Origin of the sequence: Thiocystis minor, from assembly GCF_016653465.1 — a bacterium.
Lineage (GTDB): Bacteria > Pseudomonadota > Gammaproteobacteria > Chromatiales > Chromatiaceae > Chromatium > Chromatium minus.
This window is the reverse complement of the sequence record NZ_NHSQ01000157.1, coordinates 1-110,408: the sequence shown is the minus strand read 5'-3', so window position 1 is coordinate 110,408 and position 110,408 is coordinate 1. Positions and strand designations below refer to the sequence as shown.

Sequence of the window (110,408 nt, the reverse complement as noted above, 5' to 3'; positions counted from 1 at the left end):
TGACCCAGTACCTGCCCTTCGATTCCTGGGAGCACCTGTTCGATTTCATGCTGGAGGCACTTGAGCCAGCGCGGCCACCACCCGCACGCCGCGCGGGCGGGAAGCGGGGGCAAATTTAGAATTGCTGGGCGGCGCTACGGCGGCTGGACATCGTGCTCGTGATCGGCAATCAAGACCCCTTCCTCGACAATAACCGCTATCTCAGCCGTCTGCTGTGGGACAAGGGCGTTTGGCACACCCTGCACGAATGGGATGGGCGCGCCCATCAGGGGCATCACTGGCGGCGGATGGCGCCTTTGTATGTCTGAATGATCCGGCGACTCGCCGGCGGAATGTTACGTTGGAAAGATCCGCCACGCTCCGTGCCTCAAAAGAGCCCGTTCGCCTCGGCGATCGCGTCCTCCAGCAGGATCTCCAACTGAGCCAGCTTGATCTCCTTGAGGCCCAATGCCTGGGCCTCCGGAGTGGCCGCCAGCACGATGTCGGGATCGGCCGCCTGACCGATGCCGAGCTTGTGACAGACGAGATCCAGCAAACGGGTGATGACCAGGAGTGCGTCGTTTTCGTCGAACTCCTGCGCATGATGATCGCGAGCGATTCGTGCGTAGCGATTCGGCAGCTCCCATTTGACCATCAGCCGATAGCCCATCTCCTGGTGCATGGCCCCCAGAATCTCGCTCACCAGCGACTCCGTGAGCGGCAATGGATGGCTGCGATCCGCCGCCAGGCGTTCCAGTACCTTGAGCAAAAACAGCTCGCCGATATCGTGCAGCAGCCCGGCCAGAAACGCTTCCTCGGCCAGAGACTTGTACCCCATCTGCTCTGCCAGCCAGCGTCCGCCGGTGGCGCAGACGAAGGTGCGACTCCAGAGTGCCGGCAGACAGGCGCTGACGGCCTTGACGTGCGCCTTGCTCACCAGTAACAGAGACGCCAGCATCGCCAGACTGGTGACCCGATTCGTCCCCAACCGCACCACGGCCGCGCTGACTGTCTCCACCTGTTTCAGCCCGCCATAAAAGGAGGAATTCGCGAGACGTAGCAGATGGCTGACCAGCGACTGATCTTTAATGATCAGGTTCGCGATCTGGTTCATGGAAACGGTGTCGGATTGATTGAGTTTTTGCAGTTCCAGCGCGACCGGATTGAACACCGGCAGTTGCAGACTGTCGGTCTCGAAACGTTCCTCGATCAGATCCTTGAGTGACTTCTCGCTCACGGGTACCTCGTGTCAGCCGGGCGTGTGGCAGGGAGACGAATCGAGCCTCGCATCATCGCACCGGCGTCTCGCCGACCAAGCGCAGGATTTCACGCAGCGGTCGCGGCCGTCCCAACCGCGGTAGATGACGCAGCACTTCATGCAGACTCGTCGCACCCGCGGCGGCCTTGGCCAGGCCATCCTCCAAAAGCGTAATCAGCCCCGAGGTCTCGATGCTGATCCGCCGGATCTCCGATGAGGTTCGCTTGTTGAGAATGGCGTCCTTGACCATTTCGTTCAGCACCAGCAGTTCGAACACGCCGACCCGCCCGGCATAGCCTGTGTAGTGGCATTCGCGACAGCCGCGTCCTTGCCGAAAATTGGCGCCGGCCAAGTCGCTCTGCTGACAGCCCAGCCGATGCAATTCGTTGGCATTCGGACGATAGGGCTCGGCGCAATGTTCGCAGACATGACGCAACAGGCGCTGGGCCAGCACCGAGACCACGGTGGAGGAGATCAGAAAGGTCTCGATCTGCATGTTCATCAGTCGCAACAGACCGCCGATGCTGTCCTCGGTATGGAAGGTGGTCAACACCTTGTGCCCCGTCAGGGCCGCCTGAATGGCCGATTCCGCCGAAAACTGATCGCGGATCTCGCCCAGTACGATCACGTCCGGATCCTGGCGGACCATATGCCGCAGGGTTTCCTCGAAGGTGAGATTGATCTTGGGGTTCAGATTGCACTGGGCAATGCCGTCGATGACATATTCCACCGGATCCTCGGCGGTGATGATGCTGCGCTCCATGTCGTTGAGATAGTTGACGCAGCCATAGAGCGTCGTGGTCTTGCCGGAACCCGTGGGGCCGGTGATCAGGATGACGCCGCTGGGAACCTCCAGCGCATCGTCGATGAAGCGCTCCAACATGCGCGGTGCCAGACCGACCTCCTTGATGTCCAGCAACTCCGCCTTACGGCTGAGCAACCGCAGCACGATTTTTTCGCCGAAGATGGTGGCATAAAAGGAGGCACGCACGTCGCTGCGGCGACCGCTCTGGGGATCGTCGAAACGAAAACCGCCGCCCTGATGGCGACGCTTCTCGGCGATATCGGCCTTGCAAAGAACCTTCAGACGACTGCTGATAATCGGCGCAATCGCCCGATCCAGTTCCTTGTGCAACATGAGGATGCCGTCGTGACGCAGGCGCACGCGCAACTGCTGGCGCATGGGTTCGAGATGGATATCGCTGGCGCCCAACTCCAACGCGTCCACGATCAGCCGATCGACCACGCTGGCGGCATCGGCCTCGTTCGCCTCCGCCGGACGCTGCCGCTTATGCTGGCGGCTGTTCTCGTAGGCGGCGCTGGTCTCCTCGACCGCGCGACGGGTACTGATGACCGCGACAACCTCGCCAAAGGCGCCCTCCGCCGCCTGTCTGGCGAAGGAGTCCAATGGATTGCGAAAGGCGACCTGTACCGTCTCGTCCTTCCGGCGCATGGGAACCGCCTGGAAACGTCGGCACCAATCGGGAGTGACCTGGTACAGCAGATCGTGATCGATGTCGGTAAAACTGGGCTCCTCATGCAGAAAACCCAGTTGGTCCGCCAGTACCTCGATCAGTTGATGTTCCTGGATGAGGCGTTTTTCAAGCAGAATTTCGCCCAGCCGCTTCCCCTGAAATTCCGGATCCTGCTGCGCGTCGAGTGCCGCCCTGAGCTCAAGCGGTTTGAGATACCCCAATTCCACCAGCAGGTTGCCCAAAGGGACAATCTGGCGATTCTCGCGCAGAGACTGCCGCAGTTGCCGGGCATCGAGATACCCCAACTCCTGCAGTACCTGCGTCAGGGAATGATCGTCCCTGAGCTTGCCGAGAACACGACGGGCATGAGTCAACTGCTCATGGGTAACGATTCCACCATCCTCCAGGATGGCGGCAATCTGTTTGCCGGTATCCTGGACACTTGGATCGAGTTCCGCCTCTGTCGTGCCGTGGTGTTCCGGGTGGTGCATGGATAATCTTCCCGGTCTTGGGCGGTTTCCGGGAACATTCATGCCCGAGCCCAAGGCTTCGAATAGACAGGAGAATCCGGAGATGGGTCATGTTCGCGAGAGCGGACGCCGTGCGAGCGATCCGGTCATCGAGTCAAGCCCCGCGCAAGGATGCGGTCATGCCATGGCGGCACTTGACTCAAGTACGCAGAGGATGCATGGCGCCTGGCCGAATGAACCCGACACCAGGCGCGAATCGGCCAATCAGTTATTCTTGGCGCCTTGCGCGATCCATCGCTCAATCGTCTCGATCTCCTTGTCACTGATGGGATCCTTGCCATGCGGCATCTGGATCGATTTATCCACCTCTCCAGCGACGAGACGATAGAGGCTGCTGGAGAGCGGATCGCCCGCGACCACCACGGGGCCGAATTTCGTGCCTTTCATCAGCGAATCGTAGGACTCTATCAAAAAACCGCTGGCAACATGCCCCTGTCCGCCATTCAGGTGACATTCGACGCAATGTTTATCGATGATCGGCTTAATCTCCTTCTCATAGCTAACTGATGCATATTTGCCACAGCCAGCCAGGAGCAGCGCCACAGGTAAGCCAAGAATGGCGGACTTTACGATTTTTTTCACTCTCATTTCCCTCCGCTGACACAACACAACTCAACGTGCGCAATCCCCCAATCAAGGATGGCGTCAGCCATCGGTTTGGAGGAGTCCGCGACAAATGTTCCGACATCGATCATTTCACGCTTTAAAACATAGCCTGTCCGGGTTTCTCAACACCATGAACAAACCAGCAGATTCGATCGATAGCTGACGAATGCTACGCTTGACGAATCTGGGCAGCAAGACGCGTAACGTTTGCATATTTCATCGGTGCCCGTAACCATTGATCCAACAGGCGACCAAGTCGCTCCGCAGAAAACGCTTTCATGCGGGAAAGCCGTTTAATTGGACTCGATCAAGGTCCGTACTGGCCCGAAGCTGCGGCGATGATGAGGACAGACCCCAAGCGTCCGCAAGGCCGCGAGATGGACTCGGGTGGGGTAGCCTTTGTGAAGCGCGAAACCATAGCCTGGAAAATCCAGGTCCATGTGCTCCATCAAGCGATCGCGTGCGACCTTCGCGAGAATGGAGGCCGCGCCGATGGCTGGAATCAGACCGTCGCCGCCAATGATGGCTTGCGCTTCAAGGCCAAACTCAGGACAACGATTGCCATCCACTAAAATGCGTTGGGGCTGGATCGCGAGCGCGGCCACCGCACGCTGCATGGCAAGCAGCGAGGCCTGAAGGATATTGATCCGGTCGATTTCCTCGACCGTCGCCCAGGCAACCGCCCAAGCGAGCGAGCGCTCGCGAATCTCCCGATCCAGGATGGCGCGCCGCGACGCGCTGAGTTTTTTCGAATCGTTGATCCCGACGATCGGGCGTGCGGGATCCAGGATCACGGCGGCGGCGCTGACCGGTCCCGCCAGTGGACCGCGTCCCGCCTCGTCGACCCCCGCGACCAGGATGACCGATTCGCTCATGCTGTCTGCTGTCCGATGAGCCAAAGGATGGCGCGGGCTGCCTCACGGGCTGCCTGGCGGCGCAATTCGCGATGGATGCGTCCATAGTCGTCCTGGATCCCGGCCACGCGCTCGGGATCGTCGAGAAAATCCAGCAACGCGGGCGCCAGCAGTTCGGCGCGGCAGCGATCTTGAATGAACTCCGGCGCCAGCGCGCGCCCCGCCAGCAGATTGGCCATCGCGATATACGGCACCTTGATCAGATCGAATTGCTTGACCAGGCGATAGGTGAGCGGATGGATGCGATAGGCAACTACCATCGGCCGTTTGAGCAGCAGCGTCTCCAGGGTTGCCGTCCCCGAGGCGGTGAGAACGCAATCGGCGGCGGCGATGGCGTCGCGGCTGCGTCCATCCATCAGGATAACCGGAAGTCCGGGCGCCCGCCGCGCCAGTTCGGCCTCGAACCGCGCCCGCAGACTGGCAGTGACCAAAGGGACCACGAAGCGCAGATCCGGTCGCGCGGTCAGGCACAAGCGGGCCGCGTCGATGAAAGGCGCCGCCAGACGCTGCATCTCGCCCACGCGACTGCCGGGCAGGAGCGCAATGACCGGGGAGTTCGGCGGGAGTCCAAGCCGGGCGCGCGCGGCGTCCCGATCGACCTTCAGCGGGATCTCGTCGGCCAGTGGGTGCCCGACATAGGTCGCCGGCACGCCATGCTGTCTCAGGAAGGTCTCCTCGAAGGGAAAGACGCTGAGCATCAGATCGACCGCGCGACGAATCCCCTTGACCCGGCCGGGACGCCAGGCCCAGACGGTCGGGCTGACGAGATGCACGGTCTTGATGCCCGCCTCGCGCAAGCGTCGCTCCAGGCCCAGATTGAAATCCGGCGCGTCGACGCCGATGAAGACCGCCGGCCGATGGGCGAGAAAATAGCGCCTCAGATCGGCCCGCAACCCGAGCAGTTCGCGCAGATGTCCGAGCACCTCCGTCAACCCCATCACCGACAGACGCTCCATCGCAAACAGGGTCTCGCAGCCGGCCTCCTGCATCCGTGGCCCGGCCACGCCGACAAAGCGGGCATCGGGGATCAACTCGCGAAGCTCTCGAACGAGCGCGGCCCCGAGCAGATCGCCGGAGGGCTCGTTGGCCACGATCCCTACCGTCAATGCAGATCCTGTCGTTTTCATCGGGTCCGTTCACCTAAAAAGCGCAGTCGAACCGCAAAGAACGCAAAGAACACTAAATATCTCATTGTCTTGCCTCGATGACTGCATTCACCGAAGGGGTGACTGTAGTGTGTATTGCAAGCCATTGTTTTCTTAGCGTCCTTTGCGCCTTTGCGGCTCGATTGGCAAAACAACGGCTGGCGGCTGGTCGCTGACCACGCTTGTCGGATTAACGCACCAGACTGCGTTGGCTGTCGGCGATAAAGTCCACCAGCACGGCGAGTTGCGGGGTCGTTTCAGCCATCTCGCGAATCCGCGCAAGCGCCTCGTCGCGTTTCAGATTGGCCATATACAGGGTCCGATAGGCGCGTTTGATGGCCTGGATGCTCTCCGTCGGGAAACCGCGTCGGCGTAACCCCTCCGAATTGATCCCGCGCGGTTCGGCGGGATGCCCTCCGACCACGACATAGGGGGGCACGTTTTTGTTCAACACCGAACCCATGGCACAAAAACCATGGGTGCCGATCCGGCAAAATTGATGGACGATGGTAAAACCGCCGAGGATCGCCCAGTCCTGAATCTCGACATGCCCCCCCAGCGAGGCGGCATTGGCCATGATCACCTGATTGCCGATACGGCAATCGTGCGCCACATGGGTATAGGCCATGAAGAGATTGTCGTCGCCGATGCGCGTGACGCCCTGATCCTGAACGGTTCCGCGATGCAGGGTGACGAACTCGCGCACCTGATTGCGGTCGCCGATCTCAAGCCAGGTCGGCTCGCCGCCATATTTCTTGTCCTGCGGATCCTCGCCAATGGAGGCGAACTGGAAGATCCGGTTATCGCGGCCGATCCGCAGCGGCCCGCGCAGCACCGCATGCGGCCCGATGCGAGTTCCTGAACCGATCTGGACGCCCGCGCCAATCACGGCAAAGGGACCGACCTCGACCTCGGAGTCCAATTCGGCCCCGGCGTCGATGACCGCGGTGGGATGGATCAAGCGGTAAAATCTCGTGCGGTACACATGATTTCGGCGGTCGCGACAATGTGGTTGTTGACCCGCGCCTCGGCGTCAAACTTCCAGATCCCCCGGCGCACTGGCCCGAGTTTGACTTCCATGATCAGCTGATCGCCAGGTTCGACGGGGCGTTTGAAGCGGGCCTTATCGATTCCGACGAAATAATAGAGTTTGTCGCCGACCTCTTCCGGGCGTGACGCCATGGCCAGGAGACCGGTCGCCTGCGCCATGGCCTCGATAATGAGAACCCCAGGCATGACCGGGCGCACCGGGAAATGCCCTGTGAAACAGGGTTCGTTGTACGAGACGTTTTTAACCGCGATCAGATAATCGTTGATCTTGTAATCGATCACTTTATCGACCAACAGGAAGGGATAGCGGTGCGGCAGGAGACTCAGCACCTTGTGGATGTCCATTGTGCTCACGACGTCCTCCGAGCGACCAGACTGCTGATCGAGTTCGGTCGGCACAGGATGCGATCCATCCATTAGGAATTCCCCCGCTCAGTTGTTTTTTTCATCGTTTCGATTACTGACTCAAGATGTTTCAATCGGCGCGTCAGGTCGTCAAGGTGCCTGAAACGCGCCACGTTGCGTCGCCATTCCGCGCTTGGCATCGCCGGTATTCCGCTGCTGTAGGAGCCAGGCTCGGGGAAGGAGCGGGTGACCATGGCCATGCCGGTGAAGTGCACGTTGTCACCGATCTCCAGGTGTCCAGCGATCCCCACGGCTCCGGCAATGGTGCAATTGCGGCCGATTCGCGTCGAACCGGAGACCCCTGTATTCGCCGCGATGGCGGTATGGTCGCCAATTTCGACGTTGTGTCCGATCTGAATGTGATTATCCAGTTTGACGCCGTTCCCGATCACCGTATCGCCGAGCGTGCCACGGTCGACCGCGGTATTGGCACCGATTTCGACATCGTCGCCCAACACCGCTCGTCCGACCTGCGGAATGCGGATCCAGCGCTCGCCGTCGCGTGCGAAACCGAAGCCTTCACGACCGATCACCGCGCCGGGATGTAGGAGCGCCCGTTTGCCCACCAGGGCACCGGCGCACAGCGTTACCCGGGCAATCAAACGACTCTCCTCGTCGACTCGAACTCCTTCGCCAAGAATGCAGCCCGGCCCGATAAACACCCGCGGGCCGACCACAACACCGGCCTCCAGGACGACCAGTGGACCGATCCAGGCGGTTGGGTCGACCTGTGCATCGGGATGGATCGCCGCACTCGGATGCCTGCCCCCAATGACCGGCGAATCAGGGTGAAGAATTCGCGCCGCCCTGGCAAAGGTCAAATAGGGATTGTCGCTCAGCAAGACCGGCATCGGCATGGAGTCCGCGTCGGCTTCCGACAAGATCACCGCACCCGCGGCCGTGGTTTCAAGATGCCGACGGTATTTGGAGTCGCCGAGAAAAGCGAGACAACTGGCATCCGCATTCGTCAATTCAGCCACGCGGGATACCTTGGTATTGCCGTCGCCCAACAAGGTCACGCCCAGTCGAGCAGAGAGTTCTCCGAGGCGGATCTCCATGGGTTTAGGTCTCCAAACGGTCAGATCGATGGGCGTCCGGTCCAGCGCTTCAAGGTCATCTGAATGAAACCGCGCATCATTGATCGGCGCTCGCGAACGGCGAAGCCGTTTCACTCGAAGCAACGCGAATCAGTCTTGGCGCGGTTTAAATTCTTGTTTCAAGCGCTCGATGACAAGATCGGAGATATCGATGCGAGGATCGGAGTAGACAAGTCCTTCGCTGATAATCAAGTCGATCTTCTGCTCCTTGGCCAACTCGACGATCACTTCTTTCACCTGACGACCAAGCTTGGCCCGCAGCTCATTTTGGCGTAACGCAAAATCTTCCTGAAATTCATCGCGAGCGTACTTCAGTTTACGACTCCGGCTGCGAATATCATTTTGCAGGCGCTGAATTTCGCTTTCGCTCATCAAGGCGCCATCGCGTTCGAGCTTACTCTGCAAGGACGAGATCTGCTCCTGCTGATCACGCAGGGCGCGTTCGCGGTCCTCGACCTCGCGTTGCAATGAATCGCGCGCGGCTTCGTACTGAGGGGACTGTTCGACCACCCGATTCGGATCCACGACGGCAATGCGATAATCGGGAGCAGCGCTCGCTTGATACACAAAACCCGTCAACACGAGCAAGGTAGAGACGACTCGAATTTTCACGCGCGACCCCATTTTTCAGAAGGTTTGCCCGAATCCAAACTGAAACACCTGGGTATCGTCGCCGTCCTCTTCATTGAGTGGATACGCAAAACTAATCGAAAGCGCACCCACGGGGGACAGCCAAGTCGCGGAAAGACCGGTCGAATAGCGCAGATCGCCCAAGTCAAATCCGGTCGAGGTCAGGAGATCCGTCTCGTCCATCATCCAGACCGTTCCGAAGTCGAGGAAGAGCCCAAGTCGCAGCGTTTTTTCGAAATCCCCTCCAATTGGAGCGGGCGCAAACAACTCGACGCTGCCGGCCAATTTCAGGTTGCCGCCGACAGGATCGTCAGTGCCGATTTCACGTGGCCCAAGTGAATTGGCAACCCAGCCGCGCACTGAACGTGGCCCGCCAGCGTAGAAATTTTCGAAAAACGGCAGGTAGTCGGTATCGCCATAGCCGTCGCCATAGGCGACATCGCCACTTAGCGAAAAGATAAAGCGCGATGTCAACGGGACGTAACGCTGTTCCTGATAATTGATCTTGTAGTATTGAAGATCGCTGCCTGGAACCGCGACCTCGGCAAAGACGGTTCGTAATCCACCGCGGGTCGGAAAGATCGCTGTATCGCGGGAATCATTCGTGTAATTCGCGGAGAGAAAGAAATCGTTGAACGTATTTCCGTTCTGCTCGACGAACTCCTGTGCAATCTCTGAAAACCCGGCGGTGAAATCCGTGTATTGATAGCGAAAGCCGAGCCCGGCGCGACTCGTATCCGAGATTGGCAAACCAAAGTTCATTCCTGCCACACCCACATTGGCCGAATAATCGGCACCGATCAACTCATCGAAATCGGTTTCGCGATACGACAGGTTAAACCCACGACTGATGCCGTCGATGGTGTAGTAGGGATTGACATAGCCAAGCTGATAAAGACGGGTGGCCGAGCTGGTATTCAAGGCCATCGACACACGCTTTCCGGTGCCCAGAAAATTATTTTGCGTCACGCTGGCATTCAGGAGGATGCCCTGCGACTGAGAAAAACCAACGCCGGCCGCAAGATTTCCAGCCGGCTTTTCCTTGACTGAAACGTCGACGTCGACTTGGTCCGCCGAGCCTGGGACTGCTGGCGTTTCAATGGAAACATCGTCGAAATAGCCCAGACGCTGGAGTCGTTCACGCGATTTACGCACCAATTCGGCCGAAAACCACGCGGTTTCCAGTTGGCGCATCTCTCGTCGCAACACCTCGTCGCGGGTGCGCGTATTGCCTTTCATGTTGACCCTGCGCACATAGACACGCTTTCCGGAATCGACGAAAAAGGTCACGGCGACTGTCTTGGCCGACTCGTCGATTTCCGGGACCGTATTCACATTCGCGAAGGCATAGCCCTCATCGCCGAGCAGGCCTGAGATACGCTCGGCGCTCTCAGTCGTCGCCTTGCGCGAAAAAAAGTCGCCGCGCTTGAGGTGGATCAGCGGAAACAACTGGGCCGCGGGGACGGATGGCTCGCCGGCGAGTTTGATATCGCTGATGGTAAAGGGCACGCCTTCCTCGATGACCACCGTGATATAGATCTCTTTCCGGTCGGCGCTGATCGAGACCTGGGTCGACTTGATGTCGAATTTGATGTAGCCGCGATCCAGATAAAACGAGCGCAGGGTTTCCAGATCCCCCGCAAGTTTTTGCTTCGAATACTGATCGTTTTTGGAGTAGAACGAATTCCAACTGGTCGGTCCAAGTTCGAACTGCTTGCTCAGTTCCTTCGTCGTGAACGCTTGATTGCCGATCAGATTGATCTGCTTGATTCGGGCGGTGAGTCCCTCGATCACTTCGATATTGACGGCAACCCGATTGCGCTCGAGGGGGGAAACCGTGGACTGGATGAGTACGCCGTATTTCCCGCGCGCGAAATACTGACGTTCCAGTTCCTGCTCGATCCGATCGAGGACCGAACGATTGAAAACCCGCCCTTCCTTGAGCCCGATATCCGCCAGTGCATTGCTAAGTGCCTCGGTTTCGATATCCTTGTTTCCGGTAATCTTGATCTCGGCGATCGCGGGGCGTTCGCGGACCCACAGCACCAGCACGCTGCCATCGCGTTCGACACGCACATCGTCGAAGAATCCGGTCTTGTAGAGTGCACGAATGATCCCGCCGGTGACGTCCTCGCCAACGGTATCGCCGACCTGAACCGGGAGATAGTTGAAGACAGTGCCGGGCGCGATCCGCTGGAGTCCCTCGACCCGAATATCGGATACCTGGAAGACCGCGGCAGCGGCGGGCTGGTGCATTGAAACCAGAACGATGGGCAGCAACAACCATTGCCTGACACCACCGCGAAAAATCTGAGCTATTGCGCGCAAGACGGGTTCCCCTCGATCAGGCCGAAATCTGCCACGCAGTCGGCATCCAAGGGGCAGTAGTATAAGGGAACAACAGGGCTTAGCCCAATAGCCGGGAGATGTCCGCGTAGAAGGCGAGCGACATCAGCGCCGCGAGCAGGATAAAGCCGACCTTTTGTCCCTGAAGCTGGACCTGTTCGGACACGGGACTGCCTTTGATCCACTCGATCAGAAAATAAAACAGGTGGCCGCCATCGAGCACGGGGATCGGCAGCAGATTCAAGACACCCAGGCTGATGCTGACCACGGCCAGGAATTTCACGAAGGCAAGGAGACCGGAACTCGCGGTTTGCCCCGCGACTTCCGCGATAGTGATCGGGCCGCTGAGATTGCGCACCGAGGCATCGCCAACCAACATGCGACCCATGACCCGCAGCATCATCACGCTCATGTCCAGGGTCTTGCCGACCGCCTGTCCCAAGGCCTCGACCGGCCCGTAACGCACCAGGACACGGTAGTCGTCCATCACGCCATCGGGCACCAGGACGCCAGCCCCAATCCGTCCGACCGCCTTGCCATCGATCTCCGTCGATTGCGGGGTGATCGAGAGCTCCTGAAGCGAGCCATCGCCGCGCTCGACTTCAACTAAAATGCGCTGGCCCGCGCGCTCGCGCACCAGGGTCACCCAATCCTGCCAGACATCGATCGGGCTGCCGTCGGCGGCGACCAGACGGTCGCCAACCTCAAGCCCGGCGCGCTGGGCCGGTTCTCCGGGCACGAGTTCCCCGATGATCGGGGGCAGGCGAGGACGACGTGCCTCCAAACCGAGTCGACCCAATAGATCGGGTTCCTCGGCCAAACCGGCAAGCGCCTGCTCGGGGATCCAGCGCTCGCGTGTCTGGCCGCTCGCGTCACGCACCCTGATGAGCAGATCCTGCCCCTCCATCGCCTCGACCGCGAAGGCGAAAACAGCCGTCTCCCAACTGCGCGCGGGGCGGTTGCCGATCAGGAGCAGTTCGTCGCCGGACTGGAACCCCGACTCGGCGGCGATCGATTGCGGCGCAACCACGCCGATGACGGGCTTTAGGCCGGTATCGCCGACGCTGAAGATGGCCCAGTAGGCCAGGATGGCGAACAGCAGATTGAACAGCGGACCCGCGACGACGATGGCCGACCGCTTCCACAAGGGTTGGCGATTGAAGGCCCGATCCAACTGGTTCTCGGGAACCTCCTCCTCGCGTTCGTCAAGCATTGTGACGTAGCCGCCGAGCGGAATCGCGGCGAGGACATACTCGGTCTCGTCGCGCCGACTCTGCCAGCGCAGCAGCGGTGTTCCGAAACCGATCGAAAACCGCAGCACCTTGACGCCCACCCGGCGGGCGACCCAAAAATGCCCGAATTCGTGGACCGCGATCAAAATCGCCAGCGCCACGATGAAGGAAGCGATTGTAAAGAGAATTTCCATCGCTTTTAGATGACCCGCGTTCGCACCAATTGTTCCGCGCACTCGCGGGCGCGACGGTCGACATCCAGCAGAAACTCGACCCCCTGGCCCTCAACCCTTTCGTCGGGCAGCGCGTCCAGCGTCTCGCCCACCACCGCCGCAATACCCGGCAGATCGATGCGCCCATCAAGGAATGCCGCCACCGCGATCTCGTTGGCGGCATTCAGGACGGCCGGCGCAATCCCGCCATGGCGGGCCGCCTGAAAGGCCAGCGCGAGACAGGGGAAACGCAGCAGATCGGGCGCCTGAAAATCGAGACGACCGACCGCGAACAGATCGAGCGGGGCGACGCCCGACGCGAGTCGCTCCGGCCAGGCCAGCGCATGCGCGATGGGCGTGCGCATATCCGGGTTCCCGAGTTGCGCCAGCACCGAACCGTCCTGGTACTGGACGAGCGAATGAATCACGCTCTGCGGGTGCACCACGACCTGGATGTGGTCGGTATCGGTCCCGAACAGCCAGCAGGCCTCGATGACCTCCAGTCCCTTGTTCATCATAGTGGCGGAATCGACCGAAATCTTGCGGCCCATGACCCAGGTCGGATGGGCGCAGGCCTGCTCCGGAGTGACGGCGGCCAGGCGCTCGATCGGCCAGTCGCGCAGCGGTCCGCCCGAGGCGGTGAGCAGGATACGCTCCACGCCCACCGCCGCGAGTCCGGTACTGAAATTGGGCGGCAGGCACTGAAAGATGGCGTTATGTTCGCTGTCGATGGGCAGCAGTTCGGCGCCGCTCTCGGCCACGGCCTGCATCAGCAGGGCACCGGCGACCACCAGCGACTCCTTATTGGCCAGCATCACCCGCTTGCCCGCGCGCGCCGCCGCAAGCGTCGGACGCAGGCCGGCCGCGCCGACGATCGCCGCCATCACGTAATCCGCGCTAGGCATCGCCGAGACCTGTTCAAGCCCCTCGACGCCGGAGAGAATCTCCGGGCGCTTCGGCATGTCCGCCAGCAGATCCCGCAGCCGCGCGGCCGCGTCCGGATCCACCATCACGGCAACCTCGGGACAATGCAGGCGACACTGCTCGGCCATGCGCTCGGCATCCCGATGCGCGGTCAAGGCCACGGCCCGAAAACGATCCGAGTGCCGTGCCAGCACATCGAGCGTACTCACGCCCACGGAGCCTGTCGAACCCAGTACGGTTACGCCTTTCACCATGCTACTCCGGTCAAGTGATGACCCAGGCCATGCCCAGGGCAAAGAAGGGGGCCGCCGCGGTCAGGCTGTCGATGCGGTCGAGCAGACCGCCATGACCGGGCAACAGATGACTGGAATCCTTCACCCCGCGACGGCGTTTCAGGAGACTCTCGTACAGATCCCCAACGACCGACATCAAGGCCGACAGGCCACAGATCGCCAGAATCCGAAGCGTCTCGGGAACGCCGAGCGACTGGAACCAGGAAAAGGCCAGACCGCAGATCATGGCCCCAAGGATAGCCCCGTAGACGCCAACGCGCGTCTTGCCAGGACTCACCACGGGCGCGAGCTTGGCCCGACCCCAGCGACGCCCGACAAAATAGGCCATGGAATCGGCGGTCCAGATCAGGATCATCAGGAACAGCACCAGACCGGGTCCGAGTTCGGGAACGCGATGCAGCTCGACCAAGGCCGCCCAGGGTGCCACCAGGACCAGCAGACCGATCGGCAACAGCCGCGGCTGAAATCCCGCGACCGGTTCGATCCGACGCACGCGCGACAGCCGGATTGCCTGGATGGTCCAGAACAGGAGACTGACGCCGAACAACCAGAGCGACCAATCGGGCCGCACCCAGAACAGGCCCATGCAGGCCGCCATGACGGCCAGATAGGCGACCCGAGGCGGGGTCTGGCGAAGACCGGCCAGCGCGCACCACTCCCAGGCCGCGAGCAGGAGCGCCACGGTGAAGAACAGGGCAAACGCGGGGGTTGGCAACCACAGGATGACGGCGATGACCAGCGGTCCCAGCAGGAACGCGGTGAAGGTGCGGCGCTGCAGACTGCTGGCCGCCCGCAGGGTGCTATTCAGTTCGCTCATAGGCACCCATCGCGCTCCAGGTTTCGATCTGCTCGCCGGTGTGACCGAAACGACGCTGCCGACGCGAGAAGTCGTCCAGCGCATGACCGAATGCCGCTTCATTGAAATCCGGCCAGAGGATATCGGTGAAATACAGCTCGGCATAGGCCGACTGCCAGAGCACGAAATTGCTCAGACGCTGTTCTCCGCCGGTGCGGATGAAGAGATCGGGCTCGGGGAGATCGGGAAAGGACAATCGGCGCGCAAGGGCATCTTCATCGATCGCGTCCGGATCCAGGCGTCCGGCCCGCACCTCCTCGGCCAGTCGGCGCGCGGCCTGAGCGATATCCCAGCGCCCGCCATAGTTGGCGGCCACCTGCAGGTTGAGGGTGGTGTTGTTCGCGGTCTGCGTCTCAGCGTCGCGGATGCGACGCTGAAGTTTCTCGGAAAAGGCGCCTCGCTCGCCGATGATGCGCAGGCGCACATCATTCTCGTTCAGGCGTTTGACTTCGCCGCGCAGGGCGGTCATGAACAGCTCCATGAGAATGTTGACCTCGGCACGCGGGCGCTGCCAGTTCTCGCTGCTGAAAGCGAAGAGCGTCAGGGTGTCGATGCCGCGGCGTACGCATTCCTCGACCACCGCGCGCACGCTCTTGACGCCCTCGCGATGACCGGCGGTGCGAGGACGACCGCGCAGCTTGGCCCAGCGGCCGTTGCCATCCATGATGATCGCGACATGCCGGGGGACGGAACGGTGCGGATCAATGGCAAGAACGGCGGGCGTTACGGTATTCACGAGGGTCTGAATCGGATCGGCCAAGCGGTCTTAAATCGACATCAGATCTTGCTCTTTCTCCGCCAGCACCGTATCGACATCCTTGATGTACTGATCGGTCAGTTTCTGCACAATCTCCTGCCCGCGCCGCTCGTCATCCTCGGAGATCATCTTTTCCTTGACCAGTTCCTTGAGTTCATGATTGGCATCGCGACGGATGTTGCGCACCGCCACGCGCGCCTGTTCCGCCTCGTTGCGGGCGACCTTGATCAGATCCCGCCGCCGCTCCTCGGTCAGGGCCGGCATGGGAACGCGGATGACGGTTCCGGCGGTATTGGGATTGAGGCCCAGGTCCGACTGCATGATGGCCTTTTCGATGGCCTGCACCATGTTCTTTTCCCAGGGCACCACGGCGAGGGTGCGCGCATCCTCGGCATTGACGTTGGCGACCTGCCGGATCGGCATCTCCGAGCCGTAATAGGAGACCATGATATGGTCGAGCAGCGACGGATGGGCGCGCCCGGTACGAATCTTGGCGAGTTCATGGGAGAGCGACTCGACACTCTTGCCCATGCGGTCCGCCGCGTCTTTCTTGATATCGTCGATCATGTTAGTTCCCGCTGACGACCAGCGACCCGATCTCTTCGCCGCGGATCAATCGCTGCAAGGCGCCTGGTTCGTTGATATTGATGACACGCAAGGGCATTCCATGGTCCCGGCACAAGACGATGGCCGTGGTATCCATCACCGTCAAGCCCTCATGGAGCACCTGATCGTAGCTGATCCGGCGGTAGAAGGTCGCGGACGGATCCTGGATGGGGTCGGCCGAATAGATGCCGTCGACCTTCGTGGCCTTGATCAGCAGATCGGCCCCAATCTCGATCGCCCGCAGGCTGGCCGCCGAGTCCGTGGTGAAAAAGGGGTTTCCAGTTCCCGCCGCGAAGAGGGTGACGCGCCCCTGGTCGAGATGGCGCATGGCACGGCGGCGATCATAGTCCTCGCAGACCTGAGCAATCTTCAGGGCCGACATCACGCGCGTCTCGACCGCGAGCCGCTCCAGCACATCCCGCATCGCCAGCGCGTTCATGACGGTGGCCAGCATGCCCATGTGGTCGCCGGTCACCCGATCCATGCCTCTGGCGGCAAGACCCGCGCCGCGAAAAAGATTGCCCCCGCCGATGACTAATGCCACCTGCAACCCCGTCGCGGCCAAGTCGCGCACCTCACGCGCATAGCGTTCGAGGATATCCGGATCGATCCCCTCCGTGCCCGAACCCATCAGCGCCTCGCCGCTGAGCTTGAGCAGGATGCGTCGATAGACTGGACTCGACATGGACGTGGACCTCGGCGCGACTTGATCGTGAAAGGAAGCAGGAGACCGCGACGGCTCAGCTACCGCGAACCTGGGCCATCACCTCTTCGGCGAAGTTCTCGGTCTTTTTCTCGATCCCCTCGCCCACCTCGACCCGCGAGAAGGCCAGCACCCGCGCGCCAGCTTTCTTCAACAGCTTCTCGACGGATTGTTCCGGATCCTTGACGAACGGCTGTCCGAGCAAAGTGACTTCCTCAAGATACTTGCGCATGCGCCCTTCGATCATCTTGTCGACGATCGCCTCGGGCTTGCCGCTGTCGAGCGACTGCGCCTTGAAGATTTCCTTTTCTTTCGCAAGGGTCTCCGCCGGCACTTGCTCGGCGCTGAGGCACAGCGGGTTGCTCGCCGCGACGTGCATCGCGATGTCGCGACCGAGCGACTCGTCGCCACCCTCCAAGGCCACGACCACGCCGATCCGCACGCCATGACGGTAGCTGTACAACGCACCCTCGACGCCATCGAAGCGGAGCAGACGACGCACCTGAATATTCTCGCCGATCTTGGCGATCAGCGCCTCGCGCGCCGCGTCGACAGTGATCGATGGATCGCCGATCAGCGGCTGCACGGCCAGTTCGGCGGCATCCTTGACCGGGCTGGCCAGCGCCGTGGCGGCGACGGCCTCGGCGAAGGACTGGAAACCCGCGTCCTTGCCCACGAAATCGGTCTCGCAGTTGATCTCGACCATGACGCCGTGCCTGCGATTCTCGGCGATCTGGATCACGACCACGCCCTCGGCCGCGGTGCGACCGGATTTTTTCGCGGCCCGTGCCTGGCCGGATTTGCGCATCGCTTCGATCGCGGCCTCGATGTCGCCATTCGCTTCGACGAGTGCGGTCTTGCACTCCATCATGCCAACGCCGGTGCGTTCGCGCAGTTCCTTGACCATTGCGGCTGAAATCGCCATGTCTAAACTACCTCCGCCCCGCGACGGGCGTATTTCGAAATTGATCTGAGACGGAATCCCCGCGTGCGAGAGCATGCCAGGAATCCACCAGGGGCGGCGCGCGGAAGCCGTGCCTCCGCCGCGCCGCAGGGGATTACTGCGCCTCGGTGGCCGGCGTCGCTTCCCGGCCGGACGCCGGGTCGAGATACGTCTCGTCGCGACCGACCATCGCCGCCGCCGTGCCGCGACCGTCGAGAATGGCATCCGCGGCGCCGGCGATATACAGCTGCACGGCCCGGATGGCATCGTCGTTGCCGGGGATCACGTAGTCGACATTGCTGGGGTCGTTGTTGGTATCGACCACGCCGATGACCGGGATGCCGAGCTTGTTGGCTTCGGTCACGGCGATCTTCTCGTGACCCACGTCGATGACGAACATGGCATCGGGCAGGCCGTCCATGTTCTTGATGCCGCCCAGGCTCTGCTCAAGCTTGACGCGTTCGCGCGACAGGCCCAGGGCTTCCTTCTTGTTGAAGCGCTCGATGGTGCCGCTCTCGAACATGACCTCAAGATCCTTCAGCCGCTTCACGGACTGGCGGATGGTCTTGAAGTTGGTCAACATGCCGCCCAGCCAGCGATGATTGACGAACGGCATGCCACAGCGCGCCGCCTCGTCGCGAATCGCATCGCGCGCCGCGCGCTTGGTGCCGACGAACAGGATCTTGCCGCCATTGGCGGCAAGCGTCCCCATGAAATTGACGGCATCCTGATACAGGGGCAGCGTCTTTTCCAGGTTGACGATATGGATTTTGTTGCGGTGCCCGAAAATGAAGGCACTCATCTTGGGGTTCCAGTAGCGGGTCTGGTGGCCGAAATGGACACCGGCCTCCAGCATCTGGCGCATGGTCACGTTGCTCACAGTCTTGCTTCCTCTGAATTGGGTTGGACCTCCACGCGTCCCACGCGACAACCCGGAGCGAATCCCCAGGCACCCAGCCGCATGTGTCGACACGTGTGTGGACAATAAAAATAAAGCGAAAAACTCGGGTTTTCCGCTTGGCGCTTCCGCCACGGACCCCATTTCATGTTCTGAGCTGGGTTGTCGATTGCGGCAGCGCGCCGCGTTTTATACCATAGCTCGCTCGATACGGGCAATTGTCCTGGTTTTCCGACGAGAGACCTACAACTTCAGCGTGGACGCCTCCAATAGTACGATGAGTGTGCAGATCAAGACGCCAGAGGCGATCGAAAAGATGCGCGTCGCGGGCCGGCTGGCGGCCGATGTCCTCGACATGATCGAGTCTCATGTCCAGCCCGGCATCACGACCGACGCCCTGGATCTTCTCTGCCACCGCTATATCACCGAGGTCCAAGGCGCGATTCCCGCGCCCCTGAACTACCGCGGTTTCCCCAAGTCGATCTGCACCTCGGTCAACCATCAGGTCTGTCATGGCATCCCTGGAGGCAAGCGCCTGAAAAAGGGCGACGTGGTCAATGTCGACATCACCGTCATCAAGGATGGCTATCACGGCGATACCAGCAAGATGTTTTTCGTGGGCGAGCCCTCGGTGCTCGCCCGCCGTCTGGTCACCGTCACCCAGCAGGCCATGCGGATCGGAATCTCCGCCGTTCGTCCCGACGCCACGCTCGGCGACATCGGTCATGCGATTCAGCGGTTCGTCGAATCCCATGGCTATTCGGTGGTGCGCGAATATTGCGGTCATGGCATTGGCCGCGAATTCCATGAAGAACCCCAGGTTCTGCACTACGGCAAACCCGGCGAGGGGCTCCGGCTGCGACCCGGAATGTGTTTCACGGTGGAACCCATGGTCAACGCCGGCAAACGCTTTATCAAGGTGCTGCCGGATGGGTGGACCGTGATCACCAAGGATCGCAGCCTTTCGGCGCAGTGGGAACATACCGTGCTCGTGACCCCGGATGGATATGAAATCCTGACTCTGCGCGCGGAGGAGCGCGAAGACCCGTCCCGCGCATGAGCCACTCGCCGCAACCGAGCGACAGCGCCAGTCGCCCAATACCGCTCGCCGGCGAACGCGGGGCATGCGCCCCACCGGCCATCAACCCGATCGCCATCTATAAGGGAAGGCTCAAGGCCGACCGACAAGCGCTCTATCGCAAGTTCGACCAGGGCACGCCGATCGCCGAACTGGTCCTTGAACGCAGCCAACTGATCGACGCGGTCCTGCGTGAAGCCTGGATCAACTTCTTGGGCGACACCGAGGAAGCCGCTTTGATCGCCGTGGGCGGTTACGGTCGACAGGAGCTGCAACCCGCCTCGGATGTCGACATCATGGTCCTGATCGAACCGGGGGCGGACTCCCGCCTGGCCGATCCGCTGGAAGGGCTGGTGACCTTCCTCTGGGATATCGGACTGGAAGTCGGGCATAGCGTGCGCACCGTCGACGACTGCGTGCGCGAGGCCACGGGCGACGTCACCGTGATGACCAATCTGCTGGAGGCACGCTGGCTCTGCGGTAACGCGACACTCTACCCGCGAATGCGCGAGGCGACCGCGCCGGATCGGCTCTGGAACAGTGAACGTTTCTTCGCCGCCAAAACCCTGGAGCAGCGCGCCCGCTGGCACAAATACGGCGGCACCGCCTATAACCTGGAACCCAATATCAAGGAAAACCCCGGCGGACTGCGCGACATCCAGATGATCGGCTGGGTCGCCAAGCGGCATTTCGCCGCCGAAACGCTGCACGACCTAGTGGGCCATGGTTTTCTCACAGAGTCCGAATATCAGGCACTGATCGACGGCCAGACGCTGTTGTGGCGGATTCGTTTCGCCCTGCACCAATTGAACGGACGGCGCGAGGATCGGCTCCTGTTCGATTACCAACGCACGCTGGCCCGGCAGTTCGGCTTTAGCGACGGCGACAACAACCTCGCCGTCGAGCAGTTCATGCAGCAGTATTACCGCGCGGTTCAGGAACTCAACCGGCTCAACGAAATGCTGCTCCAGTTGTTTCGCGAGGCCATCCTGCTGCACGACGACATCGGCCCGCCGGTCCCGATCAACAAACGCTTCCAGTCGCGCAGCGGTTACCTGGAAGTCACTTCTCCCAGCGTCTTCCGGCTCTATCCGTTCGCGCTCCTGGAAGTCTTCCATCTGCTCCAGATCCGCCCCGAACTGCAGGGGGTGCGCGCCAGCACCATCCGCCTGATCCGCGAGAACCGCCACCGCATCGACGACGACTTTCGCGCCGACCTGCGCGCCCGCAGCCTCTTCATGGAAATCCTGCGCGAGTCCGCCGGCGTCACGCACGCCATCCGCCGCATGAATCGTTATGGCGTCCTCGCGGCCTATATTCCCGCCTTTGCCAACATCGTCGGTCGCATGCAATACGACCTGCTGCACGTCTATACGGTCGACGAGCACACCATGATGCTGCTGCGCAACCTGCGGCGTTTTACCACCCCCAAATACGACGACGAATTTCCCCTGTGCAGCGCCGTCGGACGCCGTATCCCCAAGCTCGAACTGCTCTATCTCGCCGGTCTCTTTCACGATATCGCCAAGGGTCGGGGCGGCGATCATTCCACCCTGGGCGCCCGCGACGCCCGGGAATTCTGCCGGCTGCATGGCTTGGGCGAATTCGACACTCGGCTGGTCGCCTGGATGGTGGAGCAACACCTCGTCATGTCCATGACCGCACAGCGCAAGGACATCAACGATCCTGAAGTCATTCAGGCGTTCGCCGAACTCATCGGCGATCCCACCCGGCTCGACTATCTCTATCTGCTCACCGTCGCCGATGCCCGCGCGACCAATCCGGAACGCTGGAATAGCTGGATGGACGCCCTGTTGCGCGAGCTCTATCATGGCACCCGGCGTGCGCTTCTGCGCGGACTGGACAACCCCCAAGCCCAGGACGAACTCATTACGCAAAAGCAGGCCGAAGCCATGCGGCTGGTCGCGCGTTACGGCGGCGATCCCAGTGCCTGCAATCGACTCTGGATCAAATTCAGCCTGGATTTCTTCCTGCACAATTCCCCGGACGAAATCGCTTGGCAGACCCGGCAGATCCTAGCCGCCGATCCCTCGCAGTTACCCCTGGTGGTCATCCGTCCGGTGACGGTTCGCGGCGTGACCGAAATCTTCATCTACACGCGCGACCGCGCCAATCTCTTCGCGCGCACCACCGCGCTGCTGGATCAGATGGGATTGAGCGTCATGGATGCGCGCGTCATGACCACGGACGACCGGATGGCGATCAACAGCTATCAGGTTCTGGATCAAGACTGCATGCCCGTGGACGACCCCTTGCGCATGGAGGAAATCCGTTCGACCCTGGCCTCCGACATCGTCGAACAGACTGGTGCCAGCATCAAGGTGGCGCGCTCTATCCCGCGTCGTCATCGCCATTTCCCGATCGAAACCCGCATCAGCTTTGCCGCCGACGAGCCCAATCGTCGGACCATCATGCGCCTCAATACGCTCGACCGCCCGGGACTCCTGGCCGAGGTTGGCGCGGTCTTCCAAAGCTGCGGCATCCGGCTTCAGAACGCCAAGATCGCCACCGTCGGCGCCGAGGTGGACGATGTTTTTTTCATCACCAGCGGAGACGACGCCCCCATCACCTGCGAAACGGCCCTGGCCTGTCTGCGCCGCGAAATCCATGACCGACTCGAAAGCCATGCATCGAACCAATAACGAACTTGGCTTGCCGCCACCTCGAGTCAGCGAAAGCGATCGCGCGTCATGCGGATTCGCGGCGACGGCGCTCTTTGCATTGCGCGAAATCAATGCAAGGCCAGGCCCACGGTTCCGCGGTCATCCGCAATTCGATGCTTCGACGCGCCTGTGGCGAGGCGTTCAGCAGACCGACCGTTCCACTGGATCCACTCGCCTGACCCGCCGATGGTCGGCCGGGAGGGGTTGGATCTGTCTGCTGATTGGCCTCCTGGCGGGCAGCTCCGTGACGAGCGCGGAGCCTCTTTCGCGGCCATTGGCGCAAACCTCGCAGATGCACCAGCAATCCGCATTTCCAGACGCCGGCTCACCCTGGCTTGATGAGGTACGGGCCCAGCGACAGGCATGGGAAGCGCGTCGCCATGAAACGCGCGAGACCTATGACGCGCTGCGCCGTCTGCATAACCCCAGGGGCGCGGCCCAACAGGATGCCTGGAACGAAGACGTTCGACGCCAACGGGCCGAGCGACTGGAGCGTATCGAACGAGACAGGGAGATTTTTCGCGATCTGGGACCGAATCTTTTTCCCTATCCCTTGCCTGGCAATCTTCCGCTTCCCTTTTCTTTGAGCGAGCCTGGCAGCGCTGCTCACGCGGACACCGGGGAGCCGATGTTCGCTCCGCCGGGCTGGGACAATCTCTGGTATTTCCGCGGCTACTGATCGTTTTTTCGCACCTCCGACATCTTGATCGAGCGCTAACCGGTTCGGAACGCGCTATTCGGGTCAAATCCGACGCTGATGACATGGTTTCTCGAGATGTCGATCGCCTAATCGCAGATGAAGACGTTCCTCGACGAACATCGAAATGGCTGCGGGGGGCGAGCCGATCCGCCAGGGTGGCGTGATCCGCCATCGCGACCACGGGCGTGCAGTTGTTGTATTAGATGTTTTATAGGTGTCCCATGAGCGGGCTATAATTTCGAGGACTAAAGTTCCGGATGGTGTCAGTCCATCTGGTTCAAAATCCTGAAGCTGCTCTCAAATCTTGCAATGGCGAACCGTATGAAAATCGGAATCATGGGCTCGGGCATGTAGCCAAGGCGCTGGCCGGTGGTTTTCTCCGGCACGGTCACGAGGTCATGCTTGGCACGCGCGCGCCGTCCAAGCTTGCGGAGTGGGCGACAAAGAATCCCAAGGCCAGCATTTCCACGTTTGCAAAGGCGGCTGGTTTTGGCGACGTATTGGTTCTGGCAGTCAAGGGTTCGGCTGCGGCGGAGGCGCTCCATGCCGCGGATACCGAGAATCTGGCGGGTAAGCTGGTCATCGACGTGACCAATCCAATTGCAGACGCTCCACCTTCCGACGGCGTCTTGCAGTTCTTCACCAATCTTGACGAGTCCCTGATGGAGCGTCTGCAGGGCGAGTTTGAAGACGTTCGCTTCGTGAAAGCCTTCAATTCGGTTGGCAATGCCTGCATGGTCAATCCGCAGTTTGAGGGCGGCAAACCAACGATGTTCATTTGCGGCAACGACGAAGCGGCGAAAGAGGTCGTGCGCGGAATCCTCGATCAGTTCGGGTGGGAAACGGTGGACATGGGCAAGGCTACGGCGGCCCGCGCAATCGAGCCATTATGCATGCTTTGGTGTATCCCCGGATTTCTCCGCAATGACTGGGTTCACGTCTTTAAGCTGCTCACCTGAGCTTTAATAGCGGCTGCCTCGGCGCACGACTCGATAAGCGTCGGAGCAGAGGCGATGTAGATGCCGTATCATTCAGCGTTGGCGCCGGGACGGGAAGTCAAGATTCCTGGTGGTTGCAATCCGGTCTGCCCAGCTTTGATGAAGGTGCAAGCGATGACTCCAATCTCCCCATCCGGACGGAAATAACCTCATGACGCGAACGACATCGGGCCTGGGGCAGCCCTCACCGGAAATCATTACCGTCGTCAGTCAGAAGGAGGGAATCGGCGCGACCGCGACCGCTATCAATCTGGCGCTGGCCCTGGCGGCGACCGGTCGGCGCGTCTTGTTGATGGACTTGGATCCTGAAGGACGCGCGAGCCATTCCCTCGGATATGACGGCCATGGGAGAGGCTGCGCCGAGCGCGCATTGCTTGATGCGACGATCGCACGCGAGATGATCGTCGCAACCGGAATTACGGAACTCTACCTGTCGCCAGCCAGCGCCGGCCTGGGGCAACTGGAAAGGAAACTCGCCTTGATGGGCGACAGTCATACCCGCCTGTATCAGGCCATCGCAAGCTTGGATGTCCTGTCGCTGGATTTTGACCACGTGGTTCTCGACTGCCCGCCCTCGCTCGACCTGCTTACCCAAAATGCCCTGGTCGCGGCGCACCGGGTACTGATGCCGCTGCCCTGCGATTCAGCCGCTTTGAACGGGCTGCCGAGGATGATCCAGACCATTAGTCAGCTGCGCGCCGGTCTGCCGCAGCCTCTCTACGGCTTGTATCTGCTGATGCATATCGCCGACGCATCCGACCCTGGCGTGATCGCCCGCCTGCGTCAGGACTATGGTCGGATGACCTTGCTCAGCGAGATACCAGTCGACGACACGGTCAAGGAAGCGGACGAATCCGGCCAGCCAATCTTGATTCATGCCTCGGCAAGCGAGGCCGGTCAGGCTTATTTGTCGCTGGCCGCCGAGTGGCTGACGATGGGAGAGCAGGGTGATCAGCCGGATGGAACCTGGCATTTCAAGACGCGCCAGGATCGTATGGCTCAGCATCGCGTGAAAATGAGCGAAGGGATCGATACATGGCGGGTCTCTCGCTCATCGCGTCTCTATGATCCAGAGGAGGCCGCGCGCGTTCAGGATTCTCTAGCGCTCGAAGCGCTGTTTCAGGTAACGCGTCCGCCGGAGCGTTTCAAGTTGGCGTGGCGTCCTGGACGGATCACGATGATTGCAGGATTGTTGGTTCTGCTCGCGGTGCCATCGGTCTTATGGCTGGTTGCCTGGATGTCGGATGATCAGTCGCGTATTGAGCTGGGCGCACGGCTGATTGGCAGCGATCGCTACTGGCGGGCGGGCAGCGCTCTGTTGGCTCGGGCCGATGAAAACGCTTATCGCGAGATCCTGTTTGCCACGCGATTGGTCGCGCAAAACCGAGAGCAGTTGATGATATGCGGCGAGCAGGCACGCGAGCGAAGAACCGTGGCAACCTGCACGATCGATATGCCTACCACGAACAGCCAACCATGATGGAAATTCTTTCTGCCAAGTCACCGATGCGATGGCGGGGCGTTCTTTCGGGCGGCATGCATGCGTGGGCGATGCTGTTCTTCATCATGACCCCGATGGGGGCTGCCGTTGCCGAAGAAGGGAGCCAGCCTTGGATTCCGAAGCTCGACGTGGCCGATGATCCGCGCTGGCTGCGACAGTTGCCGTCGGTAGTGCTGCCCCTGCCGAAACCATCGGATCTGTCCACTAACGCCAGGCCAGCGGTCGAGCGGCTGGCCACGAGCGCGGGCAAGGATGACGCGCACCCGGAGACGTCGGAGAAGATTGCCATCAAGGTTGCGGACGTTTTGCCGGACAACGTGGCGGCGAATCCAACTCTGCCGGCAGTTCCCGAACTGCTCGCAAGCGGTGACGGGATGGCAGGCGACGTGACGCAGCGTCTTGCTGACATAACGGTCATCGAACCCACCGCCCGCGAACAGGAAGCGCGCGAGGGCGCGAACGCAAACGACGAAACGTCCGCGGACACGAAAATCAGGATGCCGCTGGCCGAGACGCGGACGCATGACATCGAAAGCGACTTAACGGAACACGGGGCGACCGAGGCGCTGGCAAGCAAGGAAGCCGCGGACAAGAGGGGGATGGCGGATACCCGGGCGGTGCTTGATCCAGAATCCGCACACACCACGACGCTTCCTGTCGAATCGAACGCGGCGATGCAGTCATCGGACACCCCCCCGACGCCTTCACGCGACCGCTGGCAGATACAACTGCTCGCTGGGCGTTCACTGGACAAGGTCAAGGAAGACCGCCGGCTCTTCGAGAGGCGCTATGCCGTCATGCTCGAAGGGCTGGCCATAAAGATCACTCAATCGGAATTTGGCGATGAGCGAGACGCGTTCTATCGTTTGCGTGTCCTGGACTGGACAAGCGAGCAGGATGCCGTTCGCTGGTGTGCGCGTTTACGCGCCATCGGCAGTCAGTGCCTGGTCGTCCGCGTGACGAACGATTCAGGTCACTGATCTCACGGTCTCCGTTCAGACGGTTTTAAGATAGCGATCGAAAGCATGCGTACTTTCTGCGTCACTTCCGGAAAAGGCGGGGTCGGCAAAACAACCCTGTCTATCAATTTGGGGATTGCAATCGCTCAAACGGGCCGCCGGGTGCTCCTGCTCGATGGTGACCTGGGCTTGGCGAATCTCAATATCATGCTTGGGATCATTCCCAGGCTGACCATCCATGACCTGTTGCGTGGACAGAAAACGCTGGCTCAGATCGTTATGCCGACGGGCTACGGGCTGGATCTCGTCGCTGGCGCAAGCGGCATCGCCGAACTTGCCGATTTGGGCGAAAACGAGCGGCGGAACGTCATCCGCGGTTTGGAAGGGTTGACTGGTTACGACGCCTTGATCATCGATACCGGCGCTGGGATTGGAGAGAATGTCATGCGATTTGTTCTGGCCGTTGACGAAGTCGTCATCGTCACCACACCTCATCCGACCTCGCTGACCGACGCCTATGGCATGATCAAGACCATCCTGGCGAAGGAGCCAAAGCCGCTAAAATTACTGGTGAATTGTGTCGCCTCGTCGGCTGACGCGAATCGCGTGGCCGATCGCCTGTCGAAGGTGACCGATAAGTTCATGAACGGCACTCTCGACTGCATCGGAAGTGTGCCACTCGACGGATTGATCGAAAAGAGCATTCTGATGCAGAAACCGCATCTGATCCTCAACCCAGGTGCCGCCAGCGCCCAGCGCATCCGCGACGCTGCTCTGCGTCTACTCGATATTCGCCATCAGAATCCCGGGAGCAATCTCGGGCGTTTTTTCCAGAAACTGCTGGGCAAGTGAACTGGATTGGGAAAACTGTCGTCAGCTACGTTGAATGATCAACCTTCTACTCATCTTCCTGCTGCTGTACCTCGGCTGGTTCTGGCTCGACAGCCTCCGCGCTCGCGAGATCGCGGTCGGTATCTGTCTGGCGGCCTGCGAGCAGCGCGATCTGCAATTTCTCGACCAGGCCGTCGCGCTTCACCGGCTTGGTCTCGCCTGGCGTTCGGAGGGACTGCGGTTACGCAGGGTGTATCGCTTCGATTTCAGCGAGGAGGGGGTCGGTCGGCGCAATGGCTATCTGGTACTGCGCGGGCTGCGTCTGGAGGAACTTAGTTTTGGCCTGCCGGATCAGGCCCGGGACGCTTGAGGTCGATTATTTGACGACCTTGAGGGTTGGCCCGCCTTTTCCTTTGCCTTTTGTCTGACCCGGCGAGGATGGGCGTCCGCTCCCCTGGGCGCCGTCGGCGACAGACTTCAGGGATGGACCTGATGCCGGCGCAGCGCTGTCGGACACGGAGTCGGGATAGAGTGGATCCGGAAAGACCATCCCCTGGCCATTCTCACGGGTGAAAATTCCGACGACCGCCTCGGATGGCACCGAAACCTCCCGTGCCACGCCGCCAAAACGGGCGTTGAACGCAATCCAGTCGTTGCCGATGACCAGCCCCTGGACCGCGCCGGGCGAGATATTGAGGACGATCCGCCCTTCGTCGACGAACTCCAAGGGTACGCGCGCGGCCGGATAATTGGCGTCCACGACAAGGTGCGGCGTCATTCCATTATCCAGGATCCACTCGTGGATCGCCCGGATCAGGTAGGGTTTGCTCGTGGTCATGGTTCCGCTTTTATCGTTCATTTTCTGAGGTCCGCGATCATCTCCTTCTCCGCCTCGGTGAGACTCTGGCGGAAGGCATCCCAGGCAAAAATCCGCTTTTTGTAGACGTTGATGGCATCGGCTTGCGGCGGCAACTCGATGTCAAGCACTGGCAAACGCCAGAGCAAGGGCGCAACGCAGCAGTCCACCAGCGAAAACTCGTCGCTCATGAAAAAGGTATGGGCGGCAAAGATCGGCGCGGACACGATCAGGCTCTCTCGCAGTTCCTTGCGGGCCTGGACGACATCGTCGCCACTGCCCTTGAGGATGCGCCCCATCAGCGAATACCAGTCATGATCGACGCGATACATGAACAGACGCGCACTGGCGCGCGAGACCGGGTCGACCGGCAGCAGCGGGGGATGAGGGAAACGCTCATCCAGATATTCCATGATGATCCGCGACTCATAGAGACGCAGATCCCGGTCGACAAAAGTGGGCACCTTGCCATAGGGGTTGAAGTCCATGACTTCGTCGGGCAGGTCATGCGCATCGACATCGACCACGTCCACTGCAATCCCTTTTTCGGCCAGCACCATTCTGACCTGGTGACAATAAGGGCAAACGGGATCGGAAAATAACGTCATCACAGCTCGTCTGCTTGCAGCCACGGCCATACTTCCCTTCTCCAGCACTGAGGCTGAGCCCGGCGGGGCTCGAATAAGACAGATCACCAACCATTCCGGGTCGGCTGACTTGGGGTGCCGGCGTCCAAAGGCGCATTGAGGTGTTGCCTGGTCGCTGGCGCGGATCCGTAGCCGGAGGCAAGACGATCAGCCTTCAGGCATACGAAGAGTAAGCGCTTAAGTATAACCCTTGGAAACCTCGCCGCATGGCGTTTTTCCGCAACTGGATTCGGGCGATGCCAAAAAAAAGGGGGGCGGTCGAGTGGGATGGGCGATACGGATGAAACGCTGAAACCGGCGATCCCCAAGGGGCGGGGATCGCCGGGACAATCGATGATGGCTAGTGAACGTCTTTCCAGAATTCCTTCTTCATCAGATACGCGGGGATGAAGAGGAAGCCGAGGAACAGCAGCACGAAAAAGCCGAGCCGCTGGCGTTCCAGTTGGATCGGTTCGCCGGCATAGGTCAGGAAGGCCGTGATGTCTCGCACCATGGCGTCATACTCCTTGGGCGACAGCGAACCCTGCTCGACCAATTTGACGCCCACGACCACCGGCTCCCCGCCTTCCTTATGCGCATGCTCGAAAACCGGCTCCTGGATGCCTTGCAGATCGCTCAGGCCATGCGGCATGCCCACCAGCGGGAACATCACATTGTTGACGCCATAGGGCCGGGTTGGATCGACATAGAAGCTCTTCAGATAGGTATACACCCAGTCCGGAGAACGCCAGCGCGTCACCAGTGTCAAATCTGGAATGGCAACCCCGAACCATTTCAGGCTGTCCTCCGGACGCATGGCGTTTTCCATCAGATCGCCCGGCTTGGCATCACCAAAGAGCAGGTTCTCGCGCAGCGCGATCTCGTTGATCCCGAGATCCGCCGCCAAGCGGTTATAGCGCATGTACTGCAATGAGTGACACCCCATGCAGTAATTGACGAAGTACTTGGCTCCACGCTGTAGCGATGCCTGATCATGCAGATCGATGTCGGCCTTTTGCAGAGGCGGACCCCCGGAAGCCAGAAGCATGGCCGGCGACAGCAGCAACAGGGTGGCGATGATTAGCTTTCTCATGAGGTCACCCTCTCCGGAACGGGCTTGGTCTTATCCAGTGAGCTGTAGATCGGCATCAGCAGGAAGTAGGCGAAATACAACGTCGTGAAGATCTGCGCCAGCAGCGTGGAGAGATCCGATGCCGGTTGCATGCCCAGCCAAGCCAGAACGATGAACGACACGGCGAAGATGCCCGTGGCCACCTTGAAGATCGGCCCCTTGTACCGCATCGACTTCACCGGGCTGCGATCGAGCCAGGGCAGCACGAAGAAGATCAGGATGGCGCCGAACATCACCACCACGCCGGGGAACTGCGAACCCCACATCGGCGGAACCGCCCGCAACATCGCGTAATAGGGCGTGAAGTACCAGACCGGAGCAATGTGCAGCGGAGTCTGCATAGGGTTGGCCGGCTGGAAGTTCGGCGCTTCAAGGAAGAGCCCGCCCATGGTCGGCATGTAGAACATCACCAAGCTGAACAGGATCAGGAAGACGATGACGCCCGTCAGATCCTTGACCGTGTAGTACGGGTGGAAGGGAATGCCGTCGGCCGGGGCTTTGTCGCTCCAGCGGTTGCCTTTCGGGCCAGCCTTGATCTCGATGCCGTCCGGGTTGTTCGAACCGACATGATGCAGCGCGACGATATGCAGGAAGACCAGCGCCGCGATCACGAACGGCAACAGGAAGTGGAAGGCAAAGAAGCGGTTCAGCGTGGCGTCCGAGATGACATAGTCGCCGCGCACCCAGATCGAGAGATCCTCGCCCACCACTGGCACCGCGGCGAACAGGTTCACGATGACCTGCGCGCCCCAGTAGGACATCTGGCCCCAGGGCAGCAGATAACCGAAAAAGGCGGTTGCCATCATCGCCAGATAGATCACGACGCCGATGATCCACAACAACTCGCGGGGCTTGCGATACGACCCCCAGAGCAGCGCGCGGAACATGTGCAGATAGATCACGATGAAAAAGGCCGACGCACCCGTGGAGTGCATGTAGCGGATCAGCCAGCCCCAGTCGACATCGCGCATGATGTATTCGACCGAAGCGAACGCCAGGGTGGCGTCCGGCTTGTAGCTCATGGCGAGCCAGATCCCCGTGACGATCTGGATCACCAGCGTCAGGATGGCCAGCGAGCCGAAGAAGGACCAGAAATTGAGGTTTTTCGGGGCATAGTATTCGGAGAGATGGGCGCGCCAGGTCTCCGTCAGCGGGAAGCGCTTGTCGATCCAACTGACATTTTCGGTTTTTTCAGCGCTCATCAGGCAGCTCCTCCGTCCTCACCGACCAGGATGGTGGTGTCGTTGAGATAGGCGTGCTTGGGGATCACCAGATTGGTGGGCGCCGGGACGTTCTTGAACACGCGGGCGGCCAGATCGAAGCGCGAACCGTGGCAGGGACAGAAAAAACCGCCCTTCCAGTCGGAACCCAGATCGTCGGGCGCGAATTCCGGCCGGTAGGTCGGCGAGCAGCCCAGATGGGTGCAGATGCCGATCGCGATCAGATACTCAGGCTTGATGGAGCGCGTGGCGTTCTGACAATAGCTCGGCTGCTGCGTTGCCAACTCGGACTTTGGGTCGACCAGCTTCGGGTCGTTGCTTGCGAGCGCGGCAATCATCTCAGGGGTGCGATGCACCACCCACACCGGCTTGCCGCGCCATTTCACGCGCAACAAGGCACCGGGTTCCAGCTTGCTGACATCCGCCTCGACCGGCGCACCGGCGGCCCGCGCGCGCGCGCTCGGGTTCATCGATGCGACGAACGGGACAAGTGCGTAACCGGCGCCCACGGCACCGACCACGCTGGTGGCGGCAACGAGTACTCGTCGCCTCATTTTGTTCACGCCTTCCGCGCTCATAGGCCAATATCCCCCGGCTGATTCAAGCGCCGCCGACCGTATTCACGGCGGGTGCACCCTACAGCTTGGATGAAACGTTCAGGTGGAAAATAAGAATATGACGATTATCTGCAAAATCGACCGCGCATTTTCTTCGATTACTGCCAGGCAGGTCAAGGAAAATGCAAGAAAATGCGGGGCGAATCGGACATCTGAAGACATTTCGTCTACGCTGGATTGTCAATTTCGATGAACTCGTGCAACAACTCGAAACGGTCGGCCAGATGCGATCCAAGGGCCTGAACTCCATACCGTTCGGTGGCATGATGGCCTGCCGCCAGATAGCAGAGACCGTATTCGCGCGCCTGATGGGTGGTTTGTTCCGATAGCTCGCCACTCAAAAAGGCGTCGACCCCCAAGCCGGCGGCCTGTTCGAGGTAGCCCTGCCCCCCGCCAGTACACCAGGCGATTCGCTCGATGGACTCCCGACCCGGTCCCACATGCGTCACCCGTCGTCCAAGCCGCCACGACACCGCGTCGGCGAGTGCCTGGGGCGATAAGGGCGCCGGCAGCCGACCGACCCACACCAGACCATTCGCAATCGCGGTTGGTTCCATCTCCACGAATCCCAGCCGGCCGCCGAGAGTGGCGTTATTACCCACCTCGGGATGCGCGTCGAGCGGAAGATGATAAGCGATGAGACTGACGCCCGCGCTGAGCAATTTCCTTGCGCGTCGGCCTTTGATTCCGGTCAGGCAGGGATTTTCGTTTTTCCAGAACCAGCCATGGTGGACCAGCAGCGCGTCGGCGTCTCGATCGAGTGCCGCGTCGATGAGCGCCGCGCAGGCGGTGACGCCGCTGACCAGCCGCCTGATCGGTCGGTCGCCCTCCACCTGCAAGCCGTTCGGGGCATAATCGACGAAGCGCGAGGCGTCGAGGAAACCATCGCAGTAGGCAACGAGAGCGAGCGGTTCGATCGTCATTTCGGATTTTCCGGATTCAAATCGTATGGTGTAAAGAGTCGCCAGCCATCCCCGTGGCCATCGCGGCTCAGTGACCGCTGGCATCCGCCATTCCGCTATAATCAGCCCCATTGACCATTTGGGATGAGTTGCATCATGTATCTTGCCATGAACCGTTTTCGTATCGTGCGCGGCCAGGAAGAGACCTTTGTCGAGCATTGGCGCCATCGCGAGAGCTACCTGGACCGTGTGCCCGGTTTCGTGCGCTTTCATCTTCTCAAGGGCTCCGAGACCGACGAATACACCCTGTTCGCCTCCTTCACCGAGTGGACGGACGAGGACGCCTTCGTGGCATGGACGCACTCCGACGCCTTTCGCGCGGCCCACGTCAACGCGGGTCAAACCACGCGGGATCTATATCTTGGCCCGCCTCAACTGGAACTCTTCAGCGCGGTACTGTAGACGGTTGCCGGTCATCGTGCGCGGCCTCATGGCGCGTCTGCGCGCTCTTGCCGTTCCCGCCACACTCACCCTCCACGCCCGGAATGGATCTCATGCCTGCCATACCCGCCGCTTCTGTCCTTGAATCCTTGACCGCACGCGCGATTCTGCTCGGTCGCTATCTGGATCCACGGCGTCTCGAACCGTTCGAGTCGCTTGCGACCAACCCACTCGTCGTCGCCGTGCCTGGCGGTGGCCGGGCGGTTCTGTTGCGCTCCGGCGCAGTCGTGCTCTTCGGCGTCGATCAAGAGAGCGAAGCCGCCTTTATCGAGCAGCTCCGGCCGCTGGTGAAAGAGCCGCTGGAGCGGACCGAGTACGAAAACCTGGTGCTGGCCGTCGACCCAGGACGCAGCGAAGGGGTTGAGCGAGACCGCGTGGTCCTGACCGACACGGAAACGGCAAGGCTCCAGGTGGTGGCCGACATCCTCGGCAAGAGCGTGCTGCTCGCCGAGCAGGAATCGCGCGTGGCGCGCGCTTTCGATCGCATCGAACCGCTCGCGGATCGCCTCCAGCGTCATGGACGTGGCGGAAGCAACGCCCGCACCCTGATTCGCCATATCGGCGAGGCACTGGCGATCCAGCAGGACATGGTCGGACGCGGCGAGGTCGGCGATAAACCGGAAGTGATCTGGGAGCGGCACGATCTGGAGCGTCTGTTCCTGAATCTGGAAGCCGAGTATGAAATCCGCGAGCGCCAGCTCGCGCTGGAACGCAAGCTTACGCTGATCAACGACACCGCCGGCACACTCCTCGATCTGCTCCAGAGCAAGCGCAGCCTGCGGGTGGAGTGGTACATCGTGGTCCTGATCGTGGTGGAGATTGTGCTTACCGTCTACGAACTCTTCTTTCACGGCGCTCCGACCCACTGAGTGCGCCGGACCCACCTCAGCGTCGAGTCGCGATTGCGGCCTGAGACAGCCAGAGCAGCGCCGGCTCGTCCGTCCTGGAAAGCTCCCCGTCGCGCACGAAAAGCGCGCCATCGCCGACGGCCTCGGCCATCACCTCCCGTCCGTCCTGGCGATTTTCAAACGCCGGATGGACGCTGTCGTCACGGAGCGCGAGACGTTGGCGCGTCCAATCCCGCACCGTTCGATGATATGAACGCCGGTAGACCACCTTGGCGGCGCGCAGCTGCTCGCCAAGAAAAAACAGGGTCACCGAGGAGGCCGGAATCTGGTTGAACGAGCCGATACCCGCACCGCACAGCCGATCACCGAATGGATTGGCGCCGGTGGCGCATTGGAACCGCAGCTTGGGAAACAGCTCGCGCAGCCGGGCCTCCGTCAAACCGCTATTGAAGGAATCGAGCGCGGCATTGAACTCGGGTTTTCCGAGCACGAACATCAGGGCGAGATCCGTGCGCCGCTGCCCGTCATCGGTGAAAGCCAGCCAGTAGAAAGGCCCGAACACGCAGGCCAGTATCAACAGGGTCTTGTAGGTCTTGGGGAGTTTCAGGTCGTTTTTCATCGGTGAATCATCCTTACTTGGCGACCATTTCCACGCGACGGTTACGGGCACGCCCCTCCTCGCCGGCATTGGAGGCGACCGGCGCAAGTCCCGCGACCCCCATCGGCGTCAGGCGCTCGCCCAGGATTCCATAGTTGGAGATCAGCGCGCGCACCACCTCCGCCGCGCGTCGCTGGGAGAGATCCATGTTGTATTCCAGGCTGCCCTGGTTATCGGTATGGCCGACGATAAACACCGACAGCTCGGGCTGTTCGCTCAGCATCCTCGCCATCTGTTCGAGTTGCGGGCGCGACTCGGGCCGCAGGCTGGCCTGATCGACATCGAAGTGGATGCCATAGAGCGCCACCCGTCCCTCCGCGTCGATCCCGCGCGCCAGTTCGCCGGCATCGAGCAGCACCATGCGTTCCTGCATCGGTCTGGCGACGACCTCCTCGACGAACACGGCCACCCGCTTGCCCGCCTCGGAATCGGCATAATTATCCTGAAAGGCTGCGAAGACAAAGACGTAGGAATCGCCGTCGGGTTTGCTCCGGCGCGCGACATGGATGCGGGGTTCCTGCACGGAATTGCCGGAATAGACAGACTTAAGCAGATGGCTGTCGGTGAACTTCTTGCCATGCGCCTCGTCGGTGTAGAAACTGGCAACGTCTTTTCCGCATTCCTCAAAGCCCGAGCACTGGAAGATGGGCTGATAGTCGAGCTTTTCCAATGCCCGCCGATAGTTTTCGATGACCTCCAGCGAACTGGCATTGGCTGGCGCCAGATAGAGAAGACGGGTGCGTCGACCTTCGAGCTTGATAGATTGCGACCAAAAGGCTTTGCCGGGGCGGTCGTCCCATTTCGCGGTGGGGAACTCGCTCTGATCGAATTCGCTCAGCCGATAGCCGATGATGACCGAATCCGCGAAGCGCGGTACACCTGGAAGATCGCTCGCGCCCGATTGATCCCGAGTCAGATCGCGAGCCGGCGTTGCCGTGGCGATCGCTGCCAGAAAACAAGCGCTCAGAAACCGTCGGCCAAGATCGAGTCGCATGCTTTGGTTTCCTCCTCTCAGGTGATCGACAGGATTGCCGCGACCGGAGTCGGCTACGGCAACACCTCTCGATGATACTCTGTTTAAATTGTCACCTCTTTGCGCCAACCATTGTCCGGGCAGGGTAACGGGGCCGGATTGTGACCGAAGAGCAGACCCAGATCGATCGCCGCTAAAATATCGATCATTGCCACCATGATCGTCAGTTCAATCAAACAGGGGGCGGATGCCCATGAACAAGGCCCAGGCGCTCGTCGTCGATGACGAGGCTGATCTCCTCGATCTTCTGAAGATCACGCTTGCACGGATGGATGTTCAGGCCGTGACGGCGCTGACGCTCGCCGAAGCCAGGCGTCACCTGGAGCGCGGCCAGTTCGATCTCTGTCTGACCGATATGAATCTGCCCGATGGCAGCGGGATCGATCTGATCCGCCAGATCGGCGAGCAGTATCCACAAATCCCCGTGGCGATGATTACCGCGCACGGCAGCATGGAATCGGCGGTCGCGGCGATGAAGGCGGGCGCCTTCGATTTCGTGTCCAAGCCGGTCGATCTCCAACTGTTGCGCCGGCTCGTCGGTTCGGCCCTCAAACTGCGCGGTCACGCCTCCGCCAGCGACGAGGAGCGCGGCGACACGGGACCGCAACTCCTGGGCGATTCGGCTGCGATGGAGCGGATCCGGCAACTGATCGTCAAACTGGCACGCAACCAGGCCCCGGTTTTCATCACCGGCGAGAGCGGCACCGGCAAGGAGCTGGCGGCCCGGCTGATTCATGCTCAGGGACCGCGTCGCGAGGCCCGGTTCGTGGCCGTAAACTGCGGCGCCATCCCCCAGGATCTGGTGGAGAGCGAGTTGTTCGGGCACAAAAAGGGGAGTTTCACCGGGGCGATCAGCGATAAGGAAGGGCTGTTCCAGGCCGCCGAGGGCGGGACGCTCTTTCTCGACGAGGTCGCGGATCTGCCCCTAGCGACGCAGGTCAAGCTGTTGCGCGCGATCCAGGAGAAGAGCGTGCGTCCCGTCGGCGCCCAGCGCGAGGTTGCGGTGGACGCGCGCATCATCAGCGCCAGCCATCGCGATCTGACGGCCGAGGTCGAGCGGGGGCGCTTTCGCCAGGATCTCTTTTATCGCATCAACGTCATCGAGCTGCGGATGCCGGCGCTGCGCGAACGGCCGCGGGATATACCGCTGCTCGCGGACCGATTGCTCCAGCGACTCGCCCGCCAGCAGGGCCGCCACGGCGACCAACCCGCACTGAAGCTATCGGCCGAGGCGATCGGTGCGCTGACTCGGTACGCCTTCCCCGGTAACGTCCGCGAACTGGAAAATATCCTGGAACGCGCCCTGGCTCTCTGCGAGGGCGAGCGGATCGACGTCGACGATCTCTATCTGCCCAGGACGGAAGCGCCCGCGGGCTCGCACGACACTGTGGACGAGAGCATCCCCCTGGAAGATTCTCTACGCGCGATCGAGAAGCGGGCGATTCTCAATGCGCTCGACGAGACCGGGGGGGACCAGGCCGCTGCGGGCAAAAAACTGAAGATGCCCCTGAAATCGCTGCGCTACCGTCTGGCCAGGCTGGGGATCGGTTGAAACGTCCGAATCTTTCCAACATTCTCCGACGAGGCAATACCGACGTGCCTGCTTTGACTTCCGCCCCGGTCGACACCGACCAGGGCCGCGACCCGTTCGTGGACTGGATGCGCCAGGCCACGCCCTATATCCACGCCCATCGCGGACGAACTTTTGTCATCGCCTTTGGCGGCGAGGCGGTCGCCGATGCCCGCTTTCCGAATCTGGTGCATGACATCGCCCTGCTCCATGGCTTCGGGATCCGGCTGGTGCTGGTGCATGGCGCGCGCCCGCAGATCGAGTCCCGTCTGGCCAGCCGGGGGGCGCAACTGCGCTATGTCAATGGCCTGCGGGTGACGGACGCTACGGCGCTCGCCTGCGTCAAGGAGGCCGCCGGCGTGGTGCGGGTCGAGATTGAGGCGCTGCTGTCGCTGGGGCTCGCCAACTCGCCCATGGCTGGGGTGCGCATCCCGGTCGTCTCCGGCAACTTTGTCACCGCAAGGCCGCTGGGCGTGATCGGGGGCGTCGACCACGGACACACGGGCGCGGTGCGCCGGGTCGACCACCGCACCCTGCGAGCGATGCTCGAACAGGGCGCGGTCGCCCTGATGCCGCCCCTGGGTTACTCGCCCACCGGCGAAGTGTTCAATCTGAGCGCGGCGGACGTGGCCCGCGGCACGGCGGTCGCCCTGGGCGCCGACAAGCTGATTTTTCTGATCGAACACGCCGGCACTGCCGAGATCGAGCGGCTCGCCCCGAATCTGCTGGCGCGCGACGTCGATGACTTGCTGACCGGCAATCCCACGCTGCCCAGGGAGGTCGCCGTCTGTCTGCGCGCCGGGGCCGATGCCTGTCGCAACGGGATTCGGCGCGTCCATCTGGTCGCGCGCCGTCAGGATGGCGCGCTGCTGCGCGAACTCTTCACCCGCGACGGCAGCGGCACGCTGATCTCGGCCGAGCCCTTCGAGGATCTGCGCCCGGCGCGCATCGACGATGTCGCCGGGATCCTCGAACTCCTGCGCCCGCTGGAAGAGGGCGGCGTGCTGGTGCGCCGCTCGCGCGAGCGTCTGGAAACCGAAATCGACCGCTTCGTGCTGACCGAGCGCGACGGTTTGGTGACGGCCTGCGCCGCGCTCTACGGCTATCCGAGCGACGGCATGGCCGAACTGGCCTGTCTCGCGGTTCATCAGGATTATCGGGGCGCGCGACGTGGCGACCGTCTGCTCGAACACATGGAAGGGCTCGCCCGCGCGCGCCAGATCCGGCGGTTGTTCGTGCTGACGACCCAGACGGCGCACTGGTTTCAGGAACGTGGATTCCAGCCTGCCGGGCTCGATGAGCTACCGATGGAAAAGCAGGTTCTCTATAATTTTCAGCGTAATTCCAAGGTGTTCATCAAATCGCTCTGAGCGCCGCCCGCACACCGGACGCCAAGCCCCGGTCAACCGCGGACCATCCAGATTCAGCAGTCATCACGAAGAGGTGGAATCTTGTCGTTTTTTTCAGTGTTGCAGGGTAGCGCTCGCCCAGCGATTGCCGCGTCAGCGACGCGCGCATCCAAACCAGCTCGACACATCGCGATCGCCCTGCTGCTTCTGCTGTTGGTCGCGACCATGGCGACCGCGGCACAGCCATCGAACGGTCCCGCCAACCTTCCCACTGTCAGCCAGATCGCCAGCAAGATCGCCGAAGCCGAGTCCGCGACTGGACTGGACGAAGCGGCCAAGGCCGCGAAAGCGGTCTTGATCGAGCAGTATCGCCGCGCCCAATCGAACCTGGAGGACGCGAACAATTTCAACGCCAAAGCCGACGACTTCGCGCAATCGCTCAAGACAGCCCCGAAGACGACCGCAACCATCCTGAAACAGTTGGAGCAAGACGCGTCGAGCGCGGATGATCGGGCCGAGAAAATTCCGGACACCCTTCCGACCCTGGAGATCAACCAGCGGTTGGGCAAGGTGCTGGCCGATGCGGCGATCGAGGAAACCCGTGTCGGCGAATTCGAGAAGCTGATCGATGGCAACGTGGATCGCCCAGCGGCGGCCCGCGCGCGCATGACCGAGTTGAAGCAGCAGCTTGATCAGATCGACGCCGACCTGAGCCAGGTGACCGTCGCGGGCGAAGCGCTCGATCTTGCCCAGGCGCGCCGCTGGGCGCTGGAGACCCAGCGCGCGGCACTCTGGGCCGAGGGCCGCATGATCGAGCAGGAGTTGCTCAGCCAATCGGTCCGCGAGTCGCTCTATAAGGCCCAGCGCGACCAGGCCGCGCAGTCATTGCTGCGTTTGAAAAACCGCCAGCGGTTGCTGGAGGATCTGCAGAACAAACGCCGCACGGATGAAGCCCAGGCGGCGCAAATGGCTTCCGAGGAAGCGAAGCGGGCGGCGGAAGACAAACACCCGCTGGTGCGCGAGCTGACCGAACAGAACGCGGACATCACCGACTCGCTGGGGAAACTCGCCCAAAAGCTGGATGGAATGAGCGGCGAACTCGCCCGGATCGAGAGCGAACGCAAACGCATCGAGGAGGATTTTCGCGGTGCCAGACAGCGGCTGGACGCGGCGGGATTAAGCAAGGCGCTCGGTCAGGTGCTGCTGGATCGGCGCAGTCAACTTCCCGATCTGGGGGAGTATCGAAAAACGATCGAGGCGCGGGAGGACGAGATCGCCGAAGCCACCCTGCGTCAGATCCGCTACCGGGAAGAAGAGCGCCGGTTGCGTGACCTCGCTCGTTATCTCGGCGAATTGACCACGAATGACGACTCCGCCCGGGAGCCTCAAGTCCATAGCCAGCTCACCGAGACGCTGCGACAGCGCAAACCATTGATTGAGCAGGCGCTGAGCGTCGAGGACGAGTACATCCGTCAGCTTGGCGAGTTGAATTATGCCGCCGAGCAGGTCGTCCTGAGCGCCGACATCTACGATGAATTCCTGGCCGAACGACTGCTCTGGGTCCGCAGTACCTCAATGGTGAATCTGGATACCCTGCGCGCGCTGCCCGCCGCCATGGCCTGGATGTTTTCCTGGGAGGGCTGGCTGGAGGTCGCGGAGGTTCTCGCCGAGCGAATCCGGCACGCGTTCCCGTTCTGGCTGGGGCTCGGCGGCGTTGCGCTGTTGTTCTGGAAGATTTCGTCGCTCCGGCGCGCGATCCGCGCCACCGCCGAACCCTTGCGGCGGGTGCGTACCGATCATCTCCGCTTTACGCTCCAGGCCATCGGCCTGACCCTGCTGGCGGCCCTGCCGCTGCCGTTGCTGGCCTGGGTGCTGGGCCAGCAGTTGCTCCTCTCGGTGGATGCCACCGCCTTTACGCGCGCCTTCGGGGCCGCGCTCGCCGAAGTCTCCTTCGGGCTGTATTATCTGCGGGCATTTCGCATGCTCTGCATTCCGGGCGGCGTCGCCGATCGGCACTTCCGCTGGAGCGGCGAGACCCTCAAGAGTCTCCGGCGCGATTTCGACTGGTTTAGCCTCTATATCATCCCCACCGCCCTGATCACTGTCACCCTCTACAACCATAACGATTCCGCCTACACCGGCAGTCTGGGACGCCTGACGCTGGTTGCCAGCATGCTCGGCTTCGCGATCTTTTTTGCCCGTCTGCTGCATCCCGAGCGGGGCGTCCTGAAGCGGATGCTCGCGGCACAACCGAACGGCTGGCTCAGCCGTCTGCGCCATCTCTGGTTTCCCTTCATCGTCGGCGGGCCGTTGGCCCTGGCCGGCCTGGCGCTGTTCGGTTACGTCTATACTGCGGGCGTGCTTTTTCAATCGCTGGTCTATCAGACCTGGCTCGTGCTGGCCCTCGTGGTGCTGCATCAATCGATCGTGCGCTGGCTAATCGTCACCCGACGCCGGCTGGCCCTGCAGGCCGCGCTTGACCGACAGGCGACGCGACGCGCCCAGGCAGAGACCGAGCGGACAGAGGGGGCGCCTGCCTCGGAGGTCTCGCCGGCGGAAGAGCCGGAACCCGATCTTGCCGCCCTGGACGAGCAAACCCGCCGACTCATCAATGCCTCGATCTTCTTCAGCGCCTTTGTTGGACTCTGGCTGACCTGGTCCGATGTGCTTCCCGCCTTTACGGTGTTCGAGGAGTTCGCGCTCTGGCATTACACCGGCATGGTCGACGGCAGCGAACAACGGATCCCCGTCACCGCGGCGGATGTTGGCCTGGTGCTGGTGATCGTGTTCATCGCGACGGTCGCGGCCAGGAACCTGCCCGCGCTCCTGGAAATCCTGTTACTGCAAAGCGCCTCGGTGTCCGCCGGGGGACGCTATGCCATCAAGACCCTGGTGAGCTATTTCATCACGGCGGTCGCCTTCCTGCTCGCCTTCAGCACCATGGGGTTCAGTTGGTCGCAAGTGCAGTGGCTGGTTGCCGCCTTGGGTGTGGGCATCGGCTTCGGTCTTCAGGAAATCGTCGCCAATTTCATCAGCGGTCTCATCATTCTGTTCGAGCGTCCGGTGCGGGTCGGCGACATCGTGACCATCGGCGAGACCACGGGCGTGGTGACCAATATCCAGATTCGCGCCACCACCATCCGCAACTGGGATAAGCAGGAACTGCTGGTGCCGAACAAGGAATTCATCACCGAGCGGTTATTGAACTGGACGCTGACCGACCAACAGAATCGCATCACCATCCCGATCGGCATCGAATATGGCAGCGATACCAAACTGGCGCTATCGCTCCTGAGGCAGATCGCCGAGCAGCACGTAAAAGTGCTTGACGATCCGGCCCCCTTAGTCAGCTTCGAGGGTTTCGGAGACAACGCGCTGACCGTGATCCTGCGCTGCTATCTGGACTCGCTCGACGAGCGCATCGGCGTCATCACCGAGTTGCACCAGGCAATCTATGAATCCTTCGCCCGGAACGGATTATTGATGGCCTTCCCGCAGCGCGATGTTCACCTGTCCGCGCGCGAGCCGCTGGAGATTCGGCTACGGCGCGCGCCGCGAGAAGCGCCGGCGGACTCGCCGCCGGCTGGCGAGTGCGCGTGAGGCGTTCGAGACATCCCACGATGGCTTTTTGCGGAAATTGTCTTAACATCCTCGCTGTCGCAAACTTGGCCTGCCACGTCAAGCGGCTTGGGCAGGAGCGGCGAACGTCGCGATCAACCATGTCATCCGCGAGGCATGCCATGCACGTCCAGCCAGCGAACGAGCGTTATACCTTGGATGATTACCGTCATTGGGAAGGCGACTGGGAATTGATCGACGGCGTGGCGCTGGCCATGTCGCCTTTGCCGGGGATCTCCCGTCAACGGCTCGGAATGCGCGTGGTCCGGCAACTCGACGAGGCGCTCGACAATTGCCCCCGCTGCGAGGCGTTGTTCGAGATCGATGTCGAGTTCGATTTCTCGCGTCTCTGGCGCACTCGGACGGCGTGCTGATTTAATTCAACTCATCGAACTCCGGATCGTCCAGCAGATCGCGCAGACGCTTGAGTTCGCGCATGTGCTCGATCCGCCGGCGGATATCCAGGCTCGCCGCCTGACCGCGCGATTCCTGGGCCGTCATCGGCGGAATCCGCTCGTTGACTTCCTGTCCGTAGCTATTTTCAGTGTCCAGCATGTCCCAATACCTCAGGGTGTTACAAGGCAATCATTCAGCGGTGCGTATACCAGAAAATGTGGCCAATTGAAAGATATTTTTTCGAGATCGCCCCATCCCGCATCAAGACACGACCGCGGAAATCCGTAAAGCTGCCCCTTGCCCCGCCCTTTTCAAGATTCTGTTACCATGCGCACCCATCCCCGGCGCCGGATCCCCCGCTCATGCCTGAAACATTCAACCAGGCAACCGACAACCCGCCGCGCGAAATCGTCGCGGCGGTCGATCTCGGTTCCAACAGCTTTCACATGATTGTCGCCCAACTCGACGACGGTCATATGCGGATCACCGACCGGCTCCGGGAGATGGTCCGTCTCGGCGAAGGACTGAGCGATGACAAATCGCTAACCCCCGAGGTCGCCGAGCGCGCCTTGGCCTGCCTGGAGCGCTTCGGTCAACGGCTGCGCGCCTTCCCCGCCGGCAGCGTGCGCGCGGTCGGGACCAATACGCTGAGACAGTTGCGGCCCGATACGGGTTTCGTCGAACGCGCCGAGGCCGCGCTCGGCCATCCCATCGATGTCATTGCCGGCCGTGAAGAGGCGCGCCTGATCTATCTGGGGGTTGCGCACGGACTAGCGGCTGGCGCCGAGCGTCGGCTGGTGGTCGATATCGGCGGTGGCAGCACCGAGATCATCGTCGGCCAGGGCTTTTCGCCACGCTTGCGCGAAAGCCTGCACATGGGCTGCGTCAGCCTCTCGCGCAAGTATTTCGCGGATGGGCGCATCACGGCCAAGGCCATGCAGAAGGCGGAACTGGCGGGCGCCCTGGAAGTCAGACCTGTCAGGGAGTTGTTCCGCCGGGCCGGCTGGCGAAAAGCCGTCGGCAGCTCGGGAACCATCCGCTCGATCGCGGCCGTGGTCAACGCCGAGGGTTGGTGCGATGACGGCATTTCCGCCGAGTCCCTGACTTGCCTAAGCCGCGCGTTGGTCGAGGCCGAGAAGACCTCCAACATCACCCTGAAGGGACTAACCGAAGAGCGCAAACCGGTCTTCGCGGGCGGCGTGGCCGTCTTGCGATCGGTCTTCGAGGCGCTCGGGATCGAACACATGCAAGTTTCCGACTACGCCCTTCGGGAGGGCGTGATTTATGAAATGATGGGGCGTCATCAGCACGAGGATGTACGCGAGCGCACCGTCGCGACGCTCTGCCGACAATTTCAGATTGACCCGGTGCATGGTCGGCGCGTCCAGGCCACCGCCCTCGTGGTCTACCGCCAACTCGCGACCCCCTGGGCGCTGAACGACCCCGATCATCCGCTCATGCTCTCCTGGGCGGCCCGGCTGCATGAGATCGGCCTCATGGTGGCCCACAGTCAATATCAGAAGCATGGCGCCTATCTGCTGCGCAACGCGGATCTCGCGGGCTTCTCCCGACAGGAACAGATGGTGCTCGCGGCCCTTGTGCTGGGCCACCGGCGCAAATTTCCGGTACAGGAATTCGCGGCGCTGCCCAAGGCGGAACAGGCGTGCGCCCGCCGTCTGTGCGTGATCCTGCGTCTGGCGGCGCTCCTGCATCGCGGGCGTTCCGCGGCGAACAAGCCCAGCCCGACCCTGCTGGCGGATGGAGAACGGCTCGCCCTGAGCTTTCCGGACGATTGGCTTGCCCGTCATCCGCTCACGCAATTGGAGTTGGAGCAGGAAGCCGAACGGCTTGCCAGCGCGGGGATTCTGCTGACTTTTAGCTGACGAGATCCGTGTGGAATTGGTGTGCAAGGCGGCGGCATAGACCCGCTGCTCGTTGGATCCTGCCGCCTCCATCGCCGCGCACGCCGATGTTCGGGGTGCGGTTAGCTGCTCGTCAGATTCCGGTCTCTCAGCCGCCATTGAAAATGGCTCAATAGCTTGGAGCGGACCTTCTTCTCCTTATGCTTGGCGGCGGCGACGAGACGTTTTTCGGCCACCCCGATCAAGGTCTCCTGTGCTCCCTTGGTGCTGTCGTCCTCGGGGGTGCGCTGGGTGTAGTTGCCGTCCGCGTCCATGTCCCAGGCGGAGCGGGTGTCGGCGAACTGCACGTCCAGAATCAGACGGAGTTCCTGACGCAGTTCGGGATTCTCCACCGGGGCATGGACCTCGACCCGGCTGTCCAGGTTGCGGCCCATCATGTCCGCGGAGCCGATGTAATACTCCTCCTCGCCGCCGTTGCGGAAATAGATGATCCGTCCGTGCTCCAGAAAACGCCCGACGATGCTGACGACGCGCGCCTTCTCGCTGATGCCGGGCAGTCCGGGACGGAAGCGGCAGGTGTCGCGGATGATGAGATCGACCTGCACCCCGGCGCGGCTGGCCTTGTAGAGCGCGCGGGTGATGTCGGCATCCTCCAGCGCGTTCATCTTCATCTGGATCAGGCCATCGCCGTTGCGTTTGTGCTGCTCGATCTCGCGGTTGATTTTGTCGACGATACCGCGCTTGAGGTTGTAGGGCGCGGCCAGGATCTTGCGGTAGCTCGGCGGCGGCGAGTAGCCGGTCAGATAGTTGAAGAGTTCGGTCAGATCCTGGCCGATGTCCTCGTCGCAACCGAGCATGCCAAGATCCGTGTAGAGCTTGGCGGTGCCCGCGTGATAGTTGCCGGTGCCGATATGGTAGTAGCGGCGTAGTTGGGCATAATCGCGGCGCACGATGAAAATGAGTTTGCTATGGGTCTTGAGTCCCATGACCCCATAGTTGACATGAATGCCCTCAGCCTCCAGGCGGCGCGCCCAGCCGATGTTGGCCGCCTCGTCGAAGCGCGCCTTGAGTTCGACCAGCACAGCGACCTGCTTACCGTTGCGCGCGGCCTCGATCAGCGAATCCAGGATGGCGCCGGCGGAGGTGCGGTAGAGGGTCATCTTGATCGCCAGCACCTTGGGATCCTCGGCGGCGGTGCGCAGAAAACGCTCCACCGTGGTGCTGAAGGGCTGGTAGGGATGCTGGAGCAGGATGGGGCCGTTTTCGCGGACGATATGGAAGATGTTGCGCCGATCGTTGGCCAGCAGCGGATGATCCACCGGACGATGTGACTTATCGTGCAGTTCCGGTTTGTCGATCCCGGCCAGCTCGAACAGATCGCGCAGGGCCATCATGCCCTCCACCTCGAACACGTCCTCGTCCTCGTTCAGACCCAGTTCGGCGGCCAGCATGCCGCGATGGGTGGGCTCCATGCCGGGCTGCACCTCCAGCCGCACGATGGGCGCGAAATGGCGCTCGCGCAGTTCGGTTTCGATCATCTCCAGCAGATCGTTGGCGGCCTCCGCGTCGGGCTCGACAATGGCGTTGCGGGTCACCCGGAACAGACCGCAGGACACGATTTCCATGCCAGGAAACAGCATGTCCAGATTGTTGACCATAAGGTCTTCGAGGGTCACGTAGGTGTGGCTGCCGTCGACCGCGATCAGTCGTTTGGACACGTCCTTGCTCACAGGCACCTTGACGCGGGCCATGTAGACTTCCTGTCCACCGGGAAAGCGCAGCGTGACCAACAGATTCAGCGCCAGGTTGGAGATGAACGGGAAGGGGTGCGCCGGATCCATCGCTAGCGGGGTGAGCATGGGAAAGATATTGGCGCGGAAATGTTCGCGCAGCCGTTCGCGCGCATCGGACGGCAACTCGTCGTGATGGGTGATGCGGATGTCCTGCCCGACCAGTTCCTCCATCAGAACGTCATAGATGCACTGCTGCTGGGCCTGGAAGACGCGGGCCGCTGCCTGACACTCCTTGAGCTGCTGGAGCGGGGTGCGTCCGTCCAGGCTCGGGGTGTGCACGCCGGCGGCAATCTGCTGCTTGAGCCCGCCGATGCGCTTCATGAAAAACTCGTCCAGGTTGTTGCTGACGATCGCGAGGAACTTGACCCGTTCCAGCAGCGGCGTGCGCGGATCGTCGGCCTCGTGGAGCACCCGGCGATTGAACGCCAGCCAGGTTAGCTCACGGTTGAGATAGAGACTGGGGTCGTCGAGATCGATATCGTTGGGGATCGGGGGCATCGTCTCGGTCTCCGTCCCGAATCGGGTGTCATCGTCGTGGAGATCGTCATCGACTTCTGGCTGGAGTGCGCTCGTGCTCATGTCGTCATTCCTGGGTCGTCGGGCGTGGTGGGCGAGTCAATCGATCCCATTCTAACAACCGCTCGCCGTGCGTCGATGGTGGTTTTGTGACCTCAACGACAAGCCCCGCCCTTTTAGGGCGGGGATCTTCAGGCGGGCCGGTTCTGGTTCTCGATATATTTTTTCAGCGCCTCAATCGGAGCGCGGCCTGTGCTGCTGGCGAAATAGCTTGGGGACCACAACGCGTTCTTCGACTTGGCGACCGACCAGAAGGTTGCGACCTCCGGAAAAGCCTGTTTCAGCCGTCGGCTTGAGACACCTTTCAAGCTATTCACGAGTGCAGAAACCGACCATTTTGGCGGATAGGACACCAGCAAATGAACATGATCGCACGCGCCGTTAAACTCGATCAGTTCGCTCTCGAAGTCGGTCAGCACCGACTCGAAAACGGGTTTGAGAAATTCCAGGTGCCGTCCCTCGAAGACGTTGCCGCGCCGCTTGGTCACGAAGACCAAGTGAGCGGTGAGTAAGTAGACAGAATGCCGACCGCGTTTCAATTCCATGCAGACCAACCTTTGATTTTCGGTTATAAGCCTTCTATACTATGCGAAATGGAAACGCTGACCAAAACACTTTCTGTCCGGATCCGTGACCAGCATGTACCGCTGTTGCGGCAACTGGCGTTCGAGGTCAATCAGGTCTGGAATGCCACGAACGCGGAGTCCGCCGAGTTTTCAGCGGTGCCGATTCCGGGTGTCGGCTGGATGCGGTTTGAAACGTCCGCCTTCGACTTGCAAAAGTCGCTGCAAGGAATGCGTGCCGAACGGGCGCCGCATCTGCACTCGCACACCTACCTGGAAGTGATCGCCGAACACGCCAAGAAGCGCAAGCAGTTCAAAAAGAACAAACTGCGCTGGCGGTGCTCGGGCGGCAGTCGCCGCTCACTTGGTTGGATTCCCTTCAAGGTCGGGTCGGCGGTCTGGAAGAACGGTCAGGTGCGTTATCACGGCCATTTCTTTTGCTCGTGCTGCGGGACGATTCCCGATAGCAGTCCGAAAGGTCGGGCGGGGCTTGAAGTGAGGCATTGGGAATGCTCCTGCTGTGGAGCCAAGCATGATCGCGACATCAACGCCGCGATCAATATTCTCAATGTCGGATTGGGATGCCAATCTCAGGAGACGACGTCCAATGGCTAAAGCACCGGGAATCCTCCGGTCTTCAGCCGGAGGATGCATCAAGATCAACGCATCCGATGACCTGTTCGACCGCCCCGACGCACCGGCCAGCCCGTTCCGGTTCGATGCCGATGTCGCGCGGGTGTTTCCGGACATGGTGCGCCGCTCGGTTCCCGGTTATGCAGAATTGATCGGCATCACCGGACTCATCGCGCGGCGGGTGGCGCGCCCCGGAACCCGCTGTTATGACCTGGGCTGTTCGCTGGGCGCGGTCACCCGCGAGATCCTGGCGCGGACCGGCCCCGAGGTGCGGATCGTCGCCATCGACAATGCGCCCGCGATGATCGCGGGTCTGCGCGCGCGTCTTGCTGACTTGCCGGGCCGCGAGCGGGTCGAATTAGTCCACGCGGACGTAGAGGCGGTGCCGATCGCGCAGGCTTCGCTGGCGGTCCTGAATCTGACCCTTCAGTTCGTCGCGCCGGAGCGCCGCCTGGAGTTGCTCGGGCGTATCCGCGCCGGTCTGGTGCCGGGCGGCGTGCTGATCCTGGCCGAAAAGATTCTGGTGCCAAACGATCATGGCGGCGACTTGCTGACCGCGCTGCACGAGGATTTCAAGCGCGCCCAAGGCTATAGCGATCTGGCCATCAGCCGTAAACGCGCGGCGCTGGAACAGGTTCTGCTGCCGGATAGCGTCGAGACCCACGAGCAGCGACTGGCCGCCGCCGGTTTTGCCGGATTCACGCGCTGGTATCAGAGTCTGAACTTTGTCGCCTGGATCGCATGGGCCTGATGAAATCGCGTCCCGTAGGGCATGCGGCGTTGCGTGCAATCCGTCAAGTTGGCACGACCGACGCCAAGTGGTTCATGCAGGATCGAGTCGAGACACCAACGACGCATGTCAGACGGGACGCGATTTAATTTCCAAACCTTTCTCGCGCGTCTGGCTCAAACGCCTCTGGCGCCCTGGGGCGATGCGCTCGCCGAAGCCGTGCGGATCCGGCTCGGTCCTGGCGCGCATGGCGATCTGGCGAGCTGGGAGGCGGCGCTCTCGGATCTTCCCGCGTTGCCGGACGGAAAGAGAGTGCTGGACCGCGCTTGTGTCGGCATCCAATCCAACAATCCGCTTGACCCCGAGACCGAACGGCAGTTACGAGACGCGCTGATGCGTCTGCATCCCTGGCGCAAGGGACCGTATTGCCTCCATGGCGTGCGGATCGACACCGAATGGCGCTCGGACTGGAAATGGGATCGGCTCGCTAGCGCCATCGCGCCGCTCGACGGTCGGCGGGTGCTCGATGTCGGCTGCGGTAACGGCTATCACGGCTGGCGCATGCTCGGCGCAGGTGCCGAGCTGGTTCTCGGGATCGATCCGACCCTGCTGTTCGTGGCACAATTCCTGGCGCTCGATCGTTACCTGACGCACGACGCGCTGGCCGTGCTGCCGCTTGGAATCGAGGATCTGCCGGGCGGGCTGACCGGATTCGAGACGGTGTTTTCGATGGGCGTACTCTATCATCGCCGCTCGCCCATGGACCATCTGGGCGAGTTGTGCCGGTTGCTCAGGCCCGGCGGCGAACTGGTGCTGGAGACGCTGGTACTGGAGGGCGGGGACGAACGGGTGCTGGTGCCGCCGGGGCGCTATGCGAGCATGCGCAATGTCTGGTTCATTCCCAGCGTTGCGGCACTCTCGGTCTGGCTCGGTCGCTGCGGCTTCACGGCGATTCGCGTGATCGATGTCAGTCGCACGACAGGCGAGGAGCAGCGGTCCACCGACTGGATGCGTTTCCAATCGCTGCCCGATCATCTCGATCCCAATGATCCGCATCGGACCGTCGAGGGATTGCCCGCGCCGTGCCGCGCGATTCTGCTTGCCGAGCGGCGCTAGTGCAACTGTGCGAAAATCCCAAAACCGTCTCAGGTCTCGGAATTTGAGCAGCGAAGCACTAATATTTCAGACCCAGCGCCAGTCCCGCCAGAAAGGAGGCCCCGCCGGTCAGATTGTCTCCGACGAATGCGAAAAAGACGCCCGCGAAGGCGCCCAGCCAGGCCATCCAGCCGTCGTAATGGGCCTCGACGCCCGACCAGTTGATGTCGACGAGCCCGGCATACTGGAGTCCGAAGACGCCGAGCAGGATCAGGCCAATGACGAGCAGCGCAATCTTGAAGGCGACCTTCAGGGCAAAGCCCATGGCCAGCCCGATCATGAAGGAGAAACCGAGCGTCAGGAAAAAGCTCTCAGTGAACAGTTTCCCGGCGCTACCCGCATGGTCCTGGGCGATCGGATCGGGCATGATTGGCGGGGGCTCGGGATCGCCGGCGGCGACCGCGGAAAAAGCCCAGACAGATGCGCCTAGCGTCCAGACAGGAATGGCGCGAATCGGTTGTGACAGGTGAAACATGGGGCGTATCCAACAAAAGAAAGGCGACAGGGTGCCATGATCCGCCGGCGTTGTCATTGCACCTGGAAACTGCGGTTTTCGGTGATAAAATCCTGCTCGCAAATGCCCGTTCCCTGCGTTCGCCTTGCGATGAGCGCATTGGGCATTCCGGTTGGACGTGTTGATCGCCACCATCATTCCCGCCCGCGCGGGCCATCAAACTTGGGGGATTTGGATTCTTATGAAATGTGCAATGTTAATGACTGGAAGTGGACCGATCGTCATCCTGACGTCGTATGACTCGCTTGAAAATCCAGACTTGCTGGAACGTCTGGCCAACAAGGGTATCCCGAAGTTCATGGCCTATGAGATTCCTCTGGCGCTTGCCGAAGAGCGTTATGGCGGCCACTTCAGAAAGGTAACAAACGGGTTCAGAGAATCCGACAGTCTGCGGGTTCTGGACCACAATGGGCATCGCGCCTTCTATCTGTTCAAGTTCGAGGAACTTGGCACGCCGCTGGCGCATGAAGGCTCGCTGGAAGATCATCACCACTGAGTCGATTGACACCACGAGGCGCAGGGATGCGTCACATGACCGCTCGCATCAAACCCCGCCATGAAAACCCCTCGGGCGCTTGGCGCCCGAGGGTTAGGTGCGTCCCTTTCCCGACTCGCAACCAGTCAGCCCGCTACAGCAGGCTGTAGGTCACCGTCACCCCCGCCATGATGATGGCGACGATACTCATCAGCTTGATCAGGATATTCAGGCTCGGTCCCGAGGTGTCCTTGAAGGGGTCGCCGATGGTGTCGCCGATCACCGCCGCCCGGTGCGCGCGCGAGTTCTTGCCGCCGTGATGACCCGCCTCGATGTGTTTCTTGGCGTTATCCCAGGCACCGCCGGAGTTGGCGAGAAACACCGCCAGCACGAAGCCGCTGGAGAGTCCGCCGACTAGCAGGCCGATCACGCCCGCCACGCCCAGGAGCAGGCCAGTTAAGACCGGGGCAATCACCGCGATCAGCGCGGGCACGACCATTTCGCGTTGGGCACCGAGAGTGGAGATCGCGACGCAGCGTTCATAGTCCGGTTGCGAGGTACCCTTGAGGATGCCCGGATCTTCCCGGAATTGTCGACGTACTTCTTCCACCATCAAGAGCGCGGCGCGTCCCACCGCCTGCACGGTCATCCCGCTGAAGGCGAAAGCGACCATGGCGCCGATCATGACCCCCACCAGAACCGTGGGATTCAGGAGATTCACGCTGTAATAGGTCATGAAATCGGTCAGGGTTGCCGAATCGGTCGGGACGGTCGTGCCGTGACCAAGCGTCAGCACCGTCGTGCCGACCTTGATGAGTTCCATCCGGACCACTTCGACATAGGACGCCAGCAGCGCGAGCGCGGTGAGCGCGGCGGAGCCGATGGCGAACCCCTTGCCGGTCGCAGCCGTCGTATTGCCGAGCGAATCGAGCGCGTCGGTACGGGCGCGAACCTCTGGCCCCAGACCGCTCATCTCGGCGTTGCCGCCGGCGTTGTCGGCGATGGGGCCGTAGGCGTCGCTGGCGAGCGTGATCCCCAGGGTTGACAGCATCCCGACAGCAGCGATACCCACGCCATAGAGACCCTGATTCATCTGACTGGCATCGAAGCCGGAGGCGAACAGGAAGGCCAGCAGGGTGCCGACACCCACCGTCAGCACCGGGATGGCGGTCGAGAGCATGCCGACGCCGATCCCGGCGATGACCAGCGTCGCCGCGCCGCCTTCGGCCTGATTGGCGATCTGGCGGGTCGGCGAGTAGCTGGGCGAGGTGTAATACTCGGTGGAGCGACCGATAATGACGCCCGAGACCAGGCCCGCGATCACCGCGCCCCAGATCCCCCAGACGTTCGGCATCCCGAGCAGGAATAGAAACGCCAGCGAGACGACGACGATCATGGCCGCGCTGCTGTTGATGCCGCGCCCGAGCGCGTCGAGCAGTTGTTTCTGGTTCGCGCCTTCCTCGGTCTTGACCAGATAAACCCCAAGGATGGACAGCAGGATGCCCAACCCGGCGATCATGATGGGCGCGACCACCGCCTTCATCTGGAGCGACGGATCGCTCATATAGGCCGCTGCGCCCAGTGCGCTTGCGGCCAGAATGGAGCCGACGTAAGACTCGAAGAGATCGGCGCCCATGCCGGCGACATCGCCGACGTTATCGCCAACGTTATCCGCGATCACCGCCGGGTTGCGTGGGTCGTCCTCCGGAATGCCGCTCTCGACCTTGCCGACCAGATCCGCGCCGACATCGGCCGCCTTGGTGAAGATGCCGCCGCCCACGCGGGCGAACATGGCCTGAAGCGAGGCGCCCATGCCGAAGGTCAGGGTGGTGGTGGTGATGAGCACCATGCGGTGCGTCTCGCCGGTATCGCCCGCCGGAATCAGGAGGCTCGCCAGGATGAACCAGAACACGATGTTGCCGAGTCCCAGCCCGACCACGACCAGACCCATGACCGCGCCGCTGCGGAAGGCGATGCGTAGCGCGTCCGGTAGCGAGGTGCGGGCGGCGGCGGCGGTGCGGGTGGATGCCTGGGTCGCGGTTTGCATCCCGAAATAGCCCGCCAGCGCCGAGAAAAATCCGCCGCAGAGGAAGGTGACCGGCAGCCAGGTGCTTTGCACATGGAACTGGTAGGCCAGCACGGCAAACACCGCCGCCAGCACCACGAAGACCAGGGACATGATCTTGTACTGTTGCCACAGATACGCCATGGCGCCACGGCTGACATGGCCGCCGATCTCCTGCATCAGCGCGGTGCCCTGGTCCTGACGGATCATTTCCTTATAGAACCCCCACGCGTAAACCAACGCCGCGATGGCGGCGATGGGCGCGATCCAAAAGACAATCTCATTCATTGGGTGACAGCCTGTGCAAGCAAGGTGGAAAGGATGAATTCAGTGCGCCAGTCGGGTGTCTGGCGGTTATTGGGCGAGCCTTATTCGAGCCCCGTGACCTGCGCGGAACGCCACCAGCCGCGATACCGGTCTTCGAGTTCCGCCAGAGTGGGGAAGCGATAATAAGCGAAGTCGTTCTGGTCGCCGACATAGAAGCCGCCTTGCACCATGCGATAGATCACGCCCTCCTTGACCTGCTTCAGCACCAGTTTGCTGGGCTTGCCGTGATTGTTCGTCAGTTCGAGGAGAACGTCGCGCAGATGGTCGATGTTCGAATAGGGGATGTCATCGGTTGAGCCGTGCTCGGGATTGTCCGCCAGTTCCCCGAGATTCAGCTCGGAGAAAACGATCCGAGGAACATGGACAGGATTGGTCGGGTTCGTGATGAAATCGGAAAATTCATGCGGCTCCAGCCGGCTGGCAACCATCGGAGTGATCGGGCAGAACTCCTGATAAAGATGGAGCCGCTCGTTTGGATGCGGTTTGTATTCCTCGCGTCGCAGCTCTAGCGTTTTACCGTCGTTCGTCACGAGATAGAGGTTGCCGAGCGCGGCGACCGGAACCCGCGACAACACCCGGTAGATCGAGAGATAGACCGAGTTCTTGGACGAGCCGTCCGGCTTCGGGACGCAGCGTTCGTCGACGAGATGGAAGGGGAAATCATCCGAGCGGAACTTGGGGTCGACCTCGAAAAAGATCGCCTCGCCCTGCACATGAACCTTGGTTCCTACCGCGTAATAGCTGCCGAATTCCTCCGGCTTCAACATGGACGCGATGAGTGCCTGCGGGATCAGGGACAGGTACAGATGCTTGTCGGTCATGGAATGCCTCGCGTTGTTTCGCATGAAAGTCCAACGATGCGGACTCGATTCTGATCGATCATTTTTATGCTCGATCAATTATCGCGATAAATGCATCTCTGTGCACGCGGGATCCGGCATGCGGAGTGGTAAAACATGCCGTGAATAGGGTACGAGATCCGATATTCACTCGGTTCGGGAACGGCGGCGCGGCAAATCGTCCTGCGCGTCAAGCCAGGCGTTCAAATGCTGGATGTCGATTCGGAGAACACCGACACGAATCGCGGGTTGGGGATTCGGTCCGATCAGAGGTTGATCAACGGTAAAGGGGAGGCAGGGCGGAGAGATCGCGATCTTGGCGGATTTCAATAAACGAGCGAGGCACTCGCCGCTGGCAAGCGGCACACCCCGTCTCCGGGGTGTCCGCGAGCATCTAAACGAACCGGCTCAAGGACAAGGTCTTATTGAGCTGGCGCGGCCTGGGGAGGCTGGACTGGCATCTGCGGAGGCATTGCGCCATAGGGTGCGCCATAGCCATAAGGGGCGCCATAGCCAGGAGCACCGCCGTAGCCATAGGGGGCGCCATAGCCATAGGGAGCGCCGTAACCATAAGGCGCGCCGTAGCCATCGCCACTGCCATAGCCATAACCATCGCCACGGCCATAGCCGCGACCGTAGCCACGACCCTGACTGCGACCGCTGCCGCTCATGTTCATGTTGAAGTCGCCGGTGCCGTCACCGAACATGTCGCCCATGTTGTCCATCATGCCGTTGCCGTAACCACGGCCGTCGTTCCCGTAGCCACCGGGGCCGCCCCACCAGGCGCTCGCGGTAAAGGAGGCACTGGCCAGACCGACGACCGCTGCAAGACCGGCAATTTTCATGGCTTTCATCATTGTCGTTACACTCTCGAATGATTATGGAGACGTTAAGGACAGACGTTCACGTCGAACGCAGCCGACCGGAGGAATGCGCGCCAATGAGTTCAGCACGGCCCGTGGCCTGAGTGCGCGTCTTGACCCGAGGGGTTGCGGAAAGCATGTTCCGCGATAAACCTTTTATCGACTCAAACCACCGGAGGCGTGGAGCCGCGAAGACCGCGAATCCGACCGAACGGCCGTCTGGATGGATTGCGAGCCCATCGTCTGAAGGTCTATCCCTTGGGGCGAGACGAGAAGCCCGTTTTTCTTCGGTGCCGACGAGCGGCTTGGTCAGTATAGGCGCTCGCGCGGTTCGCACGCAATCGGCTAGCGCAATGGTGGGTGATTAAATTCCCTTGTGCTAGCCTCAACCGCAATCAGTCTTTCGCACCGCTCGCCATCCGCGCCTGATCGGCGATCGCCAGACGTTTGCCCGCCAGCCACACCAGACCGATGACCGGAATGCCGATCAGGCTGGTGAAGATGAAGAACCCCGGATAACCGATGCCGTTGACGATGGTGCCCGAATAGCCGCCCAGCAGTTTGGGCAGCAGGGTCATGAGCGAGCTGAAAATGGCGTATTGCACGGCGGTGAAGGAGACGCTGGTCAGGCTCGACAGAAAGGCGACAAAGGCCGCGCTCGCCAGCCCGGCGACCAGGTTGTCCGCGCCTACCGCGATATACAGGAGCACCAGATTGGCGCCGGCATTGGCCAGCGCGATGAAGATGAGCTGGGCCGCCGACGACAAAATGGCGCCGACCATCAGGATGCGCATCACGCCGTAGCGGGTCGCCAGCAATCCGCCGAGCAGTCCGCCGGCGATGCTGACGAAGACGCCAAAGGTTTTGACCGCAGTCGCGATCTGGGACTTGGTGAAGCCGAGATCCTGATAGAAGACGTTGGAAATGACCCCGAGCACGATGTCCGAGATGCGATAGAGCCCGATCAGTGCCAGCAGCAGGAGCGCGGTTTTCAGGCCATAGCGACGGAAGAAATCCAGCGCGGGCTCGACCCAGGTCTCGCGCGCCATGACCCGGTTGATGGCGCCCAGTCTCACCAGCATCCAGCCGATCAGGACGCCCGCGCTCACCGCCAGCGCGAAATGCAGCATCTCCAGCAGAAAGCCGACCAGGACGCCGCCGCCCGCGGCGGTCTTCAAGCCGGTAAAGGGCGCGTCGCCCAGGAAAAAGACCGTCGCGAAGGTGGCGGCCGTGACGGCGAAGACCGCCAGCAGACGCAGATAATCCGTGGGGGCATAGTGATGATCGGCGGAGCGGTCGGTCTCGGGTTCGCGGATCGTCAGGGTCGTGATCAGCCCGACCAGCATGGTGCTCGCCATGACGAAATAGGTCATCCGCCACGCCCCGTAGTTGTACGCGCCAGCCTCCGATCCGAACAGATCCGCCAGATAGAGCGCGCCGGCGCCCGCCACCACCATGCCGATGCGGTAACCGGCGATATAGGTGGACGACATCAGCGCCTGGAGTCGCGGCGCGGCGGACTCGATCCGGTAGGCATCGATCACGATGTCCTGGGTCGCCGCCGAAAAGCCGAGTAGCACGGCGGCCAGCGCCATCCGCGTCAGGCTGTCGACGCCCGTCGAGGGATCGGTCAGGGCCATGAACAGGATGGCGGCGATGATCGAAGTCTGGGCGACCAGCAGCCAGGCCCGGCGCCGACCGAACCAGCGGGTGAGAAAGGGCACCGGCAGACGGTCGATCAGGGGCGCCCAAATGAATTTGAACGAAAAGGCCAGCGCCGCCCAACTGAAAAAGGTCACCGCGTTGCGCTCGATGCCGGCCTCGCGCAGCCACAGCGAGAGCGAGGAAAAGATCAGAAGCAGCGGAATCCCGGCCGAGAAACCGAGAAACAGCATGGAGATCACGCGGGGATGACGCAGCGAGACGAGCGATTCGCGCCAGGAATGCGGAGCGGCGGCGGGCTGAATCATGGAAGACGCCATAGTAGGGCCAGAGTCGGGGGAAGCCGTCGGGAGGGTCGCGAACGCTGGAGCGTGGATGGGAGCCGCCGCGCGTCACGATGTGAGGGGGGCGAGGATACGCCGTGGGCGGGGATGTCTCAAGCCGGGCAGGCGGCCATCGCCGCCTGCGCAACGCCCCTATCTCCCGTCAGGCATCCAGCGCGCCGCCAGTCCATCGTAACCGCGCTGCATGACGTAGCCGAGCAACAGGCTGATGGGCAGCGCGACCAACAGAAGATACAGAACCTGCTCCGCGCCCTGTTCAGGGAAATAAACCGCGATCGCCGCCTTGAAGATCAGCCGATGAAAGAGATAGAGGCCGAAGCTCGCATAGGCGAGCAAGGCAACGGTCGGAGCATGGAGCCGACCGGCGATCCGGTCGGCGAAGACGAAAAGCGTCAGGGCGCTGACCAGGATCAGGGGCATGAGGAGAAAGATGCCCCGGAGCGACCATTCGTTGCCAGTCACGCTTAGCGGGAGCAGCAGGATCAGCAGTCCGAGCAGGATCCAGTCGTACCGTTTCGCCAGCGCGCCGAGAGACGCCTGGCGCCGATAGAGAATGCCCAGCACGAAGACCGGCAGATACAGGAGGATGCGCAGGTCGAGGTGCCTGATCCATTGGTGCCAGCCAACCAGCGCCACCAGCAGCCCGCCGCCAATGAGGACGGCGAGCGCGGGTCGATGCGCGAAGCGAATAAGCGGGGGCGCGATCAGATAGAACACCATGATCATGGTGACGAACCACAGGGTCGGCATCGCCGGCGGACTGAACATCGAGATCAGCAGGGCGCCCTCGACGACCTGCGTCTGACTGGCGATGCCGAACACGCCAAAGAGGATCAGGGCCAGCAGATACAGCGGATAGATGCGTAGCAGACGGCGGCGGTAGAAGGACCAGAGCCCGCGCGGATCGAGCGTGATCGCATGGCGCCCAAGCAGATAACCGGAGCAAAAGACGAAAGTCGCCAGCGCGGCGTATTTCAGCCCCTCGGTGAACCAGTTGGCGTAACCCGGCAGGGCCGTCGTGTAGGGGATCAGATGCCAGTAGCCGACGATATAGAGGATGCAGATGGCGCGGAGAAAATCCACGCCCTGGTTGCGAGAGTGGGCGGATGCGGCAGGGGTGGCCATGCGGGATCGATCTCCTGTTACTGAAGCTGAAATTGATCCTGACATCGCCGGGGCGCACTCGCCAGTCTCAGGTCGTTAGGTGATTTCCGGAAAAGGACTGACCCGTGTAGGGGCATACAAGGGGCGACTTAAGTCGCCCCTACAAACTACAAACTGATTCCCGGAAATCGCCTTAAAGAAAGCCAGCCGCCGCGCCGGAAGCGCCACGGCATGAGCCCGGCGATGGCCAGGCAAACCACCCAAAAGCTCGCCTAGCTGAGCCGCCGTGCATTCTCAGGGATCGCATGTTCATTCTATAGACGCCGGCCAGGAAAGTCAGCAAAATGAAGATCGTCCCAATAGATACGATTGAGTATTTTCCCCCAGAATAAAGATCGCCTCAATAGACTCGACTGAGTACTTTCCCTGATCGTTATTTAAGAAAAATTGATCGAAACCGCACCTCTGAGTATTCATACGCATAGCAAACGAGTTGCCTATCAACTATCTTCCTTATCACCGCATCTGACACGAACAGGCTGGATGCCAGTATTGACCGTTAATTTGCGGTGAAAAGGGGTAGCGACGTAGAACTCGGCACGGGTCTCTATCCAATGAGAAAAAGGACTTTCATGCCTGATCGATGAATCTTTTATGACTCATTGAATACGGGTCTTCAATAACTTGACGAGCTGTTTTTCATGGTCTAGATTCAATGATGAGCACATGGAACGCTATTAAAAGCAGTGTTCGCGGCAAACTCCACGCGCGGTATTAAGGAGCGTGGTATTGATGGATTAATAGAGCGTAGAACGAAGTACGCGAAGAAGCGAAGAAGTGGGAAGACAGAGAAGTCGAACTCCTCCCGCCTCCCGTGTGCCGTTAACATTTCACTTTTAACCTGACTAGGAGAATGACGCAATGAACAAGCAATTACTCGTAGCCGCCGCTAGTGCCGCCTTGTTGTCGATGGGTTCTAATGCCTATGCGCAGCAGGGGGAAGATATTTTCCATACGGCGCATCTGCCGGCGGTCCCTGGGGCCGAGATCCAATGCACTGTTGTCAATGCGGACAGCAGCTTTGAGGGAGTGACAGCGGAGCTGTTTAAGGTGAATAACGATGGCACCTCCGCCACTGTCAAGAAATCGGCCTATACCGCCCTCGTCGAGGGGGAAGGTTTCAAAATCACTCACACGCACAATGGAGCAAAACAGAACTTCTATTGTGTGTTTACCGGTGACGGCGATCCGGATGTTGCTGCCGCGATCGTCATCCAGAAAGGCACCGAACAGAATAGTGAGACGGCCGAGCAACGTGACGGCAATCCTTAGAAAGGCTGCAGTTCAGGATTCGCTTGCGTACACGTAGGTAATCCGAACGCTACCGTCTAAGTTGGGGCGCGCGTAAGCGTGCCCCTTTTATTTCTTGCGCTATGACGGGGCGTTGCCAAACCCCAATCAGGAGCTTTCGGAAACATGACGAAAAATGGCGGATCGAAGGGCAAAATCGTTTGGGCGTGGTCTATTCTCCCGCTCTTCGTGGTCGCGGGCGTTATCATCGCGGTGATGTGGCAGAAACCGACGGAACCCGAGATCGGGGCGGTGTCGCCTGAAGCCGGAGTGGTCGTCCCTGAGACCAGCGGCCTGTCAAATAAGGTCACGACGGTGCAAAGCCGCGACATCACCGTCAAGGAGCCAACTGCATCGCCTGCGAATGCGGCTTCTCCCGAGACTCAGCGCACGGAGGCAGTCGTTGATCAGGGGCGAGTTGAAGAGGGGCTGGATCGGGTTGACGAAAATCTTGAGTCCTATTTGGCAGGGCTCGCCAAAGCGTCAGCAGCCACATTGCGGCAAGAGGCGCTGACGCATCCGGAGGCAGAGGTTCGTGACGTGGCCGTTTACTATTTGTCCGAGCAGATCTATGCCCCGAAACCAAATGAGCCAGTCACAAGAGAACAGGTGGCGGAAGCGATCGATACCTTTGGAAATACGCTGCGCGATGCAGACGAAAGCGTGCGTCTCTCTTCCCTGCGCGCGCTCAGAGAGATACATGATGAAGCCTTGAACAAAGATGTCCGCAACAAAAATGCGACCTTTGAATGGCTAGCAGAGACGGCGCGATACGATAGCAGCGAGGAAATTCGAGAGTTGGCCGTGCAAATTCTGGTGTATTACCATGGGAAGAAGGCCTTCCCTGTGGTGCAAGAACTCTTCGAACAAGATGCATCGCCGAGCGTGGTCAACGCTTCAAGAGTCCTCATCGACGATTACAAGGCGGGGGAGTTTGACGAAGTCACTGCATCCGCAGGGCAGTAAGCGGTTACCCTGAGAACGGGTTCGGTCTAAGACGCTGTATAGAAAATTGACCCCAATAAAAACGAAGCCTGAAGCCAGTAGTAAAAGCTAAAATCTTAGTTCATAGGCGATTTAATTGTTACCGATTGGTCTTCGTGCTCGCCTACTCGGCGAGCACGAAGACCATGAAGCAGATCGTCGTTTTAGCCCCATCGATCATCGCCCCACGCAAATCACCACCGTCGACTCTCCATGCCCAGCACCGGCTCATATAGCCGTTGGGGCGGGTTTGAAACCAGCCCCTTGTCCGGTTATCGCGTTCGATGGCTATCGCAGCGTTCCCGCTTGAGCGCTGACAGCGCTTCAGCCATTTCGTGGCCAAACATCCCCATCGCGCTCTCCCTCTTTTTTCGCTCCTTGTGATCTTCACAACTCTTCCGAACCGCCTCCCGCCACTTGCCCTGAATTGACCGCGAGGCGGTGGATGGTCGAAACCGGAGCTTTCGCCCTGGAGGCGGTTTGGTCGGATCATCCTGAATCCGGCGCCGGAAGGCTTCGCTGGATATGGAGATTCTCAAGACGCAACACTGTCCCATCCGTGTGACTGTTTTGCAAAAGTGTCACAAAAATGAACAGTTCGGTTTTTTCCCGAGTCTCAGTGCCGGATCATGGCCGTGAGTGTATGAAATTATCTCTTTTAATTTAAATGGTTAAGAGCCATGGCATGCAGGATTCATGGGTGCTTGGACAAACGTGAAGCGGTGATTCCGGGGTGATCGAGACGCTTCGAGAAGGCTTTTCGTCGCGCTCAGGGTACGGAAATCAAGACTCCGCGTGCCTGGTGGACAGCACAAAAAATTTCTTTCTTTCAATAGATTCAGCACGGATTTCGTGCTTTTGAAACACCAAGGCATTCCACCGCGTATCACCGATGTGACACATCGGCCCTGGGCCGGGATCGCCTGCCGATAGAAGCAATTGATTTTATTGTTTTCGAAAATTGGCACGTTAATCGCTTTAAATAATGAAGGGCGTCGTCAGATACAAGGACGCATCATTTTTTTCGGATTCGTCACGGTAGATGGGAGAGAGTGGCGCAATGAACAAGCACTTACTTGCAACCGCCGCTAGCGCCGCCTTGTTGTCGATGGTTTCCAACGCCTATGCGGACGACATTTTTTCTACGGCGCCTCTGCCAGCGGTCCCCGGATCGCAGATCCTCTGCACTGTTGTAAATGGTGGCAGCCGCGTCGAGTTTGTGCGAGCGACGTTGTTTCGGGCGAACAACAACGGCACAGCCGCCGTTGTAAAGAAGTCTGCCGAGACCGCTCTCATCGTGGGGGAAGGTTTCAAAATCTCTTTCACGAACGTCGGAAATACCAGGAACTTCTTTTGTCAGTTCGAAGGTGACGACGATTCGGGTCTTGCTGCCGCGCTCGTCGTCCAGAAAGGGGAGATGCAGAATAGTGAGACAGCCGAGCAACGTCACTGCCCGTAGAACGGCTGCGGTTTAGGATTCGCTTGCGTACACGTCAGTAATCCGAACTGAACCACAACCCTTCCGGAATGACTTGACCAAGCGTTAAACCCCGTAGTAGCCCGCTTGCGGGCGACAGGCGGGGCACACGGAAGGCATTTTGGCGTGTCACGTCGCCCGCAAGCGGGCTCCTACGGGTAAGATCTTTCGCAAAAATCGCCTAAAGCCAGCCGCCACGCCGGAAGCGCCACAGCATGAACCCGGCAATGGCCAGGCACACCGCCCAAAAAACCGGGTAGCTGAACCGCCAGGCATTCTCGGGGATCGGCATGTTCATTCCATAGACGCCGGCCAGGAAGGTCAGCGGGATGAAGATCGTTCCGATGATGGTCAGTACCTTCATGATGTCGTTGGTGCGGTTGGACATCACCGAGACATAGGTTTCGGTCACCGCGCTGGCGATCTCGCGGTAGGTCTCGATCAGGTCGATGATCTGGACGCAGTGGTCCTGGACATCGCGGAAATAGGTCTGGGCGATCTCGGAGAGACACTCGTGACGCTCGCGCTGAAGCTGGGACACCAGCTCGCGCATCGGCCAGGCGGCGCGACGGATCATGACCAGATCCCGCTTGATGAGATGCATGGCGTGCAGACTCTGCATCCGAGGCTTGGTCAGCACATCCTCCTCGGCTGCCTCCAGACGCTCGGAACTTGCATCGAGCACGGGGAAGAAGCCGTCGACCAGGGCGTCGATCAGGGCGTAGAGAAGGAAGCTGGCGTCATGCTGGCGCACGCGCGAGAGAGGATTGTCGAGCCGACGCTGAATCTGCTCGATGGCCGGGCTGGAGTTCTGTTGGAAGCTCAATAGCGTGTTGCGGCCAAGGAAGCAACCGATCTGCTCGGCAAGCATCTGATGATCATCGGTCAAGCGGACGCTGCGCGCGATGACGAACAGTCGCCCCGGCAGTTCGCCGATGGCGGGAAAATCCTCCAGCTTCGGGCGATGGCCGGCATGGAGGACATCTTCGATGGCCAGGGGATGCAGTTGGTATTTTTCGGCGATGGCGCGGATGACGCCCTGATCCTGCAACCCCTCGACATGAATCCAACGCACCTGCGACCACGACGGGCGGTGGACGGCGAGGAAGGCGGCGATGTCGGTGACCTCCTGGGACTGGATCTGCTCCGGGTTGTAATCGGTGCAGAAGACCCGTGCCGGATGGTCGGGCGGGGTCTGGATCAGCTCATGGTATTCGATGCCGGCGGCCAGGCCCGGCGGGGCGCGCTTGGATCTCGGCAAGCGCGCCCGCGCCGCCCGCTTGATATGCTTGTGCCCGGCGGGTTTGGGGCGGGCGCGATCGTTCTGTGCGGCGGTGCGCGGTGACCGGGGCGGATTGCCGGCATGTCTCGTCTCTTCCGGTGGTGCTCCAGCCGGTTGCGGGGGCAAGAGTGCGCGCATGGTTTCGATGGATCCGTTCGCCAACGTCAGACCGCCACTATCTGCCATGGCGCCCTGGCGAGCAAGCCACCGCTCGATAATTTTGCGGGGAGGCCGTCATCGGTCTCCCTGTTCCGCCGCGTTCTGTGCGAGCATAAAGGCCCTTTCAAATCACGGAAAATCCATCTGTCATGAATCAGAATCCCGCCCTGCAACGTTACAACCTGCTGTCCCAGCTTTTTCACTGGCTGGTAGCGGCACTGATCATCGGTCTCATCGTCACCAATACCCTGCATCAAGGCGCGCCCGATCCCTCCGACCTCCGTGTCTCGTCGATCAAACTGCACATCTCGCTTGGCATCCTGCTGTTCCTGGTGACGATCGCACGCATTCTCTGGGCCCGGATCAGTCCGCAACCGACGCCGATCGATGCACCCCGGTGGACGCTCGTCGCCGCCAGGCTGGCCCATCTGGCGCTCAATCTCGCCACGCTGCTGATCCCGATGTTTGGCTACCTGCGGGTCGTTTCCAAGGGCCGCGTGGCCGAGTTCTTCGGCACCCCGCTCCCCTCGATCATCGGCGAATCGCCCTGGATCAACGACGCCATGCACATTTTTCACGGCGAACCCATGGAGATCTTCCTCTACTGCCTGGTCGGCCTCCATGTGGCCGCCGCGCTGTGGCATCAGTACGTCCGCCGCGACGGGTCGCTGGAGCGGATGCTGCCTTGGGGTGGACGGTCGGTCTAACGATCCCGTTGCGAGGCTTCCGAATGGAAACGCTGCTGTGCCTCTCGGCCATCATCGATACCTTCAATCGCCGACTTGGGCGTGCCACCGTCTGGCTGATCCTCGCCGCCGTGCTGCTCAGCGCACTGACCGCGACCCTGCGGTATCTGCTGGACTGGGGCTCGAACGCCATGATCGAGGCGCAGTGGTTTCTGTTCGGGCTGGTGTTTCTGCTGTGCGCCCCCTGGACGCTCCAGGAACAGGGTCATGTGCGGGTGGATATCCTCTATGGCCGCCTGCCGCCGCGCTGGCGGGTGGGGATCGACATTCTGGGCGGACTGCTCTTCCTGCTGCCGGTCTGTGTGTTGATCGTGGTCGACGCCTGGGGCTATTTCCTGATCTCCTTCCATCAGAACGAGTTGTCCATGAACCCCGGCGGGCTGCTCTGGTGGCCGATGAAGCTGGCGATCCCGGTCGGCTTCGCCCTGCTCGGCGCGCAGGGTCTGTCCGAGGTCATCAAGGGCATCGCCGCCCTGACCGGACACCGTCCGCTCCCGGACCTCAGGGGAGGTCACTGACATGGAAGCCTGGCTTGCCGCCAATCTGGCGCCCATCATGTTCGCGGCGCTGGTGCTCTTTCTGCTGATCGGCTATCCGGTCGCCTTCTCGCTCGCCGCCGTGGGCATGCTGTTCGGCCTGATCGGGATCGAGCTTGGGATGCTCACCCCGGCCCTGTTACAGGCGCTGCCGGATCGCGTCTTCGGCATCATGCGCAACGAGATCCTGCTCGCGATTCCCTTCTTCACCTTCATGGGGCTGGTGCTGGAACGCAGCGGCATGGCCGAGGAGTTGCTGGATACGGTCGGCCAGATCTTCGGCGGTATCCGGGGCGGACTCGCTTACGCGGTGATCTTCGTCGGCGCGCTGCTGGCCGCGACCACCGGCGTGGTGGCCGCCTCGGTGATCGCGATGGGGTTGATTTCGCTGCCGATCATGCTGCGCTACGGCTATCACAAACCGCTGGCGACCGGGGTCATCGCCGCCAGCGGAACCCTGGCGCAGATCATCCCGCCGTCGCTGGTGCTGATCGTCATGGCCGACGTGCTCGGGCGTTCCGTGGGCGAGATGTACAAGGGCGCGCTGTTGCCCGGTCTGCTGCTCACCGGGCTTTATCTACTTTATGTGTTTGGCATCACGCTGTGGCGGCCCGACTACGCGCCGCCCCTGCCGGTCGAGGCCCGCACCCTGCATGGTCGCGCGCTGGCCTGGAGGGTGGCGATCGCGTTGATACCGCCGCTGGCGCTCATCTTCCTGGTACTGGGGACCATCTTCATCGGCTGGGCCACGCCGACCGAGGGCGGGGCCATGGGCGCGGTGGGCGCGATGTTGCTGGCCGCCGCGAAAGGCCGGCTGAAGCTGGACATGCTGCGCCAGTCCATGACGACTACGGCCAAGATCACTAGCTTTGTGGTCTTTATCCTGATCGGCTCCAGCGTCTTCAGCCTCACCTTCCGGGGCGTGGATGGGGATCTGTGGGTGGAACACCTGCTGACGGGGCTGCCCGGCGGGGCGCTGGGGTTTCTGATCTTCGTCAACCTGCTGGTCTTTTTGCTGGCCTTTTTTCTCGACTTCTTCGAGATCGCCTTCATCATCCTGCCGCTGCTGGCGCCGGTTGCGGCGGCCTTCGGGATCGATCTGGTGTGGTTCGGGGTGCTGCTCGCGGTCAACATGCAGACCAGCTTCATGCACCCGCCCTTCGGTTTCGCGCTTTTCTATCTGCGCTCGGTCGCCCCGCCTCAGATCCGCACTGCGGACATCTACTGGGGGGCGGTGCCCTTCCTTGGGCTGCAGATTCTGATGGTCGTTCTGATCATCGCCTTCCCCCAACTGGTGAGTTGGGGACTCGATACATCAGTCGCGACCGGCGCTCCAACCGAAATTACGCTTCCCGACCAAGGTGGGTCGAGCCTGCTCGATAACGATGATTTTGGCGAACTCTTTCAGCCGCTACCGCCGAACGATCCGCCCTGAGAGCGGGCGCGGGCACTAGATCATCGCCCCTCATGCCGACAGCCGTCAAAGATGAATTTTCGTGCGTCAAGTACATTAGAATAAGCTAATATTATTGATAACAGATGCGTCAGAAACGGAGGATCCGAAGATGTCAACACGTCTCTTTCGGGGTTTGCTCACCGCTGGCCTGGCGATTCTGCTGACCGCACGCTCCGTGGGCTCACTGATGATCCATGAACAGCGGAGTCCCTATGATTTCGAAACCACGCTGGCGACCGTGGAGAAAAACGCGACGGCTCAGGGCTGACTCGTGGCCAAATCCTTCGACTTTCAGAAGTCCCTGTTGACCCATGGTCGACCGGATCCAGGGCGTTTGACTGTGATCAAATTGTGCTCACCTGAACTGGCCACGCGCCTCTTCTCGAACGACGAGACGAAATATGTGTCGGTCATGGCTCCGTGTTCGATTTCGGTCTTCGAAAAATCGGACGGCCATACGTACCTGGCGACGATGAACATGGGGCTCATGGCTCGGCTGATGGGCGACGGGGTCGGTCCGGTCCTCGCGGAGATTGCCGCAGATGATGCAGCGATCCTGCGCTTCGCCCAGGCGCCGCCGGCTGTCTCCGTCCTGGCCGGTCGTTAGCGACGGGCGGGGATTGCGTCAACCGCGAATCACCCCGCCGCGCATGGATTGCGTCGACCCGCGTCCCAGGTCAGTTGAGCCTCCCGAGGCCTGGCCGCTGGGACGGCCGCAGGGTCGGCCGGTCATTTCCGCCGCTGCACCGCCCGCATGAAGTTCGCCATCGAGGATTCGGCCACGCTCCACCAGGCATCGGAACTCTGCTGGAAGGCGAGCATGGACTCGTAGAGCGTCTTGAAGGTGGGATTGCGGGCGGATTCTTCCGCGTAGATCTCCTGGGCGATCTCGTAGGACTTGAGCAGCACATCGTCCGGGAAACGCCGCAACTCGGCGCCGTCGCGCATCAGGCGTTGCAGGGCCGGAGGGTTTTTGGCGTCGTAGGCGGCGAGCATCATCAGATGCGCCTCCCGGGAGGCGACCTCGAAGGCAGCGCGATAGGTTGGCGGTAGGGCCTCCCACTGCGTTTTGTTCACATAAAAGACCAGATGGGTGCCCGGCTCCCACCAGCCAGGGTAGTAGTAATACTTGGCGACCTTCTGGAAACCGAGTTTTTCGTCGTCGTAGGGCACGGTCCACTCGGCGGCATCGATGGCCCCGCGCTCCAGGGCCGGATAGATCTCGCCGCCGGGCAGGGACTGAGGCACCGCGCCCATCCGCGAGAAAATCTCCGCGCCGAATCCAGGAATACGGATCTTGAGCCCTTGGAGATCCGCGAGCGATTTGATCTCTTTGCGGAACCAGCCGCCCATCTGGGCGCCGGTGCTGCCGCCGGGAAAGTGGACGATGTCGTACTCCGCGAACATGGCGCGCAGCAGTTCCATGCCGCCGCCCTCATAGACCCAGGCGGACATCTGGCGGGTGTTGAGCCCGAACGGCCAGGTGGATTCCAGCGCCAGCGCCTTGTTCTTGCCGTAATAGTAATAGGAGGCGGTGTGACCGCACTCAATGGTGTTCTGCTGCACGGCGTCCAGGACGCCGAAGGGCGGGACCAACTCGCCGCCCGCGAACACCCGGATCTCGAAACGTCCGTCCGTCAGTTCGGCCACCCGTTTCGCCAGCGTCTCGGCACCGCCGTAGATGGTGTCCAGGCTTTTCGGAAAGCTCGACGCCATGCGCCATTTGATCGCCGGCGATTCGGTCTCGGCGCGGGCCGGCAGCGCCAGACCCGCCGCCACGGCGCCGACACTGGCTGATTTCAGGAAATCACGTCTCTGCATACGGTTCTCCCGGAGATATAGAGTTGTTTAAGCGTATCCCAATCGGGGTGGTCAGCCGTCCATCAGGAGCGCGACGAACGACCTCTAAAGATTGGTTCCGTCATGCTCCTCCGCTCAATAACGCCCGCCGGTCCTGAGCATGTAATTGCGCATCTCCGCGCTTTCCAGATTCATCCGCATGAGGTTGCCATGGGTGATCCGGAAGATGGCGCGCATCACCTTGTAGACGAGCCGCGGATGGGTTTCGACCAGGGCGTCGAAGTCCTCCGGCTCCAGGGTCAGGACGCGGCTCTCGCCCTCGGCGCGCAGGGCCGCCTTGCGGGTCGAGCCGTCGATAAAGGCGCGCGTGCCCGAGCATTCGCCGGGGCGCATCTGGTAGACGGTTTCCTCTTCGCCGCCGACGGATTTGCAGACGCACAGGCGGCCCGCGGCCAGCACGAACAGGGTGCGACGATCCTCGCCCTCGCGCACCAGCGTCTCGCCGGGCGACAGCGACAGCACGTCCATCCGTTCCGCCAGCACCTGACATTCGATCGCATCGAGTTCCTTGCCGAGAACCGATTGGGCCAACGCTTCCGTTTTGTTCAATTCGTTCATCGATTCGTCACCTGTGTGGTTCGTGATGGTCAGTCGAGCAACAGTTTACGCCCGAACGGGGGACGCATCGACGCACAGACCAGCGGCACGGCCCAGAGCACGGGGAAACGCGGAGAAAAATCGACGCGGCCGTCCAGATCGGTCAGAAAGACCCCGATGTCCGGTCCGTAGCGCTCGGCCTCCTTCAGCAGCGGCGTGAAGTCGGTCCCGCCGCCGCCCTCGAACCGCAGACCTTTCAGATTCGAGCGGCCCGGCTCGAACACCCGCGTGTCGGTGACCCGATCGTCGCCGATGATGACGACCACCCGCGCCTCCAGGCGCCGCGCGATCGCATCGATCTCGCTGGCGAACCGCTCCAGCAGCGGATGATCGATGGAGCCGGAGATATCGACCATCACCACCAGCCGGGCCACCGCCCTGGTCGCCGAAAACCCCGGTTCCCAAGGCATGCGCAGGCCGCCGCCGGGACGCCCCCGCCCCAGGCGTCCGCGATTGGCCAGGTAGGAGCGCGACGGTCGCGACCAGGATAGCTCCCGTTTCAGCGATAGACCGCGGGCAAGCTGGGTGCGCAGAAGTTGCTCCCAGGGAATCCGCGTCTTCGGCAGGTCGGCCAGCAGTTCGCGCAGCAGCGAATGGATGCCGTCGCCGGCATGCGCGCGGACGATGCGCTCGCGCCATTCGCGCGACCGCTCGGCCTCGGCCTCCGGGCGTTCGCGGTCGGCGGCGGGCAGCAGATCCCGGATGATGGTCGCGCCGAGCGCGCGCGCCCGCGCCGCGCGTTCGCCATCCTCGCGCGCGGTCGTTTGGCCTGACTCCGCCTCCCGGTCGCCAGCGCCCGCGCCGGTGGCCGACGACTCCCGCGCCGACCCCGCGCCAGCCTTAGAGCCGCGGGAATCGCCGCGTGGCCGACGGTCGTCGAGCGCCCGATACAGCCGCTCCAGATCCCATTCGAGCAAGGATTTCTCGACACTCTGGCGGATGTTCAGCGTCGCGGACAGCAGGTCTTCGAGCAGCACCGATCCGGGCGGCAGTTCAAGCCAGCTCAGATGGCTCAGTGAACTGTTGACGATGGCGTCGGCGCAGACATTGAAGAGTTCGTCATCGACCTCGCCGACGAGTCGTCGCAGTTCCAGCAGCCGCTGCGGATGGCGCAGCGCCACATGCAGCACCTGATGGGCGACCAGGCCCGTCTGCATCGCACCGGGCAAGGACGCGAAGTCGGGACCGTAGAAGACGGTCGCGCCGTCGTTGGCCGCGATGTCTGGCGCCTCGGCATGGTCGACGTCGAGATGACGCATCCACAGCGCCAGCCCGCCGCTGGAGGGCGCGAACTCCACCAGCGTCTGAATCGCACGGGTTCCGCGATGACAATAGAGACCGTCCGCGCCGGTCGTTCCAGGCGGGCTAGCAGGCGGGCTAGCGTGCATCCGCCGCTCGTTGTTCGGTATAGCGCCGATAAACGGGGCTTGCGAGCACCGCGCCTTCGAGTCCGCGCTCCAGCGCCTTCTGAAACAGCAACTCCATGGCCAGCGTCTGGGACTCGCGGATCGGCAGACGCGCGGGGCTGTCGATCTCCGGCAGTTGATCGACGATCTCCAGCGCCCGCGCCATGCGCTCGCGGTCGGTGGCCGCCGCCAGCAGCGCGTAGAGCAGGCCGTAGAGACCATCGAGGGTGCCTGGCAGCAGCGCCACGGTTGCCGGGCCCGGCGACGCGGCGAACAGCGCGATCACATCGGTCCCGGCCTGGATCTCGCGCAGCACGCCGAAGAACTCGGCGGCATTGGCCGCGCCGATGCGCCCCTGCACGAAGAGGCGTTTCCCGGCCTCGGATAGGTCCGACTGGAGGATGTGGGAGACATCCTCCCAACCCCGCGGGCTGGCGCCGACCAGATAATCGTTGGCGAGCTGACTGTGGGTGTCGTCCAGCTTGTCCGGGCGCACCTTCAGATAGGCCATAACCTCGGGCGCGAAATCCTGGTCGAGCGCGTATTCCAGAAAGGCGTCGATGACCGTCTGCACATTGAAATGGAACATCCGATCCGCCAGCGCCGTGCCCATATCGTGACTGACCGCGCCATGAAAGGTCGCGTTGCCCGCCGCGATCACCTGCCAACCGTCCGGCAGCCGATAGTTGCCGACGCGCCGATCCAGGATCAACGAATAGGCCGAGATCTGCAGCCGCTGATCCGCCGCCGTCAGCTCGTCCAGAAAGAGGATCCCCTGCGGCTGCTCCGGACCGGGCAGAAACTCGGGCGGAAACCAGACCGTCTGCTGGCGGTGCTCGTCGGCATAGATGGCGCCGCGAATATCGACTGGCTCGATGGTCGTCAGACGCAGATCCACCAGCGGCGCCTGGAAGTGCTCGGCCACCTGCCGGACGATCGACGACTTGCCGACCCCGCGGGTGCCCCACAGCATCGAAGCGCGCCGGCGCAGGATCGGATGCCGATACTGCTCGATCAGCGCCTGCTTGACCGCCGCGATCGAGACCGGCGGAATGTTCATGGGATTACCCTGCACGACATTGCTCCTGTGGACCGCGTCTTGGCACGGCATGCGTGACTGGCGCATCGACTCGGCGCTGTCCGAACCGAATACAGTATCGGAGTCGACGCGCGCTCGGTTGATGACCTTAGGCGATTTCCGGCAAACACCTTACCCATTGAGAGACGAGGAATGGACAGGATTAACAGGATTTCTCAGGATGAACAGGATGATAAGGCGTTGTTTTTAAATCCTGTCAATCCTGAAACATCCTGTTAATCCTGTCCATTTGAAGCTTTGATTCTGGTACAGACTTTCCCGGAAATCACCTTAAAATCATGTCAAGGAAGACGTCTCGCCGCTCGACATGGCGCCCGTCGCCAGCGACGCTGGTTTTGCAGCGGGCGGCTCAGGGTTCGGCGGCCTCGACGGGTGGCGATTCGTGATCCTGACCGGCGTGCGGGGTGTCCGTGCGCGCCAGCCAGCCAGTATTCGGCAAGGGTCGCGGCATCGGCGGCACCTCGATGCGCGGCATCTCACGCAAGGTGAAGAGTCCCGCCAGGACAATCAGTGGGGCATTGAAGATGAGTAAGCGCAGGATCGACCCTTCTTTCATTTCGATCCACTGGATCGCCGGCGTCAGGGCCAGCAGGGTCAGTCCGATGGTTAACGGAATCGCACGCTGGAAGGCCACGCGCCAGCGCGCGCGCCGATGGCGCGGATGAAACCGGCTCGGTGGCTGATCCAGCGTTTGCGCCAGGTGCGCGATGGTGCGATCCAGTTTGTCCTCGATATCGGCGGTGCATGCCGGCTCCTCTGGCCGGACGCGCAGATTGCTGCGCCAATGGTCGACGAACTCCCGCAAGGGCCTCCATTTCCAGCCCAGCACCGCCAGCAGATCGTCTGGAATCAGGAGCTTGGCGCCGGGGTCGGCGGTCAGCCTGAGTTCGACCGAATGGCGATTGTAGCGGCTGGACTTCAACTCCAGATTGACGCCGGCGACACGGGCCCTGGCCTCGACGATCACGGGTTGCGCGAAGTCGCTTAACGGCGGGTTCCGACCGGCTTTCTCGCCGCTCGTCCGTTCGATCAGATAACTGCGCGCCACCGTCACACCGGAATGAATCCGAAACTGGCGCCGGATCGGGACGGCCTCGATCTGTTCCAGCAAGCGACCGACATCGGGCCCCACGGCCGCCACGCTGGCCAGGAGACCGGAACCATCGGAAAGCGTCCGGATCAGCCAGGGATCTCCCGAATCAGGCACCTCCAGGGATAAAACCTCACGCACATGGAGCGGCAGCTCATCGGTTGGCGCATGCGCGACGGGATGGAAGACCAGGCGCCGCTCGGCGCGGTCGCTGGCGGCCAGATCCGCGTGCCGCCCGCGCTGCGTAAATGGCGCCATCAGCGACAGAATATCATGATGCGTCAGGGGTTTCGTCTGCTGCTTTCGCCCGTGGTAGACCGCGTCGGGCAAGGGCGCGGGTGGATCGTGCTGGATACGGATTTGTGTCATGAGATCTCTGACCGTTTCGGTCGTGTCGAGAACCGCCTGTACCTGTTTTCGACACAAAAGCGCCGCTCGGATATTTCTAGCATGCTTAACCGTATGGGTAAACCGGATCGGGAATTCAATCCGCAAAGACGGAGGATGCCCAAAGATAAAGCGGAAATCGACATCGGCCAATCTTGACTCCTTAGGAAGACATCGATAAGATTCCCAGCTCGCAATATTCCCTGGTAGCTCAGTCGGTAGAGCGGGTGACTGTTAATCACTAGGTCGGCGGTTCGAGCCCGTCCCAGGGAGCCAATAAAAATAAGGGGTTAGCTTCATCGGCTAACCCCTTTTTCTTGCCTAATCGCCTTCCGGGTAACGCTGGGGGTAACAAATTAACAGCGTTTGACCTGTTTTCGACTGTTACGCGGTGTCCCGCACCCCCCACAAAAAACCCGCCAAGCGGGCGGGTGTCTGTCGGTCGTCGGGTGTCTGGCTGGTCACGGTGCAGGCTTGCACTCTGCTCCGGCTCGCATCTGATGCACTCGCTCTCTCGCCGCTGCAATCTCTGGCGTCAAGGCTTCCGACACCGGACCCAACGGCTGACCACGCGCGGCCAGCAGGGCTTGCGCCAAGCTCGGCAACGTATCCTCTGGCTGGGCCTGTCGCTCCAGACTCTCAACTCTGCGTCGTAGCATCGCGACCTCCCTCGACGAACCGGACCTTGATGATGGTCGCGCCTTCAATCGCTGGCTCGTTGTCATCCTCGAAGAGCACGACAACGCGCGCCGCTCCCGTGCCCATCGCGTTTTCCAATCGCTCAACTCGGTTTTCGATCTGACTCGCCATACTTTGCCTCCAGGCTTTCGATTCGTTTGATGAGTTCACCGACTTCGACCACTCGCGCCAGACTGCCAAGCCCGGCCAGTAGACGGCTTGCCTGCTCCGGCGTGATGTCGGCGTTGCCGGTGGCCTGGATGATTGCCCGGCCATCTGCCGCCAGATCATCACCGGCCAGGGGGAGACTGACGGCCTGATCGGTGGGTCGGAGCGCGGGTAGCACGCGATCCATCACCAGCTTTGCCGCTGTCGTATCGCCCTGCTTCGCTGCCGTGACCATCGCGCTCAGGATTTCAGGCAGGTCCGCCTCGATGCTCTGGCGCAACTTCGTCATCTTGCAGACGGTGCCCGGACGTTTCCCCGCCGGGTTGCCGGACTGGCCGGGTTTGAACTTCGCCATCGCCTGTATCCCTCCTGCAAGATTCAGAATATCAATAGTATCGGCGATTATGATTGACGATGCCTATCGACTTGCATCCACCACGCGCGGGGCGTCAGCAGCCGCCGGGCAATGGACAACCTTCGCGCCTCCACCGAACGGATACCCGGTCTGCATCGGCTCGGGCTTGGCATCGGGAACCGGCTCGGCTTCGGGTTCTACCCATGCCTTGACTGACTCGACGCGAAAGCCCATCCACCCAAGCCGTTCGGCCAGCTTGGCTTTGCTTCGGGCGATGATTTGAACCGTCCGCTGATCTTCCGGCATTACCCGGCGCACGATGCCCGTTGTGTCTACCACGATTTTAGGCTTGTCGCCGGGCTGGCCGATCTTGATTGTCGCGTTGAAAAGCTGTCCGTCGCGTTGCGCCTCGGCGATCAGTCGCAATCTGGCAGCTTCGTCGTCGCCACAATGCGAGTTCCACAAGCTCGGGCGCATCGTTTGGGCGATGGACAAGTCAACAACGACCCATCCATGCGCGGCAAGCTGTTCTTCGGCGTAGATCTTCATCGGTGCTTCAGTTTGAATCATGGCTGTGTTCCTCGGGTATTTCGGAGTGAATGACCGCGCCAGTCGGCGGGTCGATTGGTGTGCCGTCCGGTAAATCAGCAGGGCTGATGCAGTGCTCCGCGAGCCATTTCCGGCATTTTCTCAGTGCCGCCTGTTCGAGTTGTGAGACGCGACCGGGGCTAACTCCGAGCGCGTCAGCGGTTTCGGCCTGGGAGAGCGGTTCGGTCATGGTTTCGCGTGACGCTCGATGATGGATCTCACCGTTGACTCGGGTATCCCGAGTTGCCGACCGATGGCACGGTTCTTCATGCCAGTTGCAGCCAGATCCAGGATTAGACGGTCGCGCTCGGCTTTGTCCCGTCGCACTACAAGCGCGCTACGGGTGTCAGTCGGTTTCTTGCTGGCTGTCTGCACTACTGGCGCGCTACCACCTTCCAGGTCGTCTAGGCGGCTCTCCACGGCTTCAAGACGAGACGCCAATGCTTCCATGCTCATGGGCGGCGGCGAGCCTTCCAGGGCGAGCAAACCACGCAAGATGACGGATGCCTGGGATTCGCCGGGCTGGGCCAATCGGCGGATGCGATCCAGCGCATCGGCTGGCAGTCGAAAGGAAGTTGGCTTCATGCGCTACGCTTGTTTACGGGTGTAGTGCATCAGTATAGCAGAATGGTGTAATGGCGTAGTGCGTCGGTAGTGCAGTCGTCGCTACTCGGGGGCAACTTTGGGGGTAACTCTGAATCCTGTTTTCAGCAAAGCCAGCAACGGCGATGCTTGCGGCGGTCTGTTCGGTAGAGCGTACATCTACCGATGCGGGTTTTGTTGCCAGCCGATGCTCGAAGGGGGTCGCTGTCGGCGATCCGCGCCGGGTCCGGTGATGAGGTATTCGGGTTCGTCCATTGGGCGTCTCCTGGGGTTGGACGCGCGCCACGGTGACGCGCGCCTGGGTGGCTGTCAGTCGTTCAACACCGCAATCGCAAAGCGCCGGTATTTTCCGCGCCCATAGGTGCCTGGAAATTTCCCCAGATACTCGATATGCACGAGCGAGCCGATACCGGCGTCGGCGAGCGCCAAGTCGCGCGCCATGTGCCCGAAGATCTGCACCGTGACTATCTCGCCGGACATCTGGCGGATGTCGATCTGGTTCGGCTCGACCGTGAAAACGTACTCGCTCCCACGCATCGGTCTTGTGGATGCGATGATTTCACCCTCGATGACCGCGGCGGGTGTGACGGGTACCCAGATCGGCGGCGGGCGGTTCTGCTCGGCGATCAGGCGCAGTTGGGTCAAGCGGTCGGTGGTCACCATGGGGATGTCTCCTTGAATTGGGTGGCGCTCGTGCGCTGCTCCAGTAGCCAGCGGGTTGCCGTATTGCTCGATTTGCTGTTGCCGTGCTTGTCGGGATGACAGCAGCCGATCAGGATTTTCAGGATGTCGGGCGGGATGGCAGGCGGTGCCTTGCGTTCCAAAGCCAGTCGAAGCGTTCGCACCTCGCGTTCCAACTCGGGGTATTCCTCCAGCATGGCTTCGCGTAGCAACCAGCACGAGTAGCACAACTTCGCCGTTGGGAATTTCGGCTCGAATGATTCGCCGCAATGGGTACAGACCTTCATCGTCCTGCCCTCCCAGCCATGGCCCACAGCCGCGCATGCAAACCTGGATACCGTTCTTTACCGGGTCGCCTGTCTGGGTCATCCGCTCCAGGTGCATAGCCCACGCACCGCTGTAGCGCGTTCTGATCGGGTTCGTAGCGAGTGCCTGTCAACGGTAGCCGTCCAGCTTCGGCGGCCTGACATCGACCGTTGCGGGAAAGATTCCGGCATTGCCGACAGGTGCGCCTGTCGTCAGGCGGGAGTGTCACGGCGACCGCCACACCGAGCGCATGCGCCATTGCTCGCATACCTGCCAGCCGCTCGGGATCGCGTAACCCGTCCAGCCAGCCGCGGCGGATGACCGGGTCATCCTCCTGCCAGTGATCCAGCAGCGCCAGCGCCAGCGACTTGTCGTTGTCAGTGAGTGCAGCGGCAGGTGGCAGGTCCGGCTGAACCTCGACGGTGCAGTCGGGGTAATCCGCCTGGGCCTCGGTCAGCGGGATAGGTGGGTTGCGGCTCGTGGTGAATTGCTCGCCGGTGGGACGGGTGACGAGGAACAGTCGGTGAAGAGGCGCTGGATCGTTGGCTGCGAGCATGGCCATCAGTTCGGCCTTGTGCTCACGGATCTGGGGCAGCAGCCGCGCCAGGGCAGCTTGATCGCCGGATGCCTTGAGTTGTCCAGCGTCGTCAATGCGGACAGTGACGCCAGCGCCGGATAGGTCGGACAGCAGTGCGGCGGCGGTCATATCGCGACCTCCCCGTTGTCGTCTACCGAAAAAAACTCAGGATCTTTGTTTTCCGGGTGGACGGGGTGGACAGGGTGGACAGCGCCAGCAACTGCGCGGTTTTGTTCCTGTCCACCTTCGCTAGTGGACAGGTGGACAGGGTGGACAGCAGTTGTGTCGTCCATTGCGTCCCGTCCACCTTGTCCACCTTGTCCACCTTGTCCTTTTTCCGGGTGGACAGGCTCTAGCCCGCTTGTTTGCTGGGGTTGTCCACCTTGTCCACCATGTCCACCTGTTTCTGAGGATTCCCCGCTTTTTTCTCCATCAAGGATGGATGTCTTCACCGAATACATGCGCGGGCGATCCGCCCCAATGGTGACGCGCTCCTGAAGTTTTCCCTCACTGGTGGAGAGATACCCCGCTTTTTTTAGCGTCCTTGCAATCGTGGTCTTATCGTTCCCTGGTGCGGCCTCGACCAATCCGGCGTCAGTGAAATACCAGTGTCCTTTCGCATGATCGACATACCCCGCGCGATCCCTGACCGGCTCTGAAGCCCGTGTTGGTGCCGGGTACTCGTTCCCGTATCGACCAGTTCGCGTCTCCGGCTCCGGCTCATTGATGCGCTGGAACCGCGATTCATGTTTCAGGATGAATGCCCGCACACTAGAGACGATGCGATCCTCGTCAGTTTCCGCCGATGCACCGAGCCAAGCGGTCACCACCTCCTTGACTGCCGCGCGGACTTCGGACGCCTCGACCGGGATCAGCCCGGCATGGGCCGCGAATTCTCCAGCGACCGCAATCAGGGCGAAGCGACGAACAGCCCGCGCCGTTTCAGCCGGAATTGACTGGTCAGCGATCAGTGAAGCGGTCACCACCGCAACCTGATCCCTGACGTACTGACGCGCGGCTGAGGCGCTACTGAATTGTTCAGCAATCAACCGCACTAGTTCCGGGCCAGCCGTGCCGTAGGTGCGTGCGCAGGCGACCTTGACGCCGGACACAACCGACTCCCGTTCGGACGCTGGCGAGGCTCCAGCAATATCGGCAATCTCGACATCCAGCGCGCGATGCGTCAGGCCGCCCTTGACGTTGCGGGTCCGAGTGCCGTCGCCGTCTGGGTCGGACATCCGCGCATGGAGAGAGAGTTCGCCGGTACTGATCGCGATGGTTCGCCAGCTTCTCGGCTCCTTCATTTCCCGCGCAGAATTGAGCGCGGTCTTTCCCTGCCCTCCGGCAAGCTGATAGATCAGCGGTCGAATATCGCCAACGGTCGAACTGCCCAACTCATCCAGGACCAGCGGCATATCCGAATGCGACTCGGCCAGACCTTCCAGGCCGTTCCCTGTCACGTTCCATCGACGGATAAAGGTCAAGCTCGGCGCGTCGTTGGGATCGGCAGCGCAACCCCATGGTGATGCTGAAATCTGCCCGACCGTGGTTTTTCCACGGCTGGTCTTGCCCCAAAAATGGATGACGAACGAATCGCCAGCTTCGGCGAAGGCGAGCAAGGCGGGAGTCAGCCCGGCGCACAGTGCGAACAACATCGGACGATGACGACAGACCGGCGCGGCGACCTTGATTTGCCACTGCGCCAGGGTGCCGGATGCGTGCACCGTGCGGACGGTCGGCGAGTAGCGGTCTGGCTGGAAAACCACCTGCTTGGTGCCGTCGCGAGTGATAACCCGATCCGGCATGACGAACGACAGCGCGCCGGTCGGATCTTCCAGCCAGCCTAGACGTTTGGCGGATAGGATACGAACGTCCGTCTCCCACGATGCCAAATAGGACAGCAGGCGTTTTTCCTTGCCGGGGATAATCTTCAGTCCCTGTCGCGCCAGTTCGCGGGCGAGGATTCCGGCGTCCTCATGCAGCCGTTCAGCAGGAATTGCAGGAGGAACGATCTCCTTGCCGTCATGGTCCCGGAATGCCAGGACAAGGCCCCAATCGCCATGCGCGCCATTGGTCCGACCTGTCACGCGCAGGTGCCCGCAGACGGGGAGATACTCCGTCTCGTCTTTCTTTTCCCTGGCCTCGAAGACCATGCTTCGGGTCAGCTTCCAGCCGTCCGGGGCTTGTATGGAGCGCGGTGGCACTGGGTCCAGATCGTCCGGGATCTCGGACTCGTCAAACGCATCAGGAGTCGGCTCGTTCCATCCCAGCGATACCGGATCAATGCCTATCTGGCTGCAAAGCCATAGCGCCGCCTCGTTGGCAGTGCGCGCCGGAGTCCCCCACTTCATCACGACATCGATTGCCGTCAGGCCGTGCTCTTCGCCGTGGTCCTTGATCCCGGACGGGTGGAGCGAAAGATCCTCTTCCAGGTGGGGTCGCCCAAGCGATTTGGACGTGACGCGGTAGCCGCCTTGATACGGTTTTGCGGACGGGAAAATGACAGGCACCCAACAGTCCATATTGGCAAGCGCGGCGTCTTTGACCGAGCGGAAAAATCCACCTTCGGATCGGTCATGATGCGAGGTATCCGCCCGCACCTGCTCCGGTTTCGGCGGCGGTACTGGCTCGTTCAAGATCGCGTCGCGGTCGAATCCGAGCACGCCGATCAGTTCGTCCAGGGTGACGCGACCATCGGGATTCCATGCCAGCAGGCGGTGCTGGTGCGCTGGCTGATACTTGGTATTCGAGCCAACAGGCAGGCGGACGTAGCGCACCGGGTTGTTGCCGCTCGTATCGATCGGCAGATGACCTGCATCCCCGAGCGCCTGGTTCAATCTTGACGCAATGCCCATATCGGTAATGGGATCAACCAGCCGATAGCCGACCTGGGTATTACTGCGCCCTTCGGGATGGCTCGTTTCCAGGGTCCATGTCGAATCGATCCCCGGCAGCGGCGGCGAGTCGTCCAGGACCACCACAAACTGACGCGAGAAATTCTCCTTTCTCCGCTTTCTCGCGCCGCTGGCGTCGGGCTTGAGTGCCGACACCGAGAAATAGGTATTGCACGCTGGATAGTCGGCCAGGGTGCCGAATACCATGTGTCCGCCCCATTGTGCGTCGGTCTTCGGGTGGCCGATAAATTCACAAGCCCACAAGTATTCCTCTGGGGTCATGCCAGCGAAGAGCGCGGCGAGGAAGTCATGATTGCTGACGCTCACAGCGTCCTCTGCGCCGTCTGCGCCATCATCGCTAGAGTCGTACTCGATTGGATCGATGACCGCCTCTATGGTGCTGGTATCGGCTTGTGGGGCTGAATCGGTCGGTGCCGACTCGATTGGTTTGCCGGACGGCTCCAGGGCCACCTTGGCGTGCCCTTCGTACAGCGCCACAAGGCGAGCAAGCGCGGCCTGATCCTTCATCTCCTGCTTGCCTTTGAGGACGCGGTTCAGGTTGCCCACGTCATACTCAATCGCAGCACCGAGCGCGGTTTGTGTCATCCGCCATTCGGCGTGCCGATCCGTGAGGGCTATCATCATCGCGGCGGCAGTCGTTGCGGCTTCCGGTTCAGTGGGCGCTTGCATGGCCTGACTGATGGCGTTCGCGGTCTTGTGGGAGGCTTTCGTCTCCCTTTGCTGGGAGGTTTCCATCAGGCGACCCCCCCCATTTCAGCAGACGGCTTGCGGTCGTGAACCCGACCGTCCGCTGTCACCCAGACGGCAACTCCGCTTCGGTGGTCGTGGATCTCAAGCGGCCAAAGATCGGACTCCCGACCTTCGTAATCGTCCAGCGTATCGGTTGACAGTGCTGCATCGCAGGGTTGGACCGAGCGCAGCACGGCGGCGACGATAGCCGCCTCGGTTTCGGCCTGAACTTCAAGCGCGAAGATGACACCCCGACGGGCGGACAGCCAGAGGGCAATCAAGGATGGGTCGACCATCTCCGAGCGGGATAGACGGGTGACAGGCTTTGCCTTGAAAGCCAGCACGCGGGCGGTATCAGCGGGGGCCGAAGCCCCCATCATGGGGGCGGTCATCAGGCGATCCCTCCTTGAACGATGGTTAGTCGGGGGCGTTTTCGGATTTCTCTATCGAGAGAAAACATACCGTCGTCGTTCGCTCGATACTCTCGATCTCCGCTGTCGTCCTCACAATCGACCGAAAAAACACCATGCCGATGGTCAAAACGAACGCTTATTTTTGCGCCAGGAAACGCGGCAAAGAAAGCGCGCGACGTTGACTCGAAAACCGAACTCGTCAATCTTTCGTGGTCGCAGATTGCACCAGCGTCAGACTGAACCAAATCCCGTCCGTCCATGAACAAAACTCGGCAACTCGCTTTCCATTTCGCAATCAGCGCCTGGTCAATGTGGGCGATGGCGCTCATCGGTCGCCCTCCTTGCGCGCGTCAAGTTTCTGCTCCAAGCGGTCAAGAACCGCACGAAGATCGGCGATCAGTTGGCGGACCATGTATTCAGGAAGATACTGGTCAGCGTAAAGCAGCTTGACGCTTAGCTTTGTGGTGTCGGAAATGAGCTTGAGTGCCGCCGACGCTTGCTTGCTCATTCCGTACCCCCAGCCATCGGCGCCGCGTCCTGGTCGGCAGACTCGACCTCTTTCAGCGCCATCTGTAACCGCTCGATGGTCTCGCGGATGAGGCTGGCCTTTTCCTCTGGGGTTTGCTCGCGACGCGGTACCGGCTCCGGCTCGGGTGCCGAAAACTCGCCTGCTTGTATCGCGCGGATATGCTCAAACGTCTCCCCGAGACGATGAGAACCGGCGTCTATCAGCCGTAGGATCGCGCTCAAGGTGCGGGTGTTGAATGACTCGGGGTAATCGGCGCTGTTGCTCTCAATGGCGGAAACGATGTCGTCACCGAGTAGTGCGGCGGTGCCGATGGCGCTGGATAGCAGCCATAGCTCCGTGCTGGAATGATCCAGGACATCAGCGAGTAGAGCGCGGTCCTTGGCTGGCGTGCGTGTGGTGGTTTTCATGCTGTCGAAACTCCAAAGTGTTTTGGTTGGTTTCGACCTTCACGGGCAGATGACGCGAGTCGGAAACTGTGCAGGCGCACGGCTCCGGGGTTATACTTTTGTTCGCGTCGGTGTCCGGTAAGGTCGGACTTTATGCCGGGGATTGGCGTCCCCGGTGACGGCGCCTATCAGCGCCATCTCCTAAATACTCTACGCTCGATTGTTCTCGCTTTGCAACGCTCTGGTGGCCGCCCCCGCCAGGGCGTTTTTCATTTGTGGGACTTTGGCGTGCTGACTTCGCGCGCCAGATCGGCGAATGGTTGGTGGATTTGCTCACGCGGCCACTCCACCCATAAGCTGATTCAGCGCCGCGCGGACCACGCGCACCTTCCAGTAATTCCTCCCGCGAATTGAAACCGGATCAGGCAGCAAGCCAGCACGGCGCCAGCGCCATACAGTCATGTCCGAGATACCGCCCGCGATCTCTTTCAGCTTGGTTTGGGTGACGAGTGTTTCGTCGGTGAATGGATCAGCGGCGATTGCCGACTGATGGGCGCTATTGAATGCGCTGGTATGGTGGGTCTGCATTCCGAACATTCTCCGTAATTGGGATGTTCAGCATGTTAGAACACGAAAGAGCGCGATAAGAGGGAACGAATTAGCCTTTATTCATTCCTTTTTTGGCCATAATTGCGTGCGTCCTTCTGGGTTGTCTCTCACGTAATCCCATGCAGCAGCGCGCCACTGAGGATTTTTTCGGTAGTATTCAAACAGGGTGTCGATTTTGTAATTCATCCCTGCCGCGACTTTCTCGATAGCCTCATCCCTTGTGTCGCCGAACGACATCCGCCTGACCACCCCAAAAACAGCATCCCGCTGTTTATCCTTAGTGGCTTCTGACTTGAGTCTGCGCTTGACGCCCGGCTGCTCCGATTGTGCGTCGATAGCATCCTTGAGTTCGCGCTTGATGTTGGGTTGTTCTGAAAGCGCCGATAGCGCCGCCTTTTGCCAAGACTGAAGGCATAAAGGAACCGGGATTTCAGCGTCATTCAGCGCATTGATAACCTGGATGGCGACCGATGGCGATGTCGGATCAAAAACGTAATCGAGCATCGCCTGTTGATCCTCTGGTGACAGCCACGCCAATTCTTCAGGGCCAATGCCGTAAAACTGACACAGGAGCGATTGAATCCGCGCCGACTCGCTCTTATCCATTCGCCCGCATCTCCACCACGTTATCCGCTTCGCCATCGCCGACAACAGCGGCTAGATACCGCGCCCACGTCTCCAGCGCGCCTTTTCGTTCTTCCAGATACAGTGCCCTGTTGTAGATGCCAGCCACGCCCGAGCGGGTGCCCGAGACATGATTCAGCAGGGCCTCGATCACATGCGGGGCAATCCGCAGATCCTCGGCCATGCGGGTTGCCAGGGTGCGGCGAAGATCGTGCAGGGTCCAAGGCGCGATACTGGCGCGGGCATCTAGGCGGGCCTTGGCCTTGCTCCACCCCTGGTACGGCTTCGACTCCAATCCTCTCTCGCGCGGCGGTGCGACGAAAACGTATTCGGTGCGGAACCCCATCGCCACCTGCTCGGCTTGGCGCTCGCGCAGGATGGCAAGCACGGGCGCCGACAAAGGAACCATGTGCTCGCGGTGATTCTTGGTCCGGTTGCCCTCGGGCAAGGTCCAGATGGCGCCGCTAAGGTCCAGTTCCGCCCATCGCATTCCGGCCACTTCCTCGCGGCGTTGCCCGGTCAGCATCAAAACCTGAACGATGGCAGCGAACAGATCCCCATCACGCGCGTCAGCGATAGCCTGCCAGATTGCGGCCAGTTCAGCGGAGGACAGGACGCGCGCCCGCGATTGCTCGGCGCCGGGTTTCTTGACGCCCTCGGTCGGGTCAACCTGGATGATCCCGCGATGCAGCGCCCAGCCGAAAAACATCCCCAGATAGGCCAGTGTCCGATTGGCCATGACCTCGGCGCCACGCTCCATCAAGACATCCAGCGAATCCATCACGTCGCGGCGGGTGACTTTCTCCAGCGGTCTCTCCTCCCAATCGGCGAACAGGTCCGCATTCAGAACGCGCGTCATCTGCGCCAGGGTGGCCGGGGCGGGTCGGCGATTCTGGCGACCTCGGTACTTGGTCAGAAACTCAGTGCGGACGAACGCGAAGGTATGGCGGCTCGCGTCCACCTTGGCTGTCTTCTTGGCGCGGACAGATGCGCCGGGATCTTCCCCTTGCTCCGCTTGACCTCGGGCCTGGATCGCCTTCTCTCTCGCCTGAGCGAGGGTTACGCCAGGGTATCGCCCGAGCGTCAGACGTTGCTGCACCCATTCGCCGTTTCTGAGAATGCGCAGGAGCATCACCCACGAACGAACACCGGATGATGAGATACGAATCCCAAACCCCGGCGTCTTGGTGTCCCAATACTCGATGCGGTCAACGTCGGTCGGGGTCTTGAGTCGCCTAACGGCGGCGTCGGTCAGTTGGGTGGTAGGCATGGCACAATCCATTTAGCGGACCAAAATGATTGTTACCCGCAGATTCTCCAATCAGGACATCCGCTTATCCAAAAATCGGCTTCCGGGTAACAACGCTTGTCACTGGGGCCTCTCCGGGTAACGCTCCGGGTAACAGGATTTCGCGGTATAGGCTGTTACCCGGCGTTAGTAACAGTCTATAACATTCGACAGAAAAGGCAACGCTGAAGGCAGGTTAGCGGAGATAGAGCGGGTGACAATGTTTCGGCAATTTATGGCCAGAAATGGGGTACCCTGAGACTGTTAATCACTAGGTCGGCGGTTCGAGCCCGTCCCAGGGAGCCAATAAAAACAACGACTTACATCTTAATTGGTGTAGGTCGTTTTGTTTTTGGTGGGACTGTAGTTTTGATTGTCCCACCTGTAGGGATCAGGTCTGATCTAATAATCTTCTGGCAACAGCACCGTCGTGACGGATCTGTCCCACTCCGTGATAACCCAGACTTTTAAATCCTCATGGATTTGGTAGGCGCTGAGCAGACGATCCCCCTCCTTGAGCGCAAGGTCGTTGGCTTGACGATCTTCATCGTCAAGGTCACCCCAGTCGCCTAGCTCATGGCGAGATAGAATCGTGGGGATGATGGCCTCCAGATCGCGCTGGCGAAGACGCTCCAACGCATTGGGGGTAATCACCGTTTGGCCGAGTGGAAACAGTGCGTTCATGGTTGGCTCTCAATGGATTCAGCCATCCCTGGCGTTCTGGTGTCTGGGGCTCAGAGTAAACCGCATTCGGCCAGTGAAGTACCCTGCCCATCTCCCACGATGAAGTGGTCGAGTACCCGGACTTCGATTAAGGCAAGCGCCTCCTTTCTGCTTGACTGGAGTTCAGCCAATCCTGAAGGATGATTGTGGGCCAGAATCACAGCCGCCGCGCCTGTCTCGATAACTTTTCTGACAACATCTCTGGGATGTACGCTTGCACCGTCGATGGTGCCGTGAAACAACTCCTCGTAGACGATGACACGATGCCGGCTGTCGAGAAACATGCAAGCGAACACTTGATACTGAAGATCATAAAGCCGGAGCTTGAGATAGTCGCGTGTGGCCTCGGGGCTGGTGATGCAGTCCTGCTTGACGAGGTATCGCTGTTCCAGGCACTTGATGGCTTCCGCCACCAGCGCCTGACCGCTACCGCCTCCATGATCGCAAACTGCCCGGCTGCCCCGATATCGTGTTTCCCGAACGACGTGCCTTGATTTTGGTCCATGGATGTCTCTGGCGCGCGCACGGCTGCCCTCTGTCCGCCATCCCTCAAACACGCCGTGACTTCTGGGAGAAAAAGCTCCAGGATCATCGGGAGCCTGACAGGCGTGCGTTAATCGCTCTCATTGCGTCCGGCCGGCGCGTCATCATCGTTTGAGAATGTGCGCTGCGAGGAAAGCGCAGACAGGATCTGATGTCCGTGATCAATGCCTGCGAGCGGTTCCTGAATCGTCCGGAGATTCGCAGCGCGATGATCGAGGGATCGGGCTGAAGATGCGGCGACGGGTCGCGCTGGTCGACCAAGATTTGCCCTTCATGGTGGTTTCACCACCCCGTGAACGCTGCCATTTGTGGCTGCCTCTAAAATGCTTAACGCTGTTCAACTGGAGAAACCTCGCATGCAACCGGAATTCTGGCTCGAACGCTGGCGGCGCGGCGAAACCGGCTGGCATCTGCCCGAGATCAACCTGCATCTGCTTGAATTCTGGCCCCGGCTCGGTCTGCCGTCGGATCTTCTGGTCTTTGTCCCGCTGTGTGGCAAGGCCCTGGATCTGCTCTGGCTGGCGAGCCAGGGACACCGGGTGCTCGGGGTCGAGATCAGCCAGCAGGCGGTGGAGGAATTTTTCGCGGAGGCCGGACTGGTTCCCGAGATCACCGAGGCGGGGCCGCTGCGTCGCTATCGCGCCGATGAAATCACCCTGCTCTGCGGCGATTTCTTCGACCTGACCCCGGACCATCTGCGCGAGGTCGGCGCGGTCTACGATCGCGCCTCGCTGATCGCCCTGCCGCCCGAACTGCGGCCACGGTACGCGGCGCACGTCAAGACCCTGGTGCCGAGCGCGGCCCCGAGCCTGCTGATCACGCTCGACTACGATCAGAACCAGATGACGGGGCCGCCCTTTTCGGTCCATCGCGCAGAGGTTGAACAACTCTTCGCCGACCGCTACGCGATGACCGAGCTGGCGAGCTTCGATGTGCTCGACGACTCGCCCAATTTTCGCCGACGCGGATTGACCGCGCTCGCGGAAGAGGTTTGGCGGCTCGATCCTCGGGGATGACCTTGATCCGGTCGATCACCATCCTGCTGATCGGTTTTGCCGTGTTGGCTGGCTGCGCCACGCCCCAGGTTATCGCGCCCCTTGGCGCCGCTCAGGACGGACAGCGCCAGATGAACGCCCTCCCCCGCCTGGATCCGCACCATGCCATCATGGCCGACGGCTATCGTCTGCCGCTGCGGGCCTGGTCCGGTTCCGCCACTCCGTCAATTGTTGTGCTCGGCTTGCATGGCTTCAACGATTACAGCCATGCCTTCGCACCCCTGGCGAGCGATCTGGCACGCCGAGGGATTGTCACCTATGCCGCCGACCAGCGCGGATTCGGCGCGAGCGCCCTGCCCGGCCGCTGGCATGGCGACCAGGCGCTCACCGAGGATCTTCGGACCCTGATCGCCCTGCTGCGCGCACGCCACCCGCAGGCACGGATTTATGTCGCCGGCGAAAGCATGGGCGGCGCGGTCGCGATGCTGGCGGCGGCGCGGCGTCCACTGCCGATCGACGGACTGATCCTGATCGCGCCCGCGGTCTGGTCGCGCGACACCATGCCCTGGTATCAGCGCGCGGCGCTGCGGGCGGCCATGCAAACCCTGCCCTGGCTGAAGCTGACTGGAGAAGGCGTTCGGCGGAGTCCGTCCGACAACCGGGAGATGCTCCTGGCGATGTCGCGCGATCCGCTGGCGATCAAGGCGACGCGGGTGGACGCGCTCTGGGGCGTCACCGATTTGATGGACGGCGCGCGCGCGTCGGCCGTTCATTTGCCGACACCGCTGTTATTGCTCTATGGCGAGCATGACGAAATCATCCCCAGGAATGCCTTTTGCCGACTGCTCGGCACTCTGCCACGCGACCGGGACGGATTGCGTCTGGTGCTCTATCGTCGCGGCTGGCACATGCTGCCCCGCGACCGGCAGGGCGCGCGGGTCCGCGCCGATATCGCCGCCTGGCTTGGCGATCCGACCGCCCCCCTGCCATCGGGAGAGGAAACGCCCATCGACGGCTACCGGACGAAAGCGCTCTGTGCCAGGCTGGATTGAACCGAAAAAGAGCTGTCAGGTTCCAGCCTTCAGCGGCCAGCTTTATTAAATCAGACACTTGGCCAACGGGCCTCGTTTGTTGGGCTAACCAGCGGGGGAAGGCTTCGATCAACGAAAACCTTTGAAAAACAACGGCTGGAGGCTGGTCGCTGACGGCTGACTGCTCTTTCTAGGTTAAAGGGCACGCCACCCCCCGATCCAAGTATCGACATGCTGTGACACAGGTCTCGACTCTCACAGTCAAATTGAATTGAACGATGTTCAAATAAAAAACTCCGATCTATACTCGACTTGGTCCGTCCCAAATTGAGTCGTCAGTCTCCAGCGCAGGCCCATCGGCGACTTGGCCGTTTTCGCCTCAGTCGGCCACTCGCACACGGAGGGCGGAGTGCAAGACCCAAGCGTCGCGCCAAGGCAAGGCTGGTCGCTGGCGGCTAGCAGCTCTTTCCAGATTCATCACTCTGTCATCACGCCCCGGAGGTGTCTCATGGCCAGTCTGTTCAAGCGCATCAGCGATGTCCTTGCCGCCAATCTCAACGATCTGGTGGATCGTGTCGAAGACCCGGAACGGATGATCAAGCAACTCATCCGCGAGATGGAAGAAAACGTCAACAGTGCGCGCGAAGGGGTCATCGACGCGCTGGCCAGCGAGAAGCAATTGGCTAGGGAGCTTGAGCATCAGCGCGGGCAGGCCGGGGAATGGCACAACCGCGCGCGTCTGGCGCTGGAGTCGGGTAACGAACCGCTCACGCGCGAGGCGCTGCTGCGCAAGAAGGAACACGACGGCATCGCCGCCAATCTGCAAGCCTCCTGGGAGTCCGCCCAGCGCACCGGCGAGCGGCTGAAGTCCCAGTTGCGGGCGCTGGAGATGAAGCTGGAAGAGGCGCGGCTGAAAAAGGGCAGCCTGGTGGCGCGTCAACGGGCGGCCCAGGCGCGCGAACAGATGGGCCAGGTCAACGATCGGTTTCAGACCGGTCTCGATCTCGATCATTCCTTTGGCCGCATGGCGGGCAAGGTGGATGAGATGGAGGCGAGGATGGAGGCACGCGATGAACTGTATGGCGACTACAGCCAGGTCGAGCGGGAATTTCTGAAAATGGAAGTCGACAGCGAGGTCGAGGCGGAACTGGCGGCGCTCAAGCGGGAAACGCGCAAGGATTGAGTCCGGAACGGTTTCCTTTTCCCTCCCGCGGAGGCGGCGATCATGGCCTGGGCCTTTCTGATAGCGACGGCAGGACTCTGGCTGGTAGCGCCGGTCGTCCTCCTGATTTCACTGATCGTTACCCACCGGCGGCTCAAGGAGGTTCGCCAACGGTTGGCGGCGGCACAACGCCTCACGCCAACGGGCGCGGCGGGGGGCGGCGTCAGCGGCGGCCACCGTCGCTACGCGCCGGACGATCTCGACAATCTGCTGCTGTTGCGGCAGGAACTGGACCGTCTGGCTGATGCCGGGGAGCTGACGCGGGAGCGGCATCGACACCTGATGGGCGAACTGGATCGGGTGCTGGTGCGTCATCTGCGGGCGGGCGGGGCAACGCCAAACAGCCGCGACTGGCACCATCGGCACGCTTTGGCCTGGAGTCTGTTGACGCAATCGATGGAGACCCCGCCCGGACCGCCGCCCTGGCAACCGGCCGAGCCGGAGCCAGAGCCCGAAATCAAGCCGGCACCAACCTGGACGCCCGTTGCCGCGATCCAGCCCGCTGCCGAGGCGCGCATCGGATCGCCGGCACTGACCCTGGAACCAATGGACTTGGAACCCTTGACCCTGGATCTTTCCGATCTGGAGCAGCCAGACGCTCGATTCAGCGCCCAATCGCCTCCCGAGCCCCGCCAACCGCCCACGCTTGATTCCCCGCCAATCAGACCGAAATCCATCACGCCAGTTCCTGCCAATTGGCAACCCGCCAAGCCGGGTCCGCTGGAAAAAGTTCTACAGCGTCTCTCCGGCTGGCCCAAACTGATCCTGCCCTTCCTGGCGCAGAACATCGGCTGGTTCATCGGCGCCTTCTGCTTCGTCTCCGGCGCGCTCTTTCTCATCGCCAACACCAGCGGGTTCGTCAATGCACTAACGGTGTTCGCCAGCCTGACCGGCGCGACCGCCTTCCTGCTCTGGGCCGGCTATCAGTTCCGCCGCAAGGGTTCGGAACTGGTGGTCGCCAGCAGCATGCTGCTGACGCTCGCCATGCTTCTGGCGCCGCTGGATCTGGCAGTCGCAGTTCGCCTGATCGAGGCCAGCGACGGCAATGGAACCCTGTTGACCGTCAGTCTGTTGATGACCGCGCTCACCCTGGCGGGCTTTGCCTGGGCGGCCGCCCTGAGCAGCGCGCTCATGGATCGGGCGCTGCGCGGGATCTATCCTTGGCTGCTGACGGCACTGGCTGCGGTGCAGCTTGCCGCGCCGCTCGCCGGTGTCTGGCCGGACTGGTCCGCGCTGGCGGCCTTGCATCTGGTACTTTTGGCGCTGCTTGCCTATGGTCTGTGGCGGTTCGCCCGCGCATGGCTGCAACGGCTGTTCGTCGACCAGCGCCTGACGACCTATTACGCCGCCGGGATGCTGATCTATACCGCGACCCTGTCGTTCGTCCATCTGACCTGGATCTGGCCGGAAGCGCTGCCCGCCGGTTATGCGGGGCCGTTTCTGATGGCCCTGAGCGGGCTGCTGTTCCTGGTCGATGCCGCCTTCAAGGATTGGGTCAACAAATACGCCTTTCTGTCCCGCTTCAGTTTCGCGCTCTACGCGCTGTCGACGGTGGCCATCGCGGTGTCGCTCCAGTCGACTCCAACCCTTCTGCTCACCTTGGCGCTCGGGGCGGTCCTCTATGCCTGGGTGACCTGGCGTTACCGGACTCTGCCGCCGTTGTTGTTGCTCCTGGCTTGCGTGGCCGGACTCTACGGGTTCGGGATTCTGACGCGCCTGCCGCCAGCCTGGCATGCACTCGCCAGTCTGCCGGGGCTGGCGACGCTGCTGTTGCTGGCGCGCTGGGTCGCTCCCCGCTCGCCGGCCATCGCCCGGCACGCTCTGCTGGCGTGCGGCGGATTGCTCATCGGTCTGACGGTCTGGAGTCTGTTTTGGAATTCGCCGGGCTGGCTGGGGTTCGTCACGGCACTCACGGCAGCGATACTCCTGTCTCGGATTGTCCGGCGCGTGCTGGCGTTGCCGGATGCCGATCCGCGTTGGGCCTCTGCCGATGCCGGCGTGGTCGTTCTGGCCTCGGTGGCGGTCGCTTATGCGGCGGTCTGGCGGCCCTTGAGCTGGGAGGCGCAAACCGCCTTCGGCCTGCTGGCGCTGGCGGCGCTCTGGAGCGGTCTGGGGCTGCATGTGCGCTGGCCAGTGCCCGTTAGTCGAACCGTCTGGATTCGCGGCGCGCTGGCCAGCGTGGCGCTGGGGCTGTTACTCGGCGGAGTCGCTTTTTGGCAGACGCCATTGGGCCGGATGGAGCCGCTCGTCCTGCTGACAATGGCGAGTGCGGTGTTGCTTTGGCTCAGTCTGAATCTGCGTCGACAGATGCTCTTTTATGGCGTCCTGGTCCTCGTCGCCGGGCTTGGAGGTTTGATCAAGCTGGGGTATTTCCCCGGCCCAAGCACGGGATCGAGCGAGTTCCTGATGGTGCTGGCGCTGTGGTCATGGTTGACCTGGCTCGACTGGCGCAACCGTCACCGTCAGGCGCTCCGCTCGCTCCTGGCCGAGGTGAACGTGGCGCCAGATTCGCCGCTGACCGCGCTCGTCCGCGTCCCGCTGGAAAGGACGATGGCCCTGCTGTGGGCGCTCGGGTTGACGCATCTGAGTTTGCGTCTGCTGGATGGCACGCTCGGAGCCTGGTTGCCCGCGCAGGTGGGGCTGGCGATCCTGAGCGGGTCGTTACTCATCGGTCATTTCCATCTCTACCGCTGGGCCGCGATCCCGTTTCTGCTGGGTCTGGCCGGCCTGATGGTCCAGTGCGGTCGCCTGGGCTTGACGCTCCCCTGGCTGGGCGCGGTGGCCGTCCTCTATGCGCTGCTGGTCTGGCGGGTGGCTGTCGCCGTGCTGGCGAGTCCCTCGGCCTGGCGCCTGGCGGGGATCCTGGGTTTCACCGTGCCCGGCGGGGCTGGCGGGCGCCGGCAGGCAGACGCGAGCCTGCACGCCTGCGCGCTCCTCGTCGCGGCCGTTCCGGTCGCGGCCAGCGTCGGGGTGGCCCTGCTGGGATCGCCGGCGCCGGAATGGCTGCCAGCGCTGGCACTGAGTCTGCTGCTCTTCGTGCTGACTGGCTGGCGCGACCGTTCGGCACCGCATGCCCTGGCGGCCCTGTCGACGCTGACCGTCGGAATCTGGCTGATCGCGGCCTGGCTGAGTCCGGTCATGCTGTTCGGGCTGGGTCAACCGCTGATCAACGTGCTTCTGAGCGCGGTCATGGCGTTGGCGGCGCTTGGGATGGAACCTGGACGGCACGCGCAACGTACCGTGCCGCTGGCCTACTGGCGTTCGCCGCTGTCACGCATCGGCGGTCTGCTCTATGCGCTGACCCTGGCGGGCGCGCTGCTGGCGGCGCTGGTCGAGGATCCGGGACTGCCCGGCTTACTGGCATTGTTGTGTCTCGCACTTTTTCCGGTGTTTCGACCCTTGCGGAACGCCGCGAACTGGCGCGGCCCGATGCTAGCGCTGCTGCTGGGCGGGTTGATCCTGAGTGTCGTCTCGCGCGCCGGCTGGAATCTTCAGGGCATGGCCTGGGGCGCCATCGTCTGGGGCTATCTGCTGTGGCTCGGCGGCAACCTGTGGCTGCCGCGCTGGAACGCCCGCCGGCCTGACTGGGCCGTGACGCCGACGCTCTGGCCCCTGCTGGGACTGGCCGGGGTGCTGGGCGGGGCCACTCTCGGCTTTCTGGCCGGTCAGCTCTCGCCCGCCGCCACGCTGGCCCTGCTGACGCCGTATATCTGGCTCCTGTTGCGCAATACCGCCTGGCCGGGCATGGCCTGGCTGGCGGTGGCGGCGCTGACGGGGAGCGGAATGCTGGCGACCGGCGTCCTGACCTGGCAACCGCTGAGCATCACGCTGGCGCTGCTCTGGCTGAATCTGCTCTTCCTGCTGGGGACGCTGTGGCGACGGCATGGCCCGCGGCTGGCGCGCTGGCTCGATGGGCGTTGCAGCGCCCTCGACACGCCGTTGTTCTGGATTCCCTTTGCCCTGCTGGCGCTGCTGACCTTGGCGCTGGCGCTGGAGATCCTCGGGTGGCGGCTGACCGTCGCACCGCCGGTGTTCAGCGGTCTGTCGCTAACGGGCGTAACAGTCTTGCTGGCGCTGACCGCTGGCCATGCGTTCGGACTCCGCCCACATCGATTCCAGGCCCATCTGCTATTGCTGGGATTGACCCTGCTAGCGGTGGCGGCGTTGCTGAATCTGGCCATGACGCCAAACCAATTCGCGCTGGCGGTGACCCTTTGGAACGGCTTGCTCCTGCTGGCCTGGCGCTACGGACCGCCCGGCCCTGACGCTTGGCGTGTGGCACTGACGCACTGGTTAAACCTCTTGCCGACGGCGGCGTTCGCGCTCTTGTTCGCCGCATCGAGCCTGGACTGGCGCTTCCTAACCCTGATCCTCATCGCGCTGGCCGGGGTGACGCTGACAACGGGCTGGTGGATGCGCGCGCGGATCTGGCTCGCGCTCGGTCTGACCCTGGCGCTGACGGCGACCTACACTGCCTGGTTCAAGGGCACGGATCCATTCGTCCTGGAGATCGTCGGCGGACTCGCGCCCTGGTATGCCGTTCAAACCCTGCTGCTCTGGCTGGCGTCGATGGCGGTTCAGAGGAATCTGGAAACCCGGGCCTATCGTCTCGCTGATGACCGCTCCGAGGTCGAACCCGAGCGGCTCGCCCGGCTTGCCGATCTGGAACAAACACTGAGCGAGTTGCGCCCCTGGCTGCTGGCGTCCGGCCTGGGCTGGCTGGTCTGGCATGGCTGGAGTGTGCTGGCGTCTCAAGCCGGATGGGATGCGTCGCCCTGGCATTTCGGCGTTCGCGCCGATCCGCTGGCGGCGGGCGCGGCACTGCTGCTCCTGGCCGGCTGGGCCGCTGTGCGGGCCTGGCGCCGACCGGACGAACCGCGTTGGATTGACCTCGCGGCGCTGCTGTTGGGACTGCTGGCGGGTTACGCGCGACTGGTGGGTCTGGGACTGGCGCCCTTCATGGTCGGCGATACGGCGGTTCTCATGGCCGCCGCCTATGTCGCGCTGCTGCTGCACCAGTTCAGCGGCGCGCGACCGTTGTACCGTCTCGCCCTGCTGCTGCCCATCCTGGCCGTGGCTACCACGCCGCTGCAACTCGCCTCGGGCTGGTCCGGCGGAACCCTGCTCGCCGCGTCCGTGCTCTATCTGACGCTGGCGAGCCGGCTGCGCCATCCCTGGGCACTCTATCTCGGGGTGCTGGCGCTCAACGGCGCGGTCTATCTGTGGGCACCCTTATGGGCCGAACGTTACGAACTCTGGCAGTTCTATATCGCACCGGCGGCGGTGTCGGTGCTGGCGCTGCTGCATCTGCACCGCGCCGAATTGCGCCCGAGCGTCCTGAGCGGTGCCCGACTGACGGCCTTGAGCGCGCTCTACGCCGGCGCCGCGCTGGACCTTTTCCTGCGACCGGAACTGAGCGTGTTCGTGCTGGCGCTCGCCCTGGCCTTCATCGGGATTCTGCTCGGCATCGCGCTACGCATCCGCGCATTCCTCTACGCCGGCGTGGTCTTCCTGATTTTCAATGTGGTCGGGCAACTGGTCCAGTTCTATCCGGACCAGGGCATCGGCCGGGCATTGATCCTGATCGGACTGGGCGCCACCATTATCGGCGGAATGGTGATCTTCAATCTGAAGCGCGAGGCCATCCTGCGCCGGGTCCAAATCCTGCGGGCGGATCTGGCGGGGTGGGAGTGACGGCTTGGACGTGTTTTGAGGGGATTTCCTGAGAACCAAATACTCACCGAGAGTTCTTTCGCGATGCCCATTTCAGAACTCAGTCTGACCGCCGCCGAGCTTGAGGAGCAACTGGACCTTTATCTCGACGCGGCGCTGTCCTCGCGTCGCACGGCGGCGCAACCGGCACGCGATCTGGCCGCGTTCGACCGGACACGTCAGCGCTTCGTGCTGCATTGGGGCGCGGTGATCGCGCGCGATAATGCCGAACTCGCCTATCAGTTCAGTGCCTTCGCACCAGCGGCGATGCGTCTGATGGAACTCGACGCGGTGGAGTCCTGGCTGCTCCATGCCATGGATCTCTACGACAAGAAAGGTCAGATGCCGGCCATTCGCGCCTTCCAGGAGGTCGCCGATTTTGCCGCGCATCGTCAGGAGCGGATCAGCGGAAAGGCACTGGAGGAGTGCACCGGGATCCTGGAGCACTTCGTGTGTGGACTCAATGGCCGGTCGCTCAAGATCGCCGCCGACATTCAATGTTTCACCGACACCGAGACCATCTTTCTCCCGCCGGTCGTCGGTCGGTTGCCGGACCGGGCGGCCAATTTCCGGCTCTACAAGGCGATGACGGTGCATCTGTGGGCGCAGAACTGGTACGGCACCTGGCGCGGCGGCTGGCTGCTGGAGGCGCTGGACTCGGGGCGTCTCGCCAGCGCGGATCTGCCGCGTTTCCATGCGTTCGAGACCGCGCGTCTGGACGCCTGCATTGCCCGCGACTTCCCCGGTCTGCACCGCGACCTGCTGGCGCTGCGGCGTCTGCTGGAGACGGACGACTCCCGAACCGATGCCGACTGGAGATTACTCGCTCGGCCCCAGGCCGATGTGCGCGACAGCCTGCGTCTCGCGGACGAGTCCGGCGGCGGACTGGCCGAGGCCGGCTGTTATGCCGGCATCCTGCAACCGGACGCGGTGCGCGCCTGCCTGGCGAAACGCGCGGCGGCGGAGCGCAACGCCTTCCGGATCGCGCTCGCCCGACTGATCGAGGACCGGGACGGCCGCCCGCCCGGCGAGGATCGACCCGAGGCCGAAACCCTGCCCGAGACCCGCGCGCGTCTCGCCGCCCGGGATCGAGCGGATCCGGATAGCCCCAGCGGCATCCGCTACGAACTCTTCCTGGACGGCCAGCCGATCGCGCCGCCGCCCGACGCGGTCTCGACCATGGCGAGCATCGTGCAGGATCTGGGCGAGATCCCGCCCGACTACCTGGTCGCGGCCGGTCCGGGGCTCTATCGGCCCAATCAGGGCGACGCCGACAGCGAGCCCGAGTCGGCGTGGGCCGGCACCTATCACGAGGAAGGCGCCTTTCTCTACGACGAGTGGGACCACCGCCGCCGGCATCACCGCAAGGACTGGTGCGTGCTGCGCGAACGGACGATCGAGCCGGGCGATCCGGGTTTTTATCGCGAGACCCTGCGCCGCTATGGCGGGCTGATCAAATCCATCCGCCGCACCTTCGAGATCCTGCGCGGCGAGGATCGGCGTCTGCGGCGCCAGACCGATGGCGAGGAGGTCGACATCGACGCCCTGGTCGATGCCCATGCCGATGTCCAGGCCGGGCTGGAGATGACCGACCGGCTGTTCACCCGGCTGGACCGGCGCGAGCGGGATATCGCCGTGCTCTTCATGGTCGATATGTCCGGCTCCACCAAGGGCTGGATCAACCGCGCCGAGCGCGAGTCGCTGATCCTGCTCGCCGAGTCGCTGGCGACACTCGGCGATCGCTTCGCCATCCACGGCTTCTCCGGCTGGGGCCGCAAACGCTGCGAGATCTTTCCGGTCAAAGGCTTCGATCAGCCCTACGACGCGGCCGCCAAGGCGCGCATCTGCGGCATCGAGCCGCGCGACTACACCCGCATGGGCGCGCCGATCCGGCATCTGACCCGGCTGCTCCAGGCGCAGCCGGCCCGTACCCGGCTGCTGGTCACACTCTCCGACGGCAAGCCGGACGATTACGACCCGCAATACCGGGGCGACTACGGCATCGAGGACACCCGTCAGGCACTCTTCGAGGCGCGTCTGGCCGGCGTGCATCCCTTCTGTATCACCATCGACGACACCGGCGCCGACTATCTGCCGCATCTCTACGGCCCGGCCAGCTTCGCCGTCGTCAGCGATGTCGCCCGGCTGCCGCTGAAGGTGACGGAGATCTATCGGCGCCTCACATCTTGATTGATTTCAGCGAATTGGCGACCGTGTTCCTCCGGCTTCATCGATGACTCGCACGAGATCGACCAGCGTGTCGGCCTCCAGTTTCTCCATGACCTGCTGGCGATGCCGTTTAACGGTCCGCAGCGCGATTCCCAGTCCCTCGGCAATCGCGAGATTGCGTTGACCGAGTGCCACCCGGCGCGCGACCTCGCGCTCCCGGTTGGTGAGCGTCGAGAGGCGGGCGGCCAATTCGCACCGGCGCGCGCCCTGGCGCTGCCGCTCCGCGCTGACCGCCAACGCCCTGGCCACGGCATCGAGCAGCGTTTCGGCGTCTACCGGCTTGATCAGAACATCCAGCGCCCCGGCACGTAAGGCGCTAACCGCTTCCGGCGCTCCACTCGCGCTGCCCATCAGCAGCATGGGGATGGCCTTCAACTCCGCCAACCGACGCTGTAGCTCCAGCCCATCCAGCTCGGGCAACCGGACATCGCAAAGCAGACAGCAGGGCCCCGGAAAGCAGGGACGGTTGTCGTTCAGCACCTGGAGATACGCCACCGCCGAGTCGTAGGTCTCGCAGGCATAGCCCTCCAGTTCGAAGATGGCACGCAGGGCGGCGAGGATTTCCACATCGTGATCGATCACGACCACATGACCGCGCGCGCAGCGGTTGGCCAACCGCCGGTCACTGACCCTCATCGGCCGGTGGGCGGGGCGGTCCTGAACCGCTAGGTGAAGGTCGGGCGGTGCGACGGTTTTCAGCGGCAACCGGAGTTCCGCCAATACGCCGCCGCCCTGTGCATTTGTCAGAGTGAGATTGCCGCCGTGCCGCTCGGCGATGGCGCACGAAATCGAGTGGTCAAGCCCCCGTCCCAGCTCCAGTGTCTTTGCGGCGAGGAAGGGCCGACCGGCCTGGCGTAACACCTCGGACCCCAACCTTGGGCCGCGGTCCTGAACTTGCCGGAGGGCGCCTCCCTCTAGCTCCCGGAGACAGACCTCAATGTCGCATCGCTGACCATGTGACGGCGCATCGATCGCGTTGCGCAGGAGATTGAGCACCATTCGCGTGAGCTGGATCGGATCGCCCATCGCCCAGAGTGGGCGCTCCGGCAGGTGGAAATCAAAGATAGCCTTCCGTGGTCGGGTCTCGGTGGCGACCAGTTCGCCGACTTCCTGGATCAGACGCGCGAGATCGACCGGTTCATGCCGGGCCTGTGCCGGCGGGATGAGTCCACGAATCTTTTCGATGATCTGGCTGGCGCGCTGGGTGTTGAAGATAATTCTGTCGAGAAAGTCGAGCGCCCCTTCTACCCGTTCCGCCGTGACACGCGCACCACGATCGCGCCGCTGCGCGAGGATGAGATGCGGATTACCTTCATGGGGTCGGCGATTCCTCCCCGGACCCTGGCGCAGCGGATGATGAGCATCTTTGTCGAGGTGGGCTGGGATCCGATCAGGCAAGTGCCCAGGGATCAGTTCGTCTTCGACTGCGGTTCCGGGGTCTGCGCCAATTACGGCGCGATGAATGTCGGCTTTGGACGGATGAACAAGGTCTTCCTGACCCATCTGCACGGCGACCATATGAGCGATCTGACTCACATCTGCATCCGAAAAGCCCACTCAGGCCGACTGGGGGTTGCCATGCGAACCCATTCCGGTTGGCGACGATCCCGACGATGACGCCTATGCCTTGATTCCCATTGATCTGGATGTCGTGGATTACGACGAAAACGAGAACATCGCCTATCAGAACAATGCGACCGGGGTCAAAATCACGTACTTTCCGGTGATCCACACCCGCAAGGGCTCCATCGGCTACAAGCTCGAATGGAATGGGCTCTCCATGATTTATACCGGCGACACCAAACCTGAAACGAACAGCCTGAAGCAAGCTTGTAACAACGTCGACGGGGTAAACAAGGGCGTGGACGTATTCATCCACGAAATGATCGTGCCCGCCGAGATCTGGGCCATGAAAGCGGCGCGCCTGACCGATCCCGACGACGCTTCGGAGCAGGCGGTCGAGATAGCGACAACCGTTCAGAACAGTTCACACTCGCCACAGGGAGCCTTCGGATACCTCCTCAGCCAGATCGAACCGCGCCCGCGGCTCACCGTCGCGACCCATTTCCCGACGGCCGACGATACGGTGGCATGCGCCATGAAAAGCGTCGGGCAGCATTGCCGGGTGGTGCGGGGTCGGGATACCCTCCCCGGAGAAGGCGCCGCCCGGATCACCTGGTCCTTCGACCTCATGGTGATCTCGGTCTTTCCGGAGCGGATCGTCGAACAACAAGGCAAGGTTCAGGAATTCGGATTCTCGGCCACGTACCAGCCGCCTCCAGGAACGATCGTTGACCCTGGGGATTTCAACACCCCGAAATACCACTACCCCGATCAGTCCGGGGGAACGTCCGGGGATCCCTACGCGCAGATCGACACCTCGACGGCGATCTGCGCCTGCGATTCGGACACCGAATGCAATTATCGCATTGATGGATATTGACGCTTGACCTGAATAAACCGATGCCCCGGCCCGGCCGGGGGATCGCGATTGGCCTGCAATGACGACCATTGGCGCGCCCTGGCAGCCCGGAGACGGTTAAATCGCCTCCAGGGCACGCACCATGGCCATGAGATCCGGTTCCTCCTCCAGTGCACCTCCCAAAAACGGAGGAATGGCATCTTCAATCCCGCTCTCGCAATGGTTGCTTTTCAGCAGGGGGGTTGGCACCCTCGCCGATACCGGTCACTGGCGCATGCTTAATCATGCAGGAGAGATCTTCAGTGAAAGACCGTTCCTGGCTTCCGTTCGTCTTTCCGATCCTTGCCTCGACACCAGCGCGACGACTCCTGGAATCCGGATGAATGACCCGCGGCCGAACCTCGACGATCTGCCCTCGCGTCTCGGACGGGCGATGCTGTTTGGCGCCTGGATCGCCGGGCTTGCGTTGCTGGCGCTGTTCTTCCAATCCGTGATCGAGCGGCAGGAAAATCCGAACCCGGATCCGGCCATGACTCAGGCTCGGGACGGGGCCCTCCAGGTGGTGCTGCAACGCAATCGCGCCGGTCATTATGTCGCGGGCGGCGCGATCAACGGCGTGCCCGTGCGCTTTCTGGTCGATACGGGGGCGACGAACGTGGCGCTCCCGCTGGATCTGGCGCAGCGTCTGCGGTTGCCGCTGCGCCCCGGCGGCGTCAGCATGACCGCGAATGGCCCCGTCGAGACCTGGAGCACGCGGCTCGATCGGGTCGACCTTGGCGGACTCGTCGCGCGCGGGGTGCGCGCGAGCGTGCTGCCGAACATGCCCGGCGGCGAGGTGCTGCTGGGCATGAGTTACCTCAAGCATCTGGAACTGATTCAGCGCGGCAATACGCTCACGCTGCGCCGGCATGAATGAGACTGGCGGCTTGAGTGCTTGCCCGAGTGCAACTGTGCGAAAGTCCCAAGACCGTCTCAGGTCGTTGTCGTTGTCGTGATCGCGGTCTCGACATGGCGAATATTCGATGACGACAACGACAACGAGGAGGCCCGGTCTCGGAATTTGAGCAGCGAAGCACTCGCCGCCAGTGACTGGCGCGCATGTCGGACCAATGCCGCGTTCGACTTGCCGTCAAGTCGCGGCTGGATGCATGATCGAACCCAATGGGATCAGGAACAGTCAGGCTGACGCCTCTGAGTCGCGAACGCGCTGATCTGGCGCGCGGATGACACTTCCGGATCTCGATCCTCAGGGACAGTGACATGGCTCCGACAACAGGCACTTGAAACGTGAGCGATCACCAGGCGAGCTTTATCGATGTCGACGAACTCTGCGTCGGCATGTATATCTATCTGGATCTCGGCTGGATCGGACACCCATTCGCCCTCAATAACTTCAAAATCGTTTCGGACAGTCAGATCGAGACGATTCGCGGTCTGGGTCTGAAGCGCTTGCGCTGGTCGCCGGAACGCAGCGACCTGGCGACGCCCGACACCGCCTCGTCAGTCGCCGAAACCGCCGGCGAGGTGCGTTCGCCGAGCGCCGAGCGCCGCCAGCTCCTGCTCGCCCAGCACGCGAGCCTGGAGCGTTGCGAGCGCGAGTTTTCCGATGCCACGCGCAGCTTCCGCGACATCCTCAAACTCGTGCAAACCCAACCGGCGCTGGCGCGGGAACGGACCGAGGCAATGATCGACGACCTGGTCGGCAAGCTGCTCGATCAAGGCGAATGCTTTATCCGCCTGCTCTCGGAAAAGGCTGGCGAAAAATCCTCGCTGCATGCGATCAACGTGACCGTCATCGCGTTGCTGCTTGGCAAAAGCCTGGGACTCGACGCCGCGGCGCTGAAGCCGCTCGGTCTTAGCGCCTTGCTGCACGATATCGGCAAGATCGAACTGCCTGAACGCTTACGCTGGCGCGACGACGGTTTCAACGCCGCCGAACGCAAGCTTTTCCAGCAGCACGTTGACCATGGGGTCGGGTTGGCGGCGCGGATGGGCGTGGAGGCTGAGGTTTGCAAGATCATCGCCCAACATCACGAGTACGTCGACGGCAGCGGCTTCCCGCGGCAGTTGAGCGGGGATGCATTGACGCAGGCGTCGCGCATCCTGGTGCTGGTCAACCATTACGACAATCTCTGCAATCCGGCCAATCCCGTCGCGGCGATCACCCCGCACAAGTCGTTGTCCTTGATGTTCGCGCAGTCCCGGCAGAAATTCGACGCGGCCATCCTCGGCATCTTCATCCGCATGATGGGGGTGTATCCGCCGGGCTCGATGGTCATGCTCACCGATGACCGCTATGCCCTCGTCGTCTCGGTGAACTCCTCGCGTCCCTTGAAGCCACGGGTGCTTATCCATGATCCGCGGATCCCGCGCGACGATGCGCTGGTGGTCGACCTCGAAGACGAACCCGAGCTAGGGATCCGCCAGAGTCTGAAGCCGGTGCAATTGCCGCGTGCCGTCTTCGACTATCTCTCGCCCGGCCAACGCATGTGCTATTTTTTCGAGCGCGCGCGCAATCCGCTGGATCTCCGGGGGAGCCGATGAACCGGATGCCCCAACTGTCGCCTGACGCATCGGCCGCCGGGGGCTCTGCCAACGGCATCGGCCTCTGGCAATCGCTCATCGAGGGATTGATCGAGGCGGTCTGGCTGGTCGACCCCTTCGATCTGCGCATCGTGGCCGCCAACGGGATGGCCGAGGAATTGCTGGGGATGACGCGCGCAAACCTGGTCGGACGCCCGGTGATCGAGCTGGCCTGCACCCCGGAGGATGTGTTTTTCTGGGAAGACGTCGCCGCGGGGAAAACCGACTGTCTGCTGTCGGAAACCATGCTGCGCCGTCACGACAACACGCTGGTGACGGTCCTGCGCCGGGTCAGTCGGATTCAATACCCCAACGGTCCCTCCTTCTATTTGGTGAGCATCTCCAACCAGAGCGAGCGTCGCGCGGTCGAGAGCGAACTGGAAAAACTGGTTGCCGAGTTGCGCGCGACCTTGGAATCGACCGCCGACGGCATCCTCGTCACCGATCTCGACGGGGCGATTCGCGGTTTCAATCAAGGTTTTGCCGAAATGTGGGATCTGCCCGAGGCACTCCTCACCGAACGCGACGACGCGGGGGTCCATGGCTGGATGGCGCGGTCGGTGCTGGATGCCGGCGAGTACGCCGCGCGCTTCAACGCGATCGTCCATGACCCTCTGCTGGAGACGTCGGATGTGCTCGTGCTGCGTCACGGCAAGGTGCTGGAGCGGGTGACCCTGCCGCAATACGCGCGCGGGCACCCCATCGGCCGCGTCTACTCGTTTCGCGATATCACCCAGCGACTGGCGGACGACAAGCGCCTGAAGCTCGCCACCCGGGTCTTCGAGGCCAGCCTCGACGCCATCTTCGTCACCGATCCGGAGTTTCGGATCATGGCCGTCAATCCGGCGTGCGAGCGGATGACCGGCTGCCGCGCCGACGAACTCACCGGACAGACGCTCGCCCAGTCGCTCCATCTCTGGCTGTGCGAGGATCCCGACCGCGCCATCTTGGAGGCGCTGGCCAGCAACGGCTTCTGGCAGGGGGAAATTCTGCAACGCACCAAAGCGGGCTTGACGTTTCCGTGCCTGGCCTCGCTGGTTCGGGTGCTGGATGCCGAGGGGGCGCCTTTTCACTATGTCGGGTTCGTCAAGGATCTCTCCGAAGCGGCGGCGGCGCGCCAGCGCATCGAGCAGCTCGCCTATACCGACGCCCTGACCGGACTGCCCAACCGCATCCGTCTCGCCGAGCGCATCGACTTCGCCATCACGCTCGCGCAACGCGAGCGGACCAGCTTTGCCGTGCTCTTCATCGATATCGATCGATTCAAGCAGATCAACGACTCGCTCGGACACGTCTTCGGCGACCGTGTCTTGGTCGAAGTGGCGCAACGTATCACGCATTGTCTGCGTCAGGTGGACACCACCGCCCGACTCGGCGGCGATGAATTTGTTCTGCTGCTGCACCAGGCCGGCGGATTTGGCGCGGAGCAGACCGCGCGCCGGTTGCTGGACGCCATGACCCAGCCGTTCGCAATCAACGGGATGAAATTCTCGCTCACCTGTAGCATCGGCATCGCGCTGTACCCGGCGGATGGGGAGACCATCGACGACCTGATCAAGAACGCCGACAGCGCGATGTACCATGTCAAGGAACGCGGGCGTGGCGATTTCCGTTTCTATCAGCGACAGATGAACGTCGATCTCCTGACCCGCGTGAAGATCGATCATGCGATGCGCGAGGCGCTGGTTCAGCAGGATTTCCGACTCGCCTACCAGCCGCAGATCGATCTGCGCACGGGCCGGGTGGTCGGAGTCGAGGCCCTGCTACGTTGGCATGATCGGGAGCTAGGCGAGATTTCGCCCGGCCAGTTCATCCCCATCGCCGAGGAAAGCGGCTTCATCGTCGCCCTCGGCGATTGGGTCCTGCGCGAGGCGATCCGCCAGGGCGAACAGTGGCAAGCCCTGGGTGTCGGACTGACGATGTCGGTCAACGTCTCGGCGGTGCAATTCCAGCAGACGAATTTCATTACGTCCCTGGCGCAATTGCTGGCGGTCAGCACCTTGCCGCCGGGCCAACTGGAGCTGGAACTCACCGAATCGATCCTGATCCAGAACGTCGAGGACACCCTGATCCGGCTCGACGCACTGGTCGCTCTCGGGGTGCGGCTGGCGATCGACGATTTCGGCACAGGCTATTCCAACCTCGCCTATCTGAAGCGCTTTCCGCTCCACCGGCTGAAGATCGACCGTTCGTTCGTGCGCGACCTCCCGGACGACGAAAGCGACGCCGCGATCGCCACGGCGGTGATCAATCTCGCGCGCGCGCTCAAACTGCGGGTGATCGCCGAGGGCGTCGAAAACGACACCCAGCGGGAATTTCTGCTGGCCGCCGGCTGTGACGAATTTCAGGGTTATTTATGCGCCCCGGCACTCGAACCCGCCGAATTTCTGAACCTGGTGGAGCGGATCGGACTCGCCGATGCGCCAACCTTGCCCGCCGCACCCTAACCTGGAAACAGAACATTGAATCATCCTCAGTTCGCGCCAGTCACCTGGCTCAAGCAACTCGCGTGGCTCAAACAATATGTCGCCGTCTCGCTGCTGATGCTCTTGGGCATACTGCTGCTGATGATGGTCAGCCTGACGGGACGTAGCGCCAACCCCAATCCCAATCCCGCCTTCGCCCTGGACGCATCGGGGCTTCCGCAGGTCGTGCTGAAACAAAATCACGTCAACCAATATGTCGCCAACGGGCGCATCAATGGCCAGCCAGTGGAATTTCTCGTGGATACGGGCGCGGTCGACGTCGCCATGCCCTACGGGGTGGCACTGCGCTTGAATCTGCAACTGCGTTCGGGAGGACTCAGCAAGACCGGCAACGGCAACATCCAGAGCTGGTCCGCTCAACTCGACAGCGTCGACGTCGGCGGCCTGGTTGCCAGCCGGGTGAAGGCGACCGTACTGCCGAACCTGCAAGGCGAGCAGGTGCTGCTCGGCATGTCGTATCTGCGACACATGGAGCTGGTTCTCGCGGGCGGGGAGCTGACCCTGCGGCCCTTTGTCAATCCGCGTTCGGAGTGATCCGCGTTCTTTGTGGGACGGACCAGCCTCCCGCCCGCGACCGTGTTACCCCTCGAACAGATCCGCCACGTCGTCCAGGGTCGCGGCTCGGCGCAGCCAGTGCCGTAATTGCTCGGGATCGACGCAGCGTTCAAGACGCGCGCGCGTGGCGGCGTCGGCGATCATCCCACGACCGTCGAGCACATCGAGCACGGCGCCGCGCAGAGACTCGACGGCCCCCTCGGCCTTGCCCTCGGTTCGGCCCTCGGCCCGGCCTTCGCCGCGTACTTCGTCCAAATCGCGGTAACCCTGGCGTTGCAGCAGGTTGCGGAGCGCCGCCGTTGCCGCCGCGTGCGGATCGTAGAGCGATTCGACGAGGAACCGGTTCCGCAGGATGCCGGGGGCTTCGAGCCAGTCGCCGGGATAGCAGACCCGCATCGTCTGGCCGGATTCATGGATCTCCACGCGCCGTGGTCCGGTGAGCCGCACCACCCAGACAAAACGGGTACCGGCGGCCAGCGGCTCGCTGATCTTGAGCGCCAGATCGGCTTCGTCCTGACCGGTGTCGGCATATTCCAGCGCCAGCGGCGGCGCGCCCGCGACCCAGCCCGGCGCGTCCGGCACATTGCCGACCGCGACATCCGGCGCGCGCAGGGTTCCCGGCGTGGGCGCATAGCCGGTATCGACGCCGGCGGACTCCACGTCGGGATCGGTCCCGAGCACGAGACCGCCGATCAGATTCGCCTTGGAGCCGCGACCGCCGGTCGGCAGACACTCGATCGGATGACCATTGGAGAGTTCATAGGGATCGCCCGAACGCAACTGGTCGGCATGGAAGGGGCCGTGACCCCGGCGGATCGTGGGATTTTTCATGGCGATGGGGCCTTCTTGTCGTGGAGTGACGGTTGTCAGGTGTCAACCACCAGCATCGGAAACCATAGTATGGCTGGATGGCGCGAAAAACCCAGATCAATCATGCCCGCCGTGCATCATCTCCCATTCGTCCCGCGTCATGAGCTGACCGAAGGGTCGAAGACGAACGAGAAATTTGGGCTATCGGTGCGTGAAGCCGTTCGCGGTGAGTGCTCAGCCCACCGAAGGGCCTTACGGTCGATGTCCGCGGGGCGACCCGCTATCATCTCGATCTCCCAAGAGGGCGGAACCGTTAGCGGTTCCACCCTCGTGTGCCCGACATGGGCATGGACTTGTTAAGCGATGCGATTCGTCGCTACAAACTTTGTCGAGGTGTCACCATGATCTTTTCACAGCTTGAATCCACGGCGCTTACACTCCTATTGGAGCAACGAGCCGCGCTCGCTCAGAAGCTGCTGTTGAGTCTGGAGGAACTGAATGATGCCGAATTCGACCGTCGATGGGGCGAAGCAAGCGCCCGGCGGGCCGACGCGTGCGATGCCTGCCTAGTGCAGACGATTCCCGGCGAGGCCGTTGCGTCTAAGGCGCGGGCATTGCTGAAGTAAGGCACAGCTTCCTGCCCGGTGCGGAGGCGGAATACCTGGACGCGATTCGTTTCTATGATGACTGCCAACGCGGTCTCGGTGCCGCCCTGATCGCGGATTTCGAACACGCATCGCGAATACCCCATTCCAAACCGCCGTGCATTGTTTGATTCGCGCTCCCTCGCTGGTCGTGATTGGAAGACATTGACCGGTTATTTGCGGGGGGTGCCTCGGTCAACGACTATGACAAGGAGGTCTTCAATGGCGATATCGGGCGGATCCAGACCATCGACCTGGAGGAGGGCGAGATCGTCATTGACTTCGACGGCCGCACGGTGGTCTACGAAAGCGGCGAATTGGATACCGTGGCGCTCGCCTACGCCACCAGTGTGCATAAAGCCCAGGGATCGGAGTATCCGGCAGTGGTGATTCCGCTGGCAATCCAGCATTACACGCTACTGCAATGCAACCTGCTCTATACCGCCGTGACACGGGGTAAGCGCCTGGTGGTGCTGATCGCCCAGCCGCGGGCTTTGGCGATGGCGGTCAAGCAAACCGGTGCCGGGCGGTTGACCAAGCTCAGGGAACGGCTCCAAGAGGACTTCCGATGACGATTTTGTTCCCGCTTTGGGCACTGTTGGCGGGTTTCGTCGGCGTCATCGCCCCGGACAGGCTATCGGACTGGCGTGCGGCCGTGATGCCGCTGCTGGGCGTTGTGATGTTCGGCATGGGCGCCACGCTGCGCCCCGCCGATTTCCTGGCCATTGCCCGCCGGCCGGCGCTCGTCGGTTTAGGACTGTGTTTGCAATTTGGCCTGATGCCGCTGATCGGCTGGGCACTCGCGCGTGTGCTGTCTCTCCCGCCCGAACTCTTGGTCGGGATGGTGCTGGTCGGCGCCGCTCCCGGCGGCACGGCCTCGAACGTCATCTGCTATCTGGCGCGCGGCGATGTGGCGCTCTCGATCAGTCTGACCGCCGCCTCCACCCTGCTCGCCGTCGTGCTTACCCCTTGGCTGACCTGGATCTATGCCGGCGCCTGGGTGACGGTCCCGGTGCTGGAGATGCTGCGCTCCATCGCGCTGGTGGTGCTGTTGCCGGTCATCGCCGGGGTCGCGGTCAATCGCTTCGCCGGGCGTTGGCTCGTGCGCGTCCAATCCTGGATGCCGCGTGTGTCGGTGCTGGCGATCCTGGTCATCATCGCCATCGTCGTCGCGCTCAATGCCGAACGTCTGGCCACGGTCGGTCTGGGGCTGGTGGTGGCGGTGATGCTGCACAATGGGCTGGGACTGACGCTGGGCTATTGGGGCGCGCGGGCGTTCGGGCAGGATCCGGTACGCGCCCGGACCCTGGCGATCGAGGTCGGGATGCAGAACTCGGGTCTGGCGGTGGCCCTGGCGCTCAAGTCCTTCCCCGTGGCCGCCGCGCTACCACTCGGTATGGCACAACCTGTCCTGGGCCATGCTGGCGGCCTGGTGGTCACGGCGGGCGGTGTCTCCGGCGGCGATACAGCGCCGCCGGACGGGATAGGCGGCATACCCGCCGGCCATCACGACGGATCTCCTGCCAGACAGCAAAGCAGGTCTGGATCGGCTTTGGGCTATCATCGGCGATATCCGAACACGATCACCCTGGAACGCCCATGGAATTTTTCTCGATATGCGACATTTCATCATTTTGATCGTTGGCCTGCTGCTGGTGTCGCATCCGGCTGTCGCTGAGGATCCAGACATCGCGCGACTCTTTGTCGAACGGGGCCTGACCGGCACATTGCAAGCCAAGGGGATTCGTCAATGATCGAGACGCCGATGTCACACGGGCGCCGTGCGCTCCTTACGCTGGTATTCACCGTGGCCGCTTTGCCCGCCCATGCCCAACTGGCCCAGCAAGCCTTCCAGGTCGTCATCACCCGAGCCGGGCACGACTGTCAGGGCATTGAGCGCACACGCGCCCTCGGAACCAGCACGAATAAGGTTGCCTTGGTGGCCGTGGCCTGCACCAAGGGCGGGAGTCATGTGGTCGCCATTCACCGCGACAACAGCCTTTCCTACATGAGTTCATGCGAAGCGTTCGAGACCGGCACAGGACTGGCCTGCTTCGAGGATCGATCGTCGAGGTGATCGATCTGTTTGCGATCAGGCGGGGGCGGCGAGGCGTTCCTCGTCATCTGCCCCGGTATGACACTGGAATCCGCCGTCGAACGCGCCGAGCATCTGCGCGCGGCAGTGCGTGCCCATGCCTTTCCAAATCTGGAGCAGCCGTAGACGGACAGCCTGGGTGTGGCGAGCTATCGCAACGGCGAGTCACGCGAAGGTCTGATGACGCGATGCCGCCTTGTCTCGCGCGAAACTGGACGGGCACGACCGTGTCGTCCAAGCGCTTTAGAGTGAGCGGCTTAGGCTGTCTCATCCACGATTCTCATCCTTGCACCCTGGAACGCCCATGGAATTCTTCGCCACATCGCCCGCTGATTGGACCGCCGAGTCGCTTCAGCGACACCTGACCGGACCGCGTCTGAGTGCGCTTTGTACCTCCATCGATCGCGTGCTGTCTTGGGACGACACTCGCGATCAGGGCGAGATTTATTGTCTCTGGGGGCAGTTCCAGGTGCGTCGCGAGTGTCTCCTGGAAGGGGTGCGCTTCACGCTACCGACCTGCCCCAATGCCTTCGCCTGGACGCTGACCGCGCTGGAGGAGTCGACCCCGTCGGGGGCGGGTGTCCTGATCCACGCCACGATCAACCGCACCGAGCATGACCCCGACTTCATCGAGTCCATCAAGATGTTCATCGAAGACTGGCGGGCGGGATTGGCGCATCCGGTGGCCGGTTGAGCCATCGATGGATCTGCTGATCGCCGAAACGCTGGCCCAGCGTGAGCCGTGCCGCTTCCCCCAACTGGCCGAATGGTCCTGTTGCTGGATCCGTCGCCGACGCTCCCATGGGCGGTGCCGCGATGATCGGTGCCGCATTGAACTCCCGCAGCACCATGTGAGCGGACGGCCCGGGACGCGCGGGTCACGGCGCCTGGAGCCTGAGAAGACGACGGGGTAGACTCAAATTCCCCATCACACCACGTCGCGAGTGTTCGACCATGTTCACTATGATTGCCCACCCGCGGGTTCTGGCTTTCGCATAGCTGATGACACAGACCTACCCGCTTCACCCGCAACTGCTCGCTGACTGCCATCGACTGGGATGCCTGTCCGCGACGCATCTGCTGCTCCATCGCAATGCGGCCGTGCTTTGGTTCATCCTGGTCCCGGAAGCCGACCTGGCCAATCTTCTGGACCTGCCGGCAGCGCAACGCGAGGCGGTACTCGCGGATTGCAAACGGATTTCGGATTATCTCGTCGGAACCCTGGCCTACCCCAAGGTAAACGTGGCCTGGATCGGCAACCTGGTGCCGGCGTTGCACGTTCATGTCATCGGGCGTCGTCCAGGTGATCCCTGCTGGCCCAAGCCGGTGTGGGGCCATCTGGAGACGGTTCGCGCGTACAGCGCGCACGAGATCAGGACGATCCGGGACACCCTTGAGACTGCGGGCCTGTCCTTCTAAACCGGCACGCGTTCACCAATGCGCCGACCCCGGTTCACCCTTGAAAGATCCTCTTCTCAGTCACGAGACGTCACTCACCAGGAGCTGCCCATGAGAATCCTCCATACCATGCTGCGTACCGGCAACCTGCCACGCGCCATCGACTTCTACACCCAGGTGCTCGGGATGCGCCTGCTGCGCCAATAAAGACTACCCGGACGGCAAGTTCACGCTCGCCTTTCTGGGCTATGGGGAGGAATCTGACCACAGCGTCATCGAATTGACCTACAACTGGGGCGTGGACCGCTACGAGCTAGGCAACGCCTATGGCCACATCGCCATTGAGGTCGAGGACGTCCACGCGGCCGTGGAGCGGATCAAGACGCTTGGCGGCAAGATCCTGCGTGAGGCGGGGCCGATGAATGCGGGAACGACCCTCATCGCCTTCGTCGAGGATCCCGACGGCTACCCCATCGAACTCATCGGCGCCCGGCAGGTGGCGGGCGGGTGCTAGCCCATCTTTAACATAACCCCATTGATAAACACCCCCAGATGGCATCTAACCATCTGATCTTTATGTACACGCCGGCCGAAAATCGCAATGTAGTGCCAAGTTATTCAATAGTGGAAGAGTAAAACCG

General features: G+C 61.9%; 108 protein-coding genes, 1 tRNA gene and 2 pseudogenes. 49 read left to right on the top strand and 62 right to left on the bottom strand.

Annotated elements, in window-relative coordinates; all coding sequences use genetic code 11:
* Nucleotides 1-158 precede the first annotated feature (158 nt).
* Nucleotides 159-308 (top strand): hypothetical protein, encoded by a 150-nt coding sequence (locus CCR95_RS21425; RefSeq protein ID WP_242523405.1) that lies wholly within the window; start codon nt 159-161, stop codon nt 306-308.
* Nucleotides 309-367: 59 nt separating this feature from the next.
* On the opposite strand, the gene CCR95_RS21420 is transcribed toward CCR95_RS21425, so the two are convergent.
* From CCR95_RS21420 to rpsB, 18 genes are all read right to left on the bottom strand, one after another.
* Nucleotides 368-1,216 (bottom strand): HDOD domain-containing protein, encoded by an 849-nt coding sequence (locus CCR95_RS21420; protein ID WP_201098271.1) that lies wholly within the window; start codon nt 1,214-1,216, stop codon nt 368-370.
* A 52-nt stretch (nt 1,217-1,268) separates the two neighbouring features.
* Nucleotides 1,269-3,203, bottom strand: a complete 1,935-nt coding sequence (locus CCR95_RS21415; RefSeq protein WP_201098269.1) for a GspE/PulE family protein — start codon at nt 3,201-3,203, stop codon at nt 1,269-1,271.
* A 243-nt stretch (nt 3,204-3,446) separates the two neighbouring features.
* On the bottom strand, nt 3,447-3,830 hold the full coding sequence (locus tag CCR95_RS21410) for a c-type cytochrome domain-containing protein (RefSeq protein WP_207188709.1): 384 nt from the start codon (nt 3,828-3,830) through the stop codon (nt 3,447-3,449).
* 311 nt (nt 3,831-4,141) lie between these two features.
* On the bottom strand, nt 4,142-4,723 hold the full coding sequence (rnhB, locus tag CCR95_RS21405; protein ID WP_201098265.1) for a ribonuclease HII: 582 nt from the start codon (nt 4,721-4,723) through the stop codon (nt 4,142-4,144).
* Nucleotides 4,720-5,889 carry a lipid-A-disaccharide synthase gene (gene lpxB, locus CCR95_RS21400; protein ID WP_201098263.1) on the bottom strand — a complete coding sequence of 390 codons (1,170 nt, stop codon included), beginning with the start codon at nt 5,887-5,889 and terminating at the stop codon, nt 4,720-4,722. Before lpxB ends, rnhB begins: the two co-directional genes overlap by 4 nt.
* Before the next feature lie 208 nt (nt 5,890-6,097).
* Nucleotides 6,098-6,868 (bottom strand): acyl-ACP--UDP-N-acetylglucosamine O-acyltransferase, encoded by a 771-nt coding sequence (gene lpxA / locus CCR95_RS21395; protein WP_201098262.1) that lies wholly within the window; start codon nt 6,866-6,868, stop codon nt 6,098-6,100.
* On the bottom strand, nt 6,865-7,374 hold the full coding sequence (gene fabZ, locus CCR95_RS21390; protein WP_201098260.1) for a 3-hydroxyacyl-ACP dehydratase FabZ: 510 nt from the start codon (nt 7,372-7,374) through the stop codon (nt 6,865-6,867). Before fabZ ends, lpxA begins: the two co-directional genes overlap by 4 nt.
* Nucleotides 7,374-8,420 (bottom strand): UDP-3-O-(3-hydroxymyristoyl)glucosamine N-acyltransferase, encoded by a 1,047-nt coding sequence (lpxD, locus tag CCR95_RS21385; protein WP_201098258.1) that lies wholly within the window; start codon nt 8,418-8,420, stop codon nt 7,374-7,376. Before lpxD ends, fabZ begins: the two co-directional genes overlap by 1 nt.
* Nucleotides 8,421-8,549: 129 nt before the next feature.
* Entirely contained in the window at nt 8,550-9,065 is a 516-nt protein-coding gene (locus tag CCR95_RS21380) for an OmpH/Skp family outer membrane protein (protein WP_420825684.1), read from the bottom strand.
* 21 nt (nt 9,066-9,086) lie between these two features.
* Nucleotides 9,087-11,417 carry an outer membrane protein assembly factor BamA gene (gene bamA / locus CCR95_RS21375; protein ID WP_201098256.1) on the bottom strand — a complete coding sequence of 777 codons (2,331 nt, stop codon included), beginning with the start codon at nt 11,415-11,417 and terminating at the stop codon, nt 9,087-9,089.
* Nucleotides 11,418-11,496: 79 nt separating this feature from the next.
* Nucleotides 11,497-12,861 carry an RIP metalloprotease RseP gene (gene rseP / locus CCR95_RS21370; RefSeq protein ID WP_201098254.1) on the bottom strand — a complete coding sequence of 455 codons (1,365 nt, stop codon included), beginning with the start codon at nt 12,859-12,861 and terminating at the stop codon, nt 11,497-11,499.
* 5 nt (nt 12,862-12,866) lie between these two features.
* Entirely contained in the window at nt 12,867-14,057 is a 1,191-nt protein-coding gene (ispC, locus tag CCR95_RS21365; RefSeq protein ID WP_207188708.1) for a 1-deoxy-D-xylulose-5-phosphate reductoisomerase, read from the bottom strand.
* 10 nt (nt 14,058-14,067) lie between these two features.
* The gene (locus CCR95_RS21360; RefSeq protein WP_201098252.1) at nt 14,068-14,913 is read right to left on the bottom strand and encodes a phosphatidate cytidylyltransferase; all 846 of its coding nucleotides are present in this window, start codon (nt 14,911-14,913) and stop codon (nt 14,068-14,070) included.
* The gene (locus CCR95_RS21355) at nt 14,897-15,658 is read right to left on the bottom strand and encodes an isoprenyl transferase (RefSeq protein WP_338115468.1); all 762 of its coding nucleotides are present in this window, start codon (nt 15,656-15,658) and stop codon (nt 14,897-14,899) included. Before CCR95_RS21355 ends, CCR95_RS21360 begins: the two co-directional genes overlap by 17 nt.
* A 60-nt stretch (nt 15,659-15,718) precedes the next feature.
* Nucleotides 15,719-16,276 (bottom strand): ribosome recycling factor, encoded by a 558-nt coding sequence (frr, locus tag CCR95_RS21350; protein ID WP_014779100.1) that lies wholly within the window; start codon nt 16,274-16,276, stop codon nt 15,719-15,721.
* A 1-nt stretch (nt 16,277) separates the two neighbouring features.
* Nucleotides 16,278-17,000: a UMP kinase gene (pyrH, locus tag CCR95_RS21345; protein ID WP_201098250.1), complete on the bottom strand. Its 723-nt coding sequence runs from the start codon at nt 16,998-17,000 to the stop codon at nt 16,278-16,280.
* A gap of 55 nt (nt 17,001-17,055) precedes the next feature.
* A complete protein-coding gene (gene tsf / locus CCR95_RS21340; RefSeq protein ID WP_201098248.1) occupies nt 17,056-17,943 on the bottom strand; it encodes a translation elongation factor Ts in 888 nt (295 codons plus the stop codon).
* Nucleotides 17,944-18,076: 133 nt separating this feature from the next.
* On the bottom strand, nt 18,077-18,826 hold the full coding sequence (rpsB, locus tag CCR95_RS21335) for a 30S ribosomal protein S2 (protein ID WP_201098246.1): 750 nt from the start codon (nt 18,824-18,826) through the stop codon (nt 18,077-18,079).
* A 310-nt stretch (nt 18,827-19,136) separates the two neighbouring features.
* On the opposite strand from rpsB, the gene map reads away from it, so the two are divergent.
* The 8 genes from map to CCR95_RS21295 all read left to right on the top strand — a co-directional run bounded on the left by map (nt 19,137) and on the right by CCR95_RS21295 (nt 27,980).
* Nucleotides 19,137-19,919, top strand: coding sequence for a type I methionyl aminopeptidase (gene map, locus CCR95_RS21330; RefSeq protein ID WP_201098244.1), 783 nt, complete (start codon nt 19,137-19,139; stop codon nt 19,917-19,919).
* On the top strand, nt 19,916-22,600 hold the full coding sequence (gene glnD / locus CCR95_RS21325; protein ID WP_201098242.1) for a [protein-PII] uridylyltransferase: 2,685 nt from the start codon (nt 19,916-19,918) through the stop codon (nt 22,598-22,600). Before map ends, glnD begins: the two co-directional genes overlap by 4 nt.
* Nucleotides 22,601-22,913: 313 nt before the next feature.
* Complete coding sequence (locus tag CCR95_RS21320; protein WP_201098240.1) at nt 22,914-23,300, top strand: hypothetical protein; 387 nt, start codon at nt 22,914-22,916, stop codon at nt 23,298-23,300.
* A gap of 278 nt (nt 23,301-23,578) precedes the next feature.
* Nucleotides 23,579-24,280 carry an NADPH-dependent F420 reductase gene (locus CCR95_RS21315; protein ID WP_201098239.1) on the top strand — a complete coding sequence of 234 codons (702 nt, stop codon included), beginning with the start codon at nt 23,579-23,581 and terminating at the stop codon, nt 24,278-24,280.
* A gap of 190 nt (nt 24,281-24,470) precedes the next feature.
* The gene (locus CCR95_RS21310; RefSeq protein ID WP_201098237.1) at nt 24,471-25,799 is read left to right on the top strand and encodes a DUF6118 family protein; all 1,329 of its coding nucleotides are present in this window, start codon (nt 24,471-24,473) and stop codon (nt 25,797-25,799) included.
* Entirely contained in the window at nt 25,796-26,800 is a 1,005-nt protein-coding gene (locus CCR95_RS21305) for an SPOR domain-containing protein (protein ID WP_201098235.1), read from the top strand. Before CCR95_RS21310 ends, CCR95_RS21305 begins: the two co-directional genes overlap by 4 nt.
* 45 nt (nt 26,801-26,845) lie before the next feature.
* Nucleotides 26,846-27,631, top strand: a complete 786-nt coding sequence (locus CCR95_RS21300; protein ID WP_201098233.1) for a P-loop NTPase — start codon at nt 26,846-26,848, stop codon at nt 27,629-27,631.
* Between the two features lie 34 nt (nt 27,632-27,665).
* Nucleotides 27,666-27,980 carry a DUF3301 domain-containing protein gene (locus CCR95_RS21295; RefSeq protein ID WP_201098231.1) on the top strand — a complete coding sequence of 105 codons (315 nt, stop codon included), beginning with the start codon at nt 27,666-27,668 and terminating at the stop codon, nt 27,978-27,980.
* Nucleotides 27,981-27,986: 6 nt separating this feature from the next.
* On the opposite strand, the gene CCR95_RS21290 is transcribed toward CCR95_RS21295, so the two are convergent.
* From CCR95_RS21290 to CCR95_RS21265, 6 genes are all read right to left on the bottom strand, one after another.
* Entirely contained in the window at nt 27,987-28,469 is a 483-nt protein-coding gene (locus CCR95_RS21290) for a ClpXP protease specificity-enhancing factor (RefSeq protein WP_201098229.1), read from the bottom strand.
* Complete coding sequence (locus CCR95_RS21285) at nt 28,466-29,104, bottom strand: glutathione S-transferase N-terminal domain-containing protein (protein ID WP_201098227.1); 639 nt, start codon at nt 29,102-29,104, stop codon at nt 28,466-28,468. Before CCR95_RS21285 ends, CCR95_RS21290 begins: the two co-directional genes overlap by 4 nt.
* Nucleotides 29,105-29,453: 349 nt before the next feature.
* On the bottom strand, nt 29,454-30,185 hold the full coding sequence (locus CCR95_RS21280; RefSeq protein WP_201098225.1) for a cytochrome c1: 732 nt from the start codon (nt 30,183-30,185) through the stop codon (nt 29,454-29,456).
* Nucleotides 30,182-31,426: a cytochrome b gene (locus CCR95_RS21275; RefSeq protein ID WP_201098223.1), complete on the bottom strand. Its 1,245-nt coding sequence runs from the start codon at nt 31,424-31,426 to the stop codon at nt 30,182-30,184. Before CCR95_RS21275 ends, CCR95_RS21280 begins: the two co-directional genes overlap by 4 nt.
* Entirely contained in the window at nt 31,426-32,022 is a 597-nt protein-coding gene (gene petA / locus CCR95_RS21270) for a ubiquinol-cytochrome c reductase iron-sulfur subunit (protein WP_201098222.1), read from the bottom strand. Before petA ends, CCR95_RS21275 begins: the two co-directional genes overlap by 1 nt.
* 206 nt (nt 32,023-32,228) lie before the next feature.
* Nucleotides 32,229-32,984 (bottom strand): Nif3-like dinuclear metal center hexameric protein, encoded by a 756-nt coding sequence (locus CCR95_RS21265; protein WP_201098220.1) that lies wholly within the window; start codon nt 32,982-32,984, stop codon nt 32,229-32,231.
* 135 nt (nt 32,985-33,119) lie between these two features.
* Here CCR95_RS21265 and hmuQ point away from each other — a divergent pair, with 135 nt between their 5' ends.
* Complete coding sequence (gene hmuQ, locus CCR95_RS21260; protein ID WP_201098218.1) at nt 33,120-33,425, top strand: heme-degrading protein HmuQ; 306 nt, start codon at nt 33,120-33,122, stop codon at nt 33,423-33,425.
* A 92-nt stretch (nt 33,426-33,517) separates the two neighbouring features.
* The gene (locus CCR95_RS21255) at nt 33,518-34,333 is read left to right on the top strand and encodes an RMD1 family protein (protein ID WP_201098216.1); all 816 of its coding nucleotides are present in this window, start codon (nt 33,518-33,520) and stop codon (nt 34,331-34,333) included.
* A 16-nt stretch (nt 34,334-34,349) separates the two neighbouring features.
* Here the strand turns inward: CCR95_RS21255 and CCR95_RS21250 are convergent, their stop codons facing one another.
* Nucleotides 34,350-34,931, bottom strand: a complete 582-nt coding sequence (locus CCR95_RS21250) for a hypothetical protein (RefSeq protein WP_201098214.1) — start codon at nt 34,929-34,931, stop codon at nt 34,350-34,352.
* A gap of 13 nt (nt 34,932-34,944) precedes the next feature.
* On the bottom strand, nt 34,945-35,964 hold the full coding sequence (locus CCR95_RS21245) for an OmpA family protein (RefSeq protein WP_201098212.1): 1,020 nt from the start codon (nt 35,962-35,964) through the stop codon (nt 34,945-34,947).
* A gap of 232 nt (nt 35,965-36,196) precedes the next feature.
* Between CCR95_RS21245 and CCR95_RS21240 the strand changes: the two genes are divergently transcribed.
* The 4 genes from CCR95_RS21240 to CCR95_RS21225 all read left to right on the top strand — a co-directional run bounded on the left by CCR95_RS21240 (nt 36,197) and on the right by CCR95_RS21225 (nt 42,914).
* Entirely contained in the window at nt 36,197-37,555 is a 1,359-nt protein-coding gene (locus CCR95_RS21240; RefSeq protein ID WP_201098210.1) for a sigma-54-dependent transcriptional regulator, read from the top strand.
* A 44-nt stretch (nt 37,556-37,599) separates the two neighbouring features.
* A complete protein-coding gene (argA, locus tag CCR95_RS21235; RefSeq protein ID WP_201098208.1) occupies nt 37,600-38,943 on the top strand; it encodes an amino-acid N-acetyltransferase in 1,344 nt (447 codons plus the stop codon).
* Nucleotides 38,944-39,024: 81 nt separating this feature from the next.
* Nucleotides 39,025-42,522 (top strand): mechanosensitive ion channel domain-containing protein, encoded by a 3,498-nt coding sequence (locus CCR95_RS21230; RefSeq protein WP_201098206.1) that lies wholly within the window; start codon nt 39,025-39,027, stop codon nt 42,520-42,522.
* 140 nt (nt 42,523-42,662) lie between these two features.
* Nucleotides 42,663-42,914 (top strand): PDDEXK family nuclease, encoded by a 252-nt coding sequence (locus CCR95_RS21225; protein WP_242523404.1) that lies wholly within the window; start codon nt 42,663-42,665, stop codon nt 42,912-42,914.
* Nucleotide 42,915: 1 nt separating this feature from the next.
* Here CCR95_RS21225 and CCR95_RS21220 read toward each other — a convergent pair whose 3' ends face one another.
* Nucleotides 42,916-43,095, bottom strand: coding sequence for a PA3496 family putative envelope integrity protein (locus CCR95_RS21220; RefSeq protein WP_201098204.1), 180 nt, complete (start codon nt 43,093-43,095; stop codon nt 42,916-42,918).
* Between the two features lie 203 nt (nt 43,096-43,298).
* Between CCR95_RS21220 and ppx the strand changes: the two genes are divergently transcribed.
* Nucleotides 43,299-44,819, top strand: a complete 1,521-nt coding sequence (gene ppx / locus CCR95_RS21215; protein ID WP_201098202.1) for an exopolyphosphatase — start codon at nt 43,299-43,301, stop codon at nt 44,817-44,819.
* A gap of 101 nt (nt 44,820-44,920) precedes the next feature.
* Here ppx and ppk1 read toward each other — a convergent pair whose 3' ends face one another.
* Nucleotides 44,921-47,170 carry a polyphosphate kinase 1 gene (gene ppk1 / locus CCR95_RS21210; RefSeq protein ID WP_201098200.1) on the bottom strand — a complete coding sequence of 750 codons (2,250 nt, stop codon included), beginning with the start codon at nt 47,168-47,170 and terminating at the stop codon, nt 44,921-44,923.
* A gap of 128 nt (nt 47,171-47,298) precedes the next feature.
* Entirely contained in the window at nt 47,299-47,712 is a 414-nt protein-coding gene (tnpA, locus tag CCR95_RS21205; RefSeq protein WP_201098198.1) for an IS200/IS605 family transposase, read from the bottom strand.
* On the opposite strand from tnpA, the gene CCR95_RS21200 reads away from it, so the two are divergent.
* From CCR95_RS21200 to cmoB, 3 genes are all read left to right on the top strand, one after another.
* Nucleotides 47,689-48,345 carry a transposase gene (locus CCR95_RS21200; protein WP_242523403.1) on the top strand — a complete coding sequence of 219 codons (657 nt, stop codon included), beginning with the start codon at nt 47,689-47,691 and terminating at the stop codon, nt 48,343-48,345. The genes tnpA and CCR95_RS21200 overlap by 24 nt on opposite strands.
* Complete coding sequence (gene cmoA / locus CCR95_RS21195; RefSeq protein ID WP_207188706.1) at nt 48,338-49,114, top strand: carboxy-S-adenosyl-L-methionine synthase CmoA; 777 nt, start codon at nt 48,338-48,340, stop codon at nt 49,112-49,114. The genes CCR95_RS21200 and cmoA overlap by 8 nt, the downstream gene beginning before the upstream one ends.
* A 105-nt stretch (nt 49,115-49,219) precedes the next feature.
* Nucleotides 49,220-50,209 carry a tRNA 5-methoxyuridine(34)/uridine 5-oxyacetic acid(34) synthase CmoB gene (cmoB, locus tag CCR95_RS21190; protein WP_201098196.1) on the top strand — a complete coding sequence of 330 codons (990 nt, stop codon included), beginning with the start codon at nt 49,220-49,222 and terminating at the stop codon, nt 50,207-50,209.
* A gap of 58 nt (nt 50,210-50,267) precedes the next feature.
* On the opposite strand, the gene CCR95_RS21185 is transcribed toward cmoB, so the two are convergent.
* Entirely contained in the window at nt 50,268-50,723 is a 456-nt protein-coding gene (locus tag CCR95_RS21185) for an FUN14 domain-containing protein (RefSeq protein ID WP_242523402.1), read from the bottom strand.
* Nucleotides 50,724-50,883: 160 nt separating this feature from the next.
* Here CCR95_RS21185 and CCR95_RS21180 point away from each other — a divergent pair, with 160 nt between their 5' ends.
* The gene (locus CCR95_RS21180; protein WP_242523401.1) at nt 50,884-51,258 is read left to right on the top strand and encodes a hypothetical protein; all 375 of its coding nucleotides are present in this window, start codon (nt 50,884-50,886) and stop codon (nt 51,256-51,258) included.
* 133 nt (nt 51,259-51,391) lie between these two features.
* Here CCR95_RS21180 and CCR95_RS21175 read toward each other — a convergent pair whose 3' ends face one another.
* From CCR95_RS21175 to CCR95_RS21150, 6 genes are all read right to left on the bottom strand, one after another.
* Nucleotides 51,392-53,590 carry a sodium-translocating pyrophosphatase gene (locus tag CCR95_RS21175; RefSeq protein WP_201098194.1) on the bottom strand — a complete coding sequence of 733 codons (2,199 nt, stop codon included), beginning with the start codon at nt 53,588-53,590 and terminating at the stop codon, nt 51,392-51,394.
* An 80-nt stretch (nt 53,591-53,670) separates the two neighbouring features.
* Nucleotides 53,671-54,450 (bottom strand): hypothetical protein, encoded by a 780-nt coding sequence (locus tag CCR95_RS21170; RefSeq protein WP_201098192.1) that lies wholly within the window; start codon nt 54,448-54,450, stop codon nt 53,671-53,673.
* 165 nt (nt 54,451-54,615) lie between these two features.
* On the bottom strand, nt 54,616-54,834 hold the full coding sequence (locus CCR95_RS21165) for a hypothetical protein (RefSeq protein WP_201098190.1): 219 nt from the start codon (nt 54,832-54,834) through the stop codon (nt 54,616-54,618).
* Nucleotides 54,835-54,890: 56 nt separating this feature from the next.
* Nucleotides 54,891-55,325 carry a sulfur globule family protein gene (locus CCR95_RS21160; RefSeq protein WP_201098188.1) on the bottom strand — a complete coding sequence of 145 codons (435 nt, stop codon included), beginning with the start codon at nt 55,323-55,325 and terminating at the stop codon, nt 54,891-54,893.
* 401 nt (nt 55,326-55,726) lie between these two features.
* Entirely contained in the window at nt 55,727-57,301 is a 1,575-nt protein-coding gene (locus CCR95_RS21155; protein ID WP_201098186.1) for an AmpG family muropeptide MFS transporter, read from the bottom strand.
* A gap of 168 nt (nt 57,302-57,469) precedes the next feature.
* Nucleotides 57,470-58,462, bottom strand: a complete 993-nt coding sequence (locus tag CCR95_RS21150; RefSeq protein ID WP_201098184.1) for an acyltransferase family protein — start codon at nt 58,460-58,462, stop codon at nt 57,470-57,472.
* Between the two features lie 900 nt (nt 58,463-59,362).
* Here CCR95_RS21150 and CCR95_RS21145 point away from each other — a divergent pair.
* The 3 genes from CCR95_RS21145 to CCR95_RS21135 all read left to right on the top strand — a co-directional run bounded on the left by CCR95_RS21145 (nt 59,363) and on the right by CCR95_RS21135 (nt 62,234).
* Nucleotides 59,363-59,773: a hypothetical protein gene (locus tag CCR95_RS21145; RefSeq protein ID WP_201098182.1), complete on the top strand. Its 411-nt coding sequence runs from the start codon at nt 59,363-59,365 to the stop codon at nt 59,771-59,773.
* A gap of 144 nt (nt 59,774-59,917) precedes the next feature.
* Complete coding sequence (locus CCR95_RS21140; RefSeq protein WP_201098180.1) at nt 59,918-60,757, top strand: HEAT repeat domain-containing protein; 840 nt, start codon at nt 59,918-59,920, stop codon at nt 60,755-60,757.
* A gap of 1,078 nt (nt 60,758-61,835) precedes the next feature.
* Complete coding sequence (locus CCR95_RS21135) at nt 61,836-62,234, top strand: hypothetical protein (protein ID WP_201098178.1); 399 nt, start codon at nt 61,836-61,838, stop codon at nt 62,232-62,234.
* A gap of 199 nt (nt 62,235-62,433) precedes the next feature.
* Here the strand turns inward: CCR95_RS21135 and corA are convergent, their stop codons facing one another.
* Nucleotides 62,434-63,672, bottom strand: a complete 1,239-nt coding sequence (gene corA / locus CCR95_RS21130) for a magnesium/cobalt transporter CorA (protein WP_242523400.1) — start codon at nt 63,670-63,672, stop codon at nt 62,434-62,436.
* Between the two features lie 170 nt (nt 63,673-63,842).
* Here corA and CCR95_RS21125 point away from each other — a divergent pair, with 170 nt between their 5' ends.
* From CCR95_RS21125 to CCR95_RS25590, 5 genes are all read left to right on the top strand, one after another.
* On the top strand, nt 63,843-64,400 hold the full coding sequence (locus tag CCR95_RS21125) for a cytochrome b (protein WP_201098176.1): 558 nt from the start codon (nt 63,843-63,845) through the stop codon (nt 64,398-64,400).
* Nucleotides 64,401-64,423: 23 nt separating this feature from the next.
* Nucleotides 64,424-64,957 (top strand): TRAP transporter small permease subunit, encoded by a 534-nt coding sequence (locus CCR95_RS21120; RefSeq protein WP_201098174.1) that lies wholly within the window; start codon nt 64,424-64,426, stop codon nt 64,955-64,957.
* Between the two features lies 1 nt (nt 64,958).
* Nucleotides 64,959-66,410, top strand: a complete 1,452-nt coding sequence (locus tag CCR95_RS21115; RefSeq protein WP_201098173.1) for a TRAP transporter large permease — start codon at nt 64,959-64,961, stop codon at nt 66,408-66,410.
* A gap of 130 nt (nt 66,411-66,540) precedes the next feature.
* Nucleotides 66,541-66,699, top strand: a complete 159-nt coding sequence (locus CCR95_RS25595; RefSeq protein WP_242523399.1) for a hypothetical protein — start codon at nt 66,541-66,543, stop codon at nt 66,697-66,699.
* 3 nt (nt 66,700-66,702) lie between these two features.
* On the top strand, nt 66,703-67,038 hold the full coding sequence (locus CCR95_RS25590) for a DUF302 domain-containing protein (protein ID WP_338115464.1): 336 nt from the start codon (nt 66,703-66,705) through the stop codon (nt 67,036-67,038).
* Between the two features lie 122 nt (nt 67,039-67,160).
* Here CCR95_RS25590 and CCR95_RS21105 read toward each other — a convergent pair whose 3' ends face one another.
* From CCR95_RS21105 to CCR95_RS21085, 5 genes are all read right to left on the bottom strand, one after another.
* Nucleotides 67,161-68,252 (bottom strand): TRAP transporter substrate-binding protein, encoded by a 1,092-nt coding sequence (locus CCR95_RS21105; RefSeq protein ID WP_201098170.1) that lies wholly within the window; start codon nt 68,250-68,252, stop codon nt 67,161-67,163.
* Between the two features lie 114 nt (nt 68,253-68,366).
* Nucleotides 68,367-68,849, bottom strand: a complete 483-nt coding sequence (locus CCR95_RS21100; protein ID WP_201098168.1) for a Crp/Fnr family transcriptional regulator — start codon at nt 68,847-68,849, stop codon at nt 68,367-68,369.
* A 29-nt stretch (nt 68,850-68,878) separates the two neighbouring features.
* Nucleotides 68,879-70,276, bottom strand: coding sequence for a vWA domain-containing protein (locus CCR95_RS21095; RefSeq protein WP_201098166.1), 1,398 nt, complete (start codon nt 70,274-70,276; stop codon nt 68,879-68,881).
* Complete coding sequence (locus CCR95_RS21090) at nt 70,266-71,369, bottom strand: AAA family ATPase (RefSeq protein WP_338115463.1); 1,104 nt, start codon at nt 71,367-71,369, stop codon at nt 70,266-70,268. The genes CCR95_RS21095 and CCR95_RS21090 overlap by 11 nt, the downstream gene beginning before the upstream one ends.
* Nucleotides 71,370-71,742: 373 nt before the next feature.
* Nucleotides 71,743-72,600 (bottom strand): hypothetical protein, encoded by an 858-nt coding sequence (locus CCR95_RS21085; protein WP_207188705.1) that lies wholly within the window; start codon nt 72,598-72,600, stop codon nt 71,743-71,745.
* 24 nt (nt 72,601-72,624) lie between these two features.
* Between CCR95_RS21085 and CCR95_RS21080 the strand changes: the two genes are divergently transcribed.
* Nucleotides 72,625-73,029, top strand: coding sequence for a hypothetical protein (locus CCR95_RS21080; RefSeq protein WP_201098162.1), 405 nt, complete (start codon nt 72,625-72,627; stop codon nt 73,027-73,029).
* 41 nt (nt 73,030-73,070) lie between these two features.
* Nucleotides 73,071-73,146, top strand: a tRNA-Asn gene (locus tag CCR95_RS21075).
* Between the two features lie 185 nt (nt 73,147-73,331).
* Here CCR95_RS21075 and CCR95_RS21070 read toward each other — a convergent pair.
* From CCR95_RS21070 to CCR95_RS20985, 18 genes are all read right to left on the bottom strand, one after another.
* Nucleotides 73,332-73,529 (bottom strand): hypothetical protein, encoded by a 198-nt coding sequence (locus tag CCR95_RS21070; RefSeq protein ID WP_201098160.1) that lies wholly within the window; start codon nt 73,527-73,529, stop codon nt 73,332-73,334.
* Between the two features lie 122 nt (nt 73,530-73,651).
* Nucleotides 73,652-74,071, bottom strand: a complete 420-nt coding sequence (locus tag CCR95_RS21065) for a DUF5681 domain-containing protein (protein WP_201098159.1) — start codon at nt 74,069-74,071, stop codon at nt 73,652-73,654.
* A gap of 63 nt (nt 74,072-74,134) precedes the next feature.
* Nucleotides 74,135-74,641: a hypothetical protein gene (locus CCR95_RS21060; protein ID WP_201098157.1), complete on the bottom strand. Its 507-nt coding sequence runs from the start codon at nt 74,639-74,641 to the stop codon at nt 74,135-74,137.
* The gene (locus CCR95_RS21055) at nt 74,628-74,849 is read right to left on the bottom strand and encodes a sigma factor-like helix-turn-helix DNA-binding protein (protein ID WP_201098155.1); all 222 of its coding nucleotides are present in this window, start codon (nt 74,847-74,849) and stop codon (nt 74,628-74,630) included. The genes CCR95_RS21060 and CCR95_RS21055 overlap by 14 nt, the downstream gene beginning before the upstream one ends.
* Nucleotides 74,846-75,244 (bottom strand): helix-turn-helix domain-containing protein, encoded by a 399-nt coding sequence (locus CCR95_RS21050; RefSeq protein WP_201098153.1) that lies wholly within the window; start codon nt 75,242-75,244, stop codon nt 74,846-74,848. The genes CCR95_RS21055 and CCR95_RS21050 overlap by 4 nt, the downstream gene beginning before the upstream one ends.
* A 327-nt stretch (nt 75,245-75,571) precedes the next feature.
* A complete protein-coding gene (locus tag CCR95_RS21045; RefSeq protein ID WP_201098152.1) occupies nt 75,572-75,925 on the bottom strand; it encodes a hypothetical protein in 354 nt (117 codons plus the stop codon).
* The gene (locus CCR95_RS21040) at nt 75,919-76,230 is read right to left on the bottom strand and encodes a hypothetical protein (RefSeq protein ID WP_201098149.1); all 312 of its coding nucleotides are present in this window, start codon (nt 76,228-76,230) and stop codon (nt 75,919-75,921) included. The genes CCR95_RS21045 and CCR95_RS21040 overlap by 7 nt, the downstream gene beginning before the upstream one ends.
* Complete coding sequence (locus CCR95_RS21035; protein WP_201098148.1) at nt 76,227-76,955, bottom strand: hypothetical protein; 729 nt, start codon at nt 76,953-76,955, stop codon at nt 76,227-76,229. Before CCR95_RS21035 ends, CCR95_RS21040 begins: the two co-directional genes overlap by 4 nt.
* Nucleotides 76,952-80,476 carry a DUF927 domain-containing protein gene (locus CCR95_RS21030; protein WP_201098145.1) on the bottom strand — a complete coding sequence of 1,175 codons (3,525 nt, stop codon included), beginning with the start codon at nt 80,474-80,476 and terminating at the stop codon, nt 76,952-76,954. Before CCR95_RS21030 ends, CCR95_RS21035 begins: the two co-directional genes overlap by 4 nt.
* Nucleotides 80,476-80,862: a hypothetical protein gene (locus CCR95_RS21025; RefSeq protein ID WP_201098143.1), complete on the bottom strand. Its 387-nt coding sequence runs from the start codon at nt 80,860-80,862 to the stop codon at nt 80,476-80,478. Before CCR95_RS21025 ends, CCR95_RS21030 begins: the two co-directional genes overlap by 1 nt.
* Entirely contained in the window at nt 80,862-81,212 is a 351-nt protein-coding gene (locus CCR95_RS21020; protein WP_201098141.1) for a hypothetical protein, read from the bottom strand. Before CCR95_RS21020 ends, CCR95_RS21025 begins: the two co-directional genes overlap by 1 nt.
* A complete protein-coding gene (locus tag CCR95_RS21015) occupies nt 81,209-81,391 on the bottom strand; it encodes a hypothetical protein (RefSeq protein ID WP_201098139.1) in 183 nt (60 codons plus the stop codon). Before CCR95_RS21015 ends, CCR95_RS21020 begins: the two co-directional genes overlap by 4 nt.
* Nucleotides 81,388-81,819 carry a hypothetical protein gene (locus CCR95_RS21010; RefSeq protein WP_201098138.1) on the bottom strand — a complete coding sequence of 144 codons (432 nt, stop codon included), beginning with the start codon at nt 81,817-81,819 and terminating at the stop codon, nt 81,388-81,390. Before CCR95_RS21010 ends, CCR95_RS21015 begins: the two co-directional genes overlap by 4 nt.
* Before the next feature lie 312 nt (nt 81,820-82,131).
* Nucleotides 82,132-82,386 carry a helix-turn-helix transcriptional regulator gene (locus CCR95_RS21005; RefSeq protein ID WP_201098137.1) on the bottom strand — a complete coding sequence of 85 codons (255 nt, stop codon included), beginning with the start codon at nt 82,384-82,386 and terminating at the stop codon, nt 82,132-82,134.
* A gap of 81 nt (nt 82,387-82,467) precedes the next feature.
* The gene (locus CCR95_RS21000) at nt 82,468-83,013 is read right to left on the bottom strand and encodes a hypothetical protein (RefSeq protein ID WP_201098135.1); all 546 of its coding nucleotides are present in this window, start codon (nt 83,011-83,013) and stop codon (nt 82,468-82,470) included.
* Nucleotides 83,006-84,301, bottom strand: coding sequence for a tyrosine-type recombinase/integrase (locus CCR95_RS20995; protein ID WP_201098133.1), 1,296 nt, complete (start codon nt 84,299-84,301; stop codon nt 83,006-83,008). Before CCR95_RS20995 ends, CCR95_RS21000 begins: the two co-directional genes overlap by 8 nt.
* A gap of 420 nt (nt 84,302-84,721) precedes the next feature.
* On the bottom strand, nt 84,722-85,003 hold the full coding sequence (locus tag CCR95_RS20990) for a hypothetical protein (RefSeq protein ID WP_201098131.1): 282 nt from the start codon (nt 85,001-85,003) through the stop codon (nt 84,722-84,724).
* Nucleotides 85,004-85,053: 50 nt separating this feature from the next.
* Nucleotides 85,054-85,551 carry a JAB domain-containing protein gene (locus CCR95_RS20985; protein WP_420825683.1) on the bottom strand — a complete coding sequence of 166 codons (498 nt, stop codon included), beginning with the start codon at nt 85,549-85,551 and terminating at the stop codon, nt 85,054-85,056.
* On the opposite strand from CCR95_RS20985, the gene CCR95_RS26505 reads away from it, so the two are divergent.
* The 6 genes from CCR95_RS26505 (at nt 85,512) to CCR95_RS20960 (ending at nt 96,735) form a co-directional block, all read left to right on the top strand.
* On the top strand, nt 85,512-85,700 hold the full coding sequence (locus CCR95_RS26505; RefSeq protein ID WP_420825682.1) for a hypothetical protein: 189 nt from the start codon (nt 85,512-85,514) through the stop codon (nt 85,698-85,700). The genes CCR95_RS20985 and CCR95_RS26505 overlap by 40 nt on opposite strands.
* A 241-nt stretch (nt 85,701-85,941) precedes the next feature.
* Nucleotides 85,942-86,601 carry a thiopurine S-methyltransferase gene (locus CCR95_RS20980; protein WP_201098127.1) on the top strand — a complete coding sequence of 220 codons (660 nt, stop codon included), beginning with the start codon at nt 85,942-85,944 and terminating at the stop codon, nt 86,599-86,601.
* The gene (locus tag CCR95_RS20975) at nt 86,598-87,632 is read left to right on the top strand and encodes an alpha/beta hydrolase (RefSeq protein ID WP_201098125.1); all 1,035 of its coding nucleotides are present in this window, start codon (nt 86,598-86,600) and stop codon (nt 87,630-87,632) included. The genes CCR95_RS20980 and CCR95_RS20975 overlap by 4 nt, the downstream gene beginning before the upstream one ends.
* Nucleotides 87,633-88,119: 487 nt before the next feature.
* A complete protein-coding gene (locus CCR95_RS20970) occupies nt 88,120-88,794 on the top strand; it encodes a PspA/IM30 family protein (RefSeq protein WP_201098123.1) in 675 nt (224 codons plus the stop codon).
* A 42-nt stretch (nt 88,795-88,836) separates the two neighbouring features.
* Nucleotides 88,837-94,527, top strand: a complete 5,691-nt coding sequence (locus CCR95_RS20965; protein ID WP_201098120.1) for a hypothetical protein — start codon at nt 88,837-88,839, stop codon at nt 94,525-94,527.
* Nucleotides 94,528-94,590: 63 nt separating this feature from the next.
* Nucleotides 94,591-96,735 (top strand): nitric oxide reductase activation protein NorD, encoded by a 2,145-nt coding sequence (locus CCR95_RS20960; RefSeq protein WP_201098118.1) that lies wholly within the window; start codon nt 94,591-94,593, stop codon nt 96,733-96,735.
* Nucleotides 96,736-96,741: 6 nt separating this feature from the next.
* On the opposite strand, the gene CCR95_RS20955 is transcribed toward CCR95_RS20960, so the two are convergent.
* On the bottom strand, nt 96,742-98,172 hold the full coding sequence (locus CCR95_RS20955; RefSeq protein WP_201098115.1) for a response regulator: 1,431 nt from the start codon (nt 98,170-98,172) through the stop codon (nt 96,742-96,744).
* 253 nt (nt 98,173-98,425) lie between these two features.
* Between CCR95_RS20955 and CCR95_RS20950 the strand changes: the two genes are divergently transcribed.
* The 5 genes from CCR95_RS20950 (at nt 98,426) to CCR95_RS20930 (ending at nt 104,799) form a co-directional block, all read left to right on the top strand.
* Nucleotides 98,426-99,217: an MBL fold metallo-hydrolase gene (locus CCR95_RS20950; protein ID WP_201098114.1), complete on the top strand. Its 792-nt coding sequence runs from the start codon at nt 98,426-98,428 to the stop codon at nt 99,215-99,217.
* A gap of 358 nt (nt 99,218-99,575) precedes the next feature.
* A complete protein-coding gene (locus CCR95_RS20945) occupies nt 99,576-100,112 on the top strand; it encodes a retropepsin-like aspartic protease family protein (protein ID WP_201098112.1) in 537 nt (178 codons plus the stop codon).
* Between the two features lie 371 nt (nt 100,113-100,483).
* Nucleotides 100,484-101,740 (top strand): HD domain-containing phosphohydrolase, encoded by a 1,257-nt coding sequence (locus CCR95_RS20940; RefSeq protein ID WP_201098110.1) that lies wholly within the window; start codon nt 100,484-100,486, stop codon nt 101,738-101,740.
* Between the two features lie 5 nt (nt 101,741-101,745).
* Nucleotides 101,746-104,226 carry a sensor domain-containing protein gene (locus CCR95_RS20935; RefSeq protein ID WP_242523397.1) on the top strand — a complete coding sequence of 827 codons (2,481 nt, stop codon included), beginning with the start codon at nt 101,746-101,748 and terminating at the stop codon, nt 104,224-104,226.
* Between the two features lie 15 nt (nt 104,227-104,241).
* A complete protein-coding gene (locus CCR95_RS20930; RefSeq protein ID WP_242523396.1) occupies nt 104,242-104,799 on the top strand; it encodes a retropepsin-like aspartic protease family protein in 558 nt (185 codons plus the stop codon).
* Nucleotides 104,800-104,844: 45 nt separating this feature from the next.
* On the opposite strand, the gene CCR95_RS20925 is transcribed toward CCR95_RS20930, so the two are convergent.
* Nucleotides 104,845-105,651, bottom strand: a complete 807-nt coding sequence (locus tag CCR95_RS20925) for a Uma2 family endonuclease (protein ID WP_201098106.1) — start codon at nt 105,649-105,651, stop codon at nt 104,845-104,847.
* A gap of 380 nt (nt 105,652-106,031) precedes the next feature.
* Between CCR95_RS20925 and CCR95_RS20920 the strand changes: the two genes are divergently transcribed.
* From CCR95_RS20920 to gloA, 8 genes and pseudogenes are all read left to right on the top strand, one after another.
* The gene (locus CCR95_RS20920; protein WP_201098104.1) at nt 106,032-106,256 is read left to right on the top strand and encodes an addiction module protein; all 225 of its coding nucleotides are present in this window, start codon (nt 106,032-106,034) and stop codon (nt 106,254-106,256) included.
* Between the two features lie 212 nt (nt 106,257-106,468).
* Nucleotides 106,469-106,846 (top strand): annotated as a pseudogene (locus tag CCR95_RS20915) (ATP-dependent DNA helicase); the annotation flags it as partial.
* Entirely contained in the window at nt 106,843-107,952 is a 1,110-nt protein-coding gene (locus tag CCR95_RS20910; protein WP_242523395.1) for a bile acid:sodium symporter family protein, read from the top strand. The pseudogene CCR95_RS20915 and the gene CCR95_RS20910, both read left to right, overlap by 4 nt.
* 87 nt (nt 107,953-108,039) lie before the next feature.
* Entirely contained in the window at nt 108,040-108,351 is a 312-nt protein-coding gene (locus CCR95_RS20900) for a hypothetical protein (protein ID WP_242523394.1), read from the top strand.
* 9 nt (nt 108,352-108,360) lie between these two features.
* On the top strand, nt 108,361-108,495 hold the full coding sequence (locus CCR95_RS25970; RefSeq protein WP_276570295.1) for a hypothetical protein: 135 nt from the start codon (nt 108,361-108,363) through the stop codon (nt 108,493-108,495).
* A gap of 178 nt (nt 108,496-108,673) precedes the next feature.
* Nucleotides 108,674-109,063 carry a hypothetical protein gene (locus tag CCR95_RS20895; protein WP_201098098.1) on the top strand — a complete coding sequence of 130 codons (390 nt, stop codon included), beginning with the start codon at nt 108,674-108,676 and terminating at the stop codon, nt 109,061-109,063.
* Nucleotides 109,064-109,371: 308 nt separating this feature from the next.
* Nucleotides 109,372-109,788: an HIT family protein gene (locus tag CCR95_RS20890; RefSeq protein ID WP_201098097.1), complete on the top strand. Its 417-nt coding sequence runs from the start codon at nt 109,372-109,374 to the stop codon at nt 109,786-109,788.
* Between the two features lie 90 nt (nt 109,789-109,878).
* Nucleotides 109,879-110,281, top strand: a pseudogene (gene gloA, locus CCR95_RS20885) (lactoylglutathione lyase).
* The last annotated feature ends 127 nt before the right edge of the window (nt 110,282-110,408 follow it).

What these genes read in the sequence shown, in the direction of transcription:
- CCR95_RS21285 (WP_201098227.1), bottom strand. Translation starts at nt 29,104, where the DNA reads ATGGCCGTGGCTGCAAGCAGACGAGCTGTGATGACGTTATTTTCCGAT.
- CCR95_RS20965 (WP_201098120.1), top strand. Translation starts at nt 88,837, where the DNA reads ATGGCCTGGGCCTTTCTGATAGCGACGGCAGGACTCTGGCTGGTAGCG.
- CCR95_RS21150 (WP_201098184.1), bottom strand. Translation starts at nt 58,462, where the DNA reads ATGGCCACCCCTGCCGCATCCGCCCACTCTCGCAACCAGGGCGTGGAT.
- lpxB (WP_201098263.1), bottom strand. Translation starts at nt 5,889, where the DNA reads ATGAAAACGACAGGATCTGCATTGACGGTAGGGATCGTGGCCAACGAG.
- CCR95_RS21265 (WP_201098220.1), bottom strand. Translation starts at nt 32,984, where the DNA reads ATGACGATCGAACCGCTCGCTCTCGTTGCCTACTGCGATGGTTTCCTC.
- frr (WP_014779100.1), bottom strand. Translation starts at nt 16,276, where the DNA reads ATGATCGACGATATCAAGAAAGACGCGGCGGACCGCATGGGCAAGAGT.
- CCR95_RS21105 (WP_201098170.1), bottom strand. Translation starts at nt 68,252, where the DNA reads ATGCAGAGACGTGATTTCCTGAAATCAGCCAGTGTCGGCGCCGTGGCG.
- CCR95_RS21295 (WP_201098231.1), top strand. Translation starts at nt 27,666, where the DNA reads ATGATCAACCTTCTACTCATCTTCCTGCTGCTGTACCTCGGCTGGTTC.
- CCR95_RS21305 (WP_201098235.1), top strand. Translation starts at nt 25,796, where the DNA reads ATGATGGAAATTCTTTCTGCCAAGTCACCGATGCGATGGCGGGGCGTT.
- CCR95_RS20935 (WP_242523397.1), top strand. Translation starts at nt 101,746, where the DNA reads ATGCCCCAACTGTCGCCTGACGCATCGGCCGCCGGGGGCTCTGCCAAC.
- ppk1 (WP_201098200.1), bottom strand. Translation starts at nt 47,170, where the DNA reads ATGAGCACGAGCGCACTCCAGCCAGAAGTCGATGACGATCTCCACGAC.
- CCR95_RS21185 (WP_242523402.1), bottom strand. Translation starts at nt 50,723, where the DNA reads ATGTTTCACCTGTCACAACCGATTCGCGCCATTCCTGTCTGGACGCTA.
- CCR95_RS20970 (WP_201098123.1), top strand. Translation starts at nt 88,120, where the DNA reads ATGGCCAGTCTGTTCAAGCGCATCAGCGATGTCCTTGCCGCCAATCTC.
- CCR95_RS20980 (WP_201098127.1), top strand. Translation starts at nt 85,942, where the DNA reads ATGCAACCGGAATTCTGGCTCGAACGCTGGCGGCGCGGCGAAACCGGC.
- cmoB (WP_201098196.1), top strand. Translation starts at nt 49,220, where the DNA reads ATGTCAGACGGGACGCGATTTAATTTCCAAACCTTTCTCGCGCGTCTG.
- CCR95_RS21175 (WP_201098194.1), bottom strand. Translation starts at nt 53,590, where the DNA reads ATGAATGAGATTGTCTTTTGGATCGCGCCCATCGCCGCCATCGCGGCG.
- CCR95_RS21310 (WP_201098237.1), top strand. Translation starts at nt 24,471, where the DNA reads ATGACGCGAACGACATCGGGCCTGGGGCAGCCCTCACCGGAAATCATT.
- CCR95_RS20995 (WP_201098133.1), bottom strand. Translation starts at nt 84,301, where the DNA reads ATGCCTACCACCCAACTGACCGACGCCGCCGTTAGGCGACTCAAGACC.
- ispC (WP_207188708.1), bottom strand. Translation starts at nt 14,057, where the DNA reads ATGGTGAAAGGCGTAACCGTACTGGGTTCGACAGGCTCCGTGGGCGTG.
- CCR95_RS21060 (WP_201098157.1), bottom strand. Translation starts at nt 74,641, where the DNA reads ATGATTCAAACTGAAGCACCGATGAAGATCTACGCCGAAGAACAGCTT.
- CCR95_RS21140 (WP_201098180.1), top strand. Translation starts at nt 59,918, where the DNA reads ATGACGAAAAATGGCGGATCGAAGGGCAAAATCGTTTGGGCGTGGTCT.
- CCR95_RS21240 (WP_201098210.1), top strand. Translation starts at nt 36,197, where the DNA reads ATGAACAAGGCCCAGGCGCTCGTCGTCGATGACGAGGCTGATCTCCTC.
- glnD (WP_201098242.1), top strand. Translation starts at nt 19,916, where the DNA reads ATGAGCCACTCGCCGCAACCGAGCGACAGCGCCAGTCGCCCAATACCG.
- CCR95_RS21320 (WP_201098240.1), top strand. Translation starts at nt 22,914, where the DNA reads ATGCACCAGCAATCCGCATTTCCAGACGCCGGCTCACCCTGGCTTGAT.
- CCR95_RS21280 (WP_201098225.1), bottom strand. Translation starts at nt 30,185, where the DNA reads ATGAGAAAGCTAATCATCGCCACCCTGTTGCTGCTGTCGCCGGCCATG.
- petA (WP_201098222.1), bottom strand. Translation starts at nt 32,022, where the DNA reads ATGAGCGCGGAAGGCGTGAACAAAATGAGGCGACGAGTACTCGTTGCC.
- CCR95_RS21045 (WP_201098152.1), bottom strand. Translation starts at nt 75,925, where the DNA reads ATGGTGACCACCGACCGCTTGACCCAACTGCGCCTGATCGCCGAGCAG.
- CCR95_RS20990 (WP_201098131.1), bottom strand. Translation starts at nt 85,003, where the DNA reads ATGAACGCACTGTTTCCACTCGGCCAAACGGTGATTACCCCCAATGCG.
- CCR95_RS21050 (WP_201098153.1), bottom strand. Translation starts at nt 75,244, where the DNA reads ATGAAGCCAACTTCCTTTCGACTGCCAGCCGATGCGCTGGATCGCATC.
- CCR95_RS21010 (WP_201098138.1), bottom strand. Translation starts at nt 81,819, where the DNA reads ATGAAAACCACCACACGCACGCCAGCCAAGGACCGCGCTCTACTCGCT.
- CCR95_RS20895 (WP_201098098.1), top strand. Translation starts at nt 108,674, where the DNA reads ATGGAATTCTTCGCCACATCGCCCGCTGATTGGACCGCCGAGTCGCTT.
- rpsB (WP_201098246.1), bottom strand. Translation starts at nt 18,826, where the DNA reads ATGCGCCAGATGCTGGAGGCCGGTGTCCATTTCGGCCACCAGACCCGC.
- CCR95_RS20925 (WP_201098106.1), bottom strand. Translation starts at nt 105,651, where the DNA reads ATGAAAAATCCCACGATCCGCCGGGGTCACGGCCCCTTCCATGCCGAC.
- CCR95_RS21415 (WP_201098269.1), bottom strand. Translation starts at nt 3,203, where the DNA reads ATGCACCACCCGGAACACCACGGCACGACAGAGGCGGAACTCGATCCA.
- CCR95_RS21300 (WP_201098233.1), top strand. Translation starts at nt 26,846, where the DNA reads ATGCGTACTTTCTGCGTCACTTCCGGAAAAGGCGGGGTCGGCAAAACA.
- CCR95_RS20975 (WP_201098125.1), top strand. Translation starts at nt 86,598, where the DNA reads ATGACCTTGATCCGGTCGATCACCATCCTGCTGATCGGTTTTGCCGTG.
- CCR95_RS21015 (WP_201098139.1), bottom strand. Translation starts at nt 81,391, where the DNA reads ATGAGCAAGCAAGCGTCGGCGGCACTCAAGCTCATTTCCGACACCACA.
- CCR95_RS21245 (WP_201098212.1), bottom strand. Translation starts at nt 35,964, where the DNA reads ATGCGACTCGATCTTGGCCGACGGTTTCTGAGCGCTTGTTTTCTGGCA.
- CCR95_RS21025 (WP_201098143.1), bottom strand. Translation starts at nt 80,862, where the DNA reads ATGACCGCCCCCATGATGGGGGCTTCGGCCCCCGCTGATACCGCCCGC.
- hmuQ (WP_201098218.1), top strand. Translation starts at nt 33,120, where the DNA reads ATGTATCTTGCCATGAACCGTTTTCGTATCGTGCGCGGCCAGGAAGAG.
- ppx (WP_201098202.1), top strand. Translation starts at nt 43,299, where the DNA reads ATGCCTGAAACATTCAACCAGGCAACCGACAACCCGCCGCGCGAAATC.
- CCR95_RS21275 (WP_201098223.1), bottom strand. Translation starts at nt 31,426, where the DNA reads ATGAGCGCTGAAAAAACCGAAAATGTCAGTTGGATCGACAAGCGCTTC.
- CCR95_RS21360 (WP_201098252.1), bottom strand. Translation starts at nt 14,913, where the DNA reads ATGAGCGAACTGAATAGCACCCTGCGGGCGGCCAGCAGTCTGCAGCGC.
- cmoA (WP_207188706.1), top strand. Translation starts at nt 48,338, where the DNA reads ATGGCTAAAGCACCGGGAATCCTCCGGTCTTCAGCCGGAGGATGCATC.
- CCR95_RS21315 (WP_201098239.1), top strand. Translation starts at nt 23,579, where the DNA reads ATGGTGTCAGTCCATCTGGTTCAAAATCCTGAAGCTGCTCTCAAATCT.
- CCR95_RS21200 (WP_242523403.1), top strand. Translation starts at nt 47,689, where the DNA reads ATGCCGACCGCGTTTCAATTCCATGCAGACCAACCTTTGATTTTCGGT.
- CCR95_RS21115 (WP_201098173.1), top strand. Translation starts at nt 64,959, where the DNA reads ATGGAAGCCTGGCTTGCCGCCAATCTGGCGCCCATCATGTTCGCGGCG.
- tsf (WP_201098248.1), bottom strand. Translation starts at nt 17,943, where the DNA reads ATGGCGATTTCAGCCGCAATGGTCAAGGAACTGCGCGAACGCACCGGC.
- tnpA (WP_201098198.1), bottom strand. Translation starts at nt 47,712, where the DNA reads ATGGAATTGAAACGCGGTCGGCATTCTGTCTACTTACTCACCGCTCAC.
- pyrH (WP_201098250.1), bottom strand. Translation starts at nt 17,000, where the DNA reads ATGTCGAGTCCAGTCTATCGACGCATCCTGCTCAAGCTCAGCGGCGAG.
- CCR95_RS21030 (WP_201098145.1), bottom strand. Translation starts at nt 80,476, where the DNA reads ATGGAAACCTCCCAGCAAAGGGAGACGAAAGCCTCCCACAAGACCGCG.
- CCR95_RS21170 (WP_201098192.1), bottom strand. Translation starts at nt 54,450, where the DNA reads ATGACCGACAAGCATCTGTACCTGTCCCTGATCCCGCAGGCACTCATC.
- CCR95_RS20910 (WP_242523395.1), top strand. Translation starts at nt 106,843, where the DNA reads ATGACGATTTTGTTCCCGCTTTGGGCACTGTTGGCGGGTTTCGTCGGC.
- CCR95_RS21100 (WP_201098168.1), bottom strand. Translation starts at nt 68,849, where the DNA reads ATGAACGAATTGAACAAAACGGAAGCGTTGGCCCAATCGGTTCTCGGC.
- CCR95_RS21120 (WP_201098174.1), top strand. Translation starts at nt 64,424, where the DNA reads ATGGAAACGCTGCTGTGCCTCTCGGCCATCATCGATACCTTCAATCGC.
- CCR95_RS21225 (WP_242523404.1), top strand. Translation starts at nt 42,663, where the DNA reads ATGCACGTCCAGCCAGCGAACGAGCGTTATACCTTGGATGATTACCGT.
- CCR95_RS21080 (WP_201098162.1), top strand. Translation starts at nt 72,625, where the DNA reads ATGGAGCGGCAGCTCATCGGTTGGCGCATGCGCGACGGGATGGAAGAC.
- CCR95_RS21035 (WP_201098148.1), bottom strand. Translation starts at nt 76,955, where the DNA reads ATGACCGCCGCCGCACTGCTGTCCGACCTATCCGGCGCTGGCGTCACT.
- CCR95_RS21020 (WP_201098141.1), bottom strand. Translation starts at nt 81,212, where the DNA reads ATGAGCGCCATCGCCCACATTGACCAGGCGCTGATTGCGAAATGGAAA.
- CCR95_RS20900 (WP_242523394.1), top strand. Translation starts at nt 108,040, where the DNA reads ATGTCACACGGGCGCCGTGCGCTCCTTACGCTGGTATTCACCGTGGCC.
- CCR95_RS21290 (WP_201098229.1), bottom strand. Translation starts at nt 28,469, where the DNA reads ATGAACGATAAAAGCGGAACCATGACCACGAGCAAACCCTACCTGATC.
- CCR95_RS21135 (WP_201098178.1), top strand. Translation starts at nt 61,836, where the DNA reads ATGAACAAGCACTTACTTGCAACCGCCGCTAGCGCCGCCTTGTTGTCG.
- corA (WP_242523400.1), bottom strand. Translation starts at nt 63,672, where the DNA reads ATGCGCGCACTCTTGCCCCCGCAACCGGCTGGAGCACCACCGGAAGAG.
- CCR95_RS21220 (WP_201098204.1), bottom strand. Translation starts at nt 43,095, where the DNA reads ATGCTGGACACTGAAAATAGCTACGGACAGGAAGTCAACGAGCGGATT.
- CCR95_RS21005 (WP_201098137.1), bottom strand. Translation starts at nt 82,386, where the DNA reads ATGCAGACCCACCATACCAGCGCATTCAATAGCGCCCATCAGTCGGCA.
- CCR95_RS20920 (WP_201098104.1), top strand. Translation starts at nt 106,032, where the DNA reads ATGATCTTTTCACAGCTTGAATCCACGGCGCTTACACTCCTATTGGAG.
- CCR95_RS21155 (WP_201098186.1), bottom strand. Translation starts at nt 57,301, where the DNA reads ATGATTCAGCCCGCCGCCGCTCCGCATTCCTGGCGCGAATCGCTCGTC.
- map (WP_201098244.1), top strand. Translation starts at nt 19,137, where the DNA reads ATGAGTGTGCAGATCAAGACGCCAGAGGCGATCGAAAAGATGCGCGTC.
- CCR95_RS21255 (WP_201098216.1), top strand. Translation starts at nt 33,518, where the DNA reads ATGCCTGCCATACCCGCCGCTTCTGTCCTTGAATCCTTGACCGCACGC.
- lpxD (WP_201098258.1), bottom strand. Translation starts at nt 8,420, where the DNA reads ATGGAGATCCGCCTCGGAGAACTCTCTGCTCGACTGGGCGTGACCTTG.
- CCR95_RS21055 (WP_201098155.1), bottom strand. Translation starts at nt 74,849, where the DNA reads ATGACCGAACCGCTCTCCCAGGCCGAAACCGCTGACGCGCTCGGAGTT.
- CCR95_RS25595 (WP_242523399.1), top strand. Translation starts at nt 66,541, where the DNA reads ATGTCAACACGTCTCTTTCGGGGTTTGCTCACCGCTGGCCTGGCGATT.
- CCR95_RS21000 (WP_201098135.1), bottom strand. Translation starts at nt 83,013, where the DNA reads ATGGATAAGAGCGAGTCGGCGCGGATTCAATCGCTCCTGTGTCAGTTT.
- CCR95_RS21160 (WP_201098188.1), bottom strand. Translation starts at nt 55,325, where the DNA reads ATGATGAAAGCCATGAAAATTGCCGGTCTTGCAGCGGTCGTCGGTCTG.
- CCR95_RS21410 (WP_207188709.1), bottom strand. Translation starts at nt 3,830, where the DNA reads ATGAGAGTGAAAAAAATCGTAAAGTCCGCCATTCTTGGCTTACCTGTG.
- CCR95_RS21040 (WP_201098149.1), bottom strand. Translation starts at nt 76,230, where the DNA reads ATGAAGGTCTGTACCCATTGCGGCGAATCATTCGAGCCGAAATTCCCA.
- rseP (WP_201098254.1), bottom strand. Translation starts at nt 12,861, where the DNA reads ATGGAAATTCTCTTTACAATCGCTTCCTTCATCGTGGCGCTGGCGATT.
- CCR95_RS20890 (WP_201098097.1), top strand. Translation starts at nt 109,372, where the DNA reads ATGACACAGACCTACCCGCTTCACCCGCAACTGCTCGCTGACTGCCAT.
- CCR95_RS21070 (WP_201098160.1), bottom strand. Translation starts at nt 73,529, where the DNA reads ATGCTACGACGCAGAGTTGAGAGTCTGGAGCGACAGGCCCAGCCAGAG.
- CCR95_RS21250 (WP_201098214.1), bottom strand. Translation starts at nt 34,931, where the DNA reads ATGAAAAACGACCTGAAACTCCCCAAGACCTACAAGACCCTGTTGATA.
- rnhB (WP_201098265.1), bottom strand. Translation starts at nt 4,723, where the DNA reads ATGAGCGAATCGGTCATCCTGGTCGCGGGGGTCGACGAGGCGGGACGC.
- CCR95_RS20960 (WP_201098118.1), top strand. Translation starts at nt 94,591, where the DNA reads ATGCCCATTTCAGAACTCAGTCTGACCGCCGCCGAGCTTGAGGAGCAA.
- CCR95_RS21095 (WP_201098166.1), bottom strand. Translation starts at nt 70,276, where the DNA reads ATGCACGCTAGCCCGCCTGCTAGCCCGCCTGGAACGACCGGCGCGGAC.
- CCR95_RS21065 (WP_201098159.1), bottom strand. Translation starts at nt 74,071, where the DNA reads ATGGCGAAGTTCAAACCCGGCCAGTCCGGCAACCCGGCGGGGAAACGT.
- CCR95_RS21145 (WP_201098182.1), top strand. Translation starts at nt 59,363, where the DNA reads ATGAACAAGCAATTACTCGTAGCCGCCGCTAGTGCCGCCTTGTTGTCG.
- fabZ (WP_201098260.1), bottom strand. Translation starts at nt 7,374, where the DNA reads ATGGATGGATCGCATCCTGTGCCGACCGAACTCGATCAGCAGTCTGGT.
- CCR95_RS21125 (WP_201098176.1), top strand. Translation starts at nt 63,843, where the DNA reads ATGAATCAGAATCCCGCCCTGCAACGTTACAACCTGCTGTCCCAGCTT.
- CCR95_RS20945 (WP_201098112.1), top strand. Translation starts at nt 99,576, where the DNA reads ATGAATGACCCGCGGCCGAACCTCGACGATCTGCCCTCGCGTCTCGGA.